The organism is Microlunatus ginsengisoli, from assembly GCF_039537205.1.
GTDB classification, from domain to species: domain Bacteria; phylum Actinomycetota; class Actinomycetes; order Propionibacteriales; family Propionibacteriaceae; genus Microlunatus; species Microlunatus ginsengisoli.
The window spans coordinates 57517-169924 of the sequence record NZ_BAABAB010000009.1 but is presented as its reverse complement, the minus strand read 5'-3'; the positions used below and the strand labels follow the sequence as shown (position 1 = coordinate 169924).

The window sequence follows — 112408 nt, the reverse complement described above, 5'->3', positions numbered from 1 at the left end:
TGTGGCGAAGATCATCCGGCCCCGGGCGTTCACCGAAACTTCACCGACATCTCATCGCGATATTCTCTTTTCGACAGCGGCGTCGCCTCGGGGGGAGGCAACGGCGGTGGTTGGGGGGACCAGCCTGCGGGCGGCCACCGCCGTGCCTCGGGCGCATTGTCAGCGTCGCGGCCAGCCCGGCTCCGAGTTCGTACGTTCTCGGTCCGAGGGGCACATCGTGCACGATTCCACCACCGCGACAGCCGCCATGCACCCGAGCCCGGACACCGCCGCGACAATACCGGCGCGTCGACCCGATGCCGAGGCGTCGGTCGATGCCACGCCGATCGCCCGCCGTCCCGTCAGCGCGAGCGAACGGCGTGCCGCCTGAGGCGCCTGGTCCCCGCCACCGCTCGACAGCGCGGGCCCGCCAAACTGGTGCCATGGAACGGGTCTGCTTCACCTTGCAGGTGCGCGACGGGTGCCTGGCGGAGTACGCGCAGCGGCATGCCGAGGTCTGGCCGGAAATGCGGCAGGCGCTGTGGGACGCCGGCTGGCACAACTACTCGATCTTCGCTCGTCCGGACGGCCTGGTGATCGGCTACTTCGAGACCGACGACTTCGACGCGGCGCTCGCGGCCATGGATGGCCTGGCGATCAATGCGCGCTGGCAAGCGGAGATGGCGCCACTGGTGCAGGCCGACGAGGGCCGCCGCGTCGACGAGTCGCTGAACCGCCTCCCGATGATCTTCCAGCTCCACCGGGACCCCGCCGACGAGCGCTGATTCTCGGCTGACCAGCTGGCCCACCACCTCGGGAACCCTGGAAACTGTGCAGCTCCTGCAGGGTGAAACGTTTCGGAGTTGCATCTTCTGCACAGTTTCCCGGAACGGCCGGGCGCGAGCGCGGCCAGCACTGAGCAGCGCGTCGCGGGGTGCAGGAGCGAGGCTTGCCGAGCGAGGCGATTCAGCGCGTGCGGGTGACGACCGTGTCGCAGAGCTCGGCGAGGGCGTCCTTGGCGGGGCCGTCGGGCAGCGGGGCGAGCAGGCGGCGGGCGGCGGCGGCCCGGCGCTGCACCTCGGCGCGCGCCTCGGCGACGGCCCGGTGGGCGCGGAGCAGCGAGAGGGCCTCGGCCAGTGCCTCGTCGGAGCCGAGGTCGCCGCCGAGCAGCTCACCCAGCCGGGCGTCCGCCGGATCGATCGGATCCGGCCCGATCGCCCGACGGGCGAGCAGGGTCGGCAGGGTGAGTACGCCCTCGCGCAGGTCGGTGCCCGGGGTCTTGCCGGTTTCGTCGCTGGTGATGTCGATGATGTCGTCGCTGAGCTGGAACACGACGCCGATCTCCTCGCCGAAGCGCTGAAGCGCCGCCTGGACGTCCGCGGATGCGCCGGCCAGCCTGGCGCCGAACACTGCCGAGGTCGCGATCAGCGAACCGGTCTTGTCCGCGATCACCGCGAGATAGTGCTCGAGCGGGTCGCTCTCCCCCGGGCCGACCGTCTCGGCGATCTGGCCCTGCACCAGCCGGGCGAACGTCCGGGCCTGGAGCTTGACGTAGTCCGGGCCGAGCTCGGCCACCAGATCCGAGGCGCGGGCGAACAGGAAGTCGCCGACCAGGATCGCGACCGTGTTGCCCCAGCGGGCGTTCGCGCTCGGCGCGGCCCGGCGGAGCAGCGCCTCGTCCATCACGTCGTCGTGGTACAGGCTGGCCACGTGGGTGAGTTCGACCACCACGGCCGCCTTCACCACGTCCTCGGGCACCGCGGACGGGCCGAACTGCGACGCGAGCACCACCAGCAGCGGCCGGAACCGCTTGCCGCCGGCGGAGATGACGTGCCGGGCCGCCTCCGTCACCAGAGCTGTGTCCGCCGTCGCCGCCTCCAGCAGGGCGGTCTCCACCTGCTCGAGGTGGGCGCGGGTCGTCAGCTCGAGCGCATCGTCTCGGGTCCGTTCGGCCAGCACGTCACTCCTACCTCAGGTCGTCCGGCGTCTCAGCGGACGAACTCGCTCGCCTGCTGGGCCAGCGCGAGCATCGGACCCGGGAAGACGCCTAGGGCCACAGTAGCGAGCACCCCAACCCCGACGGCGACGAGCGTTCCGGCACCCGGACGCGCGATCTCGGGCACCGGGCCGACCGGATCGGTGAAGAACATCAGCACGATCACCCGAATGTAGAAGAACGCCGCGACTACGCTGATCACCACCGCGACCACCACCAGCCAGTGCTCACCACCCGTCCAGGCGCTGGCGAAGACCGCCCATTTGCCGATGAAACCGCTGGTCAGCGGGATGCCGGCGAAGCTGAGCAGGAACACCGAGAACACCCCGGCGGCCAGCGGCGAGCGCCGGCCCATGCCGACCCAGCCGCTGAGCGCCGTCGACTCACCGCCCACGTCGCGGACCGTGGTGATCAGCGCGAACGCACCGACCGTTGCCGCGCCGTAGGCCACCAGATAGAACATCACCGCCGAGATCGACGTCAGCGAGCCCGCTGGGGCGCCGCTGGCCAGCTGCGAGGCGCCGACGAACGCGGTCATCAAGAAGCCGGCGTGCGCGATCGAGGAGTACGCGAGCATCCGCTTGACGTCGGTCTGGGTGATGGCGAGCACCGATCCCAGCGCCATCGTCGCCACCGCCAGGATCGCCATCAGCGGCTGCCAGTCCCAGCGCGCGGCACCGAGCCCGACGTAGAACACCCGCATCAGCGCCCCGATCGCGGCGATCTTCGTGCAGGCCGCCATGAAGCCGGTGACCGGCGTCGGCGCTCCGGTGTAGACGTCGGGGGTCCAGGCGTGGAACGGCACCGCGCCGAACTTGAACAGCAGCCCGACTCCGATCAGCGCCATCCCGGCCAGCAGCAGGCCGTAGCCCTGCGTACCGGCCTGCATCGCGGCGTCGATGGCGGGCAGGTCGAACGAGCCGGTGTAGCCGTAGAGCAGCGCCGCCCCGTACACGAAGAACGCCGAGGACAGCGCGCCGAGCAGGAAGTACTTCATCGCCGCTTCCTGCGACAGCAGGCGCCGCCGGCGGGCCATCCCGCACAACAGATACAGCGGCAGCGACAAGATCTCCAGCGCGATGAACATGGTGATCAGGTCGTTCGACGCCGGGAACAGCATCATGCCCGACAGCGCGAACAGCGCCAGCGGGAAGACCTCGGTGTGCTCGACGCGGGCGGCCAACGCCTCCTGCTCGGCGGGGCTGCCCGGCACGGCGGATGCTTGCGGGGTGAACACGCTGGCGCCGTCGAGTTTGCGCTCGTCGAAGACCAGTAGCGACACCCCGCCGAGCACGAGCAGGATTCCCCACATGAAGTACGTCGGCCCGTCCAGCGCCACCGAACCGACGGCGGTGATCGCCTCACCCTTGCCGCTGGACCAGTTGATCACCAGCACCAGCAGCGCGACCACGATCGAGCCGAAGGCCAGCAGCAGCTGGATCGGCCGGCGCATCGACCGTGGGGCGAACGCCTCGACCCCGACCCCGAGGCAGGCGGCGGCGAAGATGAGGATGAACGGCAGCAGCAGCGCGTACTCGATGGTGGGCGCGGTGATCTCCAGAACCGGCATCATCGGCCTCCCTCCGCGCTGATCGTGGGTTGTGGATCGGTGACCCCGACATGTTGCATGGTGGCGGTCACCGCGGGCGTGATCGCGTCCAGCATCGGCTTGGGATAGATGCCGAGGGCGAGGATGAGCAGGACCAGCGGAACCATGGCGACCCGCTCACGCGCGTTCAGGTCGGTGGTCACCGACTGCTCCACCTCCGGCGTGACCGGACCGGTCATCGTCTTCTGGTACATGATCAAGATGTAGAGCGCGGCCAGCACGATCGCCAGGGTGGAGACCACCGCGACCGCGGAGTAGCGCGAGAACGTACCTGCCAGCACCATGAACTCCGAGACGAAGCTGGACAGCCCCGGCAGCGACAAGGTGGAAAGGCCGGCGAACAGGAACAGCCCGGCCAGCACCGGCGCCACCTTCGCCACCCCGCCGAAGTCGTCGACCGTGCGGGCGCCGCGACGCTTGATCAGATAGCCGGCGACGAGGAACAAGGTCGCGGTCGACAGCCCGTGGTTCAGCATGTAGAGGGTCGAGCCGACCATGCTCTGCGAGGTGAGGGCGAAGATGCCGAGCACGATGAAGCCGAAGTGGCTGATCGAGGTGAACGCGATCAACCGCATGATGTCCTTGCTGCCGATGGCCAGGATCGCGCCGTAGAGGATCGAGATCACCGCCAGCACGATCACCACCGGGGTTGCCCACTGGCTCGCCTCGGGGAAGATGCCGAGGCAGAACCGGATCATCCCGAAGGTGCCGATCTTGTCCATCACGCCGACCATCATGGTCGCGCCGCCGGGGGTCGACTGCTCCGCGGCATCGGGCAGCCAGGTGTGCAGCGGGACCAGCGGCGCCTTGATCGCGAACGCGAACATGAAGCCGACGAACAGCCAGCGACCGGTATCGGTCGGGATCTGCAGCTGCATCAGGTCCGACAGTAGGTAGCTGGCCTTGCCGGCCTGGGCGGAGATGACGTACAGCCCGATCACCGAGGCCAGCATGACGAAGCCACCGAGCAGGCCGAAGATCAAGAACTTGCTGGCCGCGTAGGCCCGGCGAGCTCCGCCGAAGCCCCCGATCAGGAAGTACATCGGGATCAGGATGACCTCGAAGAAGACGTAGAACAAGAACACGTCGGTGGCCAGGAACAGGTACAGCGCGCAGGTCTCGACCAGCAGCACCAGTGCGAAGAAGACCCGGGCGTCGTACTTGGGCGGGAGCTGCTCGCCCGCCGCGGTGCGGGTGCCGGAGCGCAGCGGAGCACCGTCGAAGTCGTGCCAGCTGGCCACGATCACCAGTGGTGTGATGACGACGGCGAGAATCACCAGGGTGAGCCCGATGCCGTCCAGGCCGAGGGCGTAGTGGGCGCCCAGCGGTGCGATCCAGACCGCGTCCTCGACGAACTGCATTCCGCCGCCGGGGGTGTAGGAGAACCCGACGACGGCCGCCACCAGCACCGTGGCGAGGGAGAACACGAGTGCGACGAGCTTGGCGCCGCCACCCTTGACGAAGATCAGCAGCAGCGCGCCGACGGCGGGCAGCAGGGCCAGCACGGTCAACCACGGAAACATCGGCTCGCCCCCCTCAGCCCACTCGTCCGAGGACCAGCACGACGCCGACCACCGCGGCGCCGAGCACCATGGCCAGCGCGTAGCTCCGGACGAAACCGTTCTGCACCCGGCGCAACCGCCCGGACAGGTGGGCGATGCCGCCGGCGGTGCCGTTCACGGCCCCGTCGATACCGCCGTCGTCGAACGCCACCAGTCCGCTGGTCAGCTGCTGACCCGGCCGCATGAACACCGCCTCGTTGAACGCGTCGCCGTACAGGTCGTTGCGGCCCGCCAGCACGAACGGCGACCGCGTCTCGGGCGCCACCATGGGGATCTCCTTGCGCGGGCCGAAGATCAGGAAGGCGATCAGCACACCGATCGCGACCACCACGAGCGTGATGAGGCCGAGCACCGAGAAGTGCAGCAGGCTCGGCGTGGTCTCCTCGACGCCACCCACTGCCGGATCCAGCCAGCCGCCGATCCAGTTGTTCAACAACGCACCACCGATCACCGACATGATGCCGAGGATGATCAGCGGGACGGTCATCACCAGCGGCGACTCGTGCGGATGGCGGATCGGCCCGTCGCCGGCCTCGTCCTCGGACTTGCGCCAGCGCCGCCGGCCGCTGAAGGTCATCAGCATCAGCCGGGTCATGTAGAACGCGGTCACCCCCGCACCCAGCATGGCCAGCAGACCGACCACCGTGTTGTGCTCGAACGCGACCTCGATGATCGGGTCCTTGGAGTAGTAGCCGTCGAAGAACGGGAAGCCGATGATCGCCAGATAGCCGGCGGCGAACGTGATGAAGGTGACCCGCATCACCCGAGCCAGGCCGCCGTAGTGGCGCATGTTCACGTCGTCGTCCATGCCGTGCATCACCGAGCCGGCACCGAGGAACATGTCCGCCTTGAAGAAGCCGTGGGTGAGCAGGTGGAAGATCGCGAACGGGTAGCCGGCGGGCCCGATCCCGGCGGCCAGCATCATGTAGCCGATCTGGGACATGGTGGACCCGGCCAGCACCTTCTTGATGTCGTCCTTGGCGCAGCCGATCCAGGCACCGAACAGCAGGGTCACGGTGGCGACGATCACGACCACGGTGGAGGCCGCCTCGGTCTGGGCGAAGACGGCGCCGCTGCGGACGATCAGGTAGACGCCCGCGGTCACCATGGTGGCCGCGTGGATCAGGGCCGAGACCGGGGTCGGGCCCTCCATCGCGTCCAGCAGCCAGGACTGCAGCGGCACCTGCGCGGACTTCCCGCAGGCGGCGAGCAGCAGCAACAGGCCGAGCACGGTCGCGGTGGCCGGGCTGACCTTCGGCATCCCCTCGTTCACCGCGAGGAACGACGACGCCCCGAAGGTGGCCAGCATCAGCATGATCGCGATCGACATGCCCATGTCGCCGACCCGGTTGACCACGAACGCCTTCTTGGCCGCGGTCGCGGCGGTCGGCTTGTGCTGCCAGAACCCGATCAGCAGGTACGAGGCAAGGCCGACGCCCTCCCAGCCGACGAACAGCGCGAGGTAGTTGTCGGCCAGCACCAGCAGCAGCATCGCGGCCACGAACAGGTTCAAGAAGGCGAAGAACTTGCGCCGGTCCGGATCGTGCGCCATGTAGCCGATGGAGTAGATGTGGATCAGCCCGCCGACGCCGGTGATCAGCAGCACGAACAGGATCGACAGCTGGTCGATCCACAGCCCGACGTTCACGTCCCAGCCACCGGTGGGGATCCAGGAGAACAGCGGCACGTCGACCGCCCGCTCGGCGACCGGCCGGCCGAGCAGGTTCGCGAACAGCACAACGCCGATGACGAACGAGATCCACGGCGTGACCACGCCGAGCAGGTGCCCCCAGGCGTTGCTCGCCCGGCCCGCGAGCAGCAGGATCGCGGCGCCGACCGCGGGCACCGCGATCATCAGCCAGGCGTAGTCGAACAGGCCGGTGGGCGGCACCGGGGTGACGACTTCGAGAAGATTCATCCCCGCCTCAGAACTTCAGAAGGTTCGCGTCGTCGACCGAGGCCGAACGCCTGGTCCGGAAGATCGTGACGATGATGGCCAGCCCGACCACGACCTCGGCCGCCGCGACCACCATCACGAAGAAGGCCGCGACCTGTCCGTCCAGCGTGCCGTGCATCCGGGAGAACGCGACCAGCGACAGGTTCGCGGCGTTGAGCATCAGCTCGACGCACATGAACGCGACGATCGCGTTGCGGCGAACCATGAAGCCGATCGTGCCGATCGTGAACAGGATCGCCGACAAGACGATGTAGTACGTCGGGCTCACCGCGACTCCTCCGATCCGGAGCTCGCCGGTCCGGGCGCGAGCTCGGGGCTGTGATCGAGCCGGGTGCCGGCGTACGGCTCCCGGGCCGACGGATCCTCGTCCTCGCCGGCGATCGCCCGAACCGTCCGCCGGACCGGGGCGACCAGCTCGGCGGCATCGAGGATCTCCCCACGCGACTTGAGCGTGGCCGACACCGACCGCTCCGCGATGGAACCGTCGGGCAGCAGGGCCGGGGTGTCGACCGCGTTGTGCCGGGCGAAGACGCCGGGCGTCGGCAGCGGGCCGGGGTGCTCGCCGGCGTCGGCATAGCGCCGCATCCGCTCGGCGACCAACTCGTTCTGGCCCTTCTTCTTGGTCAGCCGCTCGCGATGCGCCAGCACCATCGCCCCGACGGCGGCGGTGATCAGCAGCGCGGACGTGGCCTCGAAGGCGAAGACGTAACGGGTGAAGATCAGTGCGGCGATGCCCTGGACGTTGCCCCCGTAGGCGCTGTTGGCGTCGTCCAGGCCGACCGGCTGGCCGACGATCGCGTTGCCCACCGCGAACACGAGCAGGCAGCCGACGCCGATCCCGGCGACCGCGGCAGCCGCTCGCTGACCCTTGATGGTCTCGATCAGCGAGTCCGCGGTGTCGACGCCGACCAGCATCAGCACGAACAAGAACAGCATCAAGATGGCGCCGGTGTAGACGATGATCTGCACCACGAACAGGAACGGCGCCTCCAGCGCCGCATACTGCACCGCGAGCGAGATCATCACCGTAGCCAGGCAGAGGGCGCAGTGCACCGCCTTCTTGGCGAAGATCAGGCCGAGCGCCGCGAGAATCATCACCGGCGCCAGCAGCCAGAACGCCACCTGTGCTCCGGTGGCCAGGGGGACGAGCCCGATCATCGCTTCCCCTTCAGTCCCTGGTTGATCTTGCGCGGCTCGTAGCCGCTGGTGGAACCGGCACGCTCGTCCGGCAGGCCGGTGGCCGGCAGACCGAGGAAATAGGTCTGTTCGTCGTCGCCGAGCCTGCGCGCGTGCGGCGGCTGCTCCATCCCGGGCAACAACGGTGCCAGCAGCTCCGACTTCTCATAGATCAGCTTTGCCCGGCTGTCGTCGGCCAGCTCGAACTCGTTCGTCATGGTCAGCGCGCGGGTCGGGCAGGCCTCGATGCACAGCCCGCACAGGATGCAGCGCAGGTAGTTGATCTGGTACACCCGGCCGTAGCGCTCGCCCGGGGAGAACCGCTCCTCGTCGGTGTTCTGCGCGCCCTCGACGTAGATCGCGTCCGCCGGACAGGCCCAGGCGCACAGCTCGCAGCCGACGCACTTCTCCAGGCCGTCGGGCCACCGGTTCAACTGGTGCCGGCCGTGGAACCGCGGCGCGGTGATCTTGGGACCCTTCGGGTATTCCTCGGTGAAGGTCTTGCGGAACATCGTCTTGAACGTCACGCCGAAGCCCGCAATGGGGTCGAAGATGCCCATCTATGTCGTCCCGTCCACATCGTCGGTGTCGCGTCTGGGTGGTCCCGGCGGCGCCTCGTCGGCCGTTGCGGAGACCACCCCGGCCAGCTCGGGCAGCACCTGGTCGCCCTGCGGAGGGACCGGATAGCCGCCGGCGAAGGCATCGAACTCCGTGCTCTCGGGCACGGGTTCGGGCTCGGCCTGGTCCTTGCCGCCGAAGAAGGCGAAGGCGATCAGGGCGATCACGATCACCACCGCGACGATCTTCGCCGCCGGGCTGGCGAACCAGTTGTCGGCCCGGGCGATCTGGAAGGTGGCGACGGCGACGATCCAGACCAGCGAGATCGGGATCAGCCAGCGCCAGCCGAAGCGCATGAACTGGTCGTAGCGCAACCGCGGCAGGGTTCCGCGCAGCCAGATGAAGATGAACAGGAAGAACAAGACCTTGAGAATGAACCAGAGCAGACCCCAGTAGCCGGTGTCGATGGCCGGGATCAGGTTGAACGGGATCGGCGCCCGGTAGCCGCCGAGGAACAGCGTGGTGGCCAGCGCGGACACGGTGATCATGTTCATGTACTCGGCCATGAAGAACATGGCGAAGCGCATCGAGGAGTACTCGGTGTGGAATCCGCCGACCAGCTCGCCCTCGGCCTCGGGCAGGTCGAACGGCGCCCGGTTGGTCTCGCCGACCATCGAGACCAGATAGATCACGAACGACGGCAGCAGGGTGATCGCGTACCAGCTGGGCAGTGGGATGTTCAGCCCGCCCACGGCGAGGTGGTTCACCTGCGCCTGAGCGGCGACGATCTCGGACGTGGACAGCGAATGGGCGTAGAGGAACACCGCGACCAGGGCCAGACCCATCGCGACCTCGTAGCTGATCACCTGGGCGCTGGAGCGGAGCGCGCCGAGCAGCGAGTACGTCGACCCCGACGACCAGCCGGCGAGCACGATCCCGTAGACGCCGATCGAGGCGACCGCGACGATGAACAGCACCGACACCGGCAGGTCGGTGACCTGCAGCGGGGTGACGATGTCGGTGAACGGAACCTGCACCGGACCGGCCATCGGGATCACGGCGAAGGCGGTGATCGCCGGGATCGCCATCACGAACGGGGCCAGCATGAACACGACCCGGTCGGCCGCGGTCGGGGTGAAGTCCTCCTTGAACATGAGCTTCATGCCGTCGGCCAGGGACTGCAGCAGACCGAACGGGCCGTTCATGTTCGGGCCCTTGCGGTGCTGCATCAAGGCGACCACGCGGCGTTCGTACCAGATGGTGAACAGCGTCATCACCAGCAGTACGACGAACGCGAAGACGGCCTTCAGCAGCACGACCCACCAGGGTGCGGCCCCGAAGATCGTCAGATCCAGTGGCACGGTCGTCACGACTCGCTCCCTCCGGCGTCGTGGTGGCTGGGCGGCGAGGCGACCACCGGCGTCAGCGTGACCAGGTCTCCGGCGACCGCGGCCAGGTTCTCCGCCAGCCCGTGCCGGGGCGCCCGGGTCGGTGCCCAGACCACGCCGACCGGCATGTCGTCGACGATCTCCACCGGGAGCGTGATCGAGCCCCGCTCGGTGCCGATCGTCGCCGCATTCGTGATCCCCGCGTCCGCTGCCGTGGCCGGGCCGAGCCGGAGCACCGGGCGGCGGGCCGTGGCCATCAGATGCGGTTCGCCGGCCATCGCCGAGCTCTCGTCCAGACCGAGCCGCCAGCTGGCCAGGATCGCCTGACCGCCCTCCGGGCTGACCGACTGCTGGGGCGAGGTGTCCGGCGCGATCCGCCGCGGACCCTGCCAAGCGCCGAGCTCGATCAGCTCCGACCGAGCCTGTGCGGGCGTACGGAAGCCGAGGTCGGTGCCGAACGCGTCCGCGAGCGCGGCCAGCACCCGGAGATCGGTCAGCTCGGTCGGCCGCGGGATGGCGGCCTCGAAGCCGCGCTCGCGGCCCTCCCAGTCGAGGAAGGTGCCCGACCGCTGCTCCATCAGCGTGACCGGGAGAACGACGTCGGCGCGTTCGGTCACCGCCGTCTGGCGGGTCTCGATGCTGACCACGAAGCCTGCGTTCTCCAGGCCGTGCAGCGCTGACTCCGGGTCGCTCAGGTCGTTCGGATCGACGCCGGCGACGATCAGCGCGGCGAGCTCGCCGTGGCCGGCGGCCCGCAGCATCTCGTCCGCGTCCCGCCCGTCGTGTCCCGGCAGGACGTCGAGGCCCCAGGCGGCCTGGGTGTCGACCCGCGCGGCGGCGTCGGTGACCGGACGACCGCCCGGCAGCAGATTCGGCAGGCAGCCAGCCTCGACCGCGCCGCGGTCACCGGCCCGGCGCGGCACCCAAGCCAGCCGGGCACCGGTGCGCTCGGCCAGCCGCAGGACGGCACTCAGCGTGCCCGGGACGATCGCCGCGCGCTCGCCGACCAGGATGACCGCATCCGCGTCGAGGTCGTCGGCACCGATCCGGTCCAGCGTGGCCGGCTCGTCGCCGGGCACGGTCGGGATCAGGGTCGCGCCGTGCTTGCGGGCCCCGTTGCCGAGGTACGGAGCCAGTGTCCAGGACTTCAGCCCCCGCTTCCGAAACGCCTTGCGGAGCCGGAGGAAGATCGCGCCGGCCTCGTCCTCGGCCTCCAGCGCGACCAGCAGCACGCCGGACGCCGACTCCAGATCCGCGTACGTGACCGCGCCCGCGGTGCCGAACGCGACTCCCCGGCCGGCGACGGCGTGGGCGAGGAATTCCGCCTCCTCGTGGCTGTGCGGCCGGGACCGGAAGTCGATGTCATTGCTGCCCAGCACCGTCCGGGCGAACTTGCCATAGGCGTACGCGTCCTCGACCGTGAGACGACCACCGGTGATCACGCCGACGCCGATTGAATTCTCGCGGGGGGACGACCCCCCGGCCCCCCCTACCTCGTCCGGTTCCGCGTTCAGGGTCCCGTCCAGCGCTGCCTTCAACCCGCGGACGGCGACGTCGATCGCCTCCGGCCAGGACGCGGGACGCAGTACGTCTCCGTCCCGGACGAGAGGACGGGTGAGCCGGTCCGGCCCCCGGCCGTAGACGAAGGCGAACCGGTCCTTGTCGGTGATCCACTCCTCGTTCACCTCGGGATCGTCGCCGGCCATCCGGCGCATCACGGTGCCCCGCCGGTAGTCGATCCGGATCGCGCTGCCGCAGGCGTCGTGCTCGGCGATGCTCGGCACCGAGACGAGGTCGAACGGGCGGGAGCGGAACCGGTATTCCGCGCTGGTCAGTGCGCCCACCGGGCAGATCTGGATGACGTTGCCGGAGAAGTAGGACTCGTACGGCTGGCGCTCGTAGATTCCGACCTGCTGCAGCGCCCCGCGCTCGATCAGCGCGATGAACGGGTCGCCGGAGACCTGCTCGGAGAACCGGGTGCAGCGGGCGCAGAGCACGCACCGCTCGCGGTCCAGCAGGACCTGGGCGGAGATGTGGATCGGCTTCGGGTACGTCCGCTTGACGTCGGTGAACCGGCTCTCACCGTAGCCGTGGGACATGGCCTGGTTCTGCAGCGGGCACTCGCCGCCCTTGTCGCAGATCGGGCAGTCCAGCGGGTGGTTGATCAGCAGGAACTCCATGTTCCCGTGCTGCGCCTTGTCCGCGACCGGCGAGGTGACCTGGGTCTTCACCACCATGCCGGGGGCGACCTCGAGGGTGCAGGACGCCTGCGGTTTGGGGATCGGCCGGCCGTTGCCGGCGTCTGGCACCTCGACCAAGCACTGCCGGCAGGCGCCGACCGGGTCCAGCAGCGGGTGATCGCAGAAGCGTGGGATCTCGGTGCCGATCAGCTCGGCCGCGCGGATCACCAGGGTCCCCTTCGGCACGCTCACCTCGACGTCGTCGATGGTGAGGGTGACCAGGTCCTCGCGCTTCTCGACGTCGGCGCCGGCGTTGCTCGTGACGGTCACCGGACTCCCCCTTCTTCCGAGTTGTCAGGTTCTGAGCGCGCTATAGCGAGCTGAGAACCTGACAACTCGGGGTGTGTGGTGCTCATGCGCCCGCACCCGCGGTGTCGCGGACGAAGATCGTGCTGCGTTCGTACGGGAACATCTCCCAGGCCGGGGTGTGCATGCCGGCCTCGAACTCGTCGCGGAAGAACTTGATGGCCGAGCTGATCGGGCTGGTCGCCCCGTCGCCGAGGGCGCAGAACGAGCGGCCGAGGATGTTCTCGCAGAGGTCGAGCAACTTCTCGATGTCGCCCTCCTCGCCACGGCCCGCCTCCAGCCGGGACAGGATCTGCACCAGCCACCAGGTGCCCTCCCGGCACGGGGTGCACTTGCCGCACGACTCGTGCTTGTAGAACTCGGTCCAGCGCAGCACCGTGCGGACCACCGAGGTGGTCTCGTCGAAGCACTGCAGCGCCTTGGTGCCGAGCATCGACTTCACGCTCGCCACCCCCTCGTAGTCCAGCGGCACGTCCAGGTGCTCCGCGGTGAGGATCGGCGTCGACGACCCACCCGGGGTCCAGAACTTGAGCTCGTGGCCCGGCCGGATCCCACCGGCGATGTCCAGCAGCTGCCGCAGCGTGATGCCGAGCGGGGCCTCGAACTGACCCGGGTTGGCCACGTGCCCGGACAGCGAATAGATCGTCATTCCCTTGGACTTCTCGGTGCCCATCGAGGCGAACCAGTCCGCGCCGTTGGCGACGATGCATGGCACCGAGGAGATCGACTCGACGTTGTTGATCACCGTCGGGCTGGCGTAGAGACCGGCGACCGCGGGGAACGGCGGGCGCAGCCGGGGCTGGCCGCGGCGACCCTCCAGCGAGTCGAGCAGGGCGGTCTCCTCACCGCAGATGTACGCTCCGGCGCCGGCGTGCACGACGATCTCCAGGTCGTAGCCCGTGCCGAGGATGTTCTTGCCGGCATAGCCCGCCGAGTACGCCTCACGGACCGCCTGCTGCAGCCGGCGGACCACGTGCAGCACCTCGCCACGGACGTAGATGAAGGCGTACGCCGCCCGGATCGCGTAGGCGGAGATGATCACGCCCTCGACCAGGGTGTGCGGCGAGGCCATCATCAGCGGGATGTCCTTGCAGGTGCCCGGCTCGGACTCGTCGGCGTTGACCACCAGGTATTTCGGCTTCGGGTTGTCCTGCGGGATGAACGACCACTTCATCCCGGTCGGGAACCCGGCGCCGCCGCGGCCGCGCAGACCGGAGTCCTTGACCATGCTCACCACGTCGGCGGGTGCCATCGCGAGCGCCTTCCGCAGCGCCTGATAGCCGCCGCGCCGGCTGTAGTTCACGTAGCTCCAAGCCCTCTCGTCGCCCCAGTTGGCGGTGAGCACGGGCGTCAACGGATCAGGCATCCGCGTTCCCTTCGGAGTCGGGCTGCTGCTCGTCCGACGGCTGGGTCCCCGGCGCCGTCCAGCCGTTCTGCTCGGCGATCCGCAGGCCCAGCAGCGAAGGCTCGCCGGCCGTCGGGCCCTCGTCGGCACGCCCGTCGGGGAAGCCGGCCAGCACCCGCTCGGCCTGCCGCCAGGTGCAGACCCGCGCACCCCGAGTGGCGGTCACCTCCTCGCCGGCGCGCAGCGCGTCGACGACCTCGACGGCTCGCTCGGGGGTGGTGTTGTCGAAGAACTCCCAGTTGACCATCATCACCGGGGCGAAGTCGCAGGCCGCGTTGCACTCGATGTGCTCGAGGGTGATCTTGCCGTCGGTGGTGGTCTCGTCGTTGCCGACCCCGAGGTGGTCCTGCAGCGTGCTGAGCACCTCGTCGCCACCCATGATCGCGCAGAGCGCTGTGGTGCAGACGCCGACGTGGTATTCCCCGACCGGGCGCCGCTTGTACATCGTGTAGAACGTGGCGACCCCGGCGACATCGGCCTCAGAGATCCCCAAGATGTCGGCGCAGGCCTCGATCCCGGCCGGCGTGACCCGGCCCTCGACGCTCTGCACCAGGTGCAGCATCGGCAGCAGCGCCGACCGCGCCTGCGGATAGCGGGCAGCGATCAGGTGCAATTCCTCGACCGTCTCCGGCGGCAGGGTCGAGCGGTGGCTGTAGTCCAGGCTCGGCTGGTCGAAATGGCTGACGAAATGCCCGTGCCCGACCAGGTTCTCGCTCTCCACGTCCCCGCCGGCGTGCCCGCCGGAACGCGGTGCGGGTTCGGTGATGCTCACGCTGCCTCCTGTCCTGCCACCGAGACCATCCGAGCGCCCGCCGCGCCCCACTTCGCGCGCCCAACCGCGACTTCGCGCACCGTCCCCGACGCGCGAAGTAGCCCCCGAGTGCGCGAAGTGGTGAGGGAAGGGAGCGCGGGGGTGGGCGGGGCCTTGTCAGGGCGTGGTCGGGCGTTCCGAACGGAGCAGAGTCGGACGGAGCGCGGCGGAGTACGACGTCGCGCAGTGAGGAGGGCGGGACGAGGCCCCGCCCACCTCCGCGCGGACCCGACGACAGGAAGTTCCCGCAAACAGGCGATCAACGGTCGACACCGCCCATCACCGGGTCGAGCGAGGCGACCGCGACCACCACGTCCGACACCATCGCGCCCTCGCACATCGCCGGCATCGCCTGCAGGTTCACGAAGCTCGGATCGCGGAAGTGCGCCCGGAACGGCCGGGTCCCGCCGTCGGAGACCACGTGCGCGCCGATCTCGCCGCGCGGGCTCTCGATCGGGACGTACGCCTGCCCGGGCGGCACCCGGAAGCCCTCGGTGACCAGCTTGAAGTGATGGATCAGTGCCTCCATCGACTCGCCCATGATGTGCTTGATGTGCTCGTTGGAGTTGCCCATCCCGTCGCTGCCGATGGACAGCTGCGCCGGCCAGGCGATCTTCTTGTCGCCGATCATGATCGGCATGCCCGCCATCTTCTCCAGCCGCGCGACGCACTGCTCGACGATCTTGACGCTCTCCCACATCTCGTTCAGCCGGACCCGGAACCGGCCGTACGCGTCGGCGGTGTCCCAGGTCTGCACCTCGAAGTCGTAGGTCTCGTAGCCGCAGTAGGGCTGCTTCTTGCGCAGGTCCCAGTCGTAGCCGGTCGAGCGCAGGGTCGGACCGGTGATGCCCAGCGCGAGGCAGCCCGCCAGGTCGAGCTTGCCGACGTCGCAGAGCCGGCCCTTGAAGATCGGGTTGGCGTTGCAGAAGTCCGCGTACTCCGGCAGGTGCTTCTTCATCCAGACCACGAGTTCTTTGACCTTGTCCAGCGCGTTGCCGGGGATGTCCTGGGCGACGCCACCGGGCCGGATGTAGGCGTGGTTCATCCGCAGCCCGGTGATCAGCTCGAACACGTCCAGCACCATCTCGCGCTCGCGGAAGCCGATCGTCATCACGGTCAGCGCGCCGATCTCCATCCCGCCGGTGGCGATGCAGACCAGGTGGGAGGAGATCCGGTTCAGTTCCAGCATCAGCACCCGGATGACGTTCGCCTTCTCCGGGATCTGTTCCTCGATGTCCAGCAGCCGCTCCACCCCGAGGCAGTACGTCGTCTCCTGCGACAGCGGTGACAGGTAGTCCATCCGGGTGCAGAACGTCACGCCCTGCGTCCAGGTGCGGAACTCCATGTTCTTCTCGATGCCGGTGTGCAGGTAGCCGATGCCGCAGCGGGCCTCGGTGACCGACTCACCCTCCATCTCCAAGATCAGCCGGAGCACACCGTGCGTGGACGGGTGCTGCGGCCCCATGTTGACCACGATCCGCTCGTCGCCGCGCTCGGCCTGGTCGGCGACGAGGGAGTCCCAGTCCTGCCCGGTGACGGTGTAGACCCGGCCCTCCGCGGCATCGTCGCTTCCGTACGGATCCGGCCCGATCTGCGTCGGATCGAACGGGTCGGTAGTCGGCGCGTCAGCCGTGTCATTGCTCATCGGCGGAGCCTCTCGGGAGTGAGGATCGATTCCGAACGACGCGCAAAATCGAGCAGCGCCGAAGCTGTGTCGTTCGGAATCGTGACGAACGAGCGAGATTCAGCGAAGCCGATGGGCGTCGCGGAGCGCGGAGCGCGACCATCATGAATAGCTCCTTCGCTGATCGGGCGGCGGGATGACCGCGCCCTTGTATTCCACGTTGATGCCGCCGAGCGGGTAGTCCTTGCGCTGCGGGTGGCCGGGCCAGTCGTCCGGCATCAGGATGCGGGTCAGAGCGGGATGGCCGTCGAAGACGATCCCGAACATGTCGTAGGTCTCGCGCTCGTGCCAGTCCGCGGTCGGGTAGGTCGCGACCACGGACGGGATGTGCGGATCGGAGTCCGGCACGGAGACCTCCAGCCGGATCCGCCGGTTGTACGTCATCGACTGCAGGTGATAGACGGCGTGCAGCTCGCGGCCCTTGTCCTGCGGGTAGTGCACCCCGGACACGCTGCTGCAGAATTCGAACCGTAGGTGGGCATCGTCGCGCAGGTGCCGCACCAGGGTCGGCAACTGGGCCCGGGCGACGTGGAAGGTGATCTCGCCCCGATAGACCACGACCTTCTCGATCACGTCGGAGTAGTTCGGCACGAGCGAGTTGATCCGGTCGTCGACCTGGTCCCACCAACCGCCGTACGGGGGCTGGCTCGACGACGGGAAGTCGATCGTCCGGGACAGCCCGCCGTAGCCGGAGGTGTCGCCGCTGCCGTGCACCCCGAACATGCCGGTGCGCTTCTCGATGATCTCCTCGGTCGGCGTACCGGCGGCCACCTCGGCACCGGCCTGCTCGGCCTCGGTGTCGGTGGTCGCGACGTCCGGAGCGGCACCGGTCTGGGAGCCAACCTTCGTCTCCGCGTCCGGCTGCGACTCACCGCCCGGCACGGCGCCGGTGATCGGCGCCTTCGCGTCCGACTCGGTCTGCGGACCGAGCGGATCCTTCGGGGTGTCGCTCACCGGAGCAGGCCCTTCATCTCGTGCACCGGGGTCGCGACCAACTGGCGCTGCTCGGCCTCGGTATTCGCGTCGATCAGGTTCTGGCCGACGGGCAGGTGGCGCACCTTGTCGCGCAGCTTGAACATCGCGTCGATCAGCATCTCCGGCCGCGGCGGGCAGCCCGGCAGGTACATGTCCACCGGGACCACGTGGTCCACGCCCTGGACGATCGCGTAGTTGTTGAACATGCCGCCCGTGCTGGCGCACACGCCCATCGAGAGCACCCACTTCGGGTTCGGCATCTGGTCGTAGATCTGGCGCAGCACCGGCGCCATCTTCTGGCTCACCCGGCCGGCGACGATCATCAGGTCGGCCTGCCGCGGCGAGGCCCGGAACACCTCCTGACCCCAGCGCCCGGAGTCATAACGCGGCGCGCCGTAGGTCATCATCTCGATCGCGCAGCAGGCCAGGCCGAACGTGGCCGGCCAGAACGACGCCGACCGCATATAGCCGAACAGGTTCTCGATCGTGGTCAGCAAGACCCCGCTCGGCAGTTGCTCCTCGACTCCCATGACGTGTCTCCTCCTCTCAGTCCCAGTCCAGCCCGCCGCGCCGCAGCACGTAGACGTAGGCCAGGAAGACGGTGACGATGAACAAGACCATCTCCACCAGGGCGAACAGTCCGAGCTGGTCGAACGTCACCGCCCACGGGTACAAGAAGACGATCTCGATGTCGAACACGATGAACAGCATTGCGGTGATGTAGTACTTCACCGGGAAGCGGCCACCGCCGATCGGCTGCGGGGTGGGCTCGATGCCGCACTCGTAGCTGTCGTACTTCGCCCGGTTGTAGCGGCCGGGACCGACGATCATCGTGGTCAGGATGGTCAGCCCGACGAACGCGGCGGCGATCGCCAGCATGATCACGATGCCGAGGTACAGACTCGTCATGCCGTGCTCCTGTTCTGCGTCTCGATCCTGTTCATGCGGCGGGCGCGATCCGGCTCAGCGTGTTGATCACCTTGTCCGACGCGTCGCCGTCGGTGCTGTCGTGCAGGTTCGCGAGCAGCTTCAGCGTGAACCGCATCAGCGAGCGGCGCGGGAGGCCGTACGTCGTGCAGATCCGCATGATCTCCGGCCGGGCGATCAGCTTCACGAAGATCCGGCCCAGCGTGTAGTAACCGCCCAGCGACTGCTTCATCCGCACCGGGTACGCGCGCAGGGCGCGTTCGGCGCCGGCGGTCCCGGCCCCGCGATAGTGCGCCTCGGCGATCGCCTCCGCGGCGACGTCGGCGGACTCCATCGCGTACGCGATCCCCTCGCCGTTGAACGGGTTCACCATCCCGCCGGCGTCACCGACCAGCACGAGCCCGCGGGTGTAGTGCGGCTGCCGGTTGAAGCCCATCGGCAGCGCGGCGCCGCGGATCGGCATCGTCATGTTCGCGTCGCGGAAGCCCCACTCCTCCGGGGTGTTCGCGAGCCAGCGCCGGAGCAGGTCGCGGTAGTCGGTCTTGCCGAACGCCGAGCTGGTGTTGAGGATGCCGAGGCCGACGTTGGACGTACCGTCGCCCATGCCGAAGATCCAGCCGTAGCCCGGCAGCAGGTTGCTCTGTCCCGGTTCGCCGTCCCACAGCTCCAGCCAGGACTCGAGGTAGTCGTCGTCGGTCCGCGGGCTGGTGTAGTAGGTGCGGACCGCGACTCCCATCGGCCGGTCGTCGCGGGTGGACAGCCCCATCGCCAGGCTCAGCCGGGAGGAGTTGCCGTCCGCGGCCACCACCATCGGCGCGCGGAAGATCCGGCCGTCCTTCGTCGTCACCCCGACGATCCGGTCGCTGCGGTCGTCCAGGATCGGAGCGGTCACGTTCGCCAGCTCGTAGAGCTTGGCGCCCGAGGCCACCGCGTTGCGGGCCAGCAGGTCATCGAAGTCGGCCCGCGGCCGGACCAGGCCGTAGGACGGGAAGTCGGCCAGCTCGGGCCAGTCGAGATGGAACGGCTGCTGCTTGCCGCCGTAGATCCGCAGACCTCTGTTGTGCAACCAGCCGGCCTGGGTGCTGGTGTCGATGCCGAGCTTGATCAGCTGCCGGGTGGCGCGCGGGGTCAGCCCGTCGCCGCACACCTTCTCCCGCGGGAACTGGGACTTCTCCAGCAGCGCGACGTCCAGGCCGCTGCGGGCCAGGTAGGTCGCCGTCGCCGATCCGGCGGGTCCGGCGCCTACCACGATCACGTCGGCCTCGACCGCCGCCGACTGATCGGACATCGCCTTCGCCTCTCCTGCTACCCGGGTGGAAACCCACCGCTACGTCTCGAAACGGACTTAGTGAAAAACTTCACGAACTACCTCGACTGGAGAGTCTACGACTTCACCAAGCACTCGGGGAGCAGGGCACCGGGGCCGATTCGGCGCCGACTTCCCAATCCTGCAAGGGAAATTACGCACCATTGGGCTTGCGTATTTCGATGGACCCCGGCCCGCCCGGGCGGTCCGCGGCCCGGTTGACGCGTTTCTGCCGCTCGACCACCGATCTGGGCGCGAAATGGGGCTCTTGGGCGTTCGAGCGGCAGATTCGCGTCAACGGGTCGAGTGCACCCCCATCACCGCTGGGGACCGGACCCGCTGCCCGACTGAGCCCAGTCGGCCAGGTCGGTCGGGGTGTCCACGTCGGCGGTCAGCTCGGCGGCGAGACCGACCCGCCGGCGATCGACCAGAGCGGCCACCAGCGCGCGGGCCGAGGCGTCCTGCCCGCGATCGGGACCGGCCGCGTCCATCAGTCGCCGGACTCCCGCCCGGCGCAGGGCGAGCTGCAGGGGCTGCTCCCGACCGGACGCGTCGACTCCGACGACGGCGTCCGCCGCCGGGTCGTCGAGCAGCACCGCCAGCAGCTCCGTGGCCGCTCGGCCGCCGCGGGGGGCGTCGCCGGGAAGGACGAGCACGACGTCATCGGCCGCGGCCCCGGCGTCCACGGCGATCAGTCCGGCGATCATGCCGGCCGCCGGCCCGCCGCCGGGCGGGTCCTCGCGGACGTAGCGGATCGGCTCGGCGGACCCGAGGTCGAGGGCTGTGCGCGCCGGGCCGACCACGATCAGCCGGGAGCCGGCGGGCAGCCCGGACACCGCCAATTCCAGCAGCCGCCGGGGCCCCAGGCTCGCCGCCAGCTTGTCCGAGCCGAACCGGCGAGACGCGCCCCCGGCCAGCACCACCGCCCAGACCGTGCCCGGCTCCGGCGCGCGCCCTTCGCCAGGCTCAGGGCACATGGTCTGCACGCGGTCGTCAGCCGCCGAGGGCATCGCGCATCGGCACCAGCTTGGCGGCCGCCTCGGCCAGCTCGGCCTCCGGGTCGGAGCCGGCCACGATGCCGCAGCCGGCGAAGAGCCGGATCTGGCGGGAATCCGTCTCGTCCAGCTGACCGCAGCGCAGCGCGATCCCCCACTCGCCGTCGCCGCGGGCGTCGATCCAGCCGACCGGACCGGCGTAGCGCTCCCGGTCCATCTTCTCCAGCTCGGCGATCATCGCCCGAGCCGGCGCGGTCGGCGTTCCGCAGACCGCCGCGCTCGGGTGCAGCGCGGCGGCGAGCCGGAGCGCCGAGGTGCCCTGGTCAGCGACCGCGGTCACGTCGGTCGCGAGGTGGAGCACGTTGGGCAGCTCGAGGACGTACGGCGCGTCGGGGACGTGCATCCCGGAGCAGAACGGCGCCAGCGCCCGGGCCACCGACGCCACCGCGTACTCGTGCTCCTCCAGGTCCTTGCTCGACCGGGCCAGCGCGGAGGCCAGCGCGAGGTCACGCTGGCTGTCGCCGGAGCGGCGGATGGTGCCGGCGAGCACCCGGGAGGTGGCCAGCCCGTTCTCCTGCCGGACCAGCATCTCCGGGGTGGCGCCGACCAGGCCGTCGACCCGGTAGGTCCAGCAGCGCGAATACTCCGCGGCCAGCCGGCCGACCAGCCAACGCGGGTCGATCGGTTCCGCGGCCCGGGCGAGCAGGTCGCGGGCCAATACGACCTTGTCGACCTCGCCGGCCCCGATCCTGCGCACTGCCTGGGCGACCGCGGCCTCCCACTGCGGGCCGGTCAGGCCGCCGTCGGCATAGGACACCGAACGCGGCGGGCGGGCCGGCGCCGGCGCGGGACGTACGTCGTCGTGCCGGAACTCGGGCCCGATCCGGGTCATCCAGCACCGTCCCCGGCGGCGCCCGACGATCGTCTCGGGCACGGTCAGCACCGAGCGCACATGGGTGTTGTCGGGGTCGAAGACGAAGCTGCCGAACGCCATGAAACCGGCACCGGCCGGCGCGTCGCCCAGCTCGCTCACGGCGACCACCTGGCCGACCAGGTCCGACCACCACTGGTCGGCGTCGAGCACCGTGGTCGGCTTGTGGGTGACCACCTCGCCCCAGCCGACCATGCCGTCGCCGTCGCGGATCCAGGCGAACGCGTCGCGCTCGGGCAACCAGTCGAGCAGCCGGCCGGGATCGTCGATCTCGACCGTCCGGGCGTACAGCCGCGGCGGGGTGTCGGGCCAGGTCACGCCGGACAGCGTAGCCAGATGATGCATCGTCGTCGGCTCAGCGCTTCTTCTGCCGCAGCGCCTCGCGCTCCTTCTTCTGCTGGTCCAGCAGCTTCTGCTGCTCGGCCTGCCTGGCTCGCAGCGACTCGGCGTCCATCGAGTTGAGCAACACGAAGGCGGCGATCGCGGCGATGGCGAAGGACCACAGCGGCGAGCCGCCGAGCAGCATCGGGAACGTCACCAGCAGCACGACGTCGAAGCCGCGGAACAGGTTGGTCATCATCCCGGGCGGGATCGCGCCGGCCTGGGTGGAGACCATCGGCGCACCGAAGTCGATGCCCTTGGCCTGGGTCCAGCGGACCGCGCCGAGCAGGCCCGCGGCGGCGGTGGCGAGCGCCATCGCGCTCGCCTCCGTGATCGGCTTCTGCGTCACACCGGAGCCGAACCCGCGAAACGCCGCCGTCACCGCGATGGCCCAGAGCACCGCGACCCCAGCCGGTACCGCGATCGAGGCGAGCTTCAGCTGGGACAGCGAGAACGGCAGCGAGCGCGCCATCCCGCCCGACCGGGTCAGCACCCGCAACCCGCCGAGCATCGAGATCAGCGCGCCGAACAGGGCGAGGGCGCCGAAGACGGGACCGAGCACGCCCATCCCGAGCGCGTCGGCGGCGTACGGCACGATCACCGTTCCGGCGACGACGATCAGCGGTTGCGGGAATCGCCGGACCCGTTGCAGCTCGCGCCAGATCAGCGCGCTCAGCCCGGAGCCCCGGCCGGCGACCGGCTTGACGTGTCCGATCTCCATCGCCCGGCGGGCGACCAGGATGTCGCGGGCGAGCCCGATGTCGAGGGCGAAGAACGCGCCGGAGACGCCGCGGATCAGCGACCCGCCGCTGACCAGCCGGGCGCGCTGGATCCGGCTGATCCGTACCCGGGCCAGGATCGCGCCGGCGACCAGCCCGACCGCGGCCACGGCCCCGACCACGACACCGACCTCACGCGCCAGGTCGGTGCTCAACGGCGAGCCGAACCAGTCGGCCGCCACCCCGATCACCACCATCAGTGCGGCGATGCCGAGCAGGGTGAAGACGTACGTCGTGAAGCGGGTCAGCCGGCGCCGGTCCTTGCCCTGCTGGGCGCCGGCGAACGCCACGGCGGCCGCGGTCGACAGCGCGGTGGCCGTGGTGATGATCAGCACCGCCTGCAACGCGGAGCCGGTCAGTGCCGACACCAGCGCACCGATCACCGCACCGCCGAGCGCGCCGACGACGATCGCGCTGACCAACCGCCGGCCGAGCAGCGCAGGCCGGGAAACGGGTGTGTCCAGCAGCCAGGAGCCCTCGGCGGCGGAGGCCAGCACCGGCCCGAACAGTCGGCTGGCCGCGAGCGCGGCGGCGACCGCCAGCGCGAATGCCGCCCACGGCAAGATGGCCCGCGCCGACAGGCAGGAGGTGCTGTTGCAGGAGGCGACCACCGTCTGCGCCTTGAGGATGACGTTGACCACCATCGCGCCGATCATCAGCGCGGCGATCACCACGATGTAGGCGTCGTGGAACGCCTCCAGCAGGTTCTTGGTGGCCCGGCCCGTGCGCCAGTCCTTCATCAGCCGGCGCAGCTCCCGCGCGGGTGCCGGCGGCAGCGCCGGGGACTCGTCGGCGCCCTCGAAGCCCGCGTCGGCGGGAACCGCGGTCATCGCCGGGGCCTCTCGGCTGCGACCGGCGCGACGCGGCGAACTCGGATCCTTTGCGATGGTTCGGATCCCGTGCAGGGGATCCGAACCATCGCCAGGGATCCGACGTGCGGGTGAGGGCGGCCGTGCGGGTGTGGGCGGCGCTGGGCGGGCATCCCGGTCATCCGCGGGTCCCGCCCAGCTGCAGCACGCGGGTGGCGACGGCCTCGACCAGGCTCGGCTCGTGGCTGGCGAAGACGATCGCCAGGCCCTGCGAGCGCTCGTGCTTCAGCCGGTTGGCCAGCCAGGCCACGCCTTCGGTGTCCAGCCGCTGCTCCGGCTCGTCCATGATCAGCAACTTGCGCGGCCGGACGAACGCCGTGGCGAGCGCGAGGCGGCGGCGCTGACCGGAGGACAGCGTGCCCGGCAGCTGACCCGACTGCGGCACCAGCTGGACCTCCTCCAGCACCTCGTCGACCATCTCATCCGGGTCGGTCAGGCCGTGCGCCCGGGCCAGCAGGTCGAGATGCTCGACCACGCTCAGATCGGGGAAGAAGTCGAGGTCGTCGATCACCGTGGCCACGTTGCGGCGGATCTCGGGTGAGGACTCCACCATCTTCGTGCCGAGCACCTCGATGCTGCCCTCGTCGGGCCGGTCGGCACCGACCAGGCAGCGCAGCAGGGTGGACTTGCCGGCACCGTTGCGGCCGGTCAGGGCAATGGCCTCACCCGCACGTACCTCCAGGTTGAACTTGTCGATGATGGTGTTCGGCCCGAAGGCTCGTTTGAGCCCCTGGACCTTCAGCACGGTCGGACGTTTGGCCATGGGGGCGATTCTGCCTGCCCGCACCCAACCTGCCGGTCACGACGCGGGAAACGGGATGGTCCGGGTCCCGGACCATCGTCCCGCCTCCGGGCCGGCCAATCCGATCGGGGCCCGGCGTCGAAATGCTCACTGGGAGGGCCACCGCGCCGGGTCGGGGCCTCGGGGATGCGTTGCCGGAGGGCGCTGGAGGTGGAAGTCTCGCCGATGATGAGCGTTCCACCTCCACCGCCCGGCGAGCAGGGCTCCGACCCGGGCGGTTCGGGGGCGGCCACGGCCGCCGGTGAGCTGGTGGACCTGCTGCGCCGCAGCGCCCGCGGCCACGAGGACGCCTTCGCCACCTTGTACGACCGCACCAGCGCGCGGATCTACGGCATCGTGCTGCGGGTCCTGCGTTCCCCGGAGCAGGCGGCGGAGGTGACCCAGGAGGTGTACGTCGAGGTCTGGCGGCAGGCCGCCCGCTATTCCCCGGAGAAGGGCAGCGTGCTGGCCTGGATGGCCACCATGGCGCACCGCCGGGCGATCGACCGGGTCCGCTCGGTGAGCAGCGAGACCGCCCGCGACGCCCGCTATGCGCTGGAGGTGGCCGCCCCCGCGCAGGACCACGTCTGGACCGGGGTGGAGCAGAGACTCGACGTGGAACGGGTCCGCCGCGGACTGACGACGCTGACCGGGATCCAGCGCGAGGCGATCGTGCTGTCCTACTTCGGCGGCTACAGCCAGAGCCAGGTGGCAGCCCTGCTCGACCTGCCGCTCGGTACGGTCAAGACCCGGATCCGGGACGGTCTGATCCGGCTCCGGGACGCGCTGGGGGTGGAACGGTGAGCGAGTTCCACGTCGAGATCGGCGGCTATGCGCTGGACGCCCTGGACGAGGGCGAGCGGGCCGCGTTCGAGCGGCACCTGGCCGGCTGCGAGCAGTGCCGCCGAGAGCTGGCCGAGTTCACCGAGACCGCGGCCCGGCTGGCCGCGCTGAGTGAGACCGCGCCGCCGCCGGAGCTGCGGTCGGCGGTGCTGGGCGCCATTGCCCGGGTACGTCCGCTGCCGCCGGAGACCGCGGCCGACCCGACCACGCCGGCCCAGACCGCGCCCGCACCGACCACGCCTGTGCAGTCCACGCCTGTGCAGTCCACGCCTGTGCAGACCACGCCCGCCCCGACCGCGCCCGCACCGACCGCGCCACCGCAGCAGGCCCGGCCGACGGCCGCCCAGCCGCGACGAGCCCAGCCGCGGCGGGCCCGGCCGGAGAGCCCGCCCCCGGCCGACGAGGTCACCGAGCGGCGGTTGCGTCGTCGCTCCCGGCTGTTGACCCTGGCCGTGGCCGCCGCGATGGTGGTGGCGCTGGCCCTCGGGGGCTGGACATACGTGCTGCATCGCGACCAGCAGGTCGCCGCGGCGAACGCGGCGGCGGCCACCCGGCTGCTGAGCGCGCCGGACGTGCGGACGTACCCGGTGCAGGTCGCCGGCTCGCCCGCGACGTTCGTGGTGTCGAGGGCGCTGGACCAGGCCATGTTCGTCGGTGCGTCGCTGCCGCCCGCGGCGGCTGGGCGGACGTACCAGTTGTGGACGCTCGACCCGGACAAGAACGCGACCCCGGACGTCGTGTTCGCCGGCGGCCCCGACACCAGGGTCTTCATGACCGGCGACATCGCCGGCGCGGCCGCGGTCGCGGTCAGCGACGAGCCGGCGGGCGGCTCCGCCCGGCCGAGCGACGTGCTGGGGCTCGCCGGGCTCACGTCCTGAACCCGGCGCCGCGGCCGGGACCGCGCCGTTTTCGTCGGTGGCACCTGGCACGCTGTCCGATGTGCCCGAGAGCGACCGAACCCGACCTGAGCAGACGCGCGCCACCTTGGCCAAGCGACGAGCCGACGTGGCGAGCATGTTCGACGGGGTGGCCGACCGCTACGACCGGACCAACGACGTCCTCTCGCTGGGCCAGGACCGGGCCTGGCGCAAGGCAGTCGTGGCCGCGGTGGACCCGCAGCCGCGGCAGCGGATCCTCGACCTGGCCGCCGGCACCGGCACGTCCAGCGTGCCGTTCGCGTCCGCGGGTGCGCTGGTGGTGCCGACCGACCTGTCGCTCGGCATGCTGCGGGTCGGTCACGAGCGCCGGCCGGCGCTGTCGTTCGTGGCCGGCGACGCGCTGGCGCTGCCCTTCGCCGACGACGTGTTCGACGCGGTGACGATCTCGTTCGGGTTGCGCAACGTCGAGGACACCGCCGGCGCACTGCGGGAGCTCTGCCGGGTCACCCGACCGGGCGGGACGCTGGTGGTCTGCGAGTTCTCCACGCCCACCTGGAAGCCGTTCCGCGGCGTCTATCGCAACTATCTCCTCGGCGCGCTGCCCGCGGTCGCCAACCGGGTCGCGTCCAACCCGGCCGCCTACAGCTATCTGTCCGAGTCGATCCTGGCCTGGCCCGACCAGGTGGAGCTGGCCGAGTTGATCGCCCGGTCCGGCTGGAGCCGGGTGGAGTGGCGCAACCTGTCCGGCGGGATCGTCGCCCTGCACCGGGCCAGGGCGTGAGACCGATCATGGGGCCGGGGACTCGGGTCGTGGCGCGGCCGATCGTGCTGGACGCGGTCGCCGCCGCGGCGTGTCCGGTCAAGACCCGGCACGCGTACGAGTGCGCCGGCGACCCGGAGGTCGAGGCCGCGGACGCACGCGTCGGCCAGGCTGAGCGGGAGCACCAGCGAGCCGCGTTCGTGGCCGACGTGCTGGCCCGCTGGGCCGCCCTCGTCCCGGACGCCGTCGACCTGCGCCCCGTCGAGGACCCGGCCGCTCGGGAGGCGGCGACCCTCGCAGCGATGCGCGGCCGGAGCCGGCTGATCATCGGTCCGGCGCTGCCCGCCGACCCGGGCGGTCACCGGTCCGGCGCGCCGGAGGCACTGCTGCTCGCCGGCGGCCCCGCAGCGGAGCGAGCCGGCGGTCTCGCAGCAGAACGAGCCAACGGCCCTGCAGCTGCACGAGCCGACGGCCGCCCGGTCTATCGGCCGGTGCTGGTCCGCTGGCACCGGGTGCTGCGCGGGCTGCGGCTGGCTGACCCGGCCGAGGGCGCCGAGCCGGTCGCGACGGTGGAAGCCGTGCCGGAACGGCCGTGGGCTGCCACCCTGGCCAGGCCCGACCGCCGCGACGCGGTGCCGGTCGAGCGTGGGCTGCGGCTGGAGTCCCGGCTGGCCGACTTCCTCCAGCTGGCCCATCACCACCGGCTGCTCGCGGCGGCCGGTTTCGCCGGCGAACCGTGGGGCGCGGTGATCAGCACCGACGAGCCGGCCGACGCCGCCGGCTCGCCGGCCCTCACCTGGATCGAGCTGGACCGGCCGGTGGTTCCGGTCGCCGATCACGACTCCGGCGTCCAGCCGAGCGGCAGCGGCCGGCACCTCGAGCCGCTACTGCGGCGCGCCGACGTCGAGTTGGCCCGGCGGGTGGCGATCGCCGATGCCGTCCGGGGCGGCACTGTCGATCCGCGGGCCGTGGTCGAGCCGGTCGTCGTGGACGAGTGCCGCAGCTGCCCGTGGTGGAGCGCCTGCCGCTCCGAGCTGGATCCCGACGATCTGTCGCTGCGGCTCGCCCGCGGCCGGCTGGACCGGTCCGAGGTGATCGCCCTGCGGGAGCGGCGGGTGCGCACTGTCGCCGAGCTGGCGTCGGCGGACCTGAGCACGTTGCTGCCGACGTACCTGCCGGCGGTCGCGCACCGCCCCGACGCCGAGAGCCGGCTGCGGACCCTGGCCCGCCGGGCCCGGATGCTCGTCCGCGGCGAGCCGATCGAGCGTGAGACGACCGGTCCGATCCACGTCCCCGCCGCAGCGCTCGAGATCGACCTCGACATCGAGACGTCCGCCGGCGGGCGGATCTATCTGTGGGGCTTCGAGATCGACGACGGGGGCGCGGCGCGCTATGTCGCGTTCAGCCGGTTCGCCGAGCTCGACGACGCGGGCGAGCTGGAGCTGGCGCGGGAGGCGCTGCGCTGGCTCCGCGACCGCGTCGAGGGGGCCGCCGCGTCCGGGCCGGGCGGCGACGGCGTCCGGGTCTATCACTACAGCGGCTACGAGGTCGCCATGATCGACGCGCTGGCCGCGCGGGCGCCCGGCGACGAGCTGCTGGGGTGGGCGAGGACGTACGCCCGGACGGAGTTCGTCGATCTGCTCGAGATCGTGCAGGCGAACTTCTTCGGCGCGGCGGGGCTCGGCCTGAAGCAGATCGCGGTGACGGCCGGCTTCCGCTGGCGCGACAGCGAACCCGGCGGCCTCAACTCCCAGCTCTGGTTCGACGACGCGCTGCACGCGGACGATCCGGGACGGCGCGACGCGGCCCGCCGCCGGGTGCTCGCCTACAACGAGGACGACGTCCGCGCCACGGCCCGGCTCAGAGGCTGGCTGCGAGCGCAGTGATCGCGCGGTCGAGCGCACGCCGTCCGGCCCGGTCGACGACCGCCCGGACGACCTCGATGCCGCTGGGCGGATCGGCGACCGCGACGGCCAGCTCGGCCGCGGTGCGGACCGTGATCGGGCTGATCCCGAGCGCCGCGACCAGCGCCGCAAGGTCCGCTCCGGTCGGCGTGGCGAAGACCCGTTCGTGGTCGGCGGCGTGCTCGGGCCGGCCGTGCTCCAGCGTCGCGAAGATGCTGCCGCCGGCGTCGTCGGCGACTACGATCCGCAGGTCCGGGCGCGGCTCGCTCGACCCGATCAGCAGGCCGTTCAGGTCGTGCAGAAACGTCAGGTCGCCGACCAGCGCGTGGGCGGGCGTGGCCGTGGCGAGCGCGACCCCGACCGCCGTCGAGATCGTTCCGTCGATCCCGGCCAGGCCGCGGTTGGCATAGACGTCGCCCAGGTCGGCGCGGATCGGCGCCAGGTCCAGGTCGCGGACCGGGTTGCTCGAGCCGACCACCAGCGGGGTCTCCGGTGGGATCGAGCCGACCAGCGCCGCGGCGAGCCCCGGCCCGGTCAGGCCCTGCCCGGTGAGGGCGTGGTCCGCCAGCAGGGCAGCGATGTCGTCGACCAGCCGCCGGTCGGCCCGCTGCCAGCGCGTCAGCCAGTTCCGGTCGCCGGGCGCCAACTCGACCGCGTCGAGCACCCGCGGCGCCACCCGCCCGGGATCGGGCCAGCCGGCGCGCTCGGCGACAACGATCTGCTCGACGTCCGTCCTGGTCAGCAACGCGGACACCGGTCGCGAGAGGGTCGGCCGGCCGACCACGACCACACGCTCGATCTCGGCAGCGAGCGCCCCCGCGGCCAGCGCCAGCCGTCCGGCGGCGAGCGCGACCGGCCCGCGCCGGGCGTTGCTGGACGGCTCCGCGATCAGCGGAACCCCGGCCCGGGCGCACTGGGCGGCGATCGCCCGGCCGGCCGCCGGGGAGGCGTCGCCGGCGACGACGACGGTCCGCGGGCCGGGCGCCAGGGTCACCGGCTCGGCCCCGAGGGCGCCGGCGATCGGGCTCGGCCGGACCACGTCCGGCCCGGCCGGACCGGACGGGAGCAGCGGATCGGCCAGCGAGACGTTCAGCTGCACCGGGCCGGGGTCGCGGGTGCGGGTTCCGCGGGCCAGCGTGACCAGCCGCTCCGTCTCCGCCCGCCACGCACCCGGCCGCCACTTGTCGTCGATCGCGGCGAAGCCGCGGACCGCCGGCCCGAACAGCCGGAGCTGATCGGTGGTCTGGTTCGCGCCCGAGTGCCGCAGCTCACCGGGACGGTCGGCGGTGATCGCCAGCAGCGGGATCCCGGCGGCGTCCGCCTCGAGCACCGCCGGATGCAGGTTGGCCGCCGCCGTGCCGGAGGTGGTGACCACCGGCACCGGGCGGCCGCTCGCCTTGGCCAGGCCGAGGGCGAGGAAGCCGGCGGTCCGCTCGTCGATCCGGACGTGCAGCCGCAGCAGCCCGGCTGCATCGGCCGCCGCGAGGACGTACGCGAGGGGCGCGCTGCGCGACCCAGGCGCCAGCACCGCATCGGTGACGCCGGCGCCGATCAGGGAGCCGACGATCGTCCGCGCACAGGCGAGCGCAGGCTCGCTCACCCGGCCAGCCGTTCGGTCTGCACGAGCCGAGCCTGCCAGAGCGCGCGCGCCGCCGGATCGGCGGCGCAGCGGTTGAGCGCCGCCTCGTCGACCCGCAGCTCGGCGACCGGCAGCCGGCCGTCCCGGGCGATCAGCGGCTCCCCGACCAGGTCGTCGTCGAGCAGCGCGACCGTGTTCAACCCGCACGCGTACGGCAGGTCCGGCAGCGCGGCCGCCAACGCCACCCCGGCCCGGATCCCGATCGAGGTCTCCAAGGCGCTGGAGACCACCACCGGCAACCCGATCCGCTCGGCCAGCTCAAGGCAGGCCCGGACGCCGCCCAGCGGCTGGACCTTCACCACGGCGATGTCGGCCGCGCTCAGCCGAACCACCCGCAGCGGGTCCTCGGCTCGCCGGATCGACTCGTCCGCGGCGACCGGCACGTCGACTCCGCCGCGGGCCAGCCGGCGGCGCAGATCGGCCAGCTCCTCGACGCTCGCGCACGGCTGCTCGGCATATTCCAGGCCGTGCCGGGCGAGCCTGGTCAGCGCGCCGAGCGCGGTGTCGACGTCCCAGCCTCCGTTCGCGTCCACCCGCACCCGGCCGGCCGGTCCGAGCGCGGCACGGACCGCCGCAACACGGTCCAGATCGTCGGCGAGCGACTGCCCGGCCTCGGCCACCTTGACCTTGGCGGTCCCACACCCGGACCGGCGGACGATCTCGGCCGCCGTCTCCGGCCCGACCGCCGGGACCGTGCAGTTCACCGGGACGCTGTCGCGCACCGGCGCCGGCCAGCCGGCGTCCGCCGACTCCCGCGCGGCCCGCAGCCACGGCACGATCTCGGCGCCCGCGTAGTCCAGGAACGGGCTCCACTCCGCCCAGCCCGCCGGCCCGCGCCAGACCATCCCCTGCCGCCGGGTCAGCCCGCGGAACCTGGTCCGCAGACCGATCTCGTACGTCCACACGGGTGGCGAGGCTAGCCTGTGGCCGTGATGCTGGTGCCGGTAGAGACCGGACCGCCGGACGGCGGCCGCGACTCCGGGCTGGACGCCGCGCTGGGCCGAGCGCTCGGCGGCGGTGCGCCGGTGGCGCCGCTTCCGGCGAACCCGGTGGAGCGCGGGGCGGTGCTGGCCATGCTGGCGCCGGACGAGCCGGTCGAGGAGTCCGATGCCGTCGCGGTGGTGGCCACCTCCGGCAGCACCGGCCGGCCGAAGGGCGTGGTGCTGTCCCGCGCCGCGGTCGCGGCCTCCGCCACCGCCACCCACGCCCGGCTCGGTGGTCCCGGCGACTGGCTGGCCGCGCTGCCCGCGCACCACGTGGCGGGATTCATGGTCCGGGCCCGGGCGCTGCTCGCCGGGACGGCGATCCGCGACGTCGGGACCGACCTGGTCGGCCTGCCCGCCGCGGTCCGCGGGACGCGCCGGCCGACGTACCTCTCGGTGGTCGCGACCCAGCTCACCCGGGCGCTGGCCGACCCGGACCTCTCCGCGGCGCTGGCCCGGCTCGACGCGGTGCTGCTCGGCGGCGGGCCGCCGCCCGCCGGGTTGCTGGACCGGGCCGCCGCCGCCGGGCTCCGGATCGTCACGACGTACGGCATGAGCGAGACCTGCGGCGGCTGCGTCTACGACGGCGCGCCGCTGGACGGGGTCGAGGTCGCGCTCGGTGCCGGCGGGGCCATCTCGATCGCCGGCCCGACCTTGTTCACGAGTTATCGGCGGCGCCCCGACCTCACGGCGGCCGCGCTGGCCGGCGGCGGCCTCCGGACCAGCGACCGCGGCCGCTGGAACGACGGGCGGCTGCAGGTGCTGGGCCGCTTCGACGACGTGGTGATCAGCGGCGGCACCAACGTCGATCTGGCGGCGGTCGAGCGTGCCGCTACCCGCTGGGCCACGCAGCGGAACGCCGGCATCGCCGTGATCGGCGTGCCCGACCCGGAGTGGGGCACCGCCGTCGTCGCGGTGACCGACGCAGCGGAGCGGCCCGGCGGCCTGGAGGACCTGCGCGCCGACCTCGGCCGTACGCTGCCGCCGCCCGCGCTCCCCCGCCGGCTGGTCCACCGCGGCTCGATCCCGCGGACCGCCGGTGGCAAGATCGACCGGCACCGGCTGCGCGGCGAGCTCGCCTCGGCCGCCGACCCGGACAACGAGTGAGAAGGAGAGCGATGAGCGCCGAGGTGTGGTCCACCCCGACGCCGGCCCAGTGGCTGGCGGGCGCCCGCCCGCGTACCCTGCCGGCGGCGGTCTCGCCGGTGCTCACCGGGACCGGGGTGGCGGCCTACCTCGGCGGCTTCGACGCCGCGACCGCGCTGCTGGCCCTGGTGGTGAGCCTCGCCCTGCAGGTCGGGGTGAACTACGCCAACGACTACTCCGACGGCATCCGCGGCACCGACCACGCCCGGGTCGGGCCGCTGCGGCTGGTCGGCTCGGGACTGGCGAAGCCGGCCAGCGTGAAGGCGGCCGCGTTCGTCGCCTTCGGCGTCGCCGCTGTCGCGGGGCTCGCCATCGTGGTGCTGACCGGGCACTGGTGGCTGCTGGCCGTCGGCGTCGCCTGCGTCCTCGCCGCCTGGTTCTACACCGGCGGCACCCGCCCGTACGGCTATCTCGGGCTGGGCGAGGTGTTCGTCTTCGTGTTCTTCGGCCTCGTCGCGGTCTGCGGCACGACGTACGTCCAGCTCGGCCGGGTCCCGCTCCCGGCGGTGGTCGCGAGCGTGGGCATCGGCGCCCTGGCCTGCGCCATCCTGGTCGCCAACAACCTCCGTGACATCGTCGGCGACCGGGTGGCCGGCAAGCGGACGCTGGCGACGCGGCTGGGTGACCCGGCCACCCGGCGGCTGTACGTCGGGCTCGCCGGCGTCGCCGCGCTCTGCGTGGGCGGTGTCGCGGTCCTGACCACCCCCTGGGCGCTGCTCGGACTGGCCGGATTCGCGCTGCTCGCTCCGGCGATCCGCGGCGTCGTGACCGGCGCCGTCGGACCCGCTCTGATCGCGGTGCTGAAGGCCACCGGCAGCGCCGAGCTCGCGGTGGCGGCGGCGCTCGCCCTCGGCCTGGTGATCGGCGCCTGAGGCACTGCCCTTCCGGCAGACCTGACTCGCTGCCCTTCCGGCAGACCTGAGGCACTGCCCGTCCGGCAGACCTGAGGCACTGCCCTTCGGGGCAGCCCGGCGTGCCCTCGAGCGGTCCCTTCTCGCCCGGGTGAGGTGGCGCCGCCGCGTCCAGACTCGAGTGATGGGCTCGGAGCACGACGCCGGCGAGCCGGCCGCTCGCCGGTCGCGGCCGCGGGCCGGCGACCACGGGCCGAGTGTCGATCTCGCCGGGCCCACCGGGGCCGATCCCGCCGGGCTGCTGCAGCTGCAACGCGCCGCCGGCAACGCTGCCGTGTCGGGCCTGGTCGCGGGCGGCCGGCCGCTCGATCAGGGCATCCGGTCCCGGCTGGAGTCCGGGCTCGGCTCCGACCTCTCGGATGTGAGGCTCAGCCTCGACGCCGCCGCGCCGGCCCGCGAGAACGCGGCTGCGTTCACGGTCGGCTCACACATCGTGATGGATCCGGCCCACTACCGGCCGGGAACCCCGAGCGGCGACGGGCTGCTCGCGCACGAGGCAGCACACGCCGTCCAGCAGCGCGGCGGTGGTGGGCCGGAAGCCTCGGGAGCGGAGCTGGAGGCGGAGGCCGACCGCGCCGCGGTCGCCGTCGCGACGGAGCAGCGCCCGGCCGGCGGGGTGCTCAGCCGGCTCGCCTCGGCGCTGTCCCTGCGTCGCTGCTCGGGCTGCACCGACCAGGAGAAGCAGCGGCTGGACGCGTTCCGGTCCGAGCGCTCGCCCGACGGGCTGGAGGGAATGCTCCGCCCGGCCACCGAGGATCAGCTCCGCCGGCTGGAGGAAGCCGGGTCGTCCGGCGACACGCTGCACGGGGACGCGGTGGCCTGGGAGCGCGCCGTGCGGCGCAAGGACTTCGCTGCGGTCGCCTCGCTCAACGGCCGGAGCGACCCCGGGTTCCGGACCGCCTACGCCGGCCGGATCCTCGACCTGATCATGGGCGGCACCACCAGTATCAAGGTCGATGCCGGCAACGCGGACTTCACCGACTTCGTCCGAACCAGTCTCAGCGACCTCCTCCGGCTACCGACCGGCTTCCGGCTGGTGGTCGAGCTGCTGGCCACCGGCCAGACGGTGAACCTGCGCAGCGGCGCGGACCAGACCACTGACGCCACCGACAAGGCGGCCGCCCGTGGCACTCCGGAGGACGGCGGCCGGGCCGGATCGGGCTCGACCGTGACCCTCAACCCGGCGCTCGCCCGGAACCAGGTCGGCCTCAGCGGCACCGCCGGCAACGTTCGGATCATCCAACTCGACCCGTCCATCACCGTCGGGCACGAGCTCATCCACGCGCTCAACAACGCCCGCGGCACGAACGCATCCCCGCCGCTGCCGCCGGAGCTGCTGCGCGCCACCTTCGGCGGCGCCGGGCTGGTACGCGACCCGATCACCGGCGAGCCGCAGAGCCCCGAGGAACTGCGCACGATCACCGGTCAGACGACCTTCACCACGGTCCGCTCCGGCAATGCCGACGGGCCGCAGACCTCGGTCGGCGCCGGCGCCGGCATCTCGGAGAACGACCTGCGCCGCGAGGCCGGCTTCGACCCGCGGATCTCACACTTCGGCGCCGCCGACACCGTGTCGGTGCCGCTCGGCAGCACCCGGTCGCTGGACGCGATGGTCGCGCGCTACCGGCTGCCGTCCGGTCCGGTCCCGCCCGCAGCGGCGGCCGAGATCCGTGCCCTGCTGGAGCAGGGTGGCCTGGCCGCCCTGAGCAGCGTGCCGGCGAACGCGCCCGTCGACCGGGTGGCCGTGCCGACCCCGGGGCACGTGATCATGCACGTCCGGTTCGTGCGCGGCAATGCCGCGCTCGCCGACCAGCTGGCCGGGTTGAGCGTGTCATGAGCGGTCCGCGCGCTGCCCCACCGAGAGTCCCGCGGGTCCTGCCGGGCCCCGAGCTGTCGATCGGACGTACGTCGGTGCCCGCCTATCGGCTGTTCGCGCTGACCGGCGTCGGCCTCGGGCTGTTGGTCGGGCTGGTCCAGGCGGCGCGGCTCGAGGTTCCGTTCCGGGCGGTCCTGCTGGTCGCCGTGTTCGGCGTTCTCGGCTCGCTGGCCGTGCTGACCGTCCGAGCCGTCAGCGGGTCGGCGGACTGGGTCTGGCACGAGCACGAGGCCGTCGTGCTGATCGCCGCCGCAGGGGTCGGCCTGGCCCGCGGCGATCTCGCGCCGATCCTCGACGTCACCGCGACCGGCCTGTTGGTCGTGCTGGGAGTCGGCCGGATCGGCTGCCTGCTGGCGGGCTGCTGCCACGGCCGGCCCGTCTCGCGGACCCGGCTCGCGGTTCGCTACTCCCGGCGTCACGCCGACGCCGGGTTTCCGGGCCGGCTGGTCGGCGTCGCGCTGGCTCCCGTTCAGACGATCGAGGCGATCGGTGCCCTGCTGGTCGCGGTCGCCGCGCTCACCGCCGCCGGAGCGCCGCCCGGCGCGATCGTCGTCGCCGCGATCGGGGCCCGCGCCGGTCTGCGCGCCGGGCTGGAGCCCTGGCGAGACCGCCCGGGACGGCGGCCGCCGGCCCCGAGCACCCCGCAGCTCTGGGCAGCCGCGACGGCGCTGGTGCTGGTGACGCTCGGCGCCGCCGGCCTGCTGCCGATCGGTCCGTGGAGCCTCGTGCCGGCGCTCGTGCCGATGCTCGTCCTGGTCCTCGCGGGTGTCCGAGCGATCCGGTCGACGGGCCCGAGCCCGGCTCACCGGCGAGCGGGGATCAGATGATCGGCGGGTGGCCGGCGCGCAGCATCCGCCAGACCGTCCGCCAGCGCAGTGGGCGGCGATCGCCGCAGGGCAGCACCAGCCCGAGCCGGTAGCCGCGCATCGTCTCCACGAATGCCTCCCGCGAGCGCAGCCGGGTGCCGCCGACGACGAACCAGCTGAGGACGTACACGATGCCGATCGGCAGCGGGAGGTTGCGCCGCGCCAGCCAGACCCGGTTGCGTGCCTGGAACCGATAGAACTCCACGTGCCGGGTGGGCGCGTTGGCCGGGTGATTCACCTCGATCTCGCCGTCGTAGCGGACGTGGAAGCCGCCGTCCCACACCCGCCAAGCCAGCTCGATCCCCTCGTGGGCATACCAGAACGGCTCGGGCCAGCCGCCGGCGTAGTCGTACGCCTCGCGCCGGATCGCCACCGCGCCCTCCCAGACCGACATGGCCGCGCTGCTGCGGGCGGGATCACCCACCAGCACCCGCGGCGTCCACCGGCGGGGGGCGGGCAGTCCCGCGGCGTCGGTGACCCGCGGCTGGATCAGTCCCAGCTCGGGGTCGTCGGCGAACTTTGCCGCCACCGCGGCGAGCAGGTCGTCGCGCGGCAGGCTCGCGTCGTCGTCGAGGAAGAAGAGCAGCTCGCCGGTGACCAGCGGCGCGCCGGCATTGCGTCCGGCCGGGATGCCGAGGTTCTCCGGCAGCCCGTGGCCGCGAACGCCCTCGGGCAGCCCGGCCGGGTCCCAGCCGTTGCCGACCACGACGATGTCCAGCTCGACGTCGCGCTGGCCGAGCACGGACCGCAACGCGCGATCCAGCTCTGCGGGCCGGTCGCCCTGGGTCAGGACGACGACGCCGAACCGGATGCGCCGGGACCGGGTCGGATCGCTCATCGCAGCCGTGACGAGCTGAGGACCGCCGCGAGATGGCCGACCACGGTCACGGCGGCGGCGACGACCAGGCCGACCAGCAGCCACTGGGTCGCGAGCCCGCCGAACCACAGATCTAGCAACGCCGCCAGCAAGATCAGCAACGACAGCTCGATGGAGTGGAAGACCCGGTGGAACGGGACGAACCGGGCGGCCCGGCGAGCCGTCCGGAGCAGGCCGCCGGTCGGTACCTTGACCACCTCGGCGTCGCGGACCTGCTCCATTCCGGCGTAGTGCCGGGACACGTGCACCAGGTCGTTCTCGACCTTGTTCAGCGCGACCAGCAAGCCCAGCAGCAGCCCGAGACTGACCCAGACGCTGCCGAGGTGCGGCCCGCCGACCCGGACACCGAGCGCGACCGAGATCCCGCACTCGGCGGTGTAGTGGCCGATCCGGTCGAGATAGACGCCCCGGGGTGAATAGGTCTCCCGCCAGCGGGCGATCTCGCCGTCGCAGCAGTCGAGCAGCATCTGCAACTGGCACAGCAGCACCACGACCACCGCGGTCGGCAGTCCCGGCCAGGCCGTCACCAGCGCGGCGACGGCGGCGGTGCCGACCATCAGACCGGTGACCGCGTTCGCGCTGATCCCGGTCCGCAGCAGCACCCGGGTCAGATAGGGCGAGATGTCTCGCAGATAGAGCGCCGCGACCCAGTGCTCGGCCCCGGCCCGGGTGCGTACGATCGGCGGCTGGGTGACCTCGCGCAACTCGGCGATGGACGGATGGGCCGGCCGATCCACCTGCATCGGGTCGCTCGCCTCCGCACCGCTCATCCCAGCGCCACCGGCGGGTTCGCCGATGTCAGGCGACCGGTGGATGACAGGGCGGACACGCCGGTCAGCCTAGCGACGATGGCTGTCATTCGAGGTATCGCCACCCGACTGCCGCCCGCGTACGCTTGCTGCATGGGGCGCTATCTACCGATCGTCATCGTGGCGCTGCTGACCATCTACTGCGTGGTCGAGGTGGCTCAGGCACAGCCGTTCGCGGTGCGCCGGATGCCTCGCTGGCTGTGGGCGACCTTCATCATCTGCGTGCCGCTGATCGGTGCCGTGTGCTGGCTATTGTTCGGCCGGCCGACCGCCGAGAGCCGCGGTGACCGCACCGGCCGGGGCCATCCCAAGGCCCCGGACGACGACGTCGACTTCCTCCGCGGTCTGTAGCCGGCCGGGCCGTGCTCAGTCGCTGAACAGGCCGTCCTCGTTCAGCTTCGGCGGTGGAAGCGGCTCGAGGTGGAGTCGGGTCATGATCTCCTTCACCTCGTCCTTCGGCTTTCGCCCCAGCGGTACGACCACGCCGACCTCGTCGGCGCTCAGCGGTTCGAGGGTGGCCAGCTGGGAGTCGAGCAGGCTGCTCGGCATGAAGTGATCGAGCCGCTTGGACAGCCTCTCGCCGATCACCTGCCGGCTGCCGTCCAGGTGCACGAACGCGACCCCGGGCGCCCGCAGCCGGTCGCGATAGACCTTCTTCAGCGCCGAGCAGGTGACGATCCCGGGCGTCGCGGACTCGGTGTGCAGCTGGATCCAGGCCGCGATCTTGTCCAGCCACGGCCAGCGGTCCTCGTCGGTCAACGGCTGGCCGGAGGCCATCTTGGCCACGTTGGCGGCCGGGTGCAGGTCGTCACCCTCCTCCAGGTCCCAGCCGAGCCGGCCGGCGAGCATTCCGGCGACGGTGGACTTGCCGGTGCCGGACACCCCCATCACGACCAGCACGATGGGCGGGTTCTCGGCGAAGTCGTGCGTGCTGGCCTCCGATCCCGTCATCTCAGACCACCAGGCTGAGCAGCAGCACGCCGATCAGGCCGACGACCGAGATCAGGCACTCCAGCACCGTCCAGGTCTTGAACGTCTGCGGCAGGTCGGTGCCCAGATACTGCTTCACCAGCCAGAAGCCGGCGTCGTTGACGTGGGAGAGGAACACCGAGCCCGAGCCGATCGCCAGCACGAGCAGGGCCACCTCCGGGCCGGCGAGGCTGGCAGCGACGGGTGCCATCAGGCCGGCCGCGGTGACCGTCGCCACCGTCGCGGAGCCGGTGGCGATCCGGACCAGCGCGGCAACGATCCATCCGAGCAGCAGCACGGAGATCCCGCTGCCGAGCGCGGCCTGGGTGATCACCTCACCGATGCCGGTGTCGATCAGCACCTGCTTGAAGGCACCACCGGCACCGACGATCAGCAAGATACCGGCGATCGGCGGCAGGCTGGCCTCGAGCGTCGCCGCGATCGCCTTGCGGTCCATCTTGGCGGGCCGGGCCAGCAGCGCGATCCCGACCAGGACCGCCAGCAGGAGGGCGATGACCGGCGTGCCGAGGAAGTCCAGGAGCGTCTTGCCCAGGCCCTTCGAGTCCGGCGCGAAGACGTCGGCGAGGGCCTTGGCCATCATCAGCACCACCGGCAGCAAGATGCTGATCAGCGACGCGGCGAAGCTGGGCCGCGGACGTGCCGTCGGGTCCTCGCCCTCGTCCTCGTGCGTGACGAACATGGCCGGCACCGGAACCGGCGCCCACTTCGCGGCGAACGGGGCGAACAGCGGACCGGCGACGATCACGGTCGGGATGGCGACGAGGACGCCGAAGCCGAGGGTGACGCCGAGGTTCGCGCCGAGGGTGGAGATGGCGATCAGGGGGCCGGGGTGCGGCGGCACCAGCGCGTGCATGGCCGAGAGGCCGGCCAGGGTCGGGATGGCGATCTTCATCAGCGGCAGGCCCGAGCGGCGGGCGACCAGGATGATCACCGGCATCAGCAGCACCAGGCCGATCTCGAAGAACATCGGCAGGCCGATGATGGCGCCGACGAGGGCCATCGTCCACGGCAGCACCTTCGGGCTGGACCGATGGACGAGGGTGTCGACGATCCGGTCCGCGCCACCGGAGTCGGCGAGCAGCTTGCCGTACATCGCGCCGAGGCCGATCAGCACGCCGACGCTGCCCATCGTGGTGCCGAACCCGGTCCCGAAGCTGGTGAGCGTCTTCGTCGCGCCGAGCCCGGCGGCGAGCCCGACGGCGATCGCACCGATGGTCAGGGCGAGGAAGGGATGAACCTTCAGCCAGGTGATCAGCGCGATGATGACGGCGAAGCCCGCCAGCGCGACCAGGATCAACTGGGTGTTGGAGACGGCAAGCGGGACGACCTGCAATGCGGTCGTGGCGAGTAAGGGAACGGACACTGTTCCTCCGCGGAAGGTTGAAAGCTGACGTTTCGAAGGACTCTAGCTATTTCGTATGATTATTGCAAGAGATCTGACGCAAGAAGCTGGCAATATTTGACAACTGGGCGATGTCATCTGGCATTAGAACGTAGGATGTGGCGGTGGTCACGCTCCAGGAGACGCCCGGACCCCTGCACGACGCGCTGGTCGAGCAATGGGGATCCGACATCGTCGCCGGCCGCCGGCCGGCCGGCAGCCGGATCGCCAGCGAGCAGGCCGCTCAGCAGCTCGGGGTGTCCAGGACGGTCATCCGCGAGGCGGTCCGGGTGCTCGAGTCGCTCGGCCTGGTCGAGGCCCGTCAGCGGGTCGGCATTACGGTGCTGCCGGCGGACCGCTGGACGCCCTACGACCCCCGGGTGCTGCGCTGGCGGCTCGCCGGCCCGGAGCGCTTGGACCACCTGCGCAGCCTCGGCGAGCTTCGCTCGGCGGTCGAGCCTCTCGCCGCGCGGCTGGCCGCGGACCGGGCAACCCCCGAGCAGTGCGGCGCGCTGGCCGCGGCGGTGATCGGGATGGCGGCGACCTCCCGAGCCGCCAACGCGGGTGCCTATCTGCAGCACGACATCGACTTCCACACCATCCTGCTCCGAGCCGCCGGAAACCCGATGCTCGCCGGCCTGACCGCGGTGGTTGTCGCGGTGCTGGAGGGACGCACCGAGCACGAGCTGATGCCCTCGGTGGCCGACGCCGAGGCGCTACGGCTGCACGGCGAGGTCGCCGCTGCGGTGCAGGCCGGTGACGCCGCCGGCGCCGAGGCGGCGATGCGCGGCATCGTCGCCGAGTCGGTCGACGCGCTCAGCCATCTGACGACGACCTAGGCGCTGATCACCAGGGACGCCTCCGGGCCAGGCGCGGACCGCGAGCTCAGTCCAGCACGGCGAGCGCGTCGATCTCGACCAGCATCTCCTCCCGGGGCAGCCCGGTGAACACGGTGGTCCGCGCCGGGAGCACGGCGCAGCGGGGATCGAGGTAGTCCCCGTAGGCCTCGTTCATCGGGCCGAAGTCGTCCCGGGTCGTCAGATACACCCGCAGCATGACCACGTCGTCGAAGGTCGCCCCGCCGGCGGCGAGCACCGCCTCGACGTTGGCCAGCGTCCGCTGGGTCTGGGCCCGGACGTCGCCGGCATGCAGGTACGCGCCGGTCGCCGGGTCGACCGGTCCCTGGCCGGAGACCTGCAGGATGGGACCGCGCCGGACGCCCTGGGAGAAGGTGTGCGCCGGTGCGGGCGCCTGGTCGGTGGTGACAGCGGTTTTGCCGGTCATGGGCGGAGCCTCTCGGGAGTGAGGAGTGGTTCCGCACGGGGGTCGGCGGGCTGTCTCCTGCAGTGCGTATCTTGCAACCATCCCGAGCGAGAGGAAGCACCGAATGCCTGGGCCCGCGCCGGCGACCATCGACACCGACGAGATCATGGCGCTCGCCGACCGATCCGTCGACTGGTCGGACAAGGGCATGCCGCCCGCCTGTTGGGGCGAGTCGGTGCGCGAGGTCTCCGCGCGGCGGCTGCCGCTGTCGCGGTTCCCGACCCCATTGCTCACGTTGTCCGCACCCGCGCTTCGGCACAATCTGGCGACCATGGCCGGCTGGTGCGCCGAGCGGGGACTGGAGCTCGCACCGCACGGCAAGACCACGATGGCACCCCAACTGTGGGCCGAGCAGCTCGCCGCCGGCGCGTGGGCGATCACGCTGGCGAACCTGCCCCAGCTCGCCGTCGCGCGGGCCTTCGGCGTGTCGCGGGTGCTGGTCGCGAACGCGGTCATCTCCCCGCTCACCCTGCGCTGGATCAGCGACGAGCTGGCCGTCGATCGGTCCGCCCAGGTGCTCACCTGGGCCGACGACGTCCGCACGGTCGAGCTGATGGAGGCCGCGCTGGCCGCCCACGCGCCGACGCACGGAGCTGCGTACCGCCCGGTGGACGTGCTGGTCGAGCTCGGCGGGACCGGCGGGCGGACCGGGGCGCGGGACGTCCCGACGGCACTGCGGATCGCGCGCGCCGTCGCCGGCGCGCCCCATCTCCGGCTGGCCGGCGTCGCCGGCTACGAGGGCGTGCTCAGTCACGACAGCGACGAGCACGGCCTGACGGTGGTCCGGGACTACCTGACCACGCTCCGCGATGCACACCGTCTGATCGCGACCGAGGCGCTGTATCCCGAGGACGTCGAGCCGGTGGTGAGCGCCGGCGGCAGCGCCTACTTCGACGTGGTTGCCGAGGTCCTGGCGCCGCTCACCACCGAGGGTGTCCGCGTCGTGCTGCGCTCCGGGGCCTACCTGACCCACGACGACGGCCTGTACCGACAGCTCAGCCCGCTCGGCGCGCGGCCGAGGACGACCGGTCCGGCGCTGCGCAGCGCGTTGCACGCCTGGGTCCGGGTGAGCAGCCAGCCCGAGCCCGGACTGGCGCTGTTCGACGCCGGGAAGCGCGATCTGCCGTTCGACGAGGGTCTGCCGGAGGTCCAGCTGCGCCGCGGGCGGGCCGACGGCCAGCCGGCGGAACCGATTCACGGCGTGAGCGTGGTGGCGCTCAACGATCAGCACGGGTTCCTGCGCTTCGACCCGGACGGCCCCGCGCCGGTGTGGATCGGCGACGAGCTGCGGCTCGGCGTATCGCACCCCTGTACGGCGTTCGACAAGTGGGGCCTGATCCCGGTCGTCGACGACGCCGACGCGCCCGATCCGGTCGTGGTCGACCTGATCCGGACGTACTTCTGAGCGGGCGGGCGTGACCGACCTGCTGATCCGAGACGCGCTGGTCGTCGACGGCACCGGGGCGCCCGGCTTCCCTGCCGACGTGGTGGTCGACGGCGGACGGATCCGCGAGGTCACCGCCGCCGGCCGGGGACCGTCGGCGCGCCGCATCCTGGCGGCGGATCGCCGGGTGCTCGCGCCCGGCTTCATCGACATGCACGCGCACTCCGACCTGCAGATCCTCGCGGACCCGGCCCACACCGCGAAGGTCAGCCAGGGCGTGACGTGCGAGCTGCTGGGGCAGGACGGGCTGTCGTTCGCGCCGGTCGACGGGCCGACGCGCGAGCTGATCGGTCGCCAGGTCGCCGGCTGGAACGGTGAGCCGGCCGGCCTCGAGCTCGGCTGGGACAGCGTCGGCGGCTATCTGGACCGTCTCGACCGAGGGATCGCCTGTCACGCCGCATATCTGGTGCCGCAGGGCACGGTCCGGATGCTGATCGTAGGCACCGACGACCGCCCCGCGACCGAGCCGGAGCGAGCGCGGATGGTGGCCCTCGTCCGACAAGGGCTGGCCGAGGGCGCGGTGGGGATGAGCAGCGGGCTGACCTACCCGCCGGGCATGTTCGCCGACGACGACGAGCTCGTCGAGCTGTGCCGGGTGGTGGCCGAGTCGGGCGGGTTCTACGCGCCCCATCACCGCTCGTACGGCGTGGGCGCGCTGGCGGCGTACGCGGAGATGATCGAGGTCTGCCGCCGCGCCGGCTGCGCCCTGCACCTGACCCACGCGACCATGAACTTCGAGCCGAACCGCGGCCGCGCCGGGGAGCTGCTGGCGATGATCGACGACGCCCTCGACGGCGGCGCGGACATCACCCTGGACAGCTATCCCTACCTGCCCGGCTCCACCACCCTCGCCGCGCTGCTGCCGAGCTGGGCCGCCGCCGGTGGGCCGGACGCGCTGCTGGCCAGGCTCGGCGACGCGGCGGCCCGTGCCCGGATCGCGGACGCGCTGGACCGCGTCGGCAGCGACGGCTGTCACGGCTGTGTCGTGGACTGGAGCACGATCCAGATCAGCGGGGTCGCGCGCCCGGAGTTGTCGGCGGCCGTCGGACGCAGCGTCGCCGAGCTCGCGGCGGAGCAGGGCCGGTCGCCCGCCGAGGTGTGTTTCGACCTGCTCGTCCGCGACGGCCTGGCGACGACGATCCTGCAGCACGTCGGCGACGAGGACAACGTGCGGGCGATCATGCGACACCGCGTCCACACCGGCGGCTCCGACGCGATCCTGGTGGGTCAGCGGCCCCATCCGCGCGGCTGGGGCACGTTCCCGCGCTACCTCGGCCGGTACGTCCGCGAGCTGGCGGTGCTGGGGCTCGAGGACTGTGTCCACCACCTGACCGGCCGTGCGGCCGCCCGGCTGCGGCTGGTCGACCGGGGCCTGGTCCGGGTCGGTCAGCACGCCGACCTGGTGCTGTTCGACCCGGCGACGGTCCAGGACACGGCGACCTTCGAGGATCCGCGCCGGCAGGCGGTCGGCATCGACATGTGCTGGTGAACGGAACGCCGGTGATCGACGGCGGGCAGCGGACCGACGCGCTGCCCGGGCGGGCGCTGCGGCGGACCGCCCGCGGGACCGTGGAGATCTAGCCGGCCGAGCGGGCGGCGATCTCGACCGCTCGCGCCTCGATCGCGTCCTCCAGCGCCTGCTCGAACCGGTTCGTGCTCGCACCGCGCGAGGTGTCGCCGAAGTAGTACTCCGCCAACCCGGCCAGCTCCGCCGGCGGGGCGGAGTCCAGCAGCTCCCGAACGATCGAGCTCGCGCCCGCCGCGCCCAGCAGCGGCAGCGAGTCCAGCAGCCGCGACGGCGGCAGATACGCCTCCTCCGCCTCGGGCCGGGTGACGACCAGCGGCTTCCGGGTCGCCAGCCAGTCGTACGCCACCGCCGAGACGTCCGCGATACAGGCGTCCGCGAACGTCCACTGCCAGCCGTACGTACCGGTGTCGACGAGGTGCCGGTCCCCGTCCGCCATCAGGGCGGCCCGCAGCTCACGATCCACCCGGGCGTGCTCGGCGGAGATCCGGCCGAGCCACGGATGCGGCCGATAGACCACCCGAACCCGCGGGTCGGCCCGCAACGCCGCGATCAGCGCCGGCCCGTGGCTGACGACGGAGCTGTAGCGCAGGCTCGGCCGATCGCCCTCCCAGGTCGGCGCGTAGAGCACCCGGCTCGTGCCGTCGGCAGGCCAGTCCGGCGCGCCCTGGACGTCGTAGTCCAGCTGCGGCCGGCCCACCAGCCAGACCCTGGACCGAGCGTCGAAGTCGAACAGGGCTCGAGACAGCCGATCCCGGCCCGCCTCGCCGGCGACGAAGGTCAGGTCGTACGCCTTGTGCTGGTTCGTGACGCTGGCTCCCTTGTCGCTGTCGCCGTGCCCGAGCTGGATGTGCACCGGATCGGCGAACCGCAGCATTCGGAAGTTCCGCTCGACGTTGTTGACGTACAGCACCGCGCGCGGCCGGTGCCGCTCGACCAGCGACTCCAGCGCGGCACTGCCTCGGGCGAACGCCACCGGCAGCCGAAACGTCTCCAGCAACCGGCGTCCGGTGTCCGGCCGGTCGACCACCACGAACACGCCGCGCCGATCGGCCCGTGATTCCGCGGCGAGGGCCTCCAGCGGACGCCGCCACTGCTCGAGCTGGTAGGCGTTCTGCGGCGGGGTCGCGAAGAACACCGCAATCCCCTCGTCGGGCACCGGGCCCGACCCGGCCGCTTGCCGGGCAAAGGAGCGAGCCCCGAGCCGGTTGCCGATCCGTGATCGCAGCTCAGCGACCAGCGGGCCCATCGGCATCCGCTCAGGAGGGCCGGTCGGTGGCCTTCTCGGCCGGTTCGGGCGGCAGGGTCTGCGCGTCGCCGCCGCTGATCTGGGTCTCGCTGCGGTCCAGGCTCCACTCGGTGTGGAAGGTGCCCGGCTTGTCGACCCGGCGGTACGTGTGGGCACCGAAGAAGTCACGCTGACCCTGGATCAGCGCCGCCGGCAGCCGGTCGGCCCGGACCCCGTCGTAGTAGGCCAGCGACGAGGAGAACGCCGGCGTCGGGATGCCGTGCTCGGCCGCCGCCACCACCACCCGCCGCCAGGCCGGCAACGCCGCCGAGATCGCGTCGGTGAAGTACGGATCCGCGATCAACAGGGCCAGATCCGGAGTCCGCTCGTACGCCTCGGTGATCCGGTTCAAGAACCGGGCCCGGATGATGCAACCACCCCGCCAGATCCGGGCCATCGCACCCCGGTCGATGTCCCAACCGAACTCCGCACTCGCGGCGGCGATCTGGTCGAAACCCTGCGAGTACGCCACCACCTTCGACGCGTACAGCGCCTGCCGGACGTCCTCCACGAACGTGTCGTCGTCGTCGATCGCCCAGTCCGCGGTGTGCGCCGGCAACACCCCGCGGGCGGCCTCCCGCTGCGGGACCCCGCCGGACAGGGCGCGGGCGAACGTCGCCTCCGCGATCCCGGTGATCGGCACCCCGAGATCCAGCGCGTTCTGCACCGTCCACCGGCCGGTGCCCTTCTGCTCGGCCTGGTCCAAGATCACGTCGACCAACGCCTGACCGGTCTCGGCATCGGTATGGGCCAACACCTCCGCGGTGATCTCGATCAGGAACGACTCCAGATCCCCCTCGTTCCAGGACCGGAAGATGTCGGCGATCTCGGCCGCCGACTTCCCGGTGCCCTGCCGGATCAGGTCGTACGCCTCCGCGATCAACTGCATGTCGGCGTACTCGATGCCGTTGTGCACCATCTTCACGAAATGCCCGGCACCGTCCGGGCCGACATAGGTACAGCACGGGGTGTCGTCGACCTTCGCGGAGATGTTCTCCAGCAGCGGGCCCAACGACTCGTACGACTCCCTCGACCCGCCCGGCATGATCGACGGCCCGTTCAGCGCACCCTCCTCGCCGCCGGAAACCCCGGTGCCGACGAAGTGCAGCCCCTTCTCCTTCAGATAGTTCTCCCGCCTGATCGTGTCCGGGAAGTGGGCGTTGCCGGCGTCGATGACGATGTCGCCCTCCTCCAGCAGCGGGATCAGCTCCTCGATCACCGCGTCCGTCCCGGCGCCCGCCTTGACCATGATGAGCACCCGGCGCGGCTTCTCCAGCGACGCCACGAAGTCAGCCATCGACTCGCTCGGGATGAACGTCCCGTCGTCGCCGTGGTCGTCGATCAACGACTGCGTCTTGGCATACGTCCGGTTGTGGATCGCCACCCGGTGCCCGTGCCGGGCGAAGTTCCGGGCCAGATTCCGGCCCATCACCGCAAGCCCCGTCACCCCGATCTCGGCCAACTCCGTCACGGCTGCTCCCCTCTGTGCACCCGACACGGCGGGCGGCTCGATCGACGGCAGCAGCGTAGTCTGCACGCTCAGAGGCCGATCACGCGGATAATGGGCGAGACAGGCACGAGGCGAGGAGGTGACCCATGCTGCAGCCGCTCGGGATCAGCGCCGACGCGGAGGCGGTGTACGTCGGCCTCGCCCCGATGGCCTCGGGCACCGTCCCCGAGATCGCCCGGCTGACCACGACTGACCCCGATACGACCGAGCGCGCGTTGCAGGAGCTGCGCAACCTCGGCCTGGCCGCCGAGCTCTCGCCCGGGCTGTGGCAGTCGCTGCCGCTGCTCGACGTCGCCAACGCGCTGCGCGCCCAGCGGCTGTCCGAGCTGGAGATGGCCACCGTCGCGGCGGAGTCGCTGCACAGTCACCTGCTGGCGGCCAGCCACAACGCCGCCGACACCGACATCCAGATCGTGGTCGGCCGGGAGGGGATCATCGCCGCCCGGCGGGAGATCTGCAACGGCGCGAAGAAGGAGATCTGCGCCTTCGACAAGCCGCCGTACGTCCAGCCGAGGCCCAACGCGACCGCCGTCGCGCTGGACGAGATGTCGCCGGAGTGGCAGGCGCTGGAGCGAGGCGTGAAGCTGCGCGGCATCTATCACCCGGGGTTCGACAGCGACCGGTTGGCCGAGCTGGCCCTGTTCGCCGAGAAGGGTGAGCAGTCCCGGACCGCGCCGGTGCCCATGAAGCTGATCCTGGTGGACGCCCAGGTCGCGCTGATCCCGTCGATGCGCTCGTACTACCCGGGACAGGAGCTGCGGGCGTCGGTCACCCGGCACCCGATGCTGGTCGAGGCGTTGCAGTGGCTGTTCGAGACGGTCTGGGACTCGTCCGTGCCGATCGTGACGTCCGGGTTCAACGAGAACGACCCCCGGCGGCAGATGCTCATCTCGCTGCTGATGACCGGATCGACCGACAGCGCGATCGCCACCCAGCTCGGCATCAACGTCCGCTCGGTGCGGCGCTGGATCGCGGAGCTGATGGACGAGCTGGGGGTGACGACCCGACTCCAGCTGGGCGCGGCTCTGGTCCGTGCCGACGCCCTCCGCGCTCCGGCGAGTGACGGCGCGGACGACGACGCAACGATCCGGGCGACCGCTTAGTCCGGCGCCAGCTGCCGCATCGACCGGCCCATTCGCGCGGCATGCTCCGGTCCAGAATCCCGGATGCGGCCGAACAAACTCGCACAGACAAGCCCGCACAAAAAGCTACGTCCGCGGTTCCAGTGGAACCGCGGACGTAGCCCAGGGGGAGGAGATCGGGAAGGACCTCGGGGAAAAATCCCTCCCGACTATGTGGGGTTGTCGGTTCGGCAGGTGCTCACATCACCTGTCGGACCTCCGGGATCGTCAGGTATCCCGGCTTCCTTGCGGAAGATCTGTGGTGTCGGCCCTCCTGACCCGGGCCGGCGACTAGATGCCGTTGACCTGTGCTGAGAACCTGACCTCGTTGTCACCGAAGCTCGGCGCCTCGGACGACTTGGTGATCTTGTAGTTGGTCCTGGCCTCGGCGCTCAGCGGCACGGCCGCAAAGATGCCGACGGCGAGCGCGATCGAGGCGGTAGCCGCTACGATCCTGCGATTGAGCTTCTTCATTGGAGTGAGGTATCCCTTCTGTTTGGCTCTCCGCCGCATCGTTCCCACGCGATGCTTTGTCGAGCCACCTGACGACGGGCACTAATCTACGCAAGTCGGCACAGGAAAGTCATGCCAGGACGCGTCCTATTTAGGCGATGTCATAAAGTTGACATTCCTAACACGTGTGAGCCACTGAGGTCGGCTGCACAAAAGCGCTTCAGGGCCCTTGCGCATCATTCCGGCACCCGCTCCGGAGGTCGGATGGTGTCCGTTTCGGACACCCTGCGGGCACCGAGGCCACCGGAACTGTCGGACGCTCGACGCAGAATCGGGTCAGCCCGGTGCCGCCGATCCCGAAGGAAGAACATCGATGCCGCTCCCCCGCCGATCCGCCCCTTCGGAAGACCCCGATCCCTGCGCATTCGTGCCGCCCTATCTGCTCCGGCACGTCGCGGCGGTCGACGATGCCGGGCCGAGCGCCTGCGCGCGGCGAAGCCTGGCCACCGACGCCCGGCTCCGCGCACAGCGCGGCGATCCGGCTCTGCGGCACCGGTCCGTGCTCACCGAGGCGGAGGCGGGAGCGGCCGGCAGCACCCGGGTCGTGCACTCCGCCGACAACACCGAGCAGTTGCCCGGCCGCGCGGTCCGGACCGACGGCGACTCGCCGTCGGGGGACGTCGCGGTCGACGAGGCATGGGACTACGGCGGGCAGGTTCTCGACCTGTTCGCGCAGCAGTTCGGCCGGGACGCGATCGACGGCCATGGCGGCACACTGTCGATCACGGTGCACTACGGCCAGGACTACGACAACGCCTTCTGGAACGGCAGCCAACTCGTCTTCGGCGACGGCGACGGCGACGGGGTGATCTTCGAGCGATTCACCAAGCCGCCGGACGTGATGGCGCACGAGTTCACCCACGGCGTGACCCAGTTCAGCGCCGGGCTGGCCTACCAGGGCCAGTCGGGCGCCCTGAACGAAAGCGTCTCCGACGCGTTCGCCGCCATGAGCACGCAGTGGACCGCGGGCCAGACCGCGGCCGAGGCCGACTGGCTGATCGGTGCGGGTCTGTTCCTGCCATCGATCAACGCGAAGGCGCTGCGCTCGATGACCGAGCCGGGCACGGCCTACGACGACCCCAGGATCGGCAAGGACCCGCAGGTCGGGTCGATGGCCGACTACGTCGAGACCACCGAGGACAGCGGCGGGGTGCACATCAACTCCGGGATCCCGAACCGGGCATTCGCACTGGCGGCCATTGCCCTCGGGGGGCACAGCTGGGAGCTCGCGGGCAAGATCTGGTACGACACACTCACCGGTGGCGCCATCGGATCCGATACCGACTTCGCCGGGTTCGCCCGGGCCACCGTGTCGTCCGCGGGCCGGCTCTTCTCTACCGACGTGACCGTGGCCCAGAAGGTGCGCGGGGCGTGGGCCGAGGTCGGGGTGCTGCCGGCTACCGACAACGCACCGGCCGACGTGGCCGCCGGGGCACCGACGGGCGACCCGCTGACTCCGACCGGGATCGACACGATCGCCGTCCGGCGCAGCGGAGGGGTCGCCGGCATCTCCCGGGTGGCCGAGCTCGACCTCAACGAGCACCCGAGTGGGCCGGAGGTCCGCCGGCTGCTGGCCGGAACCGACCTCCGCCGGATGGCCACGACGGCGGCCGGGGCCGACCGCTTCGTCTACACCATCGAGTTCGGCGCGGTCCGGCTGACCCTGCCCGAGCACGATCTCGGTCCCGACCTCGATCGGGTGGTCCGAATCGTGCTGGACGCCGGCACCTCCATCGATCCCAGCAGTCGTCCGAACCATCCCGGTTCCGGCCCGGCGACGACCTGAGCCGATCGGTCCGCCCGACCCGTTTCAGGCCGTCCAGCCGAGCAGCCGCTCGCCGAGAGTCAGCACCAGCCACCACAGGCCGGCGGCGACCACGGGAGCGAGCAGGGCGAGCAGCGGCCGGCGCCTGCGGATCGCGAGCACGGCCAACGCGAGCAGCGCCAGCCAGATGGCCATCACCAGCACGACGCCCCAGAGCGGTGCCATCAGTCCGGTCGCCAGGAAGAAGGGCGCAAGCACCAACATGGCCGCCACGCCGAGCCACCCACCGACATAGGACAGGATGCGGCCCACGTCCCGTCCGGACCCGCTCGCCTCGTGACTCATCCCCGAATTGTGGCCCACGCGCGCGGGTGAGCGCCCGCCGGTTGGCAGCGTGGTGCGATCCGCGGACCGGCCCGTCGACGACCGGCGGACCGGCGGTGCACGATTCGCGGACGGACCGTTGACTCGGAGCGACGACCTCATTACGGTGAGAGCGCTCTCACTGGGTGAGAGCGCTCTCCAGGTCCCCGTCAGGAGGCGACCCGGAGCTCCAACGAAGGGGAATCCCGATGACGAATCCGAACGACGACACCAACTTCAGCCGCCGACTGCTGCTCGGCGGGAGCGCCGCCGCTGTCGGCGTGGGCCTGGTCGGCCTGGGCGGCCAGCCGGCTGTGGCGGCACCGGCCGCGGCAAGCGCGAAGGCCGGCCAGCGGGCTTCCGTGCGCGCCGCCGTGTCCTTCCTGCGCGGCGTGACCGACGCCTACCGCGACTCCGGGCCCAGGCTCGCCCAGAGCTACATGGACGCCTCCGGGCTGAACGACATCGGCTTCATCTACGACAACGCCCTCACCACCTGCGCGCTGCTGGCGGCCGGCGACCTGTCCCGCGCGCGGGCGATCGGCGACGCCCTGCTCTGGGCGCAGAGCCACGACGCCGACTTCTCCGACGGCCGGCTGCGCCAGGCTTACCACGCCGACAGCTTGGGATATCCGGACGGGCCCGCGCACTTCGGCTACGAGTTCGGCCTGGTCGGCACCGCGGTCGGCGACATGTCCTGGACGGGCATCGCGCTGGCCCAGCTCGCCCGCCGGGTGCCCCGCGGCGACTACCTGGCCGGCGCGGTCCGGATCGGCCAGTGGATCGTCGACAACACCTACTCCACCACCGGGCTCGGCGGCTACACCTTCGGCGAGACGGCCGGTCTGGAGGACCACAAGTCCACCGAGCACAACATCGACGTCTACGGCTTCTTCCGCCTGCTGGCCCGGCTGACCGGCGACGGTCGCTGGAACGGCCGCGCTCAGCATGCGCTGAAGTTCATCGAGGCCGTCTGGAACTCCGACGACGGCTTCTTCTGGACCGGTTCCGACGACGGCGCCGCGATCAACAAGAACCCGCTGCAGCTGCCGCTCGACGTCCAGACCTGGTTCTGGCTGTCGGTCGGCCGCGGCAAGTACGCGAAGTCCCTCGACTGGGCCGCCACCAACCTGCGCAGCACCGACACCCCGCTGCGGACCAACTCCGCGCTGACCGGCCACGACACGTTCACCGGGGCCGTGTTCGCCAGCGGCACCGTCCGCACCGACGTCAAGGCACGGGTCGGCGGCACCGAGGACTGGCGTCCGTTCCCGAACGACGGCGGCGTCTGGTTCGAGGGCACCGGCCAGCTCGCCCTGGCGCTGCGGAAGCGGGACCGCAACGGCGACCTGGCCGCGTCCGACGCGCTGCTGGCCACCCTGCGCGACTCCCAGGAGAAGCTCGGCGACGGCCAGACCTTCGGTGGCAAGCGGATCGAGGGCGGCATCCAGGCGGCCACCTCGCCGATCGACACCGGCTTCGGCTTCGCCTACCACCCGCACCTGCACACCGCCGCCACGTCCTGGTACGTGATGGCCGCCACCGGTTTCAACCCGTACAGCTTCTCCTGAGCCCGAGCCGAGCGCCGTCGACGAACCCGTCGACGGCGCTGGGTAGGTTGGCCCGATGCCGGCACCGGACGTACGCGACGAGGGGGTGACCTGGCACATCCCCGTCGACCTCGCGCCGGGCGGCGTCCGGCTCGAGGTCGACTGGGTGCTGGCCGGCGACCCCGAGTTCTCCCGCGCCGACGCCGAGTGGACGTACGCCCTGCGCAGGCCGGCAGCCCGGCGGCTGGAATACCGGCTGCTGCTGCGGGACGCCGACGGCCACGGCGATCCGGGTCCGGACCCGACCAACCCACGGCGAATCGGCAACCCGTTCGGGGACCGGTCGGTGATCGACTTTGCCGACTACCGCCCGCCGGAGTGGGTCGGCACCGAGCCGGCCGGCGAGCTGGTCGAGCTGGACATCCGCAGCGGGCGGCTCGGCCGCCCGATCCCCACCCGGCTGTGGTCCCCGTCCGGGCTGGACCCGGCCGCGCCGGCACCGCTGCTGGTCGCGAACGACGGCACCGGGCTGGCGAACGACGCCCAGCTCCTGGGTTGGGCCACCTGGCACGGCGGGCGCGGCCGGCCGCTCCGGGTGCTGCTGCTCGATCCGGCGCCGGGCTGCCGGGACGACTGGTACGCCGCGAACGACGACTACGCCGACGACGTGGCCGAGCTCGTCCTTCCCGCGGCCGGCGAACGGGTCGCGGTCGCGGCGACCGCGGGCCTCGGTATCAGCCTCGGCGCCCTCGCCATGCTCACCCTGCAGCGCCGCCGCCCGGATCGCCTGGACGCGCTCGCGCTCCAGTCCGGCAGCTTCTTCACCCCTCGAACCGACCCGCAGGAGTCGGGCTACGGCCACTTCGAGCAGGTCTGTGCCGCGGTCCGCCGGATCACGCTGGACCCGGCGCCGCGGACGGTGCCCGCGTTCGTCTGCTGCGGTGCGATCGAGGAGAACCTCGCCAACAACCTGGAACTGGCCGATGCGCTCGACCGGCAGGGCTACCCGGTGGACTGGACGATCTTCCCCGACGCGCACACCATGATCGGCTGGCGTGACGCCTGGACGCCCGGGCTGGACCGGCTGATCGACGCGCTGGACCGGCCCTGAGCCTGTCGGAGCGGAACGGGTTCTGACAGGATCGGGATCATCGACCCGCACACCCCTCGGGAGGCTCCGCCCATGTCCGTCCGCGGCGACAAGACCACGCACCTGATCGGCCTGCTGCTCGGCACCGAGGACGACTGGCCGCGCGCGTTCGAGACCCTGGTCCAGCGGGTCGGTGCGGTGCCGCACGAGGGCCGCGACCACACGCTGACCACCGAGCGGATCACCATCGAGCCGTTCGACCTGCGCGATCCGGTCCGGCACGACGTCGTGATCGACCGGCTGGCCTGGTGGTACTACCACCCGCGGGAGTGGCTGAAGAAGGCCGCGCTGGTCAACGACACCTACCTGATCAACAACCCGTTCACGTTCCAGTCGATGGAGAAGCACTCCGCCTACTGCGCCATGATCAGGCTCGGCTTCGACATCCCGGACACGGTGCTGGTGCCGTACAAGAACCCGATCGACCACGAGAAGTGGGCCTACACGGCGACGACGTACAACCTGCCGTTCGACCTGGACGAGGTGGCCGGCCGGATCGGCTACCCGATGTTCATGAAGCCGTTCGACGGCGGGGCCTGGCGGGGAGTGAGCCGGATCGACGACGCCGAGGTGCTGCATCGGGCCTACGACGAGTCCGGCCAGATGCTGATGCACCTGCAGGCCGCGATCAGCCCGTACGACGCGTTCGCCCGCTCGCTGACCATCGGCCCGGACACGATGGTGATGAAGTTCCGCCCGGAGCTGCCGATGCACCTGCGTTACGAGGTGTCCCACGACTTCCTGCCGGCCGAGGCGGGCGACGAGATCCTCACCCTGTCGAAGACGATCAACGCGTTCTTCCGCTGGGAGTTCAACTCGTGCGAGTCGCTGGTCACCGGCTCGCGGGTGCGGCCGATCGACTACGCGAACGCGTGTCCGGACATCGCCATCACCTCGCTGCACTACTACTTCCCCTGGGCGATCTCCTCGCTGCTGCGCTGGTCGATCTTCTGCGCGGTCACCGGCAGACTGCCGCAGGTCGACACCACCACCCGGGACTGGTACGACGTCGCCGACGACCCCGACCTGGACTACCCGGCCAAGCTGGAGCGCTACCTGGCGCTGTCGAACGCGTACTTCGACACCGACCGTTACCGCGAGTTCTGCGACACGTCGCTGGCCTCGCTGGACGAGATCGTGTACGAGTGGATCTCGTCCCAGGCCTTCGACGACCTGCTGATCGAGACGATCAAGAAGACCTATCCCGCGCACGAGCAGGACTGGTTCGCCGCCCACTTCCGCGGCCTGATCGGGCTCTGGGTCAAGGACAACGCCTAGCCGCTCCCGCGCTCGGCTCCGCCGACAACGCTAGGGCTGGGCGACGGCTCGGGCCGGTCCGCGGACGTGCTCGAAGATCAGGTTGGTCTGGGTCGCCGCGACCTGTGAGTTGGCCGACAGCTGTTCGAGGACGAAGGTGCGCAGCGTCTCGACGTCGGGCACCGCGACGTGCAGCATGAAGTCGTCCTGCCCGCCGAGGAAGTAGGCGTCGACGACCTCCGGCTGAGCGACCACCTGGTCGGTGAACGCCCGCAGCTGGTGCCGAGCGCCCGCCCGGAGGCGGACGGCGATCATCGCCTGGATCGCACCGCCGAGGATGCCCGGGTCGAGGTCGGCGTGATAGCCGAGGATCACGCCGCGTTCCTCCAGGCCGCGGATCCGGGCGAGACAGGTGGACGGGGCGACACCGACGCGCGCAGCGATCGCGTTGTTGGGCAGCCGGGCGTTCTCCCGCAGCACGGCGAGGATGCTGCGGTCGACCGGGGCCAGTGTCTCCGCGCCGGACGAGGGTCGAACATTCTTTGCCCGGCGACCGCTCATGCCCGGAATCATAGAACGATCTGCGGAATTTTCCCGATTTCTCGAATATCCAACAGTTTCGGCAGGAGAGGCGTGAACAAAGCACCTAACTTCTCCGTCACCACCCCTTTCACAGAGAGAGAAACGGATGCCGATCGTCGTAGGTGTTCCCAGCGAGATCAAGGACAACGAGAACCGGGTCGCGCTGCAGCCCGACGGCGTCGTCGAGCTCGTCCATGCCGGCCACCGGGTCGTCGTCCAGGCCGGTGCGGGACTCGGCCCCGGCTTCGCGGACGAGGAGTACGCGGCCGCCGGCGCGACGGTGCTGGCGAGCGCCGACGAGGTGTTCGACGCCGCCGACCTGATCGTGAAGGTCAAGGAGCCCGTCGCGGCGGAGTACCACCGGTTCCGCCCCGGGCAGCAGCTGTTCACCTATCTCCACCTTGCGGCCGATCGCGCCCTCACCGAGTTCCTGATCGAGCGCCGGATCGACTCGATCGCGTACGAGACCGTGCAGACCGCGGACCGGAAGCTCCCGCTCCTGACGCCGATGAGCGAGGTGGCCGGTCGGATGTCGGTCCAGGCCGCCGCCCGAGCCCTGGAGAGCCCGTCCGGGGGTGCGGGTCTGCTGCTCGGCGGGGTGCCGGGCACGCCGGCCGCCAAGGTGACCATCATCGGTGGCGGCGTCGCCGGCACCGAGGCCGCCAAGATCGCGCTCGGCATGCGCGCCATCGTCCGGGTCTTCGACACGAACCCGGCACGGCTGGCCTATCTGTCCGACATCTTCGAGGGACGGATCGACCTGGTCATCCCCAACCGTGCCCGGTTGGCCGCCTATGTCGCCGACTCGGACGTGGTCATCGGCGCGGTCCTGATCCCCGGCACCAAGGCCCCGAAGCTGCTGTCGCGGGAGATGGTCGCCACCATGCGCCCGGGCAGTGTCGTGGTCGACATCGCCATCGACCAGGGAGGCTGCTTCGAGACGAGCCGGCCGACGACCCACTCCGACCCGACCTTCGTCGAGGAGGGCGTCGTGCATTACTGCGTCGCCAACATCCCCGGCGCGGTCGCCCGGACGTCGACCCTCGCCCTCACCTCCGCGACCCTGCCGTACGTCGTCGCCGTGGCCGATCTCGGCGTGCGGGGAGCGGCGGAGAGCCACCCCGCCCTGCACGCCGGCCTGTCCACCGTCGCCGGGCAGCTGGTCAGCCGACCGGTCGCCGAGGCGCACGACCTGCCGTTCGTGGAGCCGTCGGTCGCGCTCGCTTCCTGAGCGGGCTGCGTCGACTCGTCGCGGTCGCCGGCGTCAGCCGCGCTCGGAGTCGATGAAGCGGATCCGGTCGGCGAGCGAGGTGGTCACCTGGTCGGCCTGGCTGGGGTCGTAGGTCCCGGTCCCGGGGTCATAACGGAACTGCCAGCTGACCAGGTTGGCGTAGACGAACACCTGGACGGCGAACGTGGTCCCGCCGCTGGTGGTGAACAGGTAGCCGGTCTGCAGGTCGACGCCGGCCAGCGGCACCGGCGCGGTCCGCGCCAGCGAACCCGACCGGGTGAACGGCGTCCCGCTCGGCGGCTCGGTGAGGGGCCGGGGGGCGATCTCGACCCGGCGACCGGCACAGGCCGTCACAGCGTCGTCGATCCGCCGGAACTGCTCGGCCGCGGCGGTCTGGTCGGCGAACCGGAACGTGAACAGCGACACCGCCATCTGCTGGCTCGGCCAGTACGTCCCCACGCCGTCCAGCGCGGTGTCGGGGAAACCGCTGAAGGTCGTCTCCTCGAACAGCGGCTCGCACGCGCTCGGGGTCACCGACGCCGTCGGCACCGCGAAGTTCTCCCTGGACAGCACCGACGCGTCGTTGGTGCCGTCCGAGCGCACCATGCCGACGTACACGTTCTGCAGGTCGGACAGCGAGAACGGCGCCGGCGGGCGCGGCCAGAGCCGCCAGGCCGCGAACCCGGCCGCGAGCACGGCGAGCACCAGCACGCCGATCAGCAGCTTCTGTTTGGTGCCGCGGCTGAGCGGCTCGATCCCGGTGGTGAGGACCTCCGGCCCGGGCGCGCTCTCGGCACCCGGCGGCGCCTCGGTGGACACCCGTCGATCGTAGCTCCAGCATCCTTCCCGTCCCCCCATCCCCGGAAACTGTGCTGCTGTTGCAGCGACACGCCGTCGGCGGATGCAACAGCCGCACAGTTTCCGGGCGGGGTGCGGGAGCTTCCGGCGGGTGTCAGGAGTGCCAGGCGGCCCAGAGCCGGGCGTACGTCCCGCCGGCGGCGACGAGTTCGTCGTGGCTGCCGGACTCGATGATCCGGCCGGCCGCCATCACCGCGATCCGGTCGCAGGCCTGCGCCTGGGTCAGCCGGTGGGCCACCACGATCGCGGTCCGGCCCGCCAGCAGCGCCGCCGCGGACGCCTCCAGCGCGCGGGCGCCGGCGCTGCCGGCCTCGGCCGTCGCCTCGTCCAGGATCACCACCGGCGGATCGACCAGCGCGACCCGGGTCAGCGCCAGCTGCTGGGCCTGGGCCGCACTGAGCGGGTGCTCGCCGTCGCCGACCCGGGTGCCCAGCCGGTCCGGCAGCGCCTCGACCCACTCCGCGGCGCCGGTGACCCGCAGCGCGGCCCACAGCGCCTCGTCACTCGCTCCCGGCAGGGCCAGCCTGAGGTCGTCGGCCAGCGTCCCGGTGAACACGTGCACCTCCTGGGTGACCACGCCGATCAGCCGGCGCAGCGTCACCGGGTCGATCCCGTCGATGCCCTCGGATCCGATCCGGATGTCGCCGGCACTGGCCGGGAAGACCCCGCCCAGCAGCGCCGCGAGCGTGGTCTTGCCGGCCCCGCTCTCCCCCACCACGGCCAGCGACGTTCCCGCGGGAACGTGCACGCCGACATCGTGCAGCACCTCCACGTCGCCGGTGTAGCTGTGCCGGACGCCGGTCGCGGCCACCGCGACCTCACCCGGCGCCGGTACGTCCCCGGCCGGCCCGGGCGGCACCGCGAGCTCGGCGATCCCGACCAGCCGGGCCAGCGCCGCGCCGGCGGACTGGATGTCGTTGAACGTCATCAGCAGCGTGCCGAGCGGCCCGAACAGCCGGTGGAACAGCAGCGCCGCGGCCGTCACGTCGCCGACCGTGGTGATCCCGCTGCGGACGCCGAAGAACCCGGTCAGCAGCACGGCCGACAGCCCGACCGCCTCGGCGAAGTTCATCGAGTTCGCGAAGCCGAGGAAGCCGCGGACGGCGGCGATCGCGGCCTGCACCGCGTGCCGCGACGCGGTCTCCACCCGGCCGCTCTGCAGCGCCTCCATCCCGTACGCGTGCACGGTCCGGGCGCCGTACAGGGTGGTCAGCATGCTCTGGGTCCGCACCGCTGCCGCCTGGCGATCGGCGGCGTACAGCCGGCGCGCCGTGGGCAGGAACAGCCGGACCGAGACGACGTAGACCGGCACGACCGCGAAGAACGCCACCGCGATCCGCCAGTCCAGGCTGGCGAAGCCGGCCACGGTGACCACCACCGTGACCAACGCGGCGAAGACGTTGGCGGCGAGCCGGATCGAGGTGGTGATCTTGTCGACGTCCTCGGTCACCCGGGACGCGACGTCGCCGGCGCCGGCCAGCTCGAGCCGGGCCGAGTCCATCCGCAGCGCCTTGTCCATCACGTCCTCGCGCAGGTCGGCGCAGACCTCGGCGCCGAGCCGGGAGACCAGATAGCGCGAGGCGGCGGTCAGCACGCCGGCGCCGAGGCCGGCCACCGCGATCGCGATCACCAGCCGGACCAGATCGGCCCCCGAGCCGCGGTCGACCACCAGGTCCACCACCCGGCCGAGCAGGATCGGGACCAGCACCGCCGCCACGCTGGCGGCGACCGAGGACAGCACCGAGCCGATCGCGAGCCAGCGGTGGCCGAGGATCAGCCGCCAGAACACCCGCCCGGTCTCCCGCCCGGAGGCGACCGGGAGGATGGCGCGCTCCGGGGGTCGCCGAGTCGCGACCGCCTCGCCGGTCGTCATCGCAGCACCGCCTCGGCATAGTCGGGGCGCGTCAGCAGGTCGGCATGGTTGCCGGTGGCAACCACCCGACCGCCGGCCACGAAGACGACCCGGTCGCAGCGGGCCAGCAGCGGCGGGCTGGTGCTGATCACGAGTGTCGCGTGTGCACCGCCGAGCCGGAGCCCGGCCAGCCCCGCCGCGATCCGGTGCTCGGTGACGGCGTCGACGGCGGTCGTCGGGTCGCGCAGCACCAGCACCGGCCGGTCGGCCAGCAGCGCCCGGGCCAGGGCGACCCGCTGCCGCTGGCCGCCGGACAGGTTGCTGCCGTGGTCGAGCAGCTCGTGCTCCAGGGTGTCCCCCAGCTCGCCGAGTGCGGCCGCCTCGACCGCGGCGCGGATGTCGGCCTCCGAGCGCGCGTCACCGGTGTCCAGCACGGCCCCGATGGTGGATCCGAACAGGTGCACCGCGTGCGGCTCGACCAGCATCCGCCGCCGCAGCGACGCGTGCTCGAGGTCGGCGAGGTCGGTGCCACCGAGGGTCACCCGGCCCGCGTGCGGGAGCCGCTCGCCGCTGAGCAGTTCGGACAGGGCGTCGGCGGCCGGGATCGAGGCGCTCGCCACTCCCACCATCTCGCCGGGCGCGACCTCCAGACTCAACCCGTCCAGGCCGGGCGTGACCACCGCCGACAGCACCAGCGACCCGGCGCCGGCGGGTTCGCGACCGCTCTCCGCCCGCGGTGGCGCCTCGAGCAGCTCGGCCACCCGGGCGGCCGACGCCCTGGAGATCGCCAGCTGGAACACGCAGTCCGCCAGCCCGAGCACCGGGTCGGAGATGAACGCGGCCAGCCCGACGATGGTGATCAGCTCGCCGATGGTGATCCGGCCCTGGAGCGCGAACCAGCCGGAGAACGCCGTCACGATCGCCACCAGCAAGCCGGTGGTGAAGGTCGACGCGCCGAGGAACGTGGCGCTCGCCCGCATCGCGCCCATGGTGGCCGCCAACGACGTCCGGCTGGTGCGCCGATACCGCCGGACGCCTTCGGGCACGCCACCGAAGCCGCGCAGCGGTCGCAGCCCGGCCAGCAGGTCGGACGCCGTCGCGGCGGCGAGGCCCGCTGCCTGCTGCTGGGCGGCGGTCCGCCGCTCGACCACGGGGCCGAGCGCATTCAGACCCAGCACCAGGATCGGGATCCCGATCATCAGGCCGAGTCCGAGCGAGGCGTCGATCCGCAGCAAGATGCCAGCGGTGACGGCCAGCCCGACCAGCGCCGCGGCGGCCCGCGCCCCGAGCTGGATCAGCTCCGCGGCGGCGAGGCTGTCGGAGGCGGTGATCGACAACAACTCGCCGGTCTGCCGGTCGGTCCGGATGCCGGCGCCGGTGAGGATCCGGCGGACCGCCTGCATCCGGAGCAGGTGCGCCTCTTCGTACGTCCCGCGCGACAAGAACCAGAACCCGGTCCGCCAGGCCATCGTCAGCACGGCGAACAGGCCGAAGATCGCGAGCACCGACGCCGCCATCGCCGACCCGTCCGAGGTCGCGACCGCACGATCGATCACCGTGCCGATGGCAACCGGGACGAGCGCCTCGCAGACCTGGTGGAGCGACCAGAACAGCGCGCCGAGCGCCGTCGCCGCGCGCTGCCGACGAAAGATTCCGCCAACCAGCCGGCGAGTGGCGCGAGGATCTTGCACGAAGGCAACCCTAAGTCGCCGCCGCAGACCTGCCGCGCCGATCCCAGCTCGCGGAGCCGGTCAGCCGTCGGAGAGCTTCACCGCACCCCAGCCGTGCCAGCTGGTGATCTCGATCAGTGCGCTGACCCGCGGCCGGGACCGGTTGGAATAGTCCCCTTGGCCGTAATGGTGGGACAGCCGGTCGATGTCGGCCAGGTCGGGGTCGTCGCGCCACTCGACGATCTCGCCGCGCACGCTGATGTGGGTGTACCAGGCACCCTCCTTCAGCGCGGTCAGGCTGACCTTCGGATTGGCCCGCATGTACGCGTTGCGCTTGCGGCCGGCGTCCATGTTCACCAGCACCCGGCCGTCGTCGCTGACCAGATACCAGGTCGCCACCGAGACCGGCTGGCCGTCGGGCCGGACGACCGCGATGACGGCCGGATTCGGCTGCCGGAGCAGGTCCATCGCTTTGTCGGTGAGCGGGACGCGGGGCATGCAGGCACTCCTTGTCGATCGAGCGGTGTCGGTTCGACCTTAGCCCGCGCCGACGGGGGTGCGGCTCAGTGGCCGACCTCCTCCTCCAGGGTGGTCATCTCCGGCGGCGGCCGGCGGAAGCCCCTGGTGAGCACGACCAGATAGACGATGCCGATGGTCAGCCAGGAGCAGCCGAGGATCAGCGCCTTGCTGTCCAGCTGGGTCAGCAGATAGATGTCGATCACCGCGCCGATCGGCGCGATGACGAGATAGCGCACCGGGCTCAGCTGCTCGGTGTGCCGGTGCCGGACCCAGTACGCGATCACCGACACGTTCACCAGGGTGAAGGCGAGGAACGCGCCGAAGTTCACGAATGAGGTCGAGGTCGTGACGTCCAGGAACAGGGCTCCCAGGCCGATCACCCCGCAGAGCGCGATGTTCAGCACCGGGGTGTGGAACCGGTCGGAGAGGAAGCCGAAGAACCGGTTGGGCAGCACGCTGTCGCGACCCATGGCGTACAGCAGCCGGGAGACGGCGGCCTGCGCGGCCAGCCCGGAGGTGAACTGGCCGACGATCAGGCCGGCGATGAAGATCGCGGCGAAGGCGGCGCCGCCGATCGTCTCGGCGATGTCGGCGGCCAGCGAGTCGGCGTTCGGGAAGGTCGAACCGGGCGCGACCAGGCTGACCGTGTAGGACACGATCAAGAAGATCACGCCCCCGAGCAGCGCGACGCCGAAGATCGCCCGGGGAATGTTCTTGGTCGGCTCGCGGGTCTCCTCGGTCAGCGTGCTCACCGCGTCGAAGCCGAGAAAGGAGTAGCAGGCGATGGCGGCGCCGGCCGCGATCGCGCTGAAGCCGCCGGTGCCCACGAACGGCGCCGTGGAGAACAGCGCGTCGGCACCGTGGCTGCTGACCAGGTAGTGCACCGAGAAGACCACGAAGAAGATCAGGACCAGGATCTGGAACGTCATCAGCACGAGGTTCGTCTTGTCGGCGACCTTCAGCCCGATGATGTTCAGCGCCGAGGTGATCACGATGAAGCCGACGATCCAGATCCAGTTCGGCACGCCCGGGAACTCCGAGTTCAGATAGGCGGCACCGATCAGCCAGATCACGAGCGGCAGGAACAGGTAGTCCAGCAGGATCGTCCAGCCCACCAGGAAGCCGAGCCGCGAGTCGAGTGACCGGCGGACGTAGGTATAGGAGGAACCCGAGACCGGGTAGTGGTAGGCCATCTTGGCGTAGCTCGACGCGGTGAACAGCATCGCGACGGTCGCCAGCAGGTAGGCCCCGGCGCTGGCCCCCATCGAGGTCTCCGCGATCACGCCGAAGATGCCGAGAACGATGATCGGTGCCATGTAGGCGAGGCCGAGCAGCAGCACGCCGCGCAGCCCGAGCGCCTTCTCCAGCTCGCCGTGGTGGGCGGGGTGGGTTTCGACGGCCGTGACCGGCCCTTCCGACTCGCTGCCGGCGTCCATGACAGACAAGTTAGTCCGGCTCAGCATCGTTGGCACGGACGACCTCGGCCCGACACGCACTTGACACGGGATGGTCACATGGCCGATGTTTAGCCGACCGACCACTCGGTCGGCTAAGCCCGATCCGAAGGAGTATCGCGTGCCCACCCCCCGATCCCGCCTCCGTCGCCTGACCCGCGGCCTCGCCGTCGCCTCGCTCGCCGCCGTCCTGGTCGGCGGCGCGGTCAGCGCCTCCGCTCACCCGTCCGCCTCCTCGCTCCGCGGGCTGCGGATCCTGCTGACCAACGACGACTCGATGCGGGCCGAGCGACCGACCAACTCCGACGGCCTGGGCCTGTACGAGATCCGCAAGGCCTTCTGCGCCGCCGGCGCCGACGTGGTCGTGATCGCTCCCTGGTCGGTCCAGAGCGGCCGCGGCACCGCGGTCACCAACAGCGGCTCGATCCAGCTCGGCAGCAAGGACCTGCCGGCCGGCTACGAGAGCGACTGCGCCGGCGCCCCCGCCAAGGGCGTGGTGGTCGGCCTGTGCGTGGACACCGTCCCGTGCACGGCGACCAGCCCGGGTGCGACCCCGTCCGACACGGTCAAGTTCGCCACCCGCGGCGGCCTGCACGACATCGCCGGCTGGACCGGCGAACCCGACCTCGTCGTCAGCGGCAGCAACTCCGGCCTCAACATCGCCAACTCCGTCACCGACTCCGGCACCGTGGGGGCAGCCGTCGCCGCGATCGAGGAAGGCATCCCGGCGGTCGCCTTCAGCTCCTCGGCGAACGCGGACAACACCAACTTCCCGGTCGAGAACTACCGCGCCACCGCCGAGTGGGGCGCCCGGTTCGTGGCCGGGCTCCGCTCGAACCGGCTGCTCGACCAGCACGACTTCGCCCTCAACGTGAACTACCCGAACATCAGCGCCGGGGCGAGCGCCAAGCGAGCCGTCTGGGCCAGCGTCAGCGACGGCACCTTCGCCTACCACTCCTACGCCAAGCAGCCCGACGGCAGCTACAAGATCGGACTCGCCGCCTGCAGCGGCCTGCCGACCTGCACGGTCACCCGCAAGGATGCCGACAAGACCTGGGTGCTGGACCGCGGACACATCACCGTCGTACCGATCAACTGGGACCGGACGTACGGCTATCCGACCGACAAGCGGGAGCTGGCCAAGGTGAAGGCGTACGTCGAACGGCACGCGCCGCGGCCCTGACCACGACGCCCGTCGCACCTGCTAGACCGTGACGTATGGCTGAGGCTCGGCAGTTCCGGCGGACCAGCACCGACCGGGCGAGCAGTGCCGGCGACGAGGCGCGCGGCCGCATCCTGGCGGTCGCGTTCGCCTCGATCGCCGAGAAGGGCTATCGGGGCACCTCGATCGCCCAGGTCGCGGCGGAGGCCGGCATCAGCCAGTCCGGCCTCCTCCACCACTTCCCCACCAAACAGGCGCTGCTGATCGCCGTCCTCGACTACCGCAGCCGGCTCGACCGCGAGCTGTTCCAGGCCGGCGGCGCGACCGTCACCGGCTGGGCGGCGCTGGAGGGCTGGGTCGAGCTAGCCCGGATCAACACCCGTCGCCCGCAGATGGTCCAGATGTTCGTCACGCTGTCGGCCGAAGCCACCGATCCGGATCATCCCGCCCACGAATGGCTGCGGAGCCACTACCGGATGGTGAGCTCCGAGCTGAGCAAGGCGCTGGCGGCGGGCATCGCCGACGGCACCGTGAGTCCGGACCTGCCGATCGACACCGTGGTGCGGCTGACGGTCGCGGTGATGGACGGGCTCCAGCTGCAGTGGCTGGCGACCGGCGGCCGGATCGACCTGGCCGCCGAGTTCGCCGCGTACGTCCGGCAGCTGGAGCAGACCTGGGCGATCACCCCGCCACCGGCCTGACCGAAGTCGAGGTCGGGCGCGCCGCCGAGCCCTACGATGGCGGCGTGGACGACGAGGTGGCGTGGCTGACTCCGGATCAGCTGCGCGACTGGCGCTCGCTGATCGGGCTGCTGATGACGCTGCCGACCGCGCTGGACGGCCAGCTGAAGTGTGACGCCGGCATCAACGTGTTCGAGTACCACATCCTGGCCGCGCTGTCGGAGACCGAGGAGCGCCGGCTGCCGATGGGTGCCCTCGCGCGCACCTCCCAGGGCTCGCTGTCGCGGCTGTCGCACGCCGTGTCCCGGCTGGAACGCGCCGGCTGGGTCCGCCGGGTCGCGGCGGAGGGCCGGCGGATCGACGCCGAGCTGACCGAGGCCGGCTGGACGAAGCTCGAGGCCACGGCCCCGGGCCACGTCCGCGAGGCCCGCCGACTGGTGGTCGACGTGCTGACGCCCGATCAGCTGGCGAGCCTCGGCGAGTCGGCCCGGGCCATCGTGGCCGTCGCCGATCCCGAGCTGTCCCGGGGACTAGGCGGCGAGGTGCCGCTCCGTCCGGACTGCTAACGCCCGTCCCGCCGCCCGGGCCGCCTCTTCTGCCTCGCGGCGAACGACCGCCGCCGCGTCGGTGAACTTGTCCAGCGCCGGGTTCACGCCGACGAGGGTCATCTCTCGCTCGACCACGCTGAGATCGGCCCCCCAGACGCCCGCCAGGACATGCCTGAGGTAGCCCGTGTTGTGGTCCCAGCCCTCTCGCCCGGTGCCCGGACCGTACGCCCCACCCCTGCTGGTCAGCAGCAGGACCGGGGTGCCGTCCAGCAGCCGGGTGCCCGGCGCGGCGCCGGCCACGGCGAGGTCGATCCAGGTCTTCACATGCTGGGAGACACCCCAGTTGTAGAGCGGCAGCGCAAGGATCGCCGCATCGGCCTCGGCCAGTTCCCGGGCGACGGTCTGGGCCAGCTCGAGGGCCGAGGACTGGGCGGCGCTGCGGGCTTCCGGCTCGACGAAGCGCGCGGCAGTCGCTGCCGCCCATGCCTCGGACGGCAGCGGGTCGGCGCCGAGATGTCGGCTGACCTTGGGCTCGTCGGGGCGGATCGCCTCGAACTCGGCCAGGGCGAGGTCGGCCAGCGCGCTGCTGGCGGAACGGTCACCCTGGATGCTGGCATCGATCCGGAGCACGGTCATCGCGGTTTCTCCTGGGGGTCGGGTTGTCTTGAACATTCAACTCGATCCTAAGCCCTGTCGGGTTGAATGTTCAAGTTGCCCCGTCCGGCGGTCAGATCGGAAGGGTGCGCACCGCCCACTCGTAGGAGATCCGGTGCGACTCGGCCTTGGACGGCACGCTCGGCTCGTCGATCTCGATCATGAAGTCGCCGTCGTAGCCGTCCGGCAGCGCGGCGATCACCGCGTCGAAGTCGATCACGCCGAGGCCGGGCTCGGCCCACAACCGCTTGGAGTTCGACTGCTCGCGGTAGCTGCCGGCTCCCCGGCCGTCCAGGAGATCCGGGAAGCAGTCCTTGAGATGGATGCCCCCGATCCGGTCCGCGTAGCGCGCGACGAACTCCGCCGGATCGACCCCGGCCCAGCGCAGGTGGCCGGTGTCGGGGCCGACGCCGATCACGTCCGGTCCGAGCTCGTCGAGCAGCCGGCCGATCTCCTCAGCGGTCTCGAACACGCCGCCCACGTGGGAGTGGTGCAGCGGTCGCAGCCCCTCGGCGGCGAGCACCTGGCAGACCACTCCGCAGTTCTCGATCGCCAGCGCGAGCCGGTCGGCGCTGAAGTCGGCCCCGACGGCTGGCCGCTCCATCCGAGCGGGTACGGCCATCGAGGAGATCATGGTCCGATCCAGACCGAGCGCGGTCTGGTCGGCCGCGAACCGCTTGGCCCGCTCGACCTCGTCGGAGATGTCGACGGTCTCGTCGAACGGCGAGCTGAACAGGCTGATCGACGGCGCCAGCCCGTAGCCGGCGATCCAGCCGGCGTACTCGCTCGCCGACATGCCGTCCGGCACGTCCGCCTTGACGGCGGTGAATCCGATCGCGGCGAAGTCGGCGAACGCCTGCTCGAACACCTCCCGCGTCTTGCCCGCCTTGCTCCAGTACGGGATCGGGTTGGCCGCGATCCTCACAGCCGCACCGGCCGTCCGGTCCGGGCGGACTCGTACACTCCGGCGATGATGCTCAGCGCCTGCCGGTTGGTCGCCAGATCGACCCGGACCTGCTCGGTGCCGTCCAGCGCGGCGAGGAAGTTCTCGTACTGCCGGCGGTGCGCGTACGTGTCCAGCGCACCCGGGTCGGCGCCCGCCGTCTGCCCGGCCCCGGACGCCTCGGGGAATTCGCCGACCTGGTTGATCGGGTCCTGACCGCCGCCGTACGAGCGCTCCGCCGCCTCGGTCTCCGCCGGCGTCCGGTGGATGAAGGCGAGCTTGTCGCCGTCGATGATCACCGATCCTCTGTCGCCGTGCACCTGCAGATGGGCGCTCATTCCGGGGTACGCCGCCGTGCTCGCGTGCAGCACGCCCAGCGCACCGCTGGAGAACTTGACCACTCCGACGGCCACATCCTCGACCTCGATCCGGTCGTGGGCGAGGGTCGCGGTGTAGGCGAACACCTCGACCGGGCGACCCATCGTGGCCACCATCAGGTCCACGGTGTGCACCCCCTGGTTCATCAGTGCACCGCCACCGTCGAGCTCCCAGGTGCCGCGCCAGTCACCGGAGTCGTAGTAGCTCTGCCCGCGCCACCAGTCCACCGACGCGATGCCGCTGGTCAGCCGGCCGAGCTCGCCCTTGGCGATGGCCTCGACCGCGACCTCGGTGGAGGGGTCGAACCGGTGCTGGGAGATCACCGTGACCAGCGTCCCGGCCGCCTGCTGGGCGGCGATGATCTCATCGGTCCGGGCCGGCTTCACCTCCGCCGGCTTCTCGATGATCACGTGCTTGCCCGCGGCCAGCGCCTCGATCGCCACCTCGGCGTGTCGGCCGGTCGGAGTGCAGACGCTGACCACGTCGACGTCGGTGGCGGCCAGCGCCGCCGCCAGCGAGTCGTACGCCCGGCCGCCGTGCGCGGCCGTCAGCGCCTCCGCGCGATCGAGCCGGACGTCGACCACGGCGGTCAGCTCGGCCCGGTCGCCGAGCTCGCTGATCACCGCGGCGTGGTGCTTGCCGATCACACCGGCTCCGACCAGGGCGAATCTGGTGCCGCTCATGCGAACTCGATCCCTTCGCTGGTGAGCAGATCGGTGAACGCGCGCCAGGCCTGGGTCCACAGCTCCGGTCCGGAGAAGCCGCCCAAAGCGTTCTGGGTGGCCAGATGCGGCTCCAGGGAGAAGAAGCCGTCGAAGCCGTCGGCGCGTAGCGCGCGGATCGTCTCGGCCACCTCGCCGTCGCCGGCGCCGGCGACCACGACGGTGCCGGAGTCGGACAGCGCGTCCTTGATCTGGATGTACTCCAGGTGCGGCCGGAGGTCGGCATACCCCTCAGTGAACGGCTTCACCCCGACCTGGACGAAGTTGGCGGGATCCCAGGCCAGCTTGAGCTTCGGCGAGCCCACCGCGGTGACGATGTCGAGGCAGCGGCGCGGGATGTCGCCGAAGATCTCCTTCTCGTTCTCGTGCAGCAAGATCACGTCCGCGGCCTCGGCGACGTCGGCCAGCGCGCGCATCCGGCGCAGCACCTCGTCACGATGATCATCGGGGTCGTCGCCGGGCCGGATGAAGAAGGAGAAGATCCGGACGTACGGCGCACCGAGGAAGCGCGCGACCTCCGCCGCGTGCCGCGTCCGTTCCAGGTGCGGCGCGAAGTCCTCGTCGACGAAGATCTTGCCGATCGGGGAGCCGATGCTGGACACCGACAGCCCGTGCTCGTCGAGCAGCCGCTTCAGCTCCGCGAGACCGGCGTCGTCGAGATCGAGGATGTTCACCCCCCAGCCGCTGCGCACCTCGACGAAGCGCAGACCCAGGCCCGAGGCCACCCGGCACTGCTCCGCCACGTCGTCACCGATCTCGTCGGCAAAGCCGGACAACGTCCACATCGACTCGCTACCTTCTCTCTGCGTGGTCTCGCCTCTTCAGGTCGGCCGGCGAAACGGCCGGGTCCCATTCCCTCACCGCGGCCACAGCTCGCGGAAGCGGTTGCCACAAGTTGTCGGACCCGTCGTAGGTTGGCGGACATGCCGGGCGATGCAGACGCCGAGGAGCCGCGGCCGGTCACGATCTACGATGTCGCGCGCGAAGCAGGCGTGGCGGCGTCGACGGTGTCCCGCGCCCTGTCCCGTCCGGGCCGGGTGAGCTTCCGCACCGCGGAGCGGATCCGCCGGGTCGCGAGCGAGCTCGGCTATCACACCGAACCCACGCAGCGTGCGATGTCGGAGACACCGGCCCGGCTGCTGGCGATGGTGGTCGCGGACATCACCAACCCGGTCTTCCACGGCATGATCCGCGGCGCCGAGCGGACCGCCCAACACGCCGGCTACCAGCTGGTGCTGGTGGAGTCGCAGGAGTCGGCCGGATCGGAGCGCGCCGCGCTCGACCGGCTCGCTCCGGTGGTGGACGGCGTCGTGCTGGCTTCCTCCCGGATGACCGACGGCCAGATCCGCGCCGTGGCCAAGGAAGTCCCGCTGGTCGTGCTGAACCGCCTCGTCGACCAGGTGCCCTCCGTCGCGGGCGATGATCTGGGCGCCGCCCGTCAGCTGGCGGAGCTCCTCGCCGGCCACGGGCACCGCCGGATCGCCTACCTGGCGGGGCCCGAGGCGTCCTGGGCCGACGGCATGCGCTGGCGCGGGTTGCTCGAGGCGGGTCACGAGCTGGATCTGATCGTGCGCCGGATCGGGCCGAGCCCGCCGACCCCGGCCGGCGGCGCCCAGGCCGCGGATGCCTGGCTGCAGCAGCGCAGCACGGCCGTCATCGCGTACAACGACCTGCTGGCCATCGGCTTCATGCGGGCGGTGCTCGCCGCGGGCGTCCGGATCCCGGCCGACGTCAGCGTCGTCGGCTTCGACAACATCCGCGACGCCGAGCTGATCGAACCTCATCTGACCACGGTCGCGTCGCCACTGGTCAGTCTCGGCTCCGCGGCGGTGAACCATCTCCTGAAGACCCGGCGGGACGGCCCCGGTCACGAGCCGGTGCTGCTGCCGGCGCGGCTGGTCAGCCGCGACACGGTCGGCCCACCCGGCGGCGACCACGGCAACTCACGGCAACTGTTTCCGGCCGGACCCGGACCCCGGCGAGGATGACGCCGTGCCCGATTCGACGCTGACCCTTCATCCCCACCGGCTGCTGCCCGCCGACCCCGGCATCCGTGCCGTCGCGGCCGAGCTGTACGACAGCGTCGGCAACCTGCCGATCATCTCCCCGCACGGTCACGTGCCGGCGCAGTGGCTCGCCGACGACGTGTCATTCGCGGACCCGACCTCGCTGTTGATCACGCCGGACCACTACGTGAACCGGCTGCTGCACTCCCACGGGGTCTCGCTGTCCGATCTCGGCGTCGGTCGCCCCGCGCTGGACGCCGAGCAGTCCCGGAAGGCGTTTCGCATCCTCTGCTCACACTGGAGCGCCTACCGCGGCACTCCGGTCCGGTTCTGGCTGGACGCGCAGCTGGCTGGGATCTTCGGGGTGACGTTGCGGCCGAGCGCGGAGACCGCCGACGCGATCTACGACCAGATCGCCGACTGCCTCGCCCGGCCCGAGTTCGGTGCCCGCGCGCTCTACGACCGGTTCGGCATCGAGCTGCTCGCCACCACCGACGACCCGTGCGACGACCTCGCCCACCACCGCGCGCTCCGCGACGACCCGACCTGGTCGGGCCGGGTGGTGCCGACGTTCCGCCCCGACCGCTACCTGGAGCCGAACGGGCCGACCTGGATCGACGACGTCGACCGGCTTGCGGAGGTGTCGGGGATCGAGACCGGGGAGTACGACGGCTTCATCGCCGCGCTGGCGGACCGTCGCCGCTACTTCGTCGAGCACGGCGCGGTGTCCACCGATCACTCGCACGCGGATGCCCGCACCGACGTCCTCTCCGCCGGCGACGCCGCCCGGCTGTTCACCCTGGCCCGCAAGCAGGAGGCCACCGACGAGGAGGCGACCGCACTGCGCCGGCACCTGGTCTCGGAGATGGCTCGGATGTCCTGCGAGGACGGGCTGGTGATGACCGTGCACCCCGCCGTCCGGCGCAGCCACCACACCCCGACCTTCGAGAGCTACGGAGCCGATGTCGGCTGCGACATCCCGATCCGGGCCGAGTTCACCGATGCGCTGCGACCGATGCTGCAGCGCTACGGCACCCACCCGAACTTCCAACTCGTGATCTTCACCTTGGACGAGACCACCTTCTCCCGGGAGATCGCGCCGCTGGCCGGCTTCTACCCGTCGGTGTACGCGGGCGCGCCGTGGTGGTTCCTGGACGCCCCGGACGCGATCCGCCGCTATCGCGCGGCGGTCACCGAGACCGTCGGATTCGCGAAGACCTCGGGCTTCATCGACGACACCCGGGCCTTCTGCTCGATCCCCGCCCGGCACGACATGTCCCGCCGGCTGGACGCCGGCTACGTCGCGACCCTGGTCGCCGAGCACCGGCTCGACCTCGACGAGGCGTTCGACGTGATGCACGATCTCGTCGTCACCAACCCCCGGAAGACGTTCAAGCTATGAGCACCCTCGCCCCGCCGCGCCTCGACCGCACGCTGTCGAGCGCCCCCGCCGCACCGCCGGTCCGGATCGTCCACCTCGGCATCGGGAACTTCCACCGCGCCCACCAGGCCTGGTACACCTGGCGCGCGCCGGACGGCGCCGGCTGGGGAATCGCGGCGTTCACCGGGCGTCGACCGGACGCGGCGGAGGCCCTGGCGCCGCAGGACGGGCTGTATACGTTGATCACGCGCTCCGCGGACGCCGACCGTTTCGAGCTGATCGGCTCGCTGGCCGAGGTCCGGCCCGCCGCCGACCACGACCGGTTCCTCGAGCTGCTGGCCGCACCCGAGACCGCGCTGGTCACGATCACGGTGACGGAGGCGGGCTACCGACTCGGCGCCGACGGCCACCTGGCCGACTCCGAGCCGGTGCGGGCCGATGTCGAGGCATTGCGGGCCGATTCCCGGGCGGCGGTGACGACCACCCCGGGCAAGCTGGTGGCCGGGCTGCTGGCCCGGCGCGCCGCCGGCTCCGGAGCGCTGACGATCCTGTCCTGTGACAACCTGCCGCACAACGGCGAGGTGGCCCGGACCGTGGTCTCCGACCTCGCGGCGCAGCTGGACGCGGGTCTGGTCGACTGGATCGACGATCACGTCGAGTTCGCGTCCTCGATGGTGGACCGGATCACGCCGGCGACCACCGAGGCCGACCGTGACCTCGTGGTCGAGTCGCAGGGTTATCGCGACGCGTCGCCGGTGCCGACCGAACCGTTCAGCGAGTGGGTCGTCGCCGGGTCGTTCCCCGCGGGCCGCCCGGCCTGGGAGGCGGCCGGCGCGCGGCTGGTCGACGACGTCGCGCCGTACGAGCAGCGCAAGCTCACCCTGCTGAACGGGTCCCACTCGCTGATGGCGTACGCCGGCAGCATCCGCGGCCACGAATCGATCGACGAGGCCATCGCGGACCCGGCCGTCCGGGGCTGGGTGGAGGCGTTCTGGGACGAGGCCGAACCGCACCTGCTGCTGTCCGGGACCCAGATCGCCGACTACCGAACCGCCTTGCTGGAGCGCTACCGCAATCCGCGGATCCGGCACCGGCTGGCCCAGATCGCCGCCGACGGCTCGGCCAAGATCGGCGTCCGGATCCTGCCGACGGTGCGCGCCGAGCGCGCCGCCGGACGGCGGCCGACCGGGTGCGCAACGGTGCTCGCCGCCTGGGTCCTGCACCTGCGCGGAGCCGGTGCGCCGATCAACGACGCCGGCGGGCAGCCGTACGTCGCCGCCGCCGCTGCCGAGGACGTACGCGATGCCGTGCAGGCGGTGATCGCGAGACTGGACACCACGCTGGGAACGGATCAGACGCTGGTCGACGCGGTCGTACGGCAGACCGAGCGGCTGCGAGACAGGAGCTGAGCGCCATGAGCGAGACCTTCGGCACGAATCCCGGCGACCCGGCGAACGCGGCGGTGATCGGCGGTGTCGGCGAGCGGCTGGACGCCGACCAGGTGACCGGCTTCGTGCACCGCTGCCTTGCCGGGGCCGACCTCGACGCCAAACGGGTGTGCCTGGTCGTCCCGGACCGGACCCGGACCTGCCCGCTGCCGCTGATCATGGGCGCGTTCCGCGATGCCCTCGCCGGCCGGGCCAAGGAGGTCACCGTGCTGATCGCCCTGGGCACCCACCAGGGCCACAGCGAGGAGCAGCTGGCAGAGCATCTCGGCTACCGGCCGGGGCGTTCGGAGGACACCTATCCCGGCTGGCGGATCCTGAACCACGAGTCCTGGCTGCCGGAGACGTTCACCTCGCTCGGCTCGATCAGCGCGGAGCGGGTCGGCGAGCTGACCGGCGGTCGGCTGACCGACGCCGGTGTGGAGGTGCGGATCAACCGGCACGTCGCAGCGGCGGACGTGGCGATCGTGGTCGGTCCCGTCTTCCCGCACGAGGTGGTCGGCTTCTCCGGCGGCAACAAGTACTTCTTCCCCGGCGTGTCCGGCCAGGAGCTGATCGACCTGTCGCACTGGGTCGGCGCGCTGATCACCAGCGCCGAGATGATCGGCACCCGCGGCGTGACCCCGGTCCGCGCGCTGATCAACGAGGCGTGCACGCTGATCCCGACCGAACGGCTGGCGCTGTGCCTGGTGGTCGCCTCCGGCACCGACACCCTGCACGCCGCGGCGTTCGGAACCCCCGAGGACGCCTGGGCGGCGGCGGCGGACGTCTCGGCCGAGACCCACGTCACCTACCTGGACCGTGCCTATCCCCGGGTGCTGTCGATCATGCCGGCGAAGTACGAGGACATCTGGACCGCGGCGAAGGGCTTCTACAAGCTGGAGCCGATCGTGGCCGACGGCGGCGAGCTGATCATCTACGCGCCGCACATCAGCCAGGTCTCGGTGATGCACCCACACATCGCCGAGATCGGCTATCACAACCGGGACTACTTCCTCGGCCAGTGGGACCGCTTCTCCGGCCAGCCCTGGGGCGATCTCGCCCACTCCACCCACCTGCGCGGCCAGGGCACCTGGGACCCGGAGTACGGCGAGCGCAACCGGGTGCGGGTCACCCTCGCCACCGGCATCGGCGAGGACGTGGTGCGATCGGTGAACCTGGACTACCGCGACCCGGCGTCGATCGACCGGGCGGCGCTGGAGGCCGACCCGGACACGTTCGTCGAGCCGCACGCCGGCGAGGTGCTGTATCGGCTCCGACCGCCGGGACACGGCGCCGGTGGCGGCGAGACCGACGGCCGCAGCGACGACACCGACGGTGCGACCGGGTGAGTCCTTCGTGCTGAGACGCTCGGGGGGGAGACGCTCCGGGGTGAACCGCCCGCTTGCCCTGCTGGTGGCGGCCACGTTCTTCATGGAGTTCCTGGACGGGACCATCCTGGCCACGGCGGCTCCGGCGATCGCGTCCGACTTCGGCGTCGCCCCGGTGGACGTGAACGCGGCGATGACCGGCTATCTGGTCGCCCTCGCGGCCGGCATCCCGATCACCGGCTGGCTGACCGACCGGTTCGGCGGCCGCCGGATCCTGATGGTGGCCATCGCCGTCTTCACCGTCGCCTCCGCCCTGTGCGCGGCGAGCGTGAACCTGCCCATGCTGGTGGCGATGCGGGTGCTGCAGGGCGCCGGCGGCGCGCTGATGGTGCCGGTCGGCCGGCTGGTCGTGCTCCGCGCGACCGAGAAGCGCGACATGCTGGACGCCGTCGCCTACCTCACCTGGCCGGCGCTGGTCGCGCCCGTGCTCGCGCCGACCGTCGGCGGCTGGCTGGTCACCGTGGCCAGCTGGCACTGGATCTTCCTGATCAACCTCCCGCTCGGCGTGATCGCCTTCGTGGTCGCGGCCCGGATCGTGCCGACCGAGCGAGCCGAGCAGCTGCCGCCGCCGGACTGGATCGGCTTCGTGCTGTGCGGCGGTGTGCTCGGCAGCCTGCTGATCGGGCTGGAGCTGGTCCGCCCGTCGGTGGTCGGCTCCGGCAAACTGCTGATCACCGGGATCGTGTTCGTGGTCCTCGTCCTCGCGGCCGCCTGGTGGCTGCGCCGGACCCCGCACCCGGTGCTGAGTTTCGCCGCCCTGCGCGATCCCTCGTTCCGGGTCAGCAACGTCGGCGGGTCCACCTATCGCGGGGTGATCAGCGCGGTCCCGTTCGTGCTGCCGCTGATGTTCCAGGTCGGCTTCGGCTGGTCGCCGGTGACCGCGGGTCTGCTGGTCCTGCTGCTGTTCGCCGGCAATGTCGGGATCAAGCCGGCCACCTCGCCGCTGATCCGCCGGTTCGGCTTCCGCACCGTGCTGATCGGCAGCCTGATCGCCGGTGCGCTCGTGCTCGGGGTGATCGCCACGCTCCGGCCGACCACTCCGGTCGTGGTCATCGGCGTCGCCCTGGTGCTCAGCGGCGCGTTCCGCTCGATCGGCTTCAGTGCCTACAACACCTTGATGTTCGCCGACCTGGCGCCGGAGCAGATGGTCGACGCGAACACCCTGTCCTCGACGCTGCAGCAGGTCGCGACCGCGCTCGGCGTCGCCGTCGGCGCGCTGGTGCTCCGGCTGGCGGGCGAGATCCCGGCGGTGACCGCGACGCCGGTCGGGCCGTACGCCGTCACGTTCGCCGTGCTCGCCGTGCTGCTGCTGCAGCCGCTGGTCGAGGTGCTCCGGCTGCACCGCGGCGCCGGCCAGGCGGCCACCGTGCGCTGAGCGCTCAGCGGCTCAGCGCGTACACCTCGGAGATGATCCGCAGCGACTCGGCCGCCTCGCGCGGTCCGATCCAGAACGGGTCCGGATCGCCGAGCCCGGCATAGAAGTCGGCGATCAGCAGCTCGTGCGAGACCCCCCAGTAGGACCGCCCCGACGTCAGCGCCCGGCGCTCCTCGATCACCTCGACCCGCCCGTCCGCATGGCTGATCGTCAGGTTGCCGCGCAGGTCGAGGGTCGCATGCTCGGTGGCGATCTGCAGCGCGACCGGCGCGTCGACCGGGTTCAAGTTGGTGGCGAAGAAGACGCTGCGGGCGCCGCCACGGTGATCGAGCACCAGCTGCGCGGTGTCCTCGACGTCGGTGTCGGTCGGGCCATAGTGACCGGCGCGACCGGCCACCCCGGTCACCGGGCCGACCAGCCACTGGAGCAGATCCAGGGTGTGGATGGCTTGGTTGATCAGCACGCCGCCGCCCGCCCGAGAAGCCTGGCCGCGCCACGGCTTCGCGTCGTAGTAGCGCTGCGGGCGGTGCCACAGCACGGTTCCGTGGCCGCCGAGCACCGCGCCCAGCTCGCCGGAGTCGAGCCTCGACCGGATCGCTCGCACCGCGGTGTTGTAGCGGTTCTGCAGGCAGATCCCGATCTTGACGCCCGCGTTCTCGTCGGCGGCCGCGGTCAGCCGCTCGGCCTCGGCCATGGTGTGGGCGACCGGCTTCTCGGCCAGCACGGGCACCCCGGCTCGCAGGCAGTCGATCGCCGGCTCGACGTGCTGATCGTGCGGCGTGCAGACGTGGACGACGTCCGGCCGGACCTCGGCCAGCATCGTTGCGTGGTCGGCGTACGCGGGCACGTCCCACTTGGCGCTGGCGGAGGAGCGCGCCGCCGGGTCGCGGTCGACCACCGCCACCAGCCGGGCATCGGGCATCGCCGCGATCGCGTCCAGATGGACGACGGAGATGTCCCCGCAGCCGATCACCGCAGCCCTGATCACACTCTCCCTCTCGCGTCGACGACAACGACCGATGCTGTCAAGCCGGGTCCCGGTCGGGCAACGGATTGCCGCTTGTTGCCTCCGCATGCTGCCGACCGCGGTCCAGAACCACCCGAAGCGCGTACGCCAGCCCGGTCACCACGGCGACGATCGCGAGCAGGAGCACCAGGTTCAGGCCCACGTTCTGCAGCAGGATGGCCTTGCTCGCCGGCTGGCTGCCGCGGAGATAGATCATCGGCACGGCGATCACGGTCAGCGCCCCGCCGATGAGCAACCCCGCCTGGAGATACCGGCGGCCGCGCGCCGGCACCCGGGTGAGCAGGCCGCCGACGCCGAGCAGCGCCGGGGACCACAAGGCGTCGTGGATGATCAGCGCGGCGACCAGCCAGACCGCCACCCGCAGCAGGGACACCGGCGAGACGCCGGTGGTCAGCTCGACGAGGCCGAAGGCCAGCGCGACCAGACCCAGCACGCTCAGCCCGATCCGCCACGCCTTCACGACGACACCTCCAGCCGGGACAGCCACTTCGTGTTCAGCACGCCGGCGCGGTTGGGCGCGATCAGCCGGAGCGGATAGCCGTGGTCGAGGTCGAGCCGTTCGCCATTCAGATGGGTGGCGAGCAGCGCCGCGGAGAGCTGCGGCCCGAAGATCTCGGAGGAATTGAAGCCGGCCGGCTCCAGCGAGTGCACCCGGACCAGCGAGTCCGCCGAGCCGCCGGCACGGGTCACGAGGTCGATCAGCGGCACGCCGCTCCAGTGGGCCAGCGCGCTCCAGCCCTCGACGCAGGCGATCGGCAGCCAGGCCTGGGCACCGGCCATGGCCTCGACCTCGGCGAGCGATAGCGCGTACGCCGACGGTCCGTCGACCCGCAGTGTCCAGCCGGGGTCGCGGGCGCTGGTCAGCACCTGGGCCTGATCGGCGGTCCGGTTGACCGGCACCCGCTGCGGACCGCGGTGCGGCTGGCGGATCGCGAGCAGGCCGAGCGGCTCGAGCGGCTTCACCGTCTGCCCGACGGTGGTGATCACGACCGCGCCGAGGCCGAGGCCGGTCGCGGCCAGCACCCCGCGGCGGCTCAGCGCCGGCGTCGGCGGCGGCGGCACCTGGCCGGCGTTGCTGTGCGAGACCGGGTTCTCGTTCCACGGGATCTCGCTCAGCACGTCGCCGTCGGCGACCCGGGTCTGCAACCCGTAGACGATGTCGGGGAGCTTCACGCCGACGTGCAGCAGCACCGATCCCAGCACCACGAACGCCAGCGCCCAGTGCACCGGCACGAAGTCCCAGCCGAACGGGTACCAGTTGAGCGCGTTCGCGAAGCCGGTGCTCAACTGCACCAGGGTGGCGGCGACCAAGATCGCGACACTGCCGCGTTCGAGCGCGTGCCGCACCGACCGCACCGGTGGCCAGCGGAACAGGTTCGGATACACCGACCAGAGCTTGATCAGCACCAGCGGGATGGCTGCCGTGCCGGTGGCGACGTGGATTCCCTGGGTCAGCCGGAACCCCCAGGCCGGGCTGGCCGGCTCGGGCAACCAGCGCCACGGGTGGTACTGGTAGTGGCTCAGGATCCCTGTCAGGAAACAGATCCCGATGGCGATGCCGAGCAGCCGCCCGAGCCGGGCGCTCAGCGCGGTGGAGCGGACGGGGCTGCTGAAGTGCGGCCAGAAGACGGGACGATCGTTCACACCGTCAAGTCTGCGGGAACGCCGCCGGACTGGACCTTACGAGACGATGACGGCCCGCGGCGCAGGGCGGTGATGATCACCACGACCACCGCCGCCGCTCCGTAGGCGGCGGCCTGGGCCGCGACGGAATGGTCGAAGACGAAGGCGACGTAGGCCGCCGCCCAGACCGCGATCCACTCCCAGCGTCGGGCCAGCACCGCGAGCACGAGCAGCGGCAGCGCATACCACGGATAGACCGGCGTGGCGATCAAGAAGCTCGTCCCGTACAGCCAGACGCAGGTGCGCAGCACCGGCTCCCGCGCCGACCGTAGGAAGGCGATCACGGCCAGCAGCAACGCCAGTGCCAGGGCCACCGGAGTGCGCAGCTGAACCGGGAGCCAGGCCAGCAGAGCGAAGCGGCCGCTGCCGCCGTACCCCTCCTCGGACAGATAGCCCGGCAGGTATCCGAGCACGAGCGAACCGACGACCACCAGGTGCGGCAGATAGCCGCCGATGGTGATCCCGAACGCGGTCAGCGACGTGCGCCAGCGGCCACGGCGGAGGAAGATCGGGAACAGCAGCAGCGGCACGAGCTTGAGCGAGGCCGCCAGGCCGAGACAGACGCCGGCGAGCCAGTGCCGGCGGCGGACCGCGCACCAGGCCAGGCCCGCGACGGCGAGCGCGACCAGCGCATCGAGATGTCCACCGTTCGTCGTCTCGATCATGACCAGCGGGTTCGCGCCGTAGATCAGGGCGCGACCGCGCTGCGGGCCGAGCGAGCGAGCCAGAACGATGGTGGTGCCGACCACCGCGGCGCCCGCCGCGACCCGCAACGCGGTCTGCGTCCAGCCTGCCGGGGTGAGCAGTCCCATGATCGCGAAGTACGCCTGAGCGCCGGGCGGATAGATCGTCGGCACGGCCGGGCGGTTGATCAGCGGGCGCTGGCCAGGCGGGAACAGGGTGGGATCGCGCAGCCAGGACAGGGCGGGGTCCAGCGGCGGGTAGCGATACGGGTCGATCCCGGCCAGCTGAACCCGGCCGTCCCAGACGTAGCGATAGATGTCGTCGCTGGTCAGCGGGAAGGTGAGCAGCCCGGTGAGCTGAACCGCGGTGGTGATCAGCACGATCGTGCCGAGGCCGGCCAGCGGCAGTTCACGCCGCACCCACCAGGCGAGGACGGCGAAGACGAGAGCCAGGCCGAGCAGGTGCCAGCCCCAGGCGACGTGGGCGGCCATCGAGTACACCCCGGCGACGTCGGCGGCGACCATGATCGCCGCGGCGACCGGGAGCCGCCTCATGTCGCGGCCCGGAGCGAGACGAAGGCACGACCACCGGCCCGCCACTCCTCCGCCGTCATCAGGTCGAGATCGGCCGAGACCTGTTGCAGGGAACGGATCCCGGTCCGGGCCCAGGGCACAGGGACCGAGCGGCCACCGGCACCGGCGAGAACCAGCTCGACGCGTTCGGCCAGCTCCGGATCGGGGTCGACCTCACAGATGATCAGTCCGCCGGGACCGACGAGCTGCCGGCACCGCCGGAGCAGCGCGGGCAGGTCGCCGCCGATGCCGATGTTGCCGTCCAGCAACAGCACGGTGCCCCAGCGACCCTCGCCCGGCAGCTCCGTGGACAGGTCGCGACGCAGGATCTGGCCGCCGCGGCGCGCGGCCAGCGCGACCGCCGTACGCGAGATGTCGATGCCGAGCACCGCGCGGCCGGATCGCTGCAGGGCGTCCACCATCCGGCCGGGCCCGCAGCCGATGTCGATCACCGGCGGCTCGCAGCGCGAGACCACCATCGCGTCGACGGAGTCGGCCGGCCCGATCCATCGGGCCAGCCCGGCCAGGAAGGACTCGGGCCGACCGGCAGATGGTGCGCTCGACACCGGACCGCCGGCGTACAGCTCGTCGAACAGCCGGTCCGCCGGCAACCGGTCCCGGCCGCCCACGATCGCCGCGTGCCGCCGGGAGAATGCCAGCTGTGGATATCGCTCGGCGACGTATTCGGCGTCGGCCGGCTCGTCGACGTCGCGCAGCGGGGGTAGCAACTCGACGCTCAGCCCCAGCGAGGCGAGCCGGGCCAGCTGCGCGGCACCGGTGCGGTCGGTCGACATCGGCACGCCGTCGAAGACGGCGTCCGGATCGGCCGAACGCAGCCCGATCGCCCAGAAGCCACCGTCCTCGCTCAGTCCCAGCACCGCGTCCGCGCCGTTCCAGCGACGATCCAGCAGCGCCGAGGTCAGTTGCGGTGTGTCCATGCCGACCAGCAGCACCGGCGCATCGTCGTCGGTCCGGGCCGCGCGGAACGCGGCGGCCAGCCGCCGGCCGAGATCGCCGGACGGTTGCCGGACGACCTCGAAACCGTCGTCCCAGCCGGCCGGATCGCCGTCCCAGGCGAGGACACGGCGGTGAGCCCGGCTGGCCCGGACCGCGGCAAGCGTGTCCCGCAGTGCCGCGGCGGCGAGCTCCGCGGCCTCGGCCGCGGAGAACCTGCTCTGCAGGCGGGTCTTCACCCGACCGGGTCGCGGCTGCTTGGCGATCACCACGACGGTCTCGGCGCGATCAGTCATGCCGGCCCCGGCTCATGCCGGCTGGTCGATCGCCGCGGTCATGTCCCGGACGGCGCGCCAGGCGCCGAGCGGCGTGCCGGTGACCTTCGACCGGCCGTGGCGGACCCGATACGTCACCCACGCCTCCGCGATCCGCCAACCTGCGTCGGACGCGCGGACCACCGTCTCGGCGGGATATCCGGAACGGCGATCGCGCAGATCCAAGCCCAGCAAAGAATGGCGGCGGGCGGCCCGAACCGGGCCCAGGTCGTGCAGCCCGAGCCCGGTCCGGGCGTTGATCCGTGCCGCGAGCGCCCGGTTGGCCAGCCGCAGCCGCCACGGTTGCGCGTGCCGGGAGACGGGCCGCCGGGCACCGATCACCAGATCGGCCGCATCGTCGAGCACCGGTCTCACGACCCGGTCGAGCTCGGCCGGATCGCAGCTGCCGTCGGCATCCATCACCACCACGACCTCGGCAGTGGCCGCGAGCAGGCCGGCGTGGCAGGCGGCGCCGTAGCCGCGTTCCGGCACGCCGACCACCGTCCCTCCGTGATCTCGTGCGATCGCGCCCGATCCGTCCCGCGATCCGTTGTCGGCGACGATCACGCCGATGCCGGCCGGCACCCGCGGCAACAGCCAGCGCAAACCTTCGGCCTCGTCCAGGCAGGGCAGGATCAGCTCGATTCGCGGCACGGGTGCACTCGACGTCGACATGATCTCGACGGTAGGCCAGCGGCGGCGGTCGCGGCTCGGCCGAACGCTTTCGGATCGCTTACGCCCGGTCGGTGGGCATGGGAGGGTGGGAACGGATCCTCCTACCCTGAGGTGATCATGTCTGCACGCATCCTGGTCGTCGAGGACGACCGTACGATGGCCGAGGTCCTGCTCGCCTACCTGCGCCGAGCGGGATACGAGACCGACTGGTCGGCCGACGGCAGCGAGGCCTACCAGCTCTGGCAGCGGCGTCGCCCGGACCTGGTGGTGCTCGACCTGATGTTACCGGGGATGTCCGGCCTGGAGCTGCTCCGCCGCCGGCGCACCATCGCCGACGATGCCGCAGTGATCATCTTGTCGGCCCGGGGCGAGGAGGAGGACCGGCTGGTCGGGCTCGAGACCGGCGCGGACGACTACGTCGTCAAGCCGTTCTCGCCGCGGGAGATCGTGTTGCGGGTCGAGGCGCTGCTGCGGCGCACCGAGCGGGCGGCCGGCACCCAGCTGGTGAACCGGCGGCTCGAGGTCGGCCCGTTGCTGGTCGACCAGGGCGCTCGCACCGCGCGATACGAGGACCGCGAGCTCGCCCTGACCATGCGCGAGTTCGACCTGCTCGCCTTCCTCGCCGCGCATCCGGGACAGACGTTCAGCAAGGTCGAGCTGCTCCGCCGGGTGTGGGGGTGGGAGTTCGGCGACACCTCGACCGTCACCGTGCACATCCGCCGGCTGCGGGAGAAGCTGGAGCGCGACCCGTCCGATCCGCGGCTGGTGATCACGGTCGGGCGGGCCGGCTACCAGCTCGTCGACGGGCCGGTCGGATGAGCGACTACGTCACCATCGTCGCGCTCACCGTGGGCGCCTGCGTCGTCGTCGGTGGCCTGGGCGTCGTCGTGCTGCACCTGCTGCGCCGCGCCTCGCTCCGCTACCAGCTCGTGGTTGCCGGGCTGCTGCCGGTGGCCGCGGTCACCGCGACCGTGGTGATCAACGTCTGGCTGATGTTCCTGTCTCCGCACGACTCGACGGTGATCACGATCGCCTTGATCACGGCCGTACCGCTGGCCGTGCTCGCGTCCTGGTGGATCATGCGGCGCGTCGCCGTCGGCTCGGCCCGGCTGAGCGCAGCGATGCAGCAACTGATCGGCGACTCGCTGCCGTCCGACATCGCGGCGGCTCCGGTCGAGACGCCGCCGGGCTCGCCGGAGGTCCCGGCCGAACTCGCGGTCGTCCTGAACGAGTTGGACTCGACCAGGCAGACGCTGGCCGAGGCGCGGCGCCGGCAGCAGGCGGCCGAGGACGCCCGGCGGGAGCTGGTGGCCTTCATGTCGCACGACCTGCGGACTCCGCTGGCCGGTCTGCGGGCGCTGGCCGAGGGCCTCGAGGACGGCGTGGTCACCGACGTTCCGCGCGCGCTGCGGCATCTGCGTGCCACCGTCGGCCGGATGTCCCACCTGGTCGACGACCTGTTCGAGCTGTCCCGGGTGCAGGGCGCCCGGCCGGCCCGACCCGAGACCCTGGTCTCGCTGACCGAGCTGATCATGGATGTCGCATCGGAGTCGGCCGGCGTCGCGCGCGGCGCGCGGGTCCGGCTGGACGTCGACGTGCCGGCGGACGACCGGCTCGCCGTGCTCGGCTCGGCGGACGACCTCGCTCGGGCGCTGACCAACCTCGTCGCCAACGCGGTCCGGCACACCGATCCCGGGCAGCAGGTCCGGCTGGTCGGCGGCCGGGCCGCCGACGGGCACGTCCGGGTCGAGGTGATCGACCGCTGCGGCGGCATCCCGGCCGAGAACCTGGCCCGGGTGTTCGACGTCGGCTGGCGCGGCAACGAGGCGCGCAGCGGCGACGGCGGGGCCGGGCTCGGCCTGGCCATCGCGCGCGGGGTGGTGGAGTCCCACGACGGCCGGATCGCGGTGGACAACGTGTCGGGCGGCTGCCGGTTCGCGGTCGACCTGCCGCAGTCGGGACCCGCGCGCGCCGAGCGCGCGGAGTCGCGATCATGAGGGTGCTGCTGACCGGCGGTGCCGGCTTCATCGGCCGCGCGGTGCGGCGCCGGCTGACGGCCGGCGGAGCAGAGATCCGGGTCTACGACAGCGCGCTCGACCCGGCCGACGACGTCCTCGACCTCGACCGGCTGCGCCGAGCGTCGCAGGGGTGCGCCGTGACCATCCACCTGGCGGCCAAGGTCGGTCTCGGCGTCGGGGTGAGCGACATCGACGACTACGCCCGGCAGAACTCGCTCGGCACCGCCGTCGTGCTGCGCGCCGCCGCCGAGGCGGCCGTACGCCGGATCGTGTATGCGTCGTCGATGGTGATCTACGGCGAGGGTGGCTACCGCTGCCCGACTCACGGCCGAGTCCGGCCCGGACCACGGCGGGAGGCCGACCTGCTCGCGGGGCGGTTCGAACCGCCGTGTCCGCGCTGCGGCTCCTTCCTGACGCCGGTCCTGGTCGACGAGGACGCCGTGCCGGACCCGCGCAACGCGTACGCCGCCACGAAGCTGCACGGTGAGCATCTCGGCGCGACCTGGTGCCGCGAGACCGGCGGGCGGCTGGCGGCGCTGCGCTTCCACAACGTCTACGGGCCCGGTCTGCCGCGAGACACCCCGTACGCCGGGGTGGCGGCGTTGTTCGTGGCGCAGGCGGCGGCCGGGCGATCGCCGGAGGTGTTCGAGGACGGGCAGCAGCGCCGGGACTTCGTGCACGTGGACGATGTCGCGGCGGCCGTGGTCGCGGCGACAGGCGCGAACCTGCCTGACGGCATGACCGCGCTGAACGTCGGCTCCGGGACGATCACCACGGTCGGGGAGATGGCGTCGACGATCGCCGGGGCGCTGTCGGCTCCGGCGCCGGTGGTCACCGGCCGCTACCGGCTCGGGGATGTCCGTCACATCACGGCCGACAGCGCCCGCGCTCGTGCGCTGCTGGGTTGGCAGCCGGAGCACACGCTGGCCGACGGCGTCCGCGACCTGGTCGCCGAGTCGAGCGTCGGGTCGCGCTGAGGATCAGGCCTCGATCGCCTGGCGGCGGTGGGCGCGCACGTGCAGCACGAGCTGGTGCGCACCGATGACGACGGCTACCCAGGCGAGGCCCAGCGTCCAGCCGGCGATCACGTCGGTCAGCCAATGGTGGCCGAGGAAGACCCGGCTGAGGCCCATGGCGACGAACCAGGCGATGGCCAGCACGACCGTGAGGATCCTCGCCAGGATCGAGGTCAGATGAAGGCAGAGCAGGTATGCCACCAGGCTGGCGATCACGGTGCTGTTCAGCGTGTGCCCGCTCGGGAAGGACGGCGAGGACTCGTACGGCGGGATCGCGGCGGACAGCGGCGGCCGGGCTCGGCCGACCAGGTCCTTGCCGACCACCGTCATCAGCAGCGAGCCGGCCACGCCGACCCCGATCACGATGATCGGTGTCCGCGACCGCCAGAAGAAGGTCATCAAGGCGACGATGGCGATGGTGATCACCGTCATCCACAGGCCGCCACCGAGCTGGGTGAAGACGTTCACGATGCCGACATTCGTCGGCGTCCGTAAGGCCACCGCGCGGGCCAGGACCGGCTCGTCGAGCGCGGCGAGGCCATCGGCGTTCTTGACGCTCTCGTACACCTCCGCGCTGGCCCAGGTCAGCACCACGACCACGGCGCAGCCGATCGCGGTCGCCAGGAAGAACAGGCCGTGGCTGCCGAGGAAGCCGGCGGTCGACCTGAGCGCAGACCTGGCCCGTGACGTCGGCTCCACACCGCTCCCGGGCATACGGATCAGTCTCTCAGCCCGGACAAGCCGATAACAGCCGCCGTCAGAGCTCGTTCTCGTCGGGGAGGTCGTCGTCGAAGTCGTCGTCGGTCCCGAACACTGCATCCTCGGGGACGGGCTCGATGGTGAGCAGCGGCTCGACCAACCCGAGCTCGGCCAGCAGGGGCCGGAACTCGTGCACCAGGAACCACTCGAACGGGTCGCGACCGCTCCAGAACTCGATCACCCGGAATCCGTCGGGATAGGACTTGACCCAGTGGAACAGGCAGCCCTTGAGCCGCCGGCTGCGACATGCCGCGTGCATCCGGTCGCTGAGCCGGCGATAATCCTCGTCGGCGGCACCCTCGAAGTCGAGGATGGCAGCGATCGGGCCGCTGGCGGTGTCCGTCGAGCCGGTAGGCATCTTCAGTCCCTCTGCCGGACGGCTGTCCGGGTCGTCGGTGCATTGGTCCTGGGGCCGCTCCGGCCGAGCCTGCGCAGACCGGGGCGCAGGACAGCCGCCCCTCTGTCCCGACGGTGATCATCTCAACTATCCGGGCCCTTCGCTACGACTTGACGAAACTCTCAGCCGGTGTCGCCGCGCCGAGCCCGCCCGGCAGAGAGCCGACGACACCGCTCCCCGCGTGCGGTAGGTTCGGACCCTGCCCGGCGCCGCCCGCCCGCGACGCCACCAGGGCCTCTAGCTCAACTGGCAGAGCAGCGGACTTTTAATTCGCGGGTTGTCGGTTCGATTCCGACGGGGCCCACTGGGACAGGGCACCTGAAAAGGTGCCCTGACCAGGGCAAATGGCTGTGCGCATCCGCTGGTCCACAAGCGCTGGACCAGCGGATGCGCCGCGTTAGCTCACAGATTGCTCACAACGCGTCGTCGGTGAACGGTTTCGTGGCCGCCTCCACCTGTCCGGCGGTTGCCCGTTTCATGAGGTGCGCATACACCTTTCGAGTGACCGCCGGCGATGAGTGGCCGAGGATCATCTGCACCACTTCGATCGGGACGCCGCCGGAGATCAACAGCGAACATGCACCGTGCCGGAGATCGTGCAGACGGATCACCGGTAGGCCGCAATCGCCGGCGTAGTCGTTGAACTGCCGGGTGACCAGATCCGGTCGGAGGGGGTCGCCGTCGACTGCGCTGAAGACCAGGTCGTGCTCGAGGTAGTCCTCGCCGAAGTCTGCGCGTTCCTCCCTCTGCGCGGCTTTGTGCCGGGCGAGCGCCTGTCGCGCCGGTTCGGCCAGTGGCACCCACCGCCGGCCGGCCTTCGACTTGGGTCGCTTGAAGTGTCGACCGACGTGCTCGCGCCGACAGACGGGGCACGTCAGGTCCCCCGGCCGCGCTTGCGACCGAGACAGCTCGACGATCGTCTGTCGGACCCGGAGCCCTTTTCCGTCCGGGTCGATGTCGGACCAGCGAAGTCCGCACAGCTCGCCGCGACGCAGACCGACGTACGCGGCCAGCTCGTACATCGCCGCGAGCCGATCGGACGACACGTGCTTGAGGAATCGAGCGGTCTCGTCGGGCTCCCAGATGCCCAACTCGTCCTCGTCGTCGTCATCGACGTTGCGGGGCGGGATCGCGTCGATCCGTCCGGCAGCGGGATTGTGAGTGATCAACTCACGGCGTACTGCGGCCGCCAGCGAGGCCCGAAGCGTGCGGCGGTAGCTGTCGATCGTCTCGGCCGACCGCACCTCAACGTAGCTTCCGGCATTGCCCTTCGGCTTGCCCGTCGTCTGCGGACGGCCCAAGATCCGCAATGCTCGGTCCACGTGCGAACGCCGAAGGTCGCGCAACCGCACGTGCCCGAGCTGCGGCTTCCAGAAGTTGGCGATGTGAGCCCGATAGCCGGCCATCGTCTTCGCGGCCAGCTTGCGCTCGCCAAGATCGAGCAGCCAATCGTCGAGCCACTCCCCCAGCTTGATGCCCCGATCGTTGGTCCAGCTGCCGCTGTCCAGGGCTGCGAGCGCCTCCGTCATCGCCTCGTCAGCGTCGTCTCGGGTTCGGAAGCCAGACCGGGTGATCTGCTTCCGCTTCCGCGTCTGCGGATCCGGGCCGACATCGATCACGTAGCACCACGATCCATGAGCCTTGCGGCACTGCTTGACCCGCCGGCCCTCAGCGTCGCGGCACTGGCACCGCTTCCGCACCGACCCCCTCACTGGACTGCCCCGGCCTCGTCGAGCCAGGCGTTGAACAGCCGGCGGGCGATGATCCAGCGGGACCCGATCCGGCGGGCGGGGATCTCGCCGGTACGCAGCAGAACGTAGGTCGTGGCGCACGAGATCCCGAGCAGGGATGCCACCTCGGGAACGGTGTACGTCACCCGGGTCGGCGCCGGCTCTCCGCGGCGGATGCTGATCACGTTGGCCAGCTGGGCGGCCTTCTCGAACGGCTCGGTTTGGTCGCTCATTTCACGCCTCCGCAGGTGGGGTGAGTGTGGGTGCCGTTGTCGTAGCTGAGGGGTTGGCGGCAGCTGATGCAGGTGGCTGTTTCGGTTGGCTGCGCTTTCCCGTCCCAGCCGTCATGCCGTCGCATGAGCGTGGATTTGTGACGGGACGGCGGATCTGTGACGGCTGAGCCGTCACAGAGCGCTTCCGTCGCGTCGGACGGCTCGGGGGTGGTTGTGACGGCTGAGCCGTCACAGGTTGGCTCTGCCGTCACAGATTCAGGCGTGTGTGACGGCATGACGGCTGGGACGGCAAGGTGCCGGGAACTGTTTTCGGGGCAGTAGCGGCGCCAGGAGTCGACGAACTGCTCCAGGCGGTACCCGCGGGCTTGGCTCCCGTCCTCCCATCGATCGATGACCGAGTGGACCCCGAACTCGCGGAGCAGGCCGGCCAGCGATTTGGGGTTCAGTCCGTTCTTGCCCAGGGTGTCCCAGGGGGCTTCGGCGTTCTCGCGGAGCCGCGCGATCAGGGTCTCGGTGGGCAACCGTTGGGCGTCGCGGAATGCAGCGCGGATGTCGATGAGGAGCCGCACGCGGAGGGAGACGCTGTCGACGTCGAGGTCGTCGACGGTGAGAGCAAGGACCGCGTTGCGGGCGTCGGCGGGCCAGTGCCCGCCGGCAGCATCGGCGATCGCCACCAACGGTTCCCAGGTATCGGCGGCACGGTCTTCGACCGGCATGTCGGGTGCGGCGTTCTCCAGCTGGTCCAGCTGGCTCCGGACCCAGGCATGCAGCCGGGCTTTGAGCGGGATGAATGCTGGACCATCGCGGCGGACCCGGTAGGGCTGGACGATCTCGTCGGGTGCCCGTCGTCGCATCGTGATGATCACGGCCCGGTCTTCGATGGTGTCGGGCATGTTGCCGATGCCGGCGAGGGCGGCCATGGCGAACGTGGCGATGAGTTCGACCTGGCGGCGGCCGGTGTCCCAGCGGGCGGTGGGTCTGTTGCGTTGATGGCCGGCGTTGAGGAGTCCGCGGAGTTCTTCGTTGCCGTCGCCGGCCTTGGATGCCCAGATGGTGTCGGCCTCGTCCATTAGCGGTGTGGGCGGATCGTCGGGTGCGGCGCCGATGGAGCGGTAGACCGCGGTGGGTGAGGCATTGGCGGTCATCATCGGCTGGTGGCACAGGGCCTCGATCAGGTCGAGCAGCCGGGACTTGCCGCACCGCTTCTCCGGTGCCTTGATCACGAGCCGGGGCGCGGTGTTCCACGCGGGCATGGCATGAGTGGCGGCAATCCACAACACGGCGGCGGTGGCGGCGTGGTCGCTGGGAAAGACGAGGTAGCGGCTGACGGCGGCGAGGACCTGGTCCAGCAGCTCGGCACCGTCGACCAGCTCCGGGCCGTCGATCGGCTTGGGGTCGTTGTCGTCGGGCGAGGCGAGTGTGATGCTCATGCGACGTTCCTTCCGGTGCGGGTGGTGCGGGTTTCGTTGCGGCCGCGGGTGAGGCCGGAGGCGATCGTGGACTCGGCTTCGGCAGTGGTGAAGCCGTGGACGCCGATGTGGCCGGCGCACGCGGCCAGCAGCAGGTCGCGGACGGTGGGCTCGTCGACCAAGCCGTCGCCGACGAGTTGGCCGAGGGCGATGGAAGCGATGAACAGGCTGAGGTTCCGGGTGCCCTTGACCGCGGTCTGGACCCGTTCTGATTCGCGGGCCAGTGCAGCGGCCAGGTAGCGGTTCGGGTTCCGGACACCCGTCGACGCCGGCGGCTGCTGCCGGCGCGTCTGTGGGCCGGTGGCGGGCTTCTGGGGGCGCTGCAGAGGCTCGGCGAGCAACTCGACCAGCCAATCGGGCAGGAGGGCGGGGTTGGGGCTGTCGAGGCGGGTGTAGCGGCCGGTGAGGAACCTCGTGGGTGGCGCGATGACGTAGCCGCCGCGGCCGCGGGTGTCGATCAGCCAACCGAGCCGGCCGGCGGTGCTCCCCAGCTCCACACCGGCCGGGACCCGGTAGTAGCGGTGAAAGCCACCCGACGGCGTCGCCACGGTCCAGGTCGGCGGGAGGTCGCGGCCACGGGCCAGCTCGGCCAGGACCGCGTCACCGGAGCGGACCTTATGGGACGCCCACGGCTCCGGGACGTTGGCGCCGGGCTTGGCGCGGTCGGTGTCGATCACCAGCAGGTTCGACGGGCCGCACGCGATCCCGATCCCGTACGGCCGGGTGGACCAGGCACGGCGGATCCGGCCCGGGTCGCGGGTCGCGCGTTGTTCCCAGGTGGTGTGCCCGTTCTTGCATCGCGGGTCGGCGCGGTTGCAGTTGTTCGCGGTGTGCGCGGGGCAGGCCGGCACCTTGGAGCCGGGGACGGTCGGGAACACGTGCCAGCCGCGCCGGGCGTAGTCGAGGGCGGCCTGGATCAGCTGGACCATTCGCGGGGGCAGCTCGTTCATCGGGTCACCTCCACCCGGTCGACGGGAGCCGGCGCGGGGTAGGTCTGGCCGGCGATGGTGTTGCGGGCGTCGCCGAGTTGGAGGGAGCCGCGGTAGGCGTGGGTCGCAGCGTCGTCGAGCCGGTCGGCCGCGAGCCGGGCCACTGTGGCGGGGTCGGCGTCGGGATGGTCGTCGACCAGGTCGAACAGGTCGGCGCCGTGGGTGAGGGAGCCGCCGAGCTGTCGCAACGCCTGGTCCAGCTCGGCCAGGAACTGCTCCAGGGGTTCGAGGATGCGGGACAGCTCCGGCGCCGGGATCGGCGGCCGGGTCAGCGTGGCGCGGACGATGGTGTGGACCGCTTCGCCGGCGGCGCTGGCGTCGTCGACGAGCTGGTCGGCGAGCACCCGGGCATCGGTCAGGAGCCGGTTCCGTGTGGCGCTGTGGGTGGGGTCTGGCATGTCGGTTGTGCCTTTCTGAGGGTGTGCCGATCCGCGGCCGCGGCCAGGTAGCGGCGGTCGAGGGTCGTGCACGGGTGGGGGATGGTTGAGCGCGGCGCAGAGAGCGCCGGCCGAGGGGTGCTACCGGGGCTACTGCCCTAGTGGGGCCGGTAGTCGGGCCGGTAGCGGTGCTGCTACTGGTAGCCCGGGTCAGGGTCGGGGGTAGCGGGCGAATGCGGGGTGGTGTCGTCGACCACGGGCGGGGTGTAGGTGGGCCAGCTGGCGTCGCGGCCCGCGGGGGTGTCGGAGTTGGCGGTGCGGTCCTCGAGGACGGCCTGGAGGGCGGTGCGGGCGAGGCCGCGGCGGTTGAGCTGTTTGCCGTCGATGGTGCGTTTGATCTGGATCGAGCGGAGGCTGTGGGGTCGGACGGCGGCGGTGACCTGTTCGCCGGTCCAGGCGCCGTAGAGGCCGGGGTAGGTGCCTGCGAGGCGTTCGGCGAGGTCGTCCCACCAGACCTTCTCCTCACCGACCGGCCACACCGACGCGAGGTGGTCGAGGATCGAGGCGGTGGAGTCGTCGGGGTCGGGGTCGATCCCGGCCGCGTGCCCGGTCAGCAGGCCGGCGGCCAGCCTCGCGGCGCGGGCACGGGCGGCGACGGTTTCCGCGGCGGGGGCGTCGAGATAGGCGGTGCGGACGATGACCGGTTCGTCACCTTCGCCGGCGAGGTACCCGACACCACGGTCGGTGCGGGCGAACATGGTGGCCCGGATCCCGGCCTTGTACATCGACGTGCCCAGGACCATGTCGTTCTCGACCTGCCCCGTCACCTTCAAACAGAACCGGAGCACCGCGTTGGAGGAGATGCCGGTGGGCAGGGACTTGGCGTCGACGCGTTGGGTGGCGAGCACGAACATGATCCCGGCGGCCGGGCCGCGTTTGCCGAGGTCGGTGACCTCGGCGACCAGTTCGGGGTCGTCGTCGAACGCGACCTGAACCTCGTCGATCACGACCACGATCGGCCACAGGCCGAGGCTCCGCCGGTCGGCGAGTTCGCGGGTCACTTTGCCTTCGGGGCAGACGTCGCGGGGCAGGCTGCGGATCGTCTTGTAACGCCGGGCCATCTCCCGCTTCAGCTCGCGGATGTCGGCTTTGAGGTAGGCGAGGTCGTCGGTGTCGTCGCCGGTGCGGAACCGGTGCGCGACCGGCTCCAGCGGGAGCAGGTCCGCGCCGCCGCGGAGGTCGTAGATGTGCAGCTCGGCCGACGGATCCAACGCTGCGGCCAACGCGAGGAGGCGGAGGAGGAACGTCTTCCCCATCCTCGGCAGGGCACCGATGATCATCAGGGCGAACATGAGGGTGATGGTCACGGGCCGGCCCTGAGGGTCGGTGCCGATCGGGAACGGGTCGAACAGGTCGACCTTGCCGGCCTTGGCCAGCGTCCACGCGACCGGCTTGGCCTTGCTCATCGGTTTGTCGCCGCACCAGATGTGCAGGCGGCCGGCGTGCGTGTCGTGATCCGACGACGGCCACACCGACGACAACGGGCGGCGGAGTCCGGAGGCGAGGCGGTCGCGGCGTTCGATCACATCACCGGCGGTCACACCTGGCGGGAGGTCGACTTCGGCCCGGAAGCCGGGGCCGTCGCGCATGATCGGTGACGGGAACCTGACACCCAGCTCGACACCGGGCTTGAGCGACTTGTTCAGCTCCGCGATGCCGAGCGAGCCGAGCGCGGTGATGATCAGGTCGGCGGTCAGCCGGGGGACGGCTTCGGAGTCGATCGACCGTGATGTGACCGGCCGATCCGCTGAGCGGCCGATGCCGCCCAGGATCGCGAGGAGGACGACGGTGAGGGTGGTGATCACGCCGGGGGAAGTCGACGTGATCACCGACCAGCCCACGAACGTCGCGAGGACGCTCACGATGGCGGTGACGAGGAGGCGGCCGCGGACCATCTGCCGGTGCTGCTCGGTGAGCCGGACGAACACGGCGGGGTCGGCGCCGGCGGTGTTCATCGCCGACCGCATCTGCCGCCCGTCGGGGTCGGTCGACCACTGCCACACCACCCCCAACAGCCGCGCCACACCGAACGGTGCACGGCCGACCAGGCGGAGCCAGTACAGCGGAAGCCGGATCCCGTGGAACGCGGTCACATGCCACGCATGCCGGACCCACCAGCTGGCGGCGTCCAGGAACGCCGGCCAGGACTTCACCCACGCCGGCAGCACGGGCCGCGGTGCGGCCGGCGGACGGACCGCGGGCAGCTCGTCGACCAGTCCGTCGACCGTAACTGCCCGACCCTTGTTCTGGTCCTCGTCGACGAGCTGGGCGTCGTCGTCGACCAGGCCGGCGTCCCGCGGTTGGTCCAGCCGGTCGAGCACTGCCGACGGCGACACCTCGACCAGCTCACCCGCCGCCGGCGGTTCGGGAATGCGGTCTCGCTCGTCGTCTGGATCGTCCATTGCGAGAGCCGTGGTCACGATGCCCGCCGGGAGGTGTCGGTGTCGGTCCAGGTGGAGGCGGTGTAGCGGGAGCGTTGGGCGGTGATCCAGCCGGACACGGCCCAGGGGTCGCCGTGGAAGGCGTAGAGGGCGATGTCGCGGTGCCAGCGAGAGGCACGGGTGAACGCGTCCAGGACCAGCTGCACCGTGCCGTGGTCGAGGCGTTGGAGGAGCTGGACCAGGTCGGGGACACGGCGGCCACCCAACAGTGCCTCCACAACGGGCAGCAGCGTGAGGTCGCCGCCGACACCGTCGAACCCTGCCATGGGTTCGGGGTCGAGCCAGAACACGCCCAGCTCATCGGCCTCACGAACCCAGGGCCAGCCCGGATCGGTCAGGCTGCCGTCGAACGCGGCGATCACCAGCTCGACCGCGGCTGAGGTCAGATCCGCTTCTGGACCCTCCACCACGGCCAGCCACTCCCGAAGGCCGGCGCACACCATCCGCCTCTCGCTGAGCCAGGCGTCGCGCGCGGGGTCCATCACCGCACCGCCGAGCCGATCGCCGTGACGATCGTCCTCGACGCGGCCGTCACCGCGTGCAGGATCGGCGGACCCACCGCCGTTGTCGCCAGCGCGAGACCGAACACGATCCCGACCAGCACCCCCGACACCTTCTGCTTGCCCCACTTCACCAGCCCGAAAGCCAGCAAGCCGAGAACGATCACCAGCGGCAACGTGAGCATGTGCACCTCCTGGGTCAGTACAGCGTTTCGCTGTATCCAGTGGACTACAGCGTTTCGCTGTAGTCAAGGTCTCTTCTTCGATAAGGCCCATGACTCGACGATCACCGCGATCGGCCGGCCGGACCACGACGTGCCACCGACACACCACCGAACAAAACCGAACTTCTGCGATGCTGAGTTCATGGCAGAACTCGACGGATCACCAGCAACCTCCGCTGACCTTGAGTGCTTGGCACTCACAAACTTCGGACACTTCACATCGATGCGTGTCGGAGCGGACGGCACTATTCGAGGCTTTACCCACCACATGGACCGACTCTCGCGAGACTGCCAGCTGGTATTTGGTGTACAGCTCGACACCGAGGAAGTCGCCGCCCGGATTCGACGTACGATCGCCGAAAGCGCCCCGCCCATCACAATTCGAGCGACCGTATTTGACCCTCAGATCGGCATGGGCAATGTGGGCGACACTGCTGCACCCAAGGTGCTGCTGACAGTTCGCGCGGCATCGACTCTCCCCGCACCTCCGACTACCGCGAAGACTTACGAATTCAGCCGCGACCTCCCCGAGGTTAAGCACATCGCACTGTTCAGCCAGCTGCGGCTTCGGCGCGCTGCCCAGCTCGCTGGCTTCGGCGATGCGATCTTCGTCGAACGGGACGGGCGGATCTCCGAAGGTGTTACCTGGAATCTTGGGTTCGTCGACCGCGACGGCCAGGTCGTCTGGCCCGACGCGCCAGTTCTACCCGGTGTGACGATGCGGCTGCTCCAGGATTCTCACGAGTCCGTCACAGCTCCGATCAGAAAATCTGATCTGGCCAGCATCCGCGCTGCGTTTGCCACCAACGTTTCGATTGGCGTGCGCCCGCTGACCGCCATCGACGAGTTCAATTTTCCGACGGAGGACCCGACGCTCGATCTCCTCCAAAAGGTCTACTCCGAAGTTGCCGGCGAGCGGCCGTAAGGCGGGTCGTCATGCCTCTCGTTACGCAATGGACTGGCCGAGAGATCAAGGCATTCCGCACCGCGATGCGCATGAGTTTGCTCGATCTCTCGCATGAGCTAAGTGTGTCTGATCGGATCATTGCGCGCTGGGAGAGCGAGGGGAACAATTGCATCCCGCGAATGATCAATCAGGCAGGACTCGATACGCTGCTTGCGCGCGCCGGCGCCGACGTTCATGGTCGATTTGTCGGCCTATTGGCGGCCGCCGACGGCCCCGCGCTGCATCAACTGGCCGAGCCTGCGGAGAATCCAACGATTAGCGGTCGCTACACGCGACATCCGCGCGACGGCCGCCTTATGGCGCGCATACCGGAAGGCATATTTCTGGGAGGAGCGCAGTGCGAGCCAGCATGGGTGGACGAATTCTATATTGACGTGTTTCCGGTGACGAATGCGGACTACGCCAGATTTTGCGCTGCAACTGGGCATCCCGTGCCGCAGTATTGGGACGGCGGGCGTTGCGCCCAACGCCATTACGATCATCCCGTGGTCGAGGTGTCCTGGCGCGATGCACAAGCATTCGCCACCTGGGCTGGCAAGACACTCCCCGCAGCATCCCAGTGGGAAAAGGCGGCTCGCGGGACCACGGGAGCCACCTTCCCGTGGGGAGACCAGAGGACCGCGGCAAAGTGCAATGTGCGTGAAACCGGTGTCGGTGCGACAACCTCTGTCTCGCGATATCACAGCGGCGTATCCCCCTACGGTGTTTACGACTTGGTGGGGAATGTCTGGGAGTGGTGTTCCACCAGTTCTACGAAAGGGAGATTCGAGTTGAAGGGCAGCGCGTTTACGAGCCCTCTATTTCGGGGTGAGCCAGCCGTCTGGAATGACGCGAACGATTTCATGCATGACGACGACACGGGGTTTCGCTGCGCGTGCACGCCAGAACAGATGGTGCCGTGAATATGAAGCACCGCCTTGCCGACCGGGGAAGGATCGCGGCATGACGGCCGAACTGCCCACTGATTGGTGGACCACCGAAGAGGTTGCAACCTTTCTCGGCGTCTCGTCTTCCACAATCCGGTCGTACCTGGCGCGCGGTCAAATGCCTGAGCCCGATCGCCGCTTTGGTCGCCTGCCCGCCTGGCGGCCCGCGACCATACGTGATTGGAATGAGCGGCGGCCTCGCAAGGCACTCGGTCACTGAAACAACGCTCAATCAGCCCCAGTATCACTAACGTTGCCGCCCGTCCTAGCCGTGAGCCACTTGAGCTAGAGCACTCAATGCCGGCAGGTTAGGTTGGATTTGAGCGAGGTAATTCGCCCGTACCAGCGAGCATTCTTCTTCACGATCGCGCCGGCATCACCAGCCTCGAACCCGAAGGCAACAAGCACCCTCAGTTCAATAGTAATTCTAGGAGTTGTGCCCCGGTCCACAAGGGCCCTCGATCTTCAAACAAGACTTTTCGCTGCTTCGAGTCCGTGGGCGACGCTATTTCGCAATGCGGCGAGATCATTCATCCACTGAGAGTCCGCAAGTTCAGCGCTAATAAATCCGTCAACTTGCGAATCGAGCCGAGCGAGTCTCTGGGCAAGACTCTTGTCTGTGGCGTGCTTTGTTGCCCATCGCAGGCGGCTTCGAAAGGTCTTCAACGCGGGCTCGGTCGACAGCGCTCGATCGAGCGCAGCTAGCGCAAAGGCAAGCGTCTCAGCATCGGGAGTATCCGCGCTCGAGTTGAGCGATCGATCCATGCTCTCGATCACCTGATAAAGCACAGCGAATCTCATCTGCCAGGTGTGCCCGGACGCGCTGCGATAGCTTAAGTACTGGTCGACTGTCGAGAGATGGCATTGAACGAACGAGTACAAGGCTGGTAATTGAGATTCAAAGTCCCAGTCACTTAGCTCATGAAGTAGCCCAAAACTTGGAATGCCTCCTCCTGGCCTCGGACCATTCTGAACGTAGAGTCGGAGGTTGTCGGAAGTGGCTGGCTCCGGAACCCTCCATGTCGAGGACGAAACTCTAGCGAATGCTAGGCCGGTTTTTCTTCGGGTCGCGGTGGTTGTCAAGAAGACAAGCGGTTCGACCCATCGCGTGAGTAAGCTGTCGAGCGGAGCCGGCGATTCGAAGATGAGTTCCCACGCGGAATTGGCCCGGACGGTGATTGCTCGGTCGACGCCCGGGATAGCGTACCGCTGACTATTGTCGACTAGCGACAGCTCCGCACCTGCCCAAAGCAGCAGTCCGTCGGTTTGGGGGGACATGCGTTACCGTCAGATTCTGTGCCACCGCGTCATCACGATCCGTAACCTCAAGCGTTCTAGCCCAGGCTGCCCAGTCGTCCTGATCCCAAAGAGAGAAGCAAAACTGTGTGACGGATAGCTCATCACTATTGAGTAGGAATTCGCCGGCCAGCGCCACCCTCGGACGCAGCACGATATCGCACAGATTGTATGCGAAGTTGTTGCGCCAACTTTCGATTTGACAGTCAAGCAGAGTCCAATGATCGCTCATCGTCAGGCCGTAGATAATCGGAAAGCTCGGCAGGAGCGCAGTTGGATCAAAGAAGGGAATATCTTCCAGTCCAGGAAGCCGTTCGTATACGTGTATTGACACGTTTCCAGCGCTGTCGATCTCAATTGCTCCGGGGAAGGCTCGGTCGGTTCTGGGTTCGCTTAGCCACCACTTCGCAGGTTCAGTCTCCACCCGGAACACCCTCTCACTAGAAGTCACCACCAAGTGCCAGCACGACCCTCACCGCCATGTACAAACTTGGCGAGTGCGTCGGCATTGAGCACTATTGCTGAGCCGACACGTACCCCTCAATCAGTTCGTTGATGATCGCTCGACCCTCGTCCTTGGTGATCCTGCGGCTGGTCGAAGGCGTGCCCTTCATGGCAGCGTGACGGGCCTCGTCACCGCTGAGCACCTGGTGGTTGCAGGTGGCCGTCAGTTTCTCGATCCGCCGCTGGGACACCCCAGTGCAGCGAGATAGTTCGTAGTCACCGCCACCGCAGGCAACCTGGAGGATCTCGTAAACCTTGTAGAACTCGTGCCAGCTGGGCGATGCCGTGAGCCCGAGGATTCGATGCGCCTCAGCGACAACAGGATGGTCCAGTGCAGCGCGCAGCTGTCTGGCGAGCTGTGATGGGCCAGATGGGGCCACAGCGCCCTCGGCGTCGGTGACGACGCCATCGGCAGAGATCGCTGCGGTAACGCGCACGGTGTCGGACACATACACCCAGGTGGACCCACCACGCTCTATCCGGCCGGCGGAACGGACCGGTCGGTAGCTGCGGCGGCTCAGCATGCCGTTGAGCAGCGTGATGAGGTTCTGCGCGGCCGTGAGCACGTCGGCGGCGTCTGTGTACGCCTCGAAGTCCGCGGCCTGAAGGTAAGAGCCCTGTTCGCCGGTCAGAAGAAGGACATCGCCAGCAGCCAGTTCTCGCCGCAGAAGGGAGAGATCGGGGTCCTCGCCGACGAGATAGACCCGCCACGTGAAGTTCACCGGAGAATCGTACAAATCGCCCAGGGACAGCCGATTGGGCGAACAGATGTTCTAATCGATTGTGGGGCAACGGCGGGCGGACAAGTTGTGGCCGCGGCCACGGACGACCCGCCACGTCTGGGTCACCCAGCCCGGCAAGTCCGGCTTATTGCACCTAGTGACACTCATGCCGATGGGGAACGCTTTGTTGCTAAGGAAATCGCTCTAGCGGGTGGATCAGTCGGGGGACCGTATCGCTCGATGGTTCCTGTGACTAGGTGTCTTCCCTGGACGGTTGCATCAGATGAACGATTCCTTCGTCTAGTTGAAGCGACCCGTGGATGGTGTCGGGGTTAGCGGTTTGCGGCGGCGTCGTAGCTGGCTTTGTCGACGCGTCGGTGGTAGGCCATGCCGGCTAGTCCGCCGAGGATGGCGCCGAGGAGGCTGACCAGGGCGAGTCCGATGGCGGTGAGGATGCCGGCGGTGGAGAGGGTGCCTTCGTTGATCGGGATGCGGGGGAAGCCGTTGAGGTTGCCGAGGACGTTGAACTGGGCTCCGGCGATGACGATGAGGATGGCGACGACGACGGCGATGATGACGGCCCACAGCCACACCCCGAGGCCTTGTTTGAGTCCGTTGAAGCGGGCCATCCGGCCGGCGACGTAGCCGCCGCAGTAGTAGCCGACGAAGATGATGACGAGCAGGGCGATGGCGCCGACCAGCCCGACGGTTTCGGGGTTGGTGTTCTGGGCTTGTTGGGCGGCGTCGGTGTTGCCGAGGCCGAAGGCGGTGCCGGCGGCGGCGAGCAGGGCGGTCAGGATGACGGTGGTGCCGGTCGCGGTCAGCCAGCCGAAGAAGCAGGCACCGATCTTCATACCGCCGAAGCGGTCCTTTTGTTCGGCCAGCACCTGTTGGCGGCTCGGGTTCGGCTGGTCGACCACGTGGTCGGTGGCCGGCTGGCGCGGCGGTTCGCTGCTACGCCCATGGGGCTCTGGGTTGACGGCGCTGCTCATGAGTCAGGCTCCTTCGTGGTGGCGGGTCGAGACTTCGCTCGAGGTGCGATTGGTAGCTGCTGGCGGTTGCTCACATGGCTGGTGGTGTCGTCGTCTCGGTGCGGTCTGGTTGGCTCAGAGGGCGCGGCGTTGGGCGACGAGGGGGCAGAGGAACGGGTCTTTGCCTTTGAGGCCGACGGTGTTGAGGTAGCCGATGACGCTGCGGTAGGCCGACCACAGGGTGGCTTGGGTGTAGGGGACGCCTTCGGCGGCGCAGTGCGCGGCAACCAGGGGCTGGATTCTGCGCAGGTACGGCCGGGCCATGGACGGGAACAGGTGATGTTCGATCTGGTAGTTCAAGCCGCCCATGAACACCGACATCAACGGTCCGCCGGTGATGTTGCGGCTCATCAGGACCTGCCGGCGGAGGAAGTCCAGCTTCAGCCGGGGTGAGACCAGCGGCATACCGATGTGGTTCGGGGCGAAGGAAAAGCCCATGTAGAAGCCGAACACCGCTAGCTGGACGGCCAGCACCGCGACTGCCTTGCCCGGCGGCAGCACCAGGAACACCAAGGCGACGAGCCCGCCGAGCCGGATGGTCAGGAAGGTCAGCTCGACCCAACGGCGGGCGATCTTGTCCTTGGAGAGGACCCGCTTCACACCGTCGGCGTGCAGCGACAGCCCTTCGAGAAGCAGCAGCGGGAAGAAGTACCAGCCTTGGTGGGCGACCAGCCACCGCAGCAGCGGATGGGTGTGGCGGGTCGCCATGGCCGGGGTCATCGCGATCGCCGACAAGGCGATGTCGGGGTCGGTGCCTTCTTTGTTGGGGCTGGAGTGGTGCCGGGTGTGCTTGCTTTGCCACCAGCCGTAGCTGATGCCGACCAGCAGGTTCGCCACGATCAGGCTGACCCAGTCGTTCCACTTACCGGACTGGAAGATCTGCCGGTGAGCGGCGTCGTGACCCAAGAACGCGATCTGGGTCATCACCACCCCCAGCACGGCGGCGGAGGCGAGCTGCCACCAGGAGTCGCCGATCCAGACGAACCCAGCGACCCAGGCGATGATGGCCAGGACCGCACCGATCAACTTGATCCAGTAGTAGCCGTAGCGGCGCCGCATCAGGCCGAGCTCGTGCACCTGCCGGGTCAGCGCGGTGAACGAGCTGCCCCTCTTCGGGGGCGCACCGTCGTCCGCAGCACGCCGGGATGTGGGACGCGGCCGCGCTGTTGACGATGATCGTGTGGTCGAGGCAGGGCTGTTCGGGGCAGGGCTGTTCGGGGGAGGGGTGGTCGTCGGGGCGGTGGGGGTGAGTAGGGAGGTCATGAGGGAGGGCCTATTCGAGGCGGTCGTCCCGGATGTGCCTAGGCTCGGTTGCGAGTGCGTCGGGGTCGCGGCGAGATGGTGAGCGGCGTCCTCCGGCCCTAGGCCGACTGCATCAGCAGCAGTCTTATTCTACCCGTTTCGCTGCCAGATCAATCGGCGTCCCCGGACACGACGGTGGGCGTGCGGTCACGCGTGCGGCGACCCGTCCGACCTGGTCGCCGCCACCTGCACCGCTGGGTCCGGTTGATCAACCGTCGTCATCATCGTGGGCCCGCGGGCGGTGGGGATGACTGAGTTCCGCGAGCAGTCGGACGGCGAAGGCGTGCGGGGTCAGACCGGGGGCGGCCGCTTGCCGGCGCAGGGTTTGGTCGACGTCGTCGGGGTGGTGGCCCCGGTCGGTCAGCACGCCGACGGCGTGGTTGATCGTCGCCTGCTCGGCCAGCCCTGTGATGCCGGTGGTCGGGCAGGTCGGCGGCGGGTCGGCGTCGACGCTGACCTGGTGCTGTGGAGCGGGTCTGCCGCGCTCGGTCACGGCTGGGTTGGTCGCCGGATGGCCGGCGGAGGGGGTGAGAGCGTAGCTGATGTCGGCGGCCAGGTCGACGAAGGCTCCGCGGGTAGCGGCGTAGAAGACGATCCGACTGCCGGTCTGGAAAGTCGGATCGAGCAGCGTCAGTGGGAGCCGCAGCGAGGTGACCAGGCCGTCGCGGCCACCGGAGTCAGGTTGGTCCCGGGAGTGGGAGAACACGCTGACCACGACCGGAGGGTCGTGCTCAGCGAGGGTGATTTGCAGTCCACGGTAGGAGGTCACCGCTGCGGCGAGGCCGGCGTCGAGTCCTGCCAGGGCGCCGGCCACGGGCGGGCCGTCGTCGTCGAAGGCTTCCGCGAGAGTGGTCGTGAGGTGGTCGAGCTGGTGGGTGAGCAGGGCTGTGGAGATGTCCACAGGGATGGCTCCGAGGAGGCGGATCCGTCCGCCGGTCGGTACTGCACTGGGTCGGTCAGCTGAGGTGCTGGGCCCGAGGATGGTGGCTCAACGGATGACAGGAACGGTGGAGCCACGTCCCTGTCGACGATAGGCCTTCGGTGTCCAGATCCCCTAACGGCCCGCCAGCCGACGACGCCTGACCACTGCTTTCGACGGTAGTTGGACCTTAGTCGGATCGGTGGCGGGCGTCGGCGCGGCGGCGGGCTTCGGCGACGATCTGTTGGGCGACCTCGGACAGCTTCTGGTGCTCGTGCTGGCTGAGGGCGCGGAGCCGGTTCAGCGCCTCGGTCTCGGTGCCGCCGCTGCGGCTGAGGATGATCCCGACGGCCCGTTCGATGACGGCACGGCTCTCCAGGGCATGCTGCAGGCGGGCGGCGAGGCGTTGGGTCTGGGCCAGGACGTGGGCGTTCTGCACCGCCACCGCCGCCGGGGCGGCGTAGATCTCGCCGATCTCGGCGGCGCGGTCGTCGAAGACGTGTTTGGCCCGGGCGTACACGTTCATCGCGCCGACCACCCCGTCGGCAGTGATCAACGGCAGCGACAGCACACTGTGCACCCCGAGCCGGGCCACCGCGCCGCCGAAGCGGGACCAGCGCTGGTCACCCCCCAACGACCCGGACACGACCGTCTGGCCGTCGCGGGCGGCGGTGATGCAGGGTCCTTGTCCGAGGGAGTACTGGATGTTGTCGACCTCGCGGACGAAGGCGGCGGTCACCACCACAAGGTCGGACCGGTCGTCCTCCAGCAGGGTCAGACCGGCCCCGTCGGCGCCGGGGATGGCCCGCACGGCGTAGCTGGCGACCCGGGTCAGCAGGTCCTCCAACGCCATCCCGCTGGTCGCCAGCCGCGACAGGGCGTGCAGGCTGTCCTGCAGCCCGTCGTCGTCCTCCTCTGCTGGTGATGGGGGGGAGTCGGTCGCCGTGACCGGCACCGCGGCGATGGCCGCAGGCTCGGGGGTGGGGTCGGCGGCGGACGGGTCTGCCGGGTCCGGGGTCGTGTTCACGGTCATGACCTCTCCATGACGGGATGGGTGGGGGAAAGTGTCAGCGGCTCCCGGGAGAACGACCCGGATGTGGCGTGCTGGGCCGCCGCGGCGCACCTGGTGCAGCGTCGACGCGGTGGGATCTGGTCACTCGTGCTCCTCGTCGGGCGGGTGGAGCATCTGGTCCAGCAGGGTCAGCGGGTCCTGGCAGGTGCACGGCGGCAGCTCGAACGTGCTCAGGTACGGGACGCGGGCGGCGCGGTAGAGGTCGTCGAGGCGTTCGTTGACGGCGTTGGCCAGCACGTCCTGCTCGGTGTCGCTGAGCGGGCCGAGGCCGTGCAGGAAGGCCTCGATGTCGAACGCGTCGCCGGTACCGCCGAGAGCGAGGTAGCCCAGCCACAGCTGTTGGATGCTCCACTCGGCCCGGTCCCGGGCGTACTGGAACAGCTGAGGGCGGGAGCCGCTGTCAGGCATGAGCGTTCCCTGGTCAAGCACTCGGCTGGGCGGGCCGGTCGGCGTGCACCGACGCCACCACCTGCCGGGCGACGTCATGGAGCTTGGTGTTGGAGCGTTGCGAGGCCGCGGCCAGCATCTGGAACGCGGTCTGCTCGTCGGCCGCCCCTTGCGCGATCAGCACGCCCTTGGCCTGGCCGATGATGTCGCGGCTGGCCAGCGCCTTCCGCAGGTCGGCGCTCAACCGGTGAGCATCGGACAGGGTCTGGGTGTTGGCCAGCAGGATCGCCGCCTGCCAGGCGAACAGCTCCAGCAGCTCCTCCGCCCGTCCGTCGTAGGCCTGAGCCTGCGCCGAGTACACCTTGATCGCACCGATCCCCGTTCCCTGCGCGGTCCCGGCGTCCTGGGTGAGCAGCGGCGCGCTCAGGACCGACCGGATTCCCAGGCTGGCGACCGCAGCCGTCCATTCCGGCCAGCGGGTCTCCGACTGGGTGTCGTCGATCCGGGTGCTCACCTGGTCCCGCCAGGCGGTCAGGCACGGGCCGGCATCGAATTGGTACTGCAGGGCGTCGGCCTGCTCCACCAAGGCATCGGAGGCGGCGGTGGTCCGGGCGCCGCGAGCGTCGACCAGGGTCACCCCTGCGCCGCTGGTGCCGGGGATCGTCTGCACAGCCAGCGCCGTGACCAGCGTGATGGTGGTGTCGATCGTCTCCCTCGACAACACCACCGCACCCATCTGGGCCAGCACCGCCGCCAACTGCGGTGACGCCTGCGCCACATCCAACGCCTGTGGCTCAGTCACAGAAGTCCTCTCCTCGCCCATGGACACATCCGATCTCGAGGGGGGACACCCCGGGGCGTCAACTCCACCGCGCGTGAGGAAGACGGACCAGTCGCCGCGGTTCTGCCCGACACCGTACACAATCTATGTTCGACATCGTACATAGCCTGACCGGGACCGGGGACCGGGAAGACGGCCAGAGGCGTCGGCGTGGCCAGCCTCAGATCCCCGTCCGTGGGTGGGTCGTCACGGCTGGTGGGTCCGAGCAACGGGACCGGCGACGGTGCCCCCAAGGTGCCGCGATGAGAGTGGGAGAGGGGATCGGTGCGACCATGGGGTATGGCCGCCGCGGATCCGCTCCTGCCGGCGGCCACGACCGCCCGGCAACCCAACCGGCTGCTGGCCGCCATCCCGCCGGCCGAGCAGAACCGCCTCGCCCTCGACCTGACGCTGGTGGAGCTGGCGGCGAAGGCCTCCCTCTACGACATCGACGAGCCGATCAGCCACGTCTACTTCCCGCTCGACTGCGTCATCTCGGTGGTCGCCGACCTGGACGACGAGACGGTCGTCGAGGTCGCCACCGTCGGCGCCGAGGGGTTCGCCGGACTCCCCGCCTTCCTCGGCGCCACCAGCAGCCCACACCGAGCTTTTTGCCAGGTGCCCGGTCAGGCGCTGCGTCTCGACGTCGACGTCATGCACCGGTTCTTCGCCGGCGACGGGGTTCTGCACCAGCTGATGCTGCGTTACACCCAGGCGGTGACGGTGTTCCTCGCCCAGAACGTGGCCTGCAACCAGCTCCACACCTCCGAGCAACGCTGCGCCCGCTGGCTGGCCCAAACCCATGACCGGGTCGGCCGGGACACCTTCCCCCTCACCCAGGAGTTCCTGGGCCAGATGCTCGGTGTCCGACGAGCGACCGTGTCGTTGAGCGCTCAGGTGCTGCAACAGGCCGGGCTGATCCGCTACCGGCGTGGACTGATCACCGTCGTCGATGAATCCGGCTTGCACGCCGCCGCCTGCTCCTGCTACGACGTGATCCGGCGCGAGTTCGAGAAGCTGCCCTGAGCGGTGGGTGCGGTCGACGCTCACCCAACGGTGGTCAAGGCTCCCGGGCGGCAGTCGATGCTGACTTGGGCGGCGGCCGTCAGGTCGACCAGCTCACCATCGATCTGCATAGGTATCGGGTCGACGGTGGTGAACGCGACCCGGTCGACCCGGGCCTGGACCGCTAACCCCACCGTGACCGCGCGCAACGTCATCGCCACGATCCGCCACCGGCCGCCGTGGCGGCGGGCCACCACCTCGAACAGGCCGTCGTCGGGACGGCCGACGCTGCCGACCCGCCCGTACTTCGCCATCCCAGACACGTTCGCGAAGATCAAGCTGTCATACAGCGCCGGCTCGTGCCCCTCGCGCACGATCTCCACCGGCGTCAGCGCGCTGAACGTGCGCAGCACCGACACCAGCTCCGCGAGAGTGCCTTTCCGGTCCCGCCGGAGCCCGACCGCCATCAGCGGCGTCAACCCCAATCCGACATAGGAGTGGGCGTACCGTCTCCAGCTGCCGTCTCCGTCTCCGTCGCCGGCGTTGACGGTGACCCGCAGCAGATCCAGCTGCCGGGTGCGGCCGTCACGGTGAGCGGCGACGATCGCCTCCACCAGCGGCATCCGGCGCGTGCTGCGGCGATGATCGTTCGCGTTCCCCCCGGCGGCGACCGCCGCCAACGCCCGCGAGCCCGGCGTATCGAGAACCCCGTTGACGACCTCGTTGTAGACACCGTCACCGCTGACCGCCACAATCAACGGCCGCCCCGACCGCGCGAACGCGGCAGCCAGCTCCCGAGCATGACCAGCATGCTGGGTCGCCTCCAACGTGACCGGCAGCTCCGGCAGCCGGACCGACAGCTCATCGTGCAGCCGTTGCGCCATCGTCAACGGCACCCGACGATTCACCGGGTTGTAAACCAACACCACCCGATCCAACAGCCCCGCCTCACCAGCCATCGCGAAATATCCCTCCACGCACCCGTGACCGTTCCAACCCCGGGAATCTAGCGACACCCGGGCGCAGGGGCAGCCAATCCCGCGAGCAGACCTGCACTGGATTCCTCACCGGCAACGAGCCTGTGGACCATGGCGAGCACAGGCAGGACAAACTGTCATCTACCCTTGACGGCCCCACGGTGATGGCATCTACTAGCGGTGTTGACCCCGATCAACCGCCCTGGGACCTGACCGCCGCCGCCCCCCGCCGCGCTCAACCTCGCCAGGATCATCATCGGTCCCGCTCATCTGCGAGGACGGTCATGTCCCAGCCGCTCCACACTTCCACCGCCCTTGACCCCGACCTGCGCGGGGCGTCAAGTCTCGCACTGGCCGGTCAGCCGGCATCTGTCCCCGACATCGACGCGGTCGCCTTGGATGCCCTCGTCGACGCCCTGATGTCCAGCGGCGACCCCCAAGGTAGAGCCGGGGGGGTGTGCGCGGTGCTGGAGGAACTGTGGGCCGCGGTGGCCTGGATCCAGACCCCAGGCGTCGACCCGGCAGAATCCACCAGCCTGCGCACGGTCCTGGCCGCCGCCGACGAGCATCGCCGACGCATGTCGACGGCTCGGCGTGCTCTGACACCGGTGGCCGACCGGTGAACTGGCGAAACTACGCCGCCTGCCGCGGCACCGACCCAGAGACGTTCTTCCCGATCGGCGCCACCGGCCCGGCCCTCACCCAACGCCAAAAGGCTCAGGCCACCTGCGGCGAATGCCCGGTCCGGCTCGCCTGCCTCGCGTTCGCAGTCAGCGCCGGCATCGACCACGGCATCTGGGGCGGACTCGACCCAGACGAACGCCGCACCCTGCGGACAGCCGCCAAGCGGCGGCAGACGACCTCGGTCAATCCCTGACCCCACGACCACATGCCTCACCCTCGCGATGGTTCGCCGAGCTCGATCGCCGGGCTCGCTGACACGGAGGCCCCCGCCCCGGAAACCTCCACCTCGCGGCCAGCTCCAGCGAGCGCCGCTTCGTCCTGCTGTCGAGATCGGACTCCTCCTCGCCGGCACCCTCTTCATCACCGGCCTGTGACCACACGCGTCAGTTGAGCGCCACACCGCGTAGCTGAAGAGATACTCGCTGCCCAGATTGCAGCATTCACGTGGTTCGAATAAGTCATGTCACCAGTAGTCCAGGTCCCGCCCGTCCAAGGCTTCGTCGTGGAGTGGAGACGCCACAGCTACCGCTGGTGGGCTCTGGTGGTCACAGTGCACGTGCCGAAGGACGAACCGCCGCTGACAAAGCTGGGAGTGGATCCGAGCGGAACGTCTCAAGCCGGTGCGCAGCGACCCGAACGGCGACGCGTGGCGGATCTGGCGATAGACGAGACAGTCAAGAAGTGCTGTGAAGGTCCGGGGTCTTGCCGCTTATCCTTTGCTCACCGATTGCTCACGGGCTCTTCGATGAGAACTGATCGCAAGCGTCAGACTCTGTTGCTCCAAGTGCTCACATAGCTGCCCCCATTACGATCGACTGGGGGCGTTCACGGCAGCTGTTCGGGCTCGTCTCACACTTTTAATCCGCGGGTTGTGGGTTCGAGTCCCACGGGGCCTACCGCACGCCTAGCCCGAGCCCGGTTCAGACGCCTCCACATCCTCGACCGGACCGTCCCCTGTCACAGGTGCCGCCGCTACGGTGCCGAGGTCGACACCTGGTAGATGACGAGGGCCCGCACCTCGTCGGGGCTGTCGGCGGCTATCGGCGTCCGTTCGATCCGGACCGCAGCCAGGCGGCGGCGTCTGGTGGCAGCAAGCCGTCCGGCGCGGGTGCGCTGGTCAGCAGCACCGCCGCGTCGCTGAGCGGTTGAGGTTCTCCGGACAGGTTCGCGATACAGACGACGTCGTTCCGCCGGAAGCAGAGCACGCCGTCCGGCGCGTCGAGCCAGTTGAGGTCGTCGCCATCCATCAGCTCAGCTCGCAACCGGAGCGCGGACCTGAGCAGGGTGAGCAGCGAGTCCGGATCGGCCAGCTCGGACTCGACCGTGTACCGGCCCCAGTCGGGGGGTTGGGGCAGCCAGGGTGACGACCCGGCCGGGCCGAACCCGAACGGCGGCTCTCCGCCCTCCCACGGCATGGGCACCCGGCACCCGTCGCGGCCCCGCGTCTCCCCGTTGCTGCGCCGGAACACCGGATCCTGCAGCACGTCGTCGGGAAGGTCGTCGACCTGCGGCAGGCCGAGCTCGTCGCCCTGATAGATGTACGCGCAGCCCGGCAACGCCAGCATCACCAAGAATGCGGCCCGGACCCGGCGGGTGCCGAGATCCAGGTCGACCGACTCGCCCTGCCCGTCGAGGAAGTGGGCCGACGACGTGGTGGCCCGGCCGTATCGGGAGGCCAATCGCGTCTCGTCATGGCTGCCCAGCACCCACGTCGCCGGTCGGCCCACGTCGACCAACGAGTCGAGCGTGTCGTCGATCACCCGGCGCAGCGCGACCGGGTCCCAGGCGCCCTTCATGTACGGGAAGTTGAAGGCGCTGTTCATCTCGTCGGCCCGGATGTAGGCGTTCAGTCGCTGCGCGCTGCTCACCACGGCCTCGGCGACGAAGATCTTGCCCGGACCGTACTCGTCGGCCACGGTGCGCCACCGGCGGAAGACGTCGTGGACCCAGTCGACGTCCCAGTGCGGGTTGCCGACCCAGTCCAGCGTCATGAACCGCAGGTCGCCGCCGTAGTCCGCGTCCGGCAGCAGCGGGTCCTTCGCCAGGGCGGGCGCCGCGTCGACCCGGATGCCGTCGACACCACGGTCGAACCAGAACCGGAGTACGTCGTCGAACGCGGACAGCACCTCGGCGTTGCGCCAGTTCAGGTCCGGCTGCTCGACGGCGAAGGTGTGCAGATACCACTGCCCTGGGCGCCCGTCCGCCTCGACGACCCGCTCCCAGCCCGATCCGCAGAAACAGCTGATCCAGTTGTTCGGCGGCTCGGAACCGTCGAGGCCCTGACCGTCGCGGAAGATGAACCTGTCCCGCGCCGCCGAACCGGGCGGGGCGGCAAGCGCCTCAAGGAACCAGGGATGCTCGTTCGAGGTGTGATTCGGGACGACGTCGATGATCACTCGCAGCCCGGCGGCGTGGCAGTCGGCGATGAACGCGTCCGCGTCGGCGATCGTGCCGAACATCGGGTGGATGCCGGTGAAGTCACTGACGTCGTACCCACCGTCGGCCATCGGCGACGGATACCACGGCGATACCCACACGCCATCCACGCCCAGATCTACCAGATAGGGCAGGCGACGGCGCATTCCCGCGATGTCGCCGTCGCCATCACCGTTCGCGTCGGCGAAGCTCCGCGGATAGATCTGATAGATCACCGACCGCCGCCACCACGTCGCGTCGCCGCCACTCGGTTCGCCGTGCGCGCCGTCCGCCGCGGTCGGCATCATCGTCACACCACTCCTCGTTGTCGCGTGTGTTCTCGGCGCGTCCTGGCACGGGTCGCCTTGCACCGTATCGTGCTGAGCCACCGGTGCTGGTCCTGCGGGCGCAGATCGCGGGCAACGATGCTGGCGAGACCGATCCGAACCGGAGCCGAATCAGCGAACGGGGCGTGACGGCATCCTGCTCCCCGTCACTGCCGGGCCATGATCACATCCAGCCGGCGAGCCGGGTCCACCAGATGATCGGCCGACTGCGGATCGACGTCGATCTGGACCCAGTTCACCGTGCCGGTGAAGGCATTGTCGACACTGCCGTAGTCGTCGCTGACCGGCGTCCCCAGGTCGGAGCCGACGTCCAGCGTCTCGTCGCCGGAGAAGATCATCGGCACCGTCGCGTCCACCCGGCCGGTGCCGGCCGGGCGTCCGTCGATGAACAGGCCGACCGTCCCGCCCGTTCCCAACGACGAACCGTCGGCGGTGAACTCCATCCGCACCTGGTGCAGCCCGGCGGGGATCGGCTCGGTGCCGGCGACGACGAACCGGCGCAGACCGGCCAGGTTGTGGCAATACCGCGGACGGCCGTCGAGGACGTACAGGCTCCACCCGCCGAAGGCGCCGCCCTGGGCGACGATGACGCCGGACCCGGGCTGGTCGGTCAGGTCCACCTCGGCGGTGACCGCGTGCGATCGGTTCTTGACGTCGATCACCGAGCCCTCGGACAACCGGCGCATCCCCTTGAAGATCACCTGCGACCGCCCGGTGATCAGCTCCGGCCGACCGGCCAGCGACGCCACGAACCGTTCCACCGACCGATCGTCCATCGGCAACACCTGGTGCCGGGTCGCCTCGATCAGCCAGAGCCGCTGGAGCTCGCGCAGCCGATCGGGCTGCTCGGCGGCCAGATCGTGAGCCTGGGTCCAGTCCTGCGGCGCGTACAGCTCCCAGGTGTCCTCGTCGAACGGCGGCATGCCGCCGGTCAACCACGGCGTCCGGTGCTTGGTGCAGGCCGTCCAGCCGCGATGGTAGATCCCGCGATTGCCCATCATCTCGAAGTACTGGGTCTGCCGGCGGTCCTCGGCCTCCGGCCCGTCGAAGGAGTAGATCATCGACACGCCCTGGATCGGGTCCTGCATCACGCCGTGCACGAACCCCGGCTCCGGCAGCCCCGCCGCCTCCAGCACGGTCGGAGCGATGTCGATCACGTGGTGGAACTGATCGCGGACCTCTCCCCTGGCCGCGAACCCCTCCGGCCAGTGCACGATCAGCCCGTTCCGCGTCCCGCCCCAGTGCGACGCGACTTGCTTGGTCCACTGGTACGGCGTGTCCATCGCGTGCGCCCAGCCCACCGCGTAGTGGTTGTACGCGTTCGGGCCACCGAGCTCGTCGATGTGGTCGGCCAGGAACTGCGGGGTCTCCAGGGCAGCCATCCCGTTGAAGGTCAGCAGTTCGTTCACCGTGCCGTTGACCTGGCCCTCCGCCGAGGCGCCGTTGTCACCGACCAGATAGATGATCAAGGTGTTGGCCAGGCAGCCGAGGTTCTCGATCGCGTCGACCACCCGGCCGACGTGATGGTCGACGTGCTCGAGGAAGCCGGCGTACACCTCCATCTCGCGCTCCAGCACCGGCCGCAGCTCCTCGGGCATGTCCTCCCACGCCGGGATCTCGTCGGGACGAGCGGTGAGCTCGGCGTCCGGTGGCACGACGCCGAGGTCCCGCTGCCGCTGCAGCGTCTCCTCCCGGAGCACGTCCCAGCCCTGGGCGAACCGGCCGCGATAGCGGTCGGACCACTCCGGCCAGACCTGGTGCGGAGCATGGGTCGCGCCGGGCGCGAGATAGACGAAGAACGGCTTGTCCGGCATCAGCGACTTCTGCTGCCGGACGTACGCGATCGCGCGATCGCACAGATCCTCGGTGAGGTGGTACGTCGGGTCCGGGGGCGGCTCGATCGGCACGGTGTCCTCATAGAGGGCGGGCGAGTACTGATGGGTCTCGCCGGCCAGGAAGCCGTAGAAGTGCTCGAAGCCCGACCCGGTCGGCCAGCGGTCGAACGGACCGAGCGGGCTGGACTCGAACGTGGGCACCTCGTGGCACTTGCCGAACTGGGCGGTGGAGTAGCCGTTCAGGCGGAGGATCTCGGCCAGCGGCGCCGCCGTGTTCGGGCGCATCGAGGTGTACCCCGGCGCCGAGGTGGCCAGGTCCGCCACCGCTCCCATCCCGACCGAGTGGTGGTTCCGCCCGGTCAGCAGGGCCGCCCGGCTCGGTGAGCACAACGCCGTGGTGTGAAAACGGCGGTAGCGCAGGCCGTCGGCCGCCAGCCGCTCGGCGGTCGGCGTGGCGCACGGCCCGCCGAATGCGCTGGCCGCGCCGAATCCGACGTCGTCCAGCAGGATCACCAAGACGTTGGGCGCCCCCGCCGGCGGTCGGAGCGGCCTGATCGGCGCGAACGAGCTTTCTGGGTTCTTGGCGTCGTAGTGGACCGTGCCTCGGGGCCGGGCGTCCGGAATCGGGAGCACGGTGCGCTGGACGTCCGGACCTGTCATGACTGTTCCCTCCGACGGCAGATCGAGTGCTCGGCTGGATGGCCATGGTGGTCGGGACGAGACGCCCGGTCCAGTCGCCCGGCGCCGGCCGCCCGGCGGTCATCCCTGACGGGTGAGACGGTGTCGAGGGCGGTGCCGTCCGGCCAGGAACCCGGTAGGAATGGCGTGAGCGCTCTAAGCTGGCTCGCATGCCCGGTGTGCGTCTCGCGGCGGAGCCGTATGCCCCGCCGTACGTCGTCGCGGCGCCGCCACCGCCCGCGCATGCCATCGACCGGCCGGCCGCACTGGACGAGCTGGATA

General features: G+C 70.6%; 107 protein-coding genes and 1 tRNA gene (2 of these 108 running past the window's edge). 39 read left to right on the top strand and 69 right to left on the bottom strand.

The window, feature by feature from the left end; genetic code table 11:
• Positions 1-370, top strand: partial view of a hypothetical protein gene (locus ABD747_RS07135; protein ID WP_344802826.1) — the 3' portion only. It extends 80 nt beyond the left edge of the window; 370 of the gene's 450 nt are visible here — the last part of the coding sequence; its start codon lies beyond the left edge, outside the window; the stop codon is at positions 368-370.
• A gap of 52 nt (positions 371-422) precedes the next feature.
• On the top strand, positions 423-764 hold the full coding sequence (locus ABD747_RS07130) for an L-rhamnose mutarotase (RefSeq protein WP_344802824.1): 342 nt from the start codon (positions 423-425) through the stop codon (positions 762-764).
• A 181-nt stretch (positions 765-945) separates the two neighbouring features.
• On the opposite strand, the gene ABD747_RS07125 is transcribed toward ABD747_RS07130, so the two are convergent.
• From ABD747_RS07125 to ABD747_RS07030, 20 genes are all read right to left on the bottom strand, one after another.
• A complete protein-coding gene (locus ABD747_RS07125) occupies positions 946-1938 on the bottom strand; it encodes a polyprenyl synthetase family protein (protein ID WP_425562495.1) in 993 nt (330 codons plus the stop codon).
• A gap of 29 nt (positions 1939-1967) precedes the next feature.
• Complete coding sequence (nuoN, locus tag ABD747_RS07120) at positions 1968-3545, bottom strand: NADH-quinone oxidoreductase subunit NuoN (RefSeq protein ID WP_425562500.1); 1578 nt, start codon at positions 3543-3545, stop codon at positions 1968-1970.
• Entirely contained in the window at positions 3545-5107 is a 1563-nt protein-coding gene (locus tag ABD747_RS07115; protein ID WP_344802820.1) for an NADH-quinone oxidoreductase subunit M, read from the bottom strand. Before ABD747_RS07115 ends, nuoN begins: the two co-directional genes overlap by 1 nt.
• A gap of 13 nt (positions 5108-5120) precedes the next feature.
• Complete coding sequence (gene nuoL, locus ABD747_RS07110) at positions 5121-7064, bottom strand: NADH-quinone oxidoreductase subunit L (RefSeq protein WP_344802818.1); 1944 nt, start codon at positions 7062-7064, stop codon at positions 5121-5123.
• A gap of 7 nt (positions 7065-7071) precedes the next feature.
• Positions 7072-7371, bottom strand: a complete 300-nt coding sequence (gene nuoK / locus ABD747_RS07105; protein ID WP_344802816.1) for an NADH-quinone oxidoreductase subunit NuoK — start codon at positions 7369-7371, stop codon at positions 7072-7074.
• Complete coding sequence (locus ABD747_RS07100; protein WP_344802814.1) at positions 7368-8261, bottom strand: NADH-quinone oxidoreductase subunit J; 894 nt, start codon at positions 8259-8261, stop codon at positions 7368-7370. The genes nuoK and ABD747_RS07100 overlap by 4 nt, the downstream gene beginning before the upstream one ends.
• Positions 8258-8839, bottom strand: a complete 582-nt coding sequence (nuoI, locus tag ABD747_RS07095) for an NADH-quinone oxidoreductase subunit NuoI (RefSeq protein WP_344802812.1) — start codon at positions 8837-8839, stop codon at positions 8258-8260. Before nuoI ends, ABD747_RS07100 begins: the two co-directional genes overlap by 4 nt.
• Positions 8840-10207, bottom strand: coding sequence for an NADH-quinone oxidoreductase subunit NuoH (gene nuoH / locus ABD747_RS07090; protein WP_425562494.1), 1368 nt, complete (start codon positions 10205-10207; stop codon positions 8840-8842).
• Positions 10204-12735 (bottom strand): NADH-quinone oxidoreductase subunit G, encoded by a 2532-nt coding sequence (locus tag ABD747_RS07085; protein ID WP_344802810.1) that lies wholly within the window; start codon positions 12733-12735, stop codon positions 10204-10206. Before ABD747_RS07085 ends, nuoH begins: the two co-directional genes overlap by 4 nt.
• 82 nt (positions 12736-12817) lie before the next feature.
• Positions 12818-14137, bottom strand: coding sequence for an NADH-quinone oxidoreductase subunit NuoF (gene nuoF, locus ABD747_RS07080; RefSeq protein WP_344802808.1), 1320 nt, complete (start codon positions 14135-14137; stop codon positions 12818-12820).
• Positions 14130-14897, bottom strand: a complete 768-nt coding sequence (nuoE, locus tag ABD747_RS07075; RefSeq protein ID WP_425562499.1) for an NADH-quinone oxidoreductase subunit NuoE — start codon at positions 14895-14897, stop codon at positions 14130-14132. Before nuoE ends, nuoF begins: the two co-directional genes overlap by 8 nt.
• A gap of 349 nt (positions 14898-15246) precedes the next feature.
• Positions 15247-16632 (bottom strand): NADH-quinone oxidoreductase subunit D, encoded by a 1386-nt coding sequence (locus ABD747_RS07070; protein ID WP_344802806.1) that lies wholly within the window; start codon positions 16630-16632, stop codon positions 15247-15249.
• A gap of 141 nt (positions 16633-16773) precedes the next feature.
• Entirely contained in the window at positions 16774-17442 is a 669-nt protein-coding gene (locus tag ABD747_RS07065; RefSeq protein ID WP_425562498.1) for an NADH-quinone oxidoreductase subunit C, read from the bottom strand.
• 179 nt (positions 17443-17621) lie between these two features.
• Positions 17622-18176 carry a NuoB/complex I 20 kDa subunit family protein gene (locus ABD747_RS07060; RefSeq protein WP_344802802.1) on the bottom strand — a complete coding sequence of 185 codons (555 nt, stop codon included), beginning with the start codon at positions 18174-18176 and terminating at the stop codon, positions 17622-17624.
• A gap of 16 nt (positions 18177-18192) precedes the next feature.
• Positions 18193-18555 carry an NADH-quinone oxidoreductase subunit A gene (locus ABD747_RS07055; protein WP_344802800.1) on the bottom strand — a complete coding sequence of 121 codons (363 nt, stop codon included), beginning with the start codon at positions 18553-18555 and terminating at the stop codon, positions 18193-18195.
• 31 nt (positions 18556-18586) lie between these two features.
• Positions 18587-19861, bottom strand: coding sequence for a geranylgeranyl reductase family protein (locus ABD747_RS07050; protein WP_344802798.1), 1275 nt, complete (start codon positions 19859-19861; stop codon positions 18587-18589).
• Positions 19862-20196: 335 nt separating this feature from the next.
• Entirely contained in the window at positions 20197-20856 is a 660-nt protein-coding gene (mobA, locus tag ABD747_RS07045; protein ID WP_344802796.1) for a molybdenum cofactor guanylyltransferase, read from the bottom strand.
• A gap of 16 nt (positions 20857-20872) precedes the next feature.
• Entirely contained in the window at positions 20873-22150 is a 1278-nt protein-coding gene (locus ABD747_RS07040) for an isochorismate synthase (protein ID WP_425562493.1), read from the bottom strand.
• A gap of 10 nt (positions 22151-22160) precedes the next feature.
• A complete protein-coding gene (locus tag ABD747_RS07035; RefSeq protein ID WP_344802792.1) occupies positions 22161-23795 on the bottom strand; it encodes a DUF6297 family protein in 1635 nt (544 codons plus the stop codon).
• Between the two features lie 157 nt (positions 23796-23952).
• Positions 23953-24597: an ABC transporter ATP-binding protein gene (locus ABD747_RS07030; protein WP_344802790.1), complete on the bottom strand. Its 645-nt coding sequence runs from the start codon at positions 24595-24597 to the stop codon at positions 23953-23955.
• A gap of 207 nt (positions 24598-24804) precedes the next feature.
• On the opposite strand from ABD747_RS07030, the gene sigK reads away from it, so the two are divergent.
• The 4 genes from sigK to ABD747_RS07010 all read left to right on the top strand — a co-directional run bounded on the left by sigK (position 24805) and on the right by ABD747_RS07010 (position 28982).
• Complete coding sequence (gene sigK / locus ABD747_RS07025) at positions 24805-25419, top strand: ECF RNA polymerase sigma factor SigK (protein ID WP_344802788.1); 615 nt, start codon at positions 24805-24807, stop codon at positions 25417-25419.
• Positions 25416-26336 (top strand): anti-sigma factor, encoded by a 921-nt coding sequence (locus tag ABD747_RS07020; protein ID WP_344802786.1) that lies wholly within the window; start codon positions 25416-25418, stop codon positions 26334-26336. The genes sigK and ABD747_RS07020 overlap by 4 nt, the downstream gene beginning before the upstream one ends.
• Before the next feature lie 61 nt (positions 26337-26397).
• Positions 26398-27117: a demethylmenaquinone methyltransferase gene (locus ABD747_RS07015; protein ID WP_344802784.1), complete on the top strand. Its 720-nt coding sequence runs from the start codon at positions 26398-26400 to the stop codon at positions 27115-27117.
• Between the two features lie 29 nt (positions 27118-27146).
• Positions 27147-28982 carry a TM0106 family RecB-like putative nuclease gene (locus ABD747_RS07010; protein ID WP_344802782.1) on the top strand — a complete coding sequence of 612 codons (1836 nt, stop codon included), beginning with the start codon at positions 27147-27149 and terminating at the stop codon, positions 28980-28982.
• On the opposite strand, the gene menD is transcribed toward ABD747_RS07010, so the two are convergent.
• Complete coding sequence (gene menD / locus ABD747_RS07005) at positions 28957-30600, bottom strand: 2-succinyl-5-enolpyruvyl-6-hydroxy-3-cyclohexene-1-carboxylic-acid synthase (protein WP_344802780.1); 1644 nt, start codon at positions 30598-30600, stop codon at positions 28957-28959. The genes ABD747_RS07010 and menD overlap by 26 nt on opposite strands.
• Positions 30597-31544 (bottom strand): o-succinylbenzoate synthase, encoded by a 948-nt coding sequence (locus ABD747_RS07000; protein ID WP_344802778.1) that lies wholly within the window; start codon positions 31542-31544, stop codon positions 30597-30599. The genes menD and ABD747_RS07000 overlap by 4 nt, the downstream gene beginning before the upstream one ends.
• Positions 31545-31571: 27 nt before the next feature.
• On the opposite strand from ABD747_RS07000, the gene ABD747_RS06995 reads away from it, so the two are divergent.
• The 4 genes from ABD747_RS06995 (at position 31572) to ABD747_RS06980 (ending at position 36382) form a co-directional block, all read left to right on the top strand.
• On the top strand, positions 31572-32729 hold the full coding sequence (locus ABD747_RS06995; protein WP_344802874.1) for an AMP-binding protein: 1158 nt from the start codon (positions 31572-31574) through the stop codon (positions 32727-32729).
• Between the two features lie 11 nt (positions 32730-32740).
• On the top strand, positions 32741-33640 hold the full coding sequence (locus ABD747_RS06990; RefSeq protein WP_344802776.1) for a 1,4-dihydroxy-2-naphthoate polyprenyltransferase: 900 nt from the start codon (positions 32741-32743) through the stop codon (positions 33638-33640).
• Positions 33641-33803: 163 nt separating this feature from the next.
• A complete protein-coding gene (locus ABD747_RS06985) occupies positions 33804-35516 on the top strand; it encodes an eCIS core domain-containing protein (RefSeq protein WP_344802774.1) in 1713 nt (570 codons plus the stop codon).
• The gene (locus ABD747_RS06980; RefSeq protein WP_344802772.1) at positions 35513-36382 is read left to right on the top strand and encodes a prolipoprotein diacylglyceryl transferase family protein; all 870 of its coding nucleotides are present in this window, start codon (positions 35513-35515) and stop codon (positions 36380-36382) included. The genes ABD747_RS06985 and ABD747_RS06980 overlap by 4 nt, the downstream gene beginning before the upstream one ends.
• On the opposite strand, the gene ABD747_RS06975 is transcribed toward ABD747_RS06980, so the two are convergent.
• Together ABD747_RS06975 and ABD747_RS06970 are read right to left on the bottom strand one after the other, a co-directional pair.
• On the bottom strand, positions 36375-37259 hold the full coding sequence (locus ABD747_RS06975) for a glycosyltransferase family 2 protein (protein ID WP_344802770.1): 885 nt from the start codon (positions 37257-37259) through the stop codon (positions 36375-36377). The two genes, ABD747_RS06980 and ABD747_RS06975, sit on opposite strands and share 8 nt — an antisense overlap.
• Positions 37256-38068 (bottom strand): CDP-alcohol phosphatidyltransferase family protein, encoded by an 813-nt coding sequence (locus tag ABD747_RS06970; RefSeq protein WP_344802768.1) that lies wholly within the window; start codon positions 38066-38068, stop codon positions 37256-37258. Before ABD747_RS06970 ends, ABD747_RS06975 begins: the two co-directional genes overlap by 4 nt.
• Before the next feature lie 132 nt (positions 38069-38200).
• On the opposite strand from ABD747_RS06970, the gene ABD747_RS06965 reads away from it, so the two are divergent.
• Complete coding sequence (locus tag ABD747_RS06965) at positions 38201-38458, top strand: PLD nuclease N-terminal domain-containing protein (protein WP_344802766.1); 258 nt, start codon at positions 38201-38203, stop codon at positions 38456-38458.
• Positions 38459-38473: 15 nt separating this feature from the next.
• Here the strand turns inward: ABD747_RS06965 and ABD747_RS06960 are convergent, their stop codons facing one another.
• Positions 38474-39058, bottom strand: a complete 585-nt coding sequence (locus ABD747_RS06960; RefSeq protein WP_344802764.1) for a gluconokinase — start codon at positions 39056-39058, stop codon at positions 38474-38476.
• A 1-nt stretch (position 39059) separates the two neighbouring features.
• A complete protein-coding gene (locus tag ABD747_RS06955) occupies positions 39060-40460 on the bottom strand; it encodes a GntP family permease (RefSeq protein WP_425562492.1) in 1401 nt (466 codons plus the stop codon).
• Positions 40461-40603: 143 nt separating this feature from the next.
• Here ABD747_RS06955 and ABD747_RS06950 point away from each other — a divergent pair, with 143 nt between their 5' ends.
• A complete protein-coding gene (locus ABD747_RS06950) occupies positions 40604-41317 on the top strand; it encodes a FadR/GntR family transcriptional regulator (protein WP_344802762.1) in 714 nt (237 codons plus the stop codon).
• Between the two features lie 46 nt (positions 41318-41363).
• Here ABD747_RS06950 and ABD747_RS06945 read toward each other — a convergent pair whose 3' ends face one another.
• On the bottom strand, positions 41364-41762 hold the full coding sequence (locus ABD747_RS06945) for a RidA family protein (protein ID WP_344802760.1): 399 nt from the start codon (positions 41760-41762) through the stop codon (positions 41364-41366).
• A 103-nt stretch (positions 41763-41865) separates the two neighbouring features.
• Here ABD747_RS06945 and ABD747_RS06940 point away from each other — a divergent pair, with 103 nt between their 5' ends.
• Together ABD747_RS06940 and ABD747_RS06935 are read left to right on the top strand one after the other, a co-directional pair.
• Positions 41866-43206, top strand: a complete 1341-nt coding sequence (locus tag ABD747_RS06940; RefSeq protein WP_344802758.1) for a type III PLP-dependent enzyme domain-containing protein — start codon at positions 41866-41868, stop codon at positions 43204-43206.
• A 10-nt stretch (positions 43207-43216) separates the two neighbouring features.
• A complete protein-coding gene (locus tag ABD747_RS06935; protein WP_344802756.1) occupies positions 43217-44734 on the top strand; it encodes an N-acyl-D-amino-acid deacylase family protein in 1518 nt (505 codons plus the stop codon).
• A gap of 88 nt (positions 44735-44822) precedes the next feature.
• Here ABD747_RS06935 and ABD747_RS06930 read toward each other — a convergent pair whose 3' ends face one another.
• Positions 44823-46025 (bottom strand): CDP-glycerol glycerophosphotransferase family protein, encoded by a 1203-nt coding sequence (locus tag ABD747_RS06930; RefSeq protein ID WP_344802754.1) that lies wholly within the window; start codon positions 46023-46025, stop codon positions 44823-44825.
• A 4-nt stretch (positions 46026-46029) separates the two neighbouring features.
• The gene (gene gndA, locus ABD747_RS06925; protein ID WP_344802752.1) at positions 46030-47529 is read right to left on the bottom strand and encodes an NADP-dependent phosphogluconate dehydrogenase; all 1500 of its coding nucleotides are present in this window, start codon (positions 47527-47529) and stop codon (positions 46030-46032) included.
• A 125-nt stretch (positions 47530-47654) separates the two neighbouring features.
• Here gndA and ABD747_RS06920 point away from each other — a divergent pair, with 125 nt between their 5' ends.
• Positions 47655-48671 (top strand): hypothetical protein, encoded by a 1017-nt coding sequence (locus tag ABD747_RS06920; RefSeq protein ID WP_344802750.1) that lies wholly within the window; start codon positions 47655-47657, stop codon positions 48669-48671.
• Positions 48672-48980: 309 nt separating this feature from the next.
• Here ABD747_RS06920 and ABD747_RS06915 read toward each other — a convergent pair whose 3' ends face one another.
• The gene (locus tag ABD747_RS06915; RefSeq protein WP_344802748.1) at positions 48981-49163 is read right to left on the bottom strand and encodes a hypothetical protein; all 183 of its coding nucleotides are present in this window, start codon (positions 49161-49163) and stop codon (positions 48981-48983) included.
• A 352-nt stretch (positions 49164-49515) separates the two neighbouring features.
• Between ABD747_RS06915 and ABD747_RS06910 the strand changes: the two genes are divergently transcribed.
• A complete protein-coding gene (locus ABD747_RS06910; protein ID WP_344802746.1) occupies positions 49516-50988 on the top strand; it encodes a protealysin inhibitor emfourin in 1473 nt (490 codons plus the stop codon).
• A 24-nt stretch (positions 50989-51012) separates the two neighbouring features.
• On the opposite strand, the gene ABD747_RS06905 is transcribed toward ABD747_RS06910, so the two are convergent.
• Complete coding sequence (locus tag ABD747_RS06905) at positions 51013-51312, bottom strand: hypothetical protein (RefSeq protein WP_344802745.1); 300 nt, start codon at positions 51310-51312, stop codon at positions 51013-51015.
• 227 nt (positions 51313-51539) lie between these two features.
• On the opposite strand from ABD747_RS06905, the gene ABD747_RS06900 reads away from it, so the two are divergent.
• The 3 genes from ABD747_RS06900 (at position 51540) to ABD747_RS06890 (ending at position 55308) form a co-directional block, all read left to right on the top strand.
• Positions 51540-52901 carry a hypothetical protein gene (locus tag ABD747_RS06900; RefSeq protein ID WP_344802743.1) on the top strand — a complete coding sequence of 454 codons (1362 nt, stop codon included), beginning with the start codon at positions 51540-51542 and terminating at the stop codon, positions 52899-52901.
• A 55-nt stretch (positions 52902-52956) separates the two neighbouring features.
• The gene (locus ABD747_RS06895) at positions 52957-53991 is read left to right on the top strand and encodes an alpha/beta hydrolase (RefSeq protein ID WP_344802741.1); all 1035 of its coding nucleotides are present in this window, start codon (positions 52957-52959) and stop codon (positions 53989-53991) included.
• 72 nt (positions 53992-54063) lie between these two features.
• Positions 54064-55308 carry an ATP-grasp domain-containing protein gene (locus tag ABD747_RS06890; protein ID WP_344802739.1) on the top strand — a complete coding sequence of 415 codons (1245 nt, stop codon included), beginning with the start codon at positions 54064-54066 and terminating at the stop codon, positions 55306-55308.
• A 30-nt stretch (positions 55309-55338) separates the two neighbouring features.
• On the opposite strand, the gene ABD747_RS06885 is transcribed toward ABD747_RS06890, so the two are convergent.
• The gene (locus ABD747_RS06885) at positions 55339-55848 is read right to left on the bottom strand and encodes an Lrp/AsnC family transcriptional regulator (RefSeq protein ID WP_344802737.1); all 510 of its coding nucleotides are present in this window, start codon (positions 55846-55848) and stop codon (positions 55339-55341) included.
• A gap of 133 nt (positions 55849-55981) precedes the next feature.
• On the opposite strand from ABD747_RS06885, the gene ald reads away from it, so the two are divergent.
• Positions 55982-57100, top strand: coding sequence for an alanine dehydrogenase (ald, locus tag ABD747_RS06880; RefSeq protein WP_344802870.1), 1119 nt, complete (start codon positions 55982-55984; stop codon positions 57098-57100).
• Positions 57101-57133: 33 nt separating this feature from the next.
• Here ald and ABD747_RS06875 read toward each other — a convergent pair whose 3' ends face one another.
• From ABD747_RS06875 to ABD747_RS06855, 5 genes are all read right to left on the bottom strand, one after another.
• A complete protein-coding gene (locus ABD747_RS06875) occupies positions 57134-57919 on the bottom strand; it encodes a hypothetical protein (RefSeq protein WP_344802735.1) in 786 nt (261 codons plus the stop codon).
• Between the two features lie 133 nt (positions 57920-58052).
• Positions 58053-59831 (bottom strand): ABC transporter ATP-binding protein, encoded by a 1779-nt coding sequence (locus ABD747_RS06870; RefSeq protein WP_344802733.1) that lies wholly within the window; start codon positions 59829-59831, stop codon positions 58053-58055.
• Positions 59828-61501, bottom strand: a complete 1674-nt coding sequence (locus tag ABD747_RS06865) for an ABC transporter ATP-binding protein (protein ID WP_344802731.1) — start codon at positions 61499-61501, stop codon at positions 59828-59830. The genes ABD747_RS06870 and ABD747_RS06865 overlap by 4 nt, the downstream gene beginning before the upstream one ends.
• Positions 61502-61561: 60 nt before the next feature.
• Positions 61562-61978, bottom strand: coding sequence for a pyridoxamine 5'-phosphate oxidase family protein (locus tag ABD747_RS06860; protein ID WP_344802729.1), 417 nt, complete (start codon positions 61976-61978; stop codon positions 61562-61564).
• Positions 61979-62043: 65 nt separating this feature from the next.
• Positions 62044-63435, bottom strand: a complete 1392-nt coding sequence (locus ABD747_RS06855; RefSeq protein WP_344802727.1) for an APC family permease — start codon at positions 63433-63435, stop codon at positions 62044-62046.
• 139 nt (positions 63436-63574) lie between these two features.
• Here ABD747_RS06855 and surE point away from each other — a divergent pair, with 139 nt between their 5' ends.
• From surE to ABD747_RS06840, 3 genes are read left to right on the top strand one after another with little or no spacing between them, the layout of a single operon-like run.
• Positions 63575-64636, top strand: a complete 1062-nt coding sequence (gene surE, locus ABD747_RS06850) for a 5'/3'-nucleotidase SurE (RefSeq protein WP_344802725.1) — start codon at positions 63575-63577, stop codon at positions 64634-64636.
• A 35-nt stretch (positions 64637-64671) separates the two neighbouring features.
• Positions 64672-65316, top strand: coding sequence for a TetR/AcrR family transcriptional regulator (locus ABD747_RS06845; protein ID WP_344802723.1), 645 nt, complete (start codon positions 64672-64674; stop codon positions 65314-65316).
• Between the two features lie 44 nt (positions 65317-65360).
• Positions 65361-65861, top strand: coding sequence for a MarR family winged helix-turn-helix transcriptional regulator (locus ABD747_RS06840; protein WP_344802721.1), 501 nt, complete (start codon positions 65361-65363; stop codon positions 65859-65861).
• Here ABD747_RS06840 and ABD747_RS06835 read toward each other — a convergent pair.
• Genes ABD747_RS06835 through ABD747_RS06820 form a run of 4 tightly spaced genes read right to left on the bottom strand, consistent with a single transcriptional unit; the run spans position 65826 to position 69325 of the window.
• Positions 65826-66515: an FMN-dependent NADH-azoreductase gene (locus tag ABD747_RS06835; RefSeq protein WP_344802719.1), complete on the bottom strand. Its 690-nt coding sequence runs from the start codon at positions 66513-66515 to the stop codon at positions 65826-65828. The genes ABD747_RS06840 and ABD747_RS06835 overlap by 36 nt on opposite strands.
• Before the next feature lie 55 nt (positions 66516-66570).
• Entirely contained in the window at positions 66571-67422 is an 852-nt protein-coding gene (locus ABD747_RS06830; protein ID WP_344802717.1) for a sugar phosphate isomerase/epimerase family protein, read from the bottom strand.
• Positions 67419-68501 (bottom strand): Gfo/Idh/MocA family protein, encoded by a 1083-nt coding sequence (locus ABD747_RS06825; protein WP_344802715.1) that lies wholly within the window; start codon positions 68499-68501, stop codon positions 67419-67421. The genes ABD747_RS06830 and ABD747_RS06825 overlap by 4 nt, the downstream gene beginning before the upstream one ends.
• On the bottom strand, positions 68498-69325 hold the full coding sequence (locus ABD747_RS06820) for a sugar phosphate isomerase/epimerase family protein (RefSeq protein ID WP_344802713.1): 828 nt from the start codon (positions 69323-69325) through the stop codon (positions 68498-68500). Before ABD747_RS06820 ends, ABD747_RS06825 begins: the two co-directional genes overlap by 4 nt.
• 138 nt (positions 69326-69463) lie before the next feature.
• On the opposite strand from ABD747_RS06820, the gene ABD747_RS06815 reads away from it, so the two are divergent.
• From ABD747_RS06815 to ABD747_RS06795, 5 genes are read left to right on the top strand one after another with little or no spacing between them, the layout of a single operon-like run.
• Positions 69464-70528, top strand: a complete 1065-nt coding sequence (locus tag ABD747_RS06815) for a LacI family DNA-binding transcriptional regulator (RefSeq protein WP_344802711.1) — start codon at positions 69464-69466, stop codon at positions 70526-70528.
• Positions 70529-70532: 4 nt separating this feature from the next.
• Positions 70533-71948: a glucuronate isomerase gene (uxaC, locus tag ABD747_RS06810; RefSeq protein WP_344802709.1), complete on the top strand. Its 1416-nt coding sequence runs from the start codon at positions 70533-70535 to the stop codon at positions 71946-71948.
• Entirely contained in the window at positions 71945-73336 is a 1392-nt protein-coding gene (locus tag ABD747_RS06805) for a mannitol dehydrogenase family protein (protein ID WP_344802707.1), read from the top strand. Before uxaC ends, ABD747_RS06805 begins: the two co-directional genes overlap by 4 nt.
• Before the next feature lie 5 nt (positions 73337-73341).
• The gene (locus ABD747_RS06800) at positions 73342-74703 is read left to right on the top strand and encodes a lactate racemase domain-containing protein (protein WP_344802705.1); all 1362 of its coding nucleotides are present in this window, start codon (positions 73342-73344) and stop codon (positions 74701-74703) included.
• 40 nt (positions 74704-74743) lie between these two features.
• Entirely contained in the window at positions 74744-76117 is a 1374-nt protein-coding gene (locus tag ABD747_RS06795) for an MFS transporter (RefSeq protein WP_344802703.1), read from the top strand.
• A gap of 4 nt (positions 76118-76121) precedes the next feature.
• Here the strand turns inward: ABD747_RS06795 and ABD747_RS06790 are convergent, their stop codons facing one another.
• The 6 genes from ABD747_RS06790 to ABD747_RS06765 are packed head-to-tail and all read right to left on the bottom strand — an operon-like array spanning position 76122 to position 82026.
• Positions 76122-77105 (bottom strand): Gfo/Idh/MocA family protein, encoded by a 984-nt coding sequence (locus tag ABD747_RS06790; protein WP_344802701.1) that lies wholly within the window; start codon positions 77103-77105, stop codon positions 76122-76124.
• Between the two features lie 37 nt (positions 77106-77142).
• Entirely contained in the window at positions 77143-77604 is a 462-nt protein-coding gene (locus ABD747_RS06785) for a hypothetical protein (protein WP_344802699.1), read from the bottom strand.
• Positions 77601-78788: a molybdopterin-dependent oxidoreductase gene (locus tag ABD747_RS06780; protein ID WP_344802697.1), complete on the bottom strand. Its 1188-nt coding sequence runs from the start codon at positions 78786-78788 to the stop codon at positions 77601-77603. Before ABD747_RS06780 ends, ABD747_RS06785 begins: the two co-directional genes overlap by 4 nt.
• Complete coding sequence (locus ABD747_RS06775; protein ID WP_344802696.1) at positions 78785-80065, bottom strand: glycosyltransferase family 87 protein; 1281 nt, start codon at positions 80063-80065, stop codon at positions 78785-78787. The genes ABD747_RS06780 and ABD747_RS06775 overlap by 4 nt, the downstream gene beginning before the upstream one ends.
• The gene (locus ABD747_RS06770) at positions 80062-81333 is read right to left on the bottom strand and encodes a TIGR04282 family arsenosugar biosynthesis glycosyltransferase (protein ID WP_344802694.1); all 1272 of its coding nucleotides are present in this window, start codon (positions 81331-81333) and stop codon (positions 80062-80064) included. The genes ABD747_RS06775 and ABD747_RS06770 overlap by 4 nt, the downstream gene beginning before the upstream one ends.
• A gap of 12 nt (positions 81334-81345) precedes the next feature.
• A complete protein-coding gene (locus ABD747_RS06765) occupies positions 81346-82026 on the bottom strand; it encodes a glycosyltransferase family 2 protein (RefSeq protein WP_344802692.1) in 681 nt (226 codons plus the stop codon).
• A gap of 117 nt (positions 82027-82143) precedes the next feature.
• Here ABD747_RS06765 and ABD747_RS06760 point away from each other — a divergent pair, with 117 nt between their 5' ends.
• Genes ABD747_RS06760 through ABD747_RS06750 form a run of 3 tightly spaced genes read left to right on the top strand, consistent with a single transcriptional unit; the run spans position 82144 to position 85021 of the window.
• Positions 82144-82845: a response regulator transcription factor gene (locus tag ABD747_RS06760; RefSeq protein ID WP_344802690.1), complete on the top strand. Its 702-nt coding sequence runs from the start codon at positions 82144-82146 to the stop codon at positions 82843-82845.
• Positions 82842-84023 (top strand): sensor histidine kinase, encoded by a 1182-nt coding sequence (locus tag ABD747_RS06755; RefSeq protein ID WP_344802688.1) that lies wholly within the window; start codon positions 82842-82844, stop codon positions 84021-84023. Before ABD747_RS06760 ends, ABD747_RS06755 begins: the two co-directional genes overlap by 4 nt.
• Positions 84020-85021, top strand: a complete 1002-nt coding sequence (locus tag ABD747_RS06750; protein ID WP_344802686.1) for an NAD-dependent epimerase/dehydratase family protein — start codon at positions 84020-84022, stop codon at positions 85019-85021. Before ABD747_RS06755 ends, ABD747_RS06750 begins: the two co-directional genes overlap by 4 nt.
• 3 nt (positions 85022-85024) lie before the next feature.
• On the opposite strand, the gene ABD747_RS06745 is transcribed toward ABD747_RS06750, so the two are convergent.
• Positions 85025-85774 (bottom strand): phosphatase PAP2 family protein, encoded by a 750-nt coding sequence (locus ABD747_RS06745; protein ID WP_344802684.1) that lies wholly within the window; start codon positions 85772-85774, stop codon positions 85025-85027.
• 43 nt (positions 85775-85817) lie between these two features.
• A complete protein-coding gene (locus ABD747_RS06740) occupies positions 85818-86177 on the bottom strand; it encodes a hypothetical protein (RefSeq protein WP_344802682.1) in 360 nt (119 codons plus the stop codon).
• 270 nt (positions 86178-86447) lie between these two features.
• On the opposite strand from ABD747_RS06740, the gene ABD747_RS06735 reads away from it, so the two are divergent.
• Positions 86448-86520, top strand: a tRNA-Lys gene (locus ABD747_RS06735).
• Positions 86521-86629: 109 nt separating this feature from the next.
• Here the strand turns inward: ABD747_RS06735 and ABD747_RS06730 are convergent.
• The 8 genes from ABD747_RS06730 to ABD747_RS06695 form a co-directional block, all read right to left on the bottom strand.
• Positions 86630-87835, bottom strand: coding sequence for a tyrosine-type recombinase/integrase (locus tag ABD747_RS06730; RefSeq protein WP_344802680.1), 1206 nt, complete (start codon positions 87833-87835; stop codon positions 86630-86632).
• An 89-nt stretch (positions 87836-87924) separates the two neighbouring features.
• A complete protein-coding gene (locus ABD747_RS06725) occupies positions 87925-88179 on the bottom strand; it encodes a helix-turn-helix domain-containing protein (protein ID WP_344802678.1) in 255 nt (84 codons plus the stop codon).
• Complete coding sequence (locus ABD747_RS06720) at positions 88176-89609, bottom strand: DUF3631 domain-containing protein (protein ID WP_344802676.1); 1434 nt, start codon at positions 89607-89609, stop codon at positions 88176-88178. Before ABD747_RS06720 ends, ABD747_RS06725 begins: the two co-directional genes overlap by 4 nt.
• On the bottom strand, positions 89606-90598 hold the full coding sequence (locus ABD747_RS06715; protein WP_344802674.1) for a bifunctional DNA primase/polymerase: 993 nt from the start codon (positions 90596-90598) through the stop codon (positions 89606-89608). The genes ABD747_RS06720 and ABD747_RS06715 overlap by 4 nt, the downstream gene beginning before the upstream one ends.
• Complete coding sequence (locus ABD747_RS06710; protein WP_344802672.1) at positions 90595-91035, bottom strand: hypothetical protein; 441 nt, start codon at positions 91033-91035, stop codon at positions 90595-90597. Before ABD747_RS06710 ends, ABD747_RS06715 begins: the two co-directional genes overlap by 4 nt.
• A 173-nt stretch (positions 91036-91208) precedes the next feature.
• Positions 91209-93476, bottom strand: coding sequence for a cell division protein FtsK (locus tag ABD747_RS06705; protein ID WP_344802670.1), 2268 nt, complete (start codon positions 93474-93476; stop codon positions 91209-91211).
• Positions 93477-93490: 14 nt separating this feature from the next.
• Positions 93491-93997, bottom strand: a complete 507-nt coding sequence (locus ABD747_RS06700) for a hypothetical protein (protein ID WP_344802668.1) — start codon at positions 93995-93997, stop codon at positions 93491-93493.
• Positions 93997-94200 (bottom strand): hypothetical protein, encoded by a 204-nt coding sequence (locus tag ABD747_RS06695; RefSeq protein WP_344802666.1) that lies wholly within the window; start codon positions 94198-94200, stop codon positions 93997-93999. The genes ABD747_RS06700 and ABD747_RS06695 overlap by 1 nt, the downstream gene beginning before the upstream one ends.
• 181 nt (positions 94201-94381) lie before the next feature.
• Between ABD747_RS06695 and ABD747_RS06690 the strand changes: the two genes are divergently transcribed.
• From ABD747_RS06690 to ABD747_RS06680, 3 genes are read left to right on the top strand one after another with little or no spacing between them, the layout of a single operon-like run.
• Complete coding sequence (locus ABD747_RS06690; protein WP_344802664.1) at positions 94382-95164, top strand: aminotransferase class IV; 783 nt, start codon at positions 94382-94384, stop codon at positions 95162-95164.
• An 11-nt stretch (positions 95165-95175) separates the two neighbouring features.
• The gene (locus ABD747_RS06685) at positions 95176-96108 is read left to right on the top strand and encodes a formylglycine-generating enzyme family protein (RefSeq protein ID WP_344802662.1); all 933 of its coding nucleotides are present in this window, start codon (positions 95176-95178) and stop codon (positions 96106-96108) included.
• A gap of 40 nt (positions 96109-96148) precedes the next feature.
• On the top strand, positions 96149-96352 hold the full coding sequence (locus tag ABD747_RS06680) for a helix-turn-helix transcriptional regulator (protein ID WP_344802660.1): 204 nt from the start codon (positions 96149-96151) through the stop codon (positions 96350-96352).
• 245 nt (positions 96353-96597) lie between these two features.
• Here the strand turns inward: ABD747_RS06680 and ABD747_RS06675 are convergent, their stop codons facing one another.
• The 9 genes from ABD747_RS06675 to ABD747_RS06640 form a co-directional block, all read right to left on the bottom strand.
• On the bottom strand, positions 96598-96921 hold the full coding sequence (locus ABD747_RS06675) for a HEPN domain-containing protein (RefSeq protein WP_344802658.1): 324 nt from the start codon (positions 96919-96921) through the stop codon (positions 96598-96600).
• 424 nt (positions 96922-97345) lie between these two features.
• Positions 97346-97852 (bottom strand): ApeA N-terminal domain 1-containing protein, encoded by a 507-nt coding sequence (locus tag ABD747_RS26680; protein ID WP_425562491.1) that lies wholly within the window; start codon positions 97850-97852, stop codon positions 97346-97348.
• A gap of 91 nt (positions 97853-97943) precedes the next feature.
• Positions 97944-98654, bottom strand: coding sequence for a hypothetical protein (locus tag ABD747_RS06670; RefSeq protein WP_344802656.1), 711 nt, complete (start codon positions 98652-98654; stop codon positions 97944-97946).
• 332 nt (positions 98655-98986) lie between these two features.
• On the bottom strand, positions 98987-99646 hold the full coding sequence (locus ABD747_RS06665; RefSeq protein WP_344802653.1) for a hypothetical protein: 660 nt from the start codon (positions 99644-99646) through the stop codon (positions 98987-98989).
• A gap of 114 nt (positions 99647-99760) precedes the next feature.
• Positions 99761-100762: a fatty acid desaturase family protein gene (locus tag ABD747_RS06660; RefSeq protein ID WP_344802651.1), complete on the bottom strand. Its 1002-nt coding sequence runs from the start codon at positions 100760-100762 to the stop codon at positions 99761-99763.
• A 433-nt stretch (positions 100763-101195) separates the two neighbouring features.
• Complete coding sequence (locus tag ABD747_RS06655) at positions 101196-101888, bottom strand: hypothetical protein (protein ID WP_344802649.1); 693 nt, start codon at positions 101886-101888, stop codon at positions 101196-101198.
• A 208-nt stretch (positions 101889-102096) separates the two neighbouring features.
• Positions 102097-102939: a GAF and ANTAR domain-containing protein gene (locus tag ABD747_RS06650; RefSeq protein ID WP_344802647.1), complete on the bottom strand. Its 843-nt coding sequence runs from the start codon at positions 102937-102939 to the stop codon at positions 102097-102099.
• Between the two features lie 120 nt (positions 102940-103059).
• Positions 103060-103386 carry a hypothetical protein gene (locus ABD747_RS06645; protein ID WP_344802645.1) on the bottom strand — a complete coding sequence of 109 codons (327 nt, stop codon included), beginning with the start codon at positions 103384-103386 and terminating at the stop codon, positions 103060-103062.
• 13 nt (positions 103387-103399) lie between these two features.
• Complete coding sequence (locus tag ABD747_RS06640) at positions 103400-104167, bottom strand: GAF and ANTAR domain-containing protein (protein ID WP_344802643.1); 768 nt, start codon at positions 104165-104167, stop codon at positions 103400-103402.
• A 318-nt stretch (positions 104168-104485) separates the two neighbouring features.
• On the opposite strand from ABD747_RS06640, the gene ABD747_RS06635 reads away from it, so the two are divergent.
• Complete coding sequence (locus ABD747_RS06635; protein WP_344802641.1) at positions 104486-105211, top strand: Crp/Fnr family transcriptional regulator; 726 nt, start codon at positions 104486-104488, stop codon at positions 105209-105211.
• Positions 105212-105231: 20 nt separating this feature from the next.
• Here ABD747_RS06635 and ABD747_RS06630 read toward each other — a convergent pair whose 3' ends face one another.
• On the bottom strand, positions 105232-106149 hold the full coding sequence (locus tag ABD747_RS06630; protein WP_344802639.1) for a diacylglycerol/lipid kinase family protein: 918 nt from the start codon (positions 106147-106149) through the stop codon (positions 105232-105234).
• 302 nt (positions 106150-106451) lie between these two features.
• Between ABD747_RS06630 and ABD747_RS06625 the strand changes: the two genes are divergently transcribed.
• The gene (locus tag ABD747_RS06625) at positions 106452-106790 is read left to right on the top strand and encodes a hypothetical protein (RefSeq protein WP_344802638.1); all 339 of its coding nucleotides are present in this window, start codon (positions 106452-106454) and stop codon (positions 106788-106790) included.
• Positions 106787-107044: a WhiB family transcriptional regulator gene (locus ABD747_RS06620; RefSeq protein ID WP_344802636.1), complete on the top strand. Its 258-nt coding sequence runs from the start codon at positions 106787-106789 to the stop codon at positions 107042-107044. Before ABD747_RS06625 ends, ABD747_RS06620 begins: the two co-directional genes overlap by 4 nt.
• 844 nt (positions 107045-107888) lie before the next feature.
• On the opposite strand, the gene ABD747_RS06615 is transcribed toward ABD747_RS06620, so the two are convergent.
• A complete protein-coding gene (locus ABD747_RS06615; RefSeq protein WP_344802868.1) occupies positions 107889-109574 on the bottom strand; it encodes a glycoside hydrolase family 13 protein in 1686 nt (561 codons plus the stop codon).
• Between the two features lie 185 nt (positions 109575-109759).
• Positions 109760-112108, bottom strand: coding sequence for an arylsulfatase (locus tag ABD747_RS06610; protein ID WP_344802635.1), 2349 nt, complete (start codon positions 112106-112108; stop codon positions 109760-109762).
• A gap of 188 nt (positions 112109-112296) precedes the next feature.
• Between ABD747_RS06610 and ABD747_RS06605 the strand changes: the two genes are divergently transcribed.
• Positions 112297-112408, top strand: partial view of a LuxR C-terminal-related transcriptional regulator gene (locus ABD747_RS06605; RefSeq protein WP_344802633.1) — the 5' end (the start) only. Its footprint extends 2492 nt past the window's final position; only the first 112 of its 2604 coding nucleotides appear in the window; the start codon lies at positions 112297-112299; its stop codon lies beyond the right edge, outside the window.

Bases quoted from the DNA above. Each gene is read 5' to 3' on its own strand.
- ABD747_RS07130 (WP_344802824.1), top strand. From the start codon at position 423: ATGGAACGGGTCTGCTTCACCTTGCAGGTGCGCGACGGGTGCCTGGCG.
- nuoN (WP_425562500.1), bottom strand. From the start codon at position 3,545: ATGCCGGTTCTGGAGATCACCGCGCCCACCATCGAGTACGCGCTGCTG.
- ABD747_RS07115 (WP_344802820.1), bottom strand. From the start codon at position 5,107: ATGTTTCCGTGGTTGACCGTGCTGGCCCTGCTGCCCGCCGTCGGCGCG.
- nuoL (WP_344802818.1), bottom strand. From the start codon at position 7,064: ATGAATCTTCTCGAAGTCGTCACCCCGGTGCCGCCCACCGGCCTGTTC.
- ABD747_RS07100 (WP_344802814.1), bottom strand. From the start codon at position 8,261: ATGATCGGGCTCGTCCCCCTGGCCACCGGAGCACAGGTGGCGTTCTGG.
- nuoI (WP_344802812.1), bottom strand. From the start codon at position 8,839: ATGGGCATCTTCGACCCCATTGCGGGCTTCGGCGTGACGTTCAAGACG.
- nuoF (WP_344802808.1), bottom strand. From the start codon at position 14,137: ATGCCTGATCCGTTGACGCCCGTGCTCACCGCCAACTGGGGCGACGAG.
- ABD747_RS07070 (WP_344802806.1), bottom strand. From the start codon at position 16,632: ATGAGCAATGACACGGCTGACGCGCCGACTACCGACCCGTTCGATCCG.
- ABD747_RS07060 (WP_344802802.1), bottom strand. From the start codon at position 18,176: ATGGGAGTCGAGGAGCAACTGCCGAGCGGGGTCTTGCTGACCACGATC.
- ABD747_RS07055 (WP_344802800.1), bottom strand. From the start codon at position 18,555: ATGACGAGTCTGTACCTCGGCATCGTGATCATGCTGGCGATCGCCGCC.
- ABD747_RS07050 (WP_344802798.1), bottom strand. From the start codon at position 19,861: ATGTCCGATCAGTCGGCGGCGGTCGAGGCCGACGTGATCGTGGTAGGC.
- mobA (WP_344802796.1), bottom strand. From the start codon at position 20,856: ATGTGCCCTGAGCCTGGCGAAGGGCGCGCGCCGGAGCCGGGCACGGTC.
- ABD747_RS07040 (WP_425562493.1), bottom strand. From the start codon at position 22,150: ATGCATCATCTGGCTACGCTGTCCGGCGTGACCTGGCCCGACACCCCG.
- ABD747_RS07035 (WP_344802792.1), bottom strand. From the start codon at position 23,795: ATGACCGCGGTTCCCGCCGACGCGGGCTTCGAGGGCGCCGACGAGTCC.
- ABD747_RS07030 (WP_344802790.1), bottom strand. From the start codon at position 24,597: ATGGCCAAACGTCCGACCGTGCTGAAGGTCCAGGGGCTCAAACGAGCC.
- sigK (WP_344802788.1), top strand. From the start codon at position 24,805: ATGAGCGTTCCACCTCCACCGCCCGGCGAGCAGGGCTCCGACCCGGGC.
- ABD747_RS06995 (WP_344802874.1), top strand. From the start codon at position 31,572: ATGCTGGTGCCGGTAGAGACCGGACCGCCGGACGGCGGCCGCGACTCC.
- ABD747_RS06990 (WP_344802776.1), top strand. From the start codon at position 32,741: ATGAGCGCCGAGGTGTGGTCCACCCCGACGCCGGCCCAGTGGCTGGCG.
- ABD747_RS06985 (WP_344802774.1), top strand. From the start codon at position 33,804: ATGGGCTCGGAGCACGACGCCGGCGAGCCGGCCGCTCGCCGGTCGCGG.
- ABD747_RS06980 (WP_344802772.1), top strand. From the start codon at position 35,513: ATGAGCGGTCCGCGCGCTGCCCCACCGAGAGTCCCGCGGGTCCTGCCG.
- ABD747_RS06975 (WP_344802770.1), bottom strand. From the start codon at position 37,259: ATGAGCGATCCGACCCGGTCCCGGCGCATCCGGTTCGGCGTCGTCGTC.
- ABD747_RS06970 (WP_344802768.1), bottom strand. From the start codon at position 38,068: ATGAGCGGTGCGGAGGCGAGCGACCCGATGCAGGTGGATCGGCCGGCC.
- ABD747_RS06965 (WP_344802766.1), top strand. From the start codon at position 38,201: ATGGGGCGCTATCTACCGATCGTCATCGTGGCGCTGCTGACCATCTAC.
- ABD747_RS06960 (WP_344802764.1), bottom strand. From the start codon at position 39,058: ATGACGGGATCGGAGGCCAGCACGCACGACTTCGCCGAGAACCCGCCC.
- ABD747_RS06945 (WP_344802760.1), bottom strand. From the start codon at position 41,762: ATGACCGGCAAAACCGCTGTCACCACCGACCAGGCGCCCGCACCGGCG.
- ABD747_RS06940 (WP_344802758.1), top strand. From the start codon at position 41,866: ATGCCTGGGCCCGCGCCGGCGACCATCGACACCGACGAGATCATGGCG.
- ABD747_RS06930 (WP_344802754.1), bottom strand. From the start codon at position 46,025: ATGCCGATGGGCCCGCTGGTCGCTGAGCTGCGATCACGGATCGGCAAC.
- ABD747_RS06920 (WP_344802750.1), top strand. From the start codon at position 47,655: ATGCTGCAGCCGCTCGGGATCAGCGCCGACGCGGAGGCGGTGTACGTC.
- ABD747_RS06915 (WP_344802748.1), bottom strand. From the start codon at position 49,163: ATGAAGAAGCTCAATCGCAGGATCGTAGCGGCTACCGCCTCGATCGCG.
- ABD747_RS06910 (WP_344802746.1), top strand. From the start codon at position 49,516: ATGCCGCTCCCCCGCCGATCCGCCCCTTCGGAAGACCCCGATCCCTGC.
- ABD747_RS06905 (WP_344802745.1), bottom strand. From the start codon at position 51,312: ATGAGTCACGAGGCGAGCGGGTCCGGACGGGACGTGGGCCGCATCCTG.
- ABD747_RS06900 (WP_344802743.1), top strand. From the start codon at position 51,540: ATGACGAATCCGAACGACGACACCAACTTCAGCCGCCGACTGCTGCTC.
- ABD747_RS06895 (WP_344802741.1), top strand. From the start codon at position 52,957: ATGCCGGCACCGGACGTACGCGACGAGGGGGTGACCTGGCACATCCCC.
- ABD747_RS06890 (WP_344802739.1), top strand. From the start codon at position 54,064: ATGTCCGTCCGCGGCGACAAGACCACGCACCTGATCGGCCTGCTGCTC.
- ABD747_RS06885 (WP_344802737.1), bottom strand. From the start codon at position 55,848: ATGAGCGGTCGCCGGGCAAAGAATGTTCGACCCTCGTCCGGCGCGGAG.
- ABD747_RS06870 (WP_344802733.1), bottom strand. From the start codon at position 59,831: ATGACGACCGGCGAGGCGGTCGCGACTCGGCGACCCCCGGAGCGCGCC.
- ABD747_RS06860 (WP_344802729.1), bottom strand. From the start codon at position 61,978: ATGCCCCGCGTCCCGCTCACCGACAAAGCGATGGACCTGCTCCGGCAG.
- ABD747_RS06855 (WP_344802727.1), bottom strand. From the start codon at position 63,435: ATGGACGCCGGCAGCGAGTCGGAAGGGCCGGTCACGGCCGTCGAAACC.
- ABD747_RS06845 (WP_344802723.1), top strand. From the start codon at position 64,672: ATGGCTGAGGCTCGGCAGTTCCGGCGGACCAGCACCGACCGGGCGAGC.
- ABD747_RS06835 (WP_344802719.1), bottom strand. From the start codon at position 66,515: ATGTTCAAGACAACCCGACCCCCAGGAGAAACCGCGATGACCGTGCTC.
- ABD747_RS06825 (WP_344802715.1), bottom strand. From the start codon at position 68,501: ATGAGCGGCACCAGATTCGCCCTGGTCGGAGCCGGTGTGATCGGCAAG.
- ABD747_RS06820 (WP_344802713.1), bottom strand. From the start codon at position 69,325: ATGTGGACGTTGTCCGGCTTTGCCGACGAGATCGGTGACGACGTGGCG.
- ABD747_RS06815 (WP_344802711.1), top strand. From the start codon at position 69,464: ATGCCGGGCGATGCAGACGCCGAGGAGCCGCGGCCGGTCACGATCTAC.
- ABD747_RS06805 (WP_344802707.1), top strand. From the start codon at position 71,945: ATGAGCACCCTCGCCCCGCCGCGCCTCGACCGCACGCTGTCGAGCGCC.
- ABD747_RS06800 (WP_344802705.1), top strand. From the start codon at position 73,342: ATGAGCGAGACCTTCGGCACGAATCCCGGCGACCCGGCGAACGCGGCG.
- ABD747_RS06775 (WP_344802696.1), bottom strand. From the start codon at position 80,065: ATGAGGCGGCTCCCGGTCGCCGCGGCGATCATGGTCGCCGCCGACGTC.
- ABD747_RS06770 (WP_344802694.1), bottom strand. From the start codon at position 81,333: ATGACTGATCGCGCCGAGACCGTCGTGGTGATCGCCAAGCAGCCGCGA.
- ABD747_RS06765 (WP_344802692.1), bottom strand. From the start codon at position 82,026: ATGTCGACGTCGAGTGCACCCGTGCCGCGAATCGAGCTGATCCTGCCC.
- ABD747_RS06760 (WP_344802690.1), top strand. From the start codon at position 82,144: ATGTCTGCACGCATCCTGGTCGTCGAGGACGACCGTACGATGGCCGAG.
- ABD747_RS06755 (WP_344802688.1), top strand. From the start codon at position 82,842: ATGAGCGACTACGTCACCATCGTCGCGCTCACCGTGGGCGCCTGCGTC.
- ABD747_RS06750 (WP_344802686.1), top strand. From the start codon at position 84,020: ATGAGGGTGCTGCTGACCGGCGGTGCCGGCTTCATCGGCCGCGCGGTG.
- ABD747_RS06745 (WP_344802684.1), bottom strand. From the start codon at position 85,774: ATGCCCGGGAGCGGTGTGGAGCCGACGTCACGGGCCAGGTCTGCGCTC.
- ABD747_RS06740 (WP_344802682.1), bottom strand. From the start codon at position 86,177: ATGCCTACCGGCTCGACGGACACCGCCAGCGGCCCGATCGCTGCCATC.
- ABD747_RS06725 (WP_344802678.1), bottom strand. From the start codon at position 88,179: ATGAGCGACCAAACCGAGCCGTTCGAGAAGGCCGCCCAGCTGGCCAAC.
- ABD747_RS06720 (WP_344802676.1), bottom strand. From the start codon at position 89,609: ATGAGCATCACACTCGCCTCGCCCGACGACAACGACCCCAAGCCGATC.
- ABD747_RS06715 (WP_344802674.1), bottom strand. From the start codon at position 90,598: ATGAACGAGCTGCCCCCGCGAATGGTCCAGCTGATCCAGGCCGCCCTC.
- ABD747_RS06710 (WP_344802672.1), bottom strand. From the start codon at position 91,035: ATGCCAGACCCCACCCACAGCGCCACACGGAACCGGCTCCTGACCGAT.
- ABD747_RS06705 (WP_344802670.1), bottom strand. From the start codon at position 93,476: ATGGACGATCCAGACGACGAGCGAGACCGCATTCCCGAACCGCCGGCG.
- ABD747_RS06700 (WP_344802668.1), bottom strand. From the start codon at position 93,997: ATGGACCCCGCGCGCGACGCCTGGCTCAGCGAGAGGCGGATGGTGTGC.
- ABD747_RS06695 (WP_344802666.1), bottom strand. From the start codon at position 94,200: ATGCTCACGTTGCCGCTGGTGATCGTTCTCGGCTTGCTGGCTTTCGGG.
- ABD747_RS06690 (WP_344802664.1), top strand. From the start codon at position 94,382: ATGGCAGAACTCGACGGATCACCAGCAACCTCCGCTGACCTTGAGTGC.
- ABD747_RS06685 (WP_344802662.1), top strand. From the start codon at position 95,176: ATGCCTCTCGTTACGCAATGGACTGGCCGAGAGATCAAGGCATTCCGC.
- ABD747_RS06680 (WP_344802660.1), top strand. From the start codon at position 96,149: ATGACGGCCGAACTGCCCACTGATTGGTGGACCACCGAAGAGGTTGCA.
- ABD747_RS06665 (WP_344802653.1), bottom strand. From the start codon at position 99,646: ATGAGCAGCGCCGTCAACCCAGAGCCCCATGGGCGTAGCAGCGAACCG.
- ABD747_RS06650 (WP_344802647.1), bottom strand. From the start codon at position 102,939: ATGACCGTGAACACGACCCCGGACCCGGCAGACCCGTCCGCCGCCGAC.
- ABD747_RS06645 (WP_344802645.1), bottom strand. From the start codon at position 103,386: ATGCCTGACAGCGGCTCCCGCCCTCAGCTGTTCCAGTACGCCCGGGAC.
- ABD747_RS06635 (WP_344802641.1), top strand. From the start codon at position 104,486: ATGGCCGCCGCGGATCCGCTCCTGCCGGCGGCCACGACCGCCCGGCAA.
- ABD747_RS06630 (WP_344802639.1), bottom strand. From the start codon at position 106,149: ATGGCTGGTGAGGCGGGGCTGTTGGATCGGGTGGTGTTGGTTTACAAC.
- ABD747_RS06625 (WP_344802638.1), top strand. From the start codon at position 106,452: ATGTCCCAGCCGCTCCACACTTCCACCGCCCTTGACCCCGACCTGCGC.
- ABD747_RS06615 (WP_344802868.1), bottom strand. From the start codon at position 109,574: ATGATGCCGACCGCGGCGGACGGCGCGCACGGCGAACCGAGTGGCGGC.
- ABD747_RS06610 (WP_344802635.1), bottom strand. From the start codon at position 112,108: ATGACAGGTCCGGACGTCCAGCGCACCGTGCTCCCGATTCCGGACGCC.